We start from the raw sequence: 104,282 nt of genomic DNA, 5'->3' as shown, positions 1-104,282 counted from the left end.
ATGGCGATGCGATGTGCCCATCACCTCGCCAATGCCGACGACCTCGCCCAGCACGACAGCGCCGCGCGCGCGTTGGGCAGGCTCGCCCGCACGTTTCCCGCCCAGATCGAGGCACTCAACCGCTACCGGAGCCATGGCGAGCCCGCCATCACCGTGCAGAACGTGAAGGTGGAGGACGGCGGCAAGGCCATTGTCGGCAACGTCACGCAGCATGCGAACGTGATCGTTTCGGACAAGAACCGGGCCTCCGCGGCGCGGAAGGCGCCGAAGGCCGCGGGCTCCAAGCGAGGGCAAGCTTCCGCTGATGCCAAGCGGGACGCACAGCCATGAGCGATCACATCAGACATACCGGCCCGATGCTGGCGAGCCCACGTTGTGGCGCCAAAACCCGTTGCGGCGGCGCGTGCCGCTCGCCGGCGGTGCACGGCAAAAAGCGCTGCCGCATGCACGGCGGCGCACAGGGATCCGGCGCGCCAACGGCAAACCAGAACGCGCGCAAGCACGGCCTGTTCACCAGGGATGCGATCGCCGAGCGAAGGGAGATACGGGCGTTGCTGGGTGAGGCGCGGAAGCTGCTGGAGGAGATGAAGTGATCATTTCAAGCTCAGGCGGGCGGGCGACTCGGATTGCCATTGCAGGCCTCGTTCTCGTCTGGCAGATGCCAGGCTCCGCCAAAGGCGTCATGTTCATCACCCTCGAAGACGAAAGCGCCAATGCCGATCTTATCGTCTGGCCATCGGTGTTCGCCAAATGCCGCCGCGCGATCTTAAGCGCATCCATGCTCGGATGCCGCCGCAAGGTGCAGAAGGCGAACGGCGTCATTCATCTCATTGTGGAGGACGTTGCCGACCGCACCGCCGATCTCAAGAAGGTGTCGGGGCTCGACGGCGCGTTCCCGTTACAGAATGGACGAGGAGACGACGTAAAAGGCGGCGGCAGCGGGCCGGATAGCCGCAAACCCAGACCGCCTATCATCCGGCGGCGGGACATGTATGAGCCGGACCTTCATATCGACACGCTGAAGGTGAAGGCACGGAATTTTCGTTAGGAAGAAAAGATCGAGTTGAACCGTTATGCCTGACCGTTCCGCTTCATGTGCGACGGGCGTGAGAGGATAATAGCCGCGCTTACCCCCTTGAGTTGCTCAATCCCCGTTTGCAGCTCGTGATGTTGCTCCGTTTGCGCGCAATCATCCCATACGACGGCAACGATGGTATCGAACTCTTTTGATCGGCTAAGATACAACCCCGTGTCCGAGGCAATTTCATCAATCACGGCCTTAAAACCGACCTGGCCCGGCTGACGGATGTATTTTACTTCGACCAACGTTCTCAAAGACAGCACAGCAAGGTCGGCCCGTGGGTGCGCGTGACCAATCGAGGGCAGATTCTCTTCGTCATCTACGTCCGAAAATACGGGCGCGAGGATCGCCCACAGTAAACTTTGGACATGGTATTCATTTTCAACGTCCCAACGCGCGACAGCGGATCGCGGCGTTCGTGGCTTTTCCTCGTACGGCCAGCGCTTGAACGCACGCGCGACGTTTCGCAGTAGCGCAACGAGATCTTCTCTGGTCGGAGAAGCAAGCCGCACCTGTCCAAGACGCGCCGAAAGGATATCGAATGCCGCCAGCCGAACCGCGTCGAGCCCCGACACATTTTCCAGAGGGCAAGATTGCACAGTCGCCAACCATGCCTCCTCATCGACCGCTTGCGACGACAAGCCCAACCCCTTTGCGGCAGCAACAACAGCTAGTTCAGCGGGGCGGACGCTAAGATTGTCATCGCCTAAAACGACCAGTGCCAATCGCGCAAGGCCTTGATGCCACGGGTCGCTCGCGAGTTCGCTGAGAGATCTGGCAAGAATGTCCTGACACCACTTCTCGTCATTGGACGATTGTTCTGACTTTGCGCCGAACGCGACGCCGAGCAAAGCGATACCATCTACCTCGAAGCGTCGCGGCCTGCCTGCGACAAAGAACGCACGGCCCCTCAAGTGCTCAAGTTCTTCGCGCAAAATTTTCTTTTGCTGTTCTTCGAGCAACCCTGCAATCGCGCCGAAGCCCAGAGCGGCGACATGCTCCGGGTGGCGCGCTTGACCCGTGAAGGATACGGCCTTCTGGACTGCCGACCGAAGGGCGTCCGTCCGGTCCAAGGCCCATGCACGGAAGGCCTCGACGTGGCAGTTCAGCTCTCGCGCCTGATCCACTTCGGCAAGCAGGCTTCGCCGAACCTCCTGAAGGGTTGGCGGCGTCAAAGGAACCATAGGGTCCGACCAATCTGACCGAATTGAACGGCTTCGGCATCCCAGTTCGGAACATTTGCAAGACCCGTGAGCCGCTCCGCGATGAGGTCCGAATAGCGTATGGTGATTGGAAACGGTTCAGGTGCGAGCATGCGCCACGAATGCCCCGAGAACTCAAAGGCCTGACGTGCGAGATACGTCATATCCTTGAACGTGGAATGCCGGTGCAATTTAAGCAAGCTGGGGCGCGGCATACCATCACTCGCTTGCTTCAGCTCAGACGCTCCTGAAAACACAACGAGCGATTCATAGTCGCCGAGCTTGATGTGGAGGCCGCGCGATGGTCCGAGAACGCCTTTTTTAGGATCACGGAAGCCGATACCAGGCTGGCCGTTGTCGAATACGATGTAAGGATTGTCCGATGCTACATGCACGAAAGCAAACGTGACGTCCTCGAGCCCCAAATCGTCCACGGTTCGCTTGATAGCGTCAGCTTCGGTATCCTTAGGCGGTTTGAACATGTGGAACACCAAGCGCACTTTATCTGTGCTGCGCCAGTTGTCCTGCTTCCGTACCAGCGTTATCGCGCGCTTCAGCGTGTCGTAAAGCGCATCGGCGTATTTCTCGAACGGGACAACGGCTGTTTTGTCGCTGAGAAGGTAGCTACCATCGCTTGAGAAAACCGTCGTGATGCCGACGAAGCGCTTGTGCGATCCAATTCGACTCCCGCTCACCGTGTGCGAACCCAAGCCGATGACTAATTCATGTGCGACGGTCTGTTTTGCCGCGAGGAGCCAAGGTGTACCACCGAGTTTCGCATAAGTCGCCAAGCTCATGTGGTTCATCGCGAATACGAGGTTCGCGTCGCTCAACCCCATGGTTTCCAGACGAACACTTTGCACAGCAACGTCGCGCTTCAGCAGCACAGCCTTCGTCACGTAATAGGGGTTATCGTCCCCATCGAATTCTTTGAACTCTTCTTCCACCTGGACAAGCGCCAAGTTCCATTTAAATCCCTCGTCTGCTGCCTGTTGAAGCACCTTCCGGCTCGCTTCAACGTAGTCGCTTGCGGAAGCAGACGGCGTGGTGAAGAACGCAACCTTCGGCTTTTCGAGATGAAACCGCCGAATGAAGCCGTCCCCATAGCGCGCGATGTTGTTCTTTCCGGAGACGGTGTTCGGCATTCCGTCAAGGAATTTCGCTACGAAGCGATCGACCTGGCCCTCGTGCTTAGCCTGGCAGATCACCGCTATATTGAGCTTTTTGGGCGAGAACGTTCGCTGATCGTAAGGCCCGCTCGTCTTTAAGCCCCGCTCGCTCCGCTCGTCCTTTCGCGAACTACTGGGGTCAAACACCAAAACAGGTTTTGGCATGACTTCGCTTTGCGGGAAGTCCCTGTCACGCGAGCCAATCATCGCACCGATGCGGATTTGCACACCAGGCGTTGCCTCCAGTCCTGCCTTGTCGCGGAGGAACCCCAGAGCCTCTTCCATTTGTCTTTTGCGGCCGGGCCCTGTGTTGAGCTGCTCCGCCATCTGCTCCGCGTGAGCGAGCACCGGCCCCGCCTTATCGCCAAGAATGTGCCGGACGATATCGTCAAATGCTTTGGCGCGGGATTCAGGAAAGGCTTGCGATGCCGGTATGCGGTCATACCCTTCGGCATGATCGTCTAAAATCAAGACGTCGTCCTCGACAGCGACGACGCGACCGATCAAATTGCGCCGCGGCACAAGCCGATTGTCATCGCGGGCGTTTTCGACCTGCACATAACGGCCGAGGAGCGGCACGCCCAGCGCCAGAAGATCGGCGCACGAACCGCTAATCAGGTTACGAGTTCTGCTCTCGCACACGATGCCCACAACACGCCGGCCTCCCGCCAGATGGTGTGTGCGCGTATCGAATTGCAGTGCGGTCCGGCGCTCAATCCACACTGGAAGGTCAGAATGCTGTATGAGGCCACGCGCCGCCGAGCCGAGAACAGTCACCGGATAGTCCGAGATAATGTCACGCGCTCCGGCGAAGGCGCGCATCAGCGCGGCTGACAGGAGCTGTGGCCAGTGCTCTCTCGCCTCCGCGAGGTTCACTTTCTCCTGAAGATTACCAAGAGGCTTGGCGCTAGGCGCGACCGGGATATCCAGGATGACATCATCTCTGCCGCGGCGGCGGAAAACGTGGGTATCATGGTATTCCCGGCGCAGATCGGTTAGCGTCTCTTTACTGTAGGGCTGCATGCCTACGAAAACCGTTGTTTCTCCGGTCAGTGAAATGGGCGCAAAGTTCAGCGTATAATTCGGCATGGTTTATCGCGGAAAAATAGGGGACCCGAGGCGGCGCTGGGCCATTAAGACCGTGAGCGGCTGGAACTAGCGGACCCGAAGCCTTGGCATCCGTCAAGCTGGGTTGTTGGGGATGACCCCACTAGCCACGGTTGAAAGATGTGGATTTCGCTGGGTTTTTGCGAGAAGTACGCTTTGGGACGGCGCACACAAGAAGAACATCTCGGCCGGGTCCTTAGGCAGTCGTTAGCCTTACTCCCCGCATCGTATCGTTCGATTTTCGAGCGTTCCTTCAGACGATGGCCTCCGTGATCAAGAACATTCCCACAACCGACGAACTTCTTCTCGTTAGCCTGCGCCTGTATTTCAAAGCGTGGGGTGATGTGACGGGCATCATCACCGAATGGGCCAAGTACGGCCATTGGGCCTCGGAAGCACTGGAAGGGGACGAAGCTAACGACGCCCAGGCGGGATGGGAGAAATACATAGCCGCTGCACAAAGCGATCTTCAAAGTATCTTTACGCTCATCCAGCAGAGCCAGGAGATCGGCCTGAAGGCTCGCATCTGCGCGGTTAGCCCGTATCTTCTTTTGAAACGGACGGACATCAAGCCGAGCGACGGCGAAAATGGCGTGTGGGATTTCACAGACTTTCCGACGCTGGAGGCCTCAGAACTCGTCCGGGTGCACAACATGTTCTGTTCGACGACGTTGTCAAAGGATTTCCAGGCCAAGTACGAAGAGATCCGGCGTGGCCGCAACAAGATATCTCATCTTGGCATCTATCGGCAGAACATCGAACCACTTGCGATTATCGATATTCTTCAACTGCACTACAGCGAGCTCTATCCGGGGCGCCGCTGGATGGAAGATCGGCTCCACTTCGCGGCGCTCGGAAAGTGGGCGGACTTCTCATTCGACAGTGATTTCAGCGAGCGCACCGGTCTTTATACCGAACTCTGGCACCTGATCCCTGAGTTGACGGAGAACCAATTCAAGTGGCTGATGGGTCATGAACGCGGCGAAGAACGCTTCATTTGCCATGAATGCGGTCACGAAGCTGGGTTGGGCAACACTGAACCTTATGCGCGTGATGTGCCGACGGCCTACGCGGTCGGCGATGGCCGGGTACGATGCGTTATTTGCGATAAAGAATATCCGATGCAGCGCGCGGCTCCATGCCCTGTGACGGATTGTGGATGCAAGTGGCAAAGCGCACTCGAAGGATTCGAAGGTCTCTGCATGAAGTGCGGCTGGGCACCGGAAGAGTGGCAGGGGTCCGCCAACCGGAAGATGCCCTCAGGCGGCTAACCGCCAGAACATGCCGTCGCCAAAAATTTTTTCTTGAGCAAGGGAGGCAATTGTTCCGGCGCGGCATGGTGCGCTCTGTTCTCCGCTTCACCTTTCATAACGGAGAAGCAGAGCATGCCGCACATCATCACCTTCGGAAAACGTCTTATGCCGCTCGACGAAATCGCGCTCGTTGAACCGTAGTTCCGGCCGAAACGTTTCGAGCAGAGTATATCGTTTGCCGAGCGGTTTGAAATCGTTGATAATTTGTTTTTGCCTCCAGTTGGAGGCTCGTCGGGCGCTTTGACGCATCACGCAAATGGAGCGGGTGATGCGCGTCAAGTGGCGCTCCCTAGGGGAATCGAACCCCTGTTTCAGCCTTGAGAGGGCCGCGTCCTAACCGCTAGACGAAGGGAGCGTTGCGGTCTCAGGCAATAGCCTCGAAAACCGAAAACTGCAAGCGAGCTTGGCTCAGGGTTCGCTGACGAAGCGCAGTTTTCCTGAAGGTTTCAGCGTTTTTGCGTCGAAGGTGCGGATTTCGGTGGCCCCGCCTATATCAAGGGTCACCACCAGGCGGTCGCCGGCGGTGCCGGTGGACACGATGCGGGCGCCCTTCGGCAGGGCCGCCGTGATGTCGGTCGTGGCGGCAGGGCTTCCCTCCCCGCGGTAAAAGCGATAGCCGACGGCGATGAGGACCACGGCGACTGCGAGCGCCGAGGTCAGGCCCGCGATCAGCATCATCCGCCGCACCCGCGCGATCAGGGCGGCCTGCTCTTGGGTCGGTTCAGGAAAGGTTGTTTCGGTCATGCGCGGCTCTTTAAACATGATCGGGGAAAGTGGAAACCGGTTTTGCCGGAAAAGGTAAGCACATACGAAGCGGAACAGGGCTTGTCGCCCGATCACGCTCCCCCTGGCGCCCACAGGTTGGCCGTCGTCGTTCAGGGCGATGAGGGGTCGCCGCGGCTCGACCGTGTCCTCGCCGCGCGCTTGCCGGAATTGTCGCGCTCGCGGCTGAAGGCGCTGATCCTCGCCGGTTCCGTCACCGTGAAGGACGCCCCCGTCCGCGACCCTGCTTTTCACGTCGCCGAAGGCGACACGGTGGAGGTCGACGTTCCGGAAGCGGTGCCGCCGGAGCCCAAGGGCGAGGATATCGCACTCGATATCGTCTATGAAGACGACGACCTCATCGTCATCGACAAGCCGGCCGGCCTCGTGGTGCATCCCGCCGCCGGCCATGAGAGCGGCACGCTGGTCAACGCCCTGATCGCCCATTGCGGCGCAAGCCTTTCCGGCATCGGCGGCGTGCGGCGTCCGGGGATCGTGCATCGGCTGGACAAGGACACCACCGGCTTGATGGTGGTCGCCAAGAACGACCAGGCCCACCAGTCGCTGACCGCGCAATTTGCCGACCATGGCCGCACCGGGGAGATGGAGCGCGGCTATATGGCCTTCATCTGGGGTGTGCCGAACCGCCAGCGCGGCACCATCGACGCGCCGATCGACCGTCATCCGCATGCGCGCGAGAAGATGGCGGTGCGCGAAGGCGGTCGCGAGGCGATCACCCATTGGGAGCTACAGGACGTATTTCAGGGGCAGGCCGGCAAGCCGGTCGCCTCCCTGCTGGCCTGCCGGCTCGAGACCGGACGCACCCATCAGATCCGGGTGCACCTCGCCCATATCGGCCATCCCTTGCTAGGCGATTCGGTCTACGGCCCGCATTTCAAGACCAAGGCCAGCCAACTGGGGCTCGAGGCGCAAGCCGCGCTGGCCGCCCTCGGCCGCCAGGCGCTCCACGCGTACCTTCTTACCATCGAGCATCCCAGGACCGGGGAAATTTTGCATTGGGAAGCGCCTTTGCCGGAGGATTTGCTTCTCCTGAAATGCGCCCTGGGAGGTGGCGCTATGACGCACCCCTTGAAAAAGGGCTGATATGACAATAGGTTATACCAGCCACACGGGGACGTGACGTCAGCAATCCTTCCCTATCAGGGCCCATTGGGTGTATTGTTGCACCTGCGTTGAATATCCAACGCGGAACATCGCAAGCCGGCCGGCTTTAACACAGCGGCGGCCTGCCGGGCCCGCCGCTATCGGGGGCCTGAACCACTGGAGGGCGCAAGTATGGCCCGTACAGCCACTTTACCGGTTCTCAATGGAGAATCCGGTCTTTCTAGATACCTCGCCGAGATCCGTCGGTTCCCGATGCTGGAACCGCAAGAGGAATATATGCTCGCCAAACGTTGGCGCGAGCACGACGATCGCGACGCGGCACATAAACTCGTCACCAGCCACCTCAGGCTCGTGGCCAAGATCGCCATGGGCTATCGCGGCTACGGCTTGCCGATATCCGAAGTCGTTTCGGAAGGCAATGTCGGCCTGATGCAGGCGGTGAAGCGGTTCGAGCCCGAGAAGGGCTTCCGTCTCGCCACCTACGCCATGTGGTGGATCAAGGCGTCGATTCAAGAGTACATCCTGCGTTCCTGGTCGCTCGTGAAAATGGGCACGACCGCGAACCAGAAGAAGCTGTTCTTCAACCTTCGCAAGGCGAAGAGCAAGATCTCCGCATTGGACGAGGGTGACCTTCACCCCGACCAGGTGAAGCTGATTGCGAGCCGCCTTGGCGTGACGGCTCAGGACGTGATCGACATGAACCGCCGTCTCGGCGGGGACGCGTCGCTCAACGCGCCGATCCGCGACGACGGCGAAGCAGGCGAATGGCAGGACTGGCTGGTCGACACCGCGCCGAACGCGGAAGCCCTGATGGCGGAGAGCGAAGAGTTCGATCATCGCCGCCAGGCCTTGACCGGCGCCATCAACGTGCTCAACCCGCGCGAACGCCGCATCTTCGAGGCGCGGCGCCTCGCGGACGAGCCGATGACGCTGGAAGACCTCGCCGCCGAGTTCGGCGTGTCGCGCGAACGCGTGCGGCAGATCGAGGTCCGCGCTTTCGAGAAGGTGCAATCGGCCGTCAAGGGCACGATCGCCAAGCAGGAAGCGGCGCTCGAAGCCGCGCACTAACGGCACCAGACAAATCACTCGGTCAAAGCCGGCGGCAACGCCGGCTTTTTCTTTGCGGCCATGAACCCGCTGAACGCGCGACTCCCGCCTACTCGCCCCACTCCTTAGCCATCTTCGCCAAGGCGCAGCCCTCGCAATAGCGGGCGTCCTTGAAGTCGATCCAGTTGTGGGCGTAGACGCGTTCGAGCGGGATGTTGTAACGGGTGCGCAGCACCTTCACCAGGATCCGCCACGCCGCGACTTGCGCCTCGGTGGGCGGGCGCGTCACGTCGGGATAGTTGCCGGCGAATTCGACGCCGATCGAATTGCCGGCAACGACCTGGTGATAGGTCGCGCCGTTGTCGATATATTTGTTGTCGTTGCGGTTGGCGCCGTCGCCATGGGTCGTCACCAGCTTCTCGTCGACCGCCCAATAGACCGTGCCGTCGGTCTCGACCCACACCATCACGCCGCGCCGGCTCGGGTTCTTCGATTGCGCCTGTGCGCCGCCGCGGGCCGAGCCTGCCGGGCCCTCGGTCTGGTGCACGATGATGTTGCGCCAGGGATGGGATCTTGCGACGTCGCCCCAGGGCGCCAGCCACACCATCTTCAGACCGGGGATTTCGGGTGCGCCCGAGGATCGCGCGATCGCCGCAAGGTCAGGCGTCTGCGCGAAGACCGACGTGACGAGCGCGGCGGTGCAGAGCGCCGCCGCAAGCAGGCGAAGGTTCATGCATCAGCCCCCGTGAGGCGGCTTCACGCCGTTTTGCGCCGCGCGATGTCAGGCATGTCGGCGATCTCGGGCACCAGCGACGGGGCCGGCTCGGAGATCGCGTAGCCGTCGCGGCCACGCTTCTTGGCTTCATAGAGCGCCCGGTCGGCGGCGGCGATCAGCCGGTCCGGATAGGCGCCGATCTCCATGGTCCATTGCGCGACCCCGATCGACACCGCGATCGGGATCTCCTTGCCCGAGCATTCGGCCGCATCGGCCCGGCACACCTCCAGCACGCGGCGGGCGATCATCGCCCCCTCGCCCAGCGTGGACGACGGCAGCACGATGCAGAACTCGTCGCCGCCGCTGCGTGCCAGCATGTCGGCCGGCCGCAACCTCGTCTGCGCCATCAGCGAGAAATGCTGCAGGCAGGCGTCGCCGGCGGCATGGCCATGGGTGTCGTTGATGCCCTTGAAGCCGTCGAGGTCGATCACGAGCAGCGCAAACGGCTCGCCGCTGCGCACCGAGCGGGCGCATTCCTCGGTCAATCGCTGCAGCAGGTGGCGGCGGTTGCCGACCCCGGTGAGGTCATCGAGCAGCGCGAGATCGGCGACCTCGTTGCGCAGCCGGTCGATCGCCATCAGCAGGAAGCCGAAGTTCCAGGCCATCGACAGGAATATCACGATCAGGATCAGGGCTGCCTGAAGTCCGTTGAAGTCGACGATCGAGAGATCGCCCCCGACCTGCAGCAGCGCGAGGGCGGAGCGAGCGGCATAGGCGATGATGAGAAGGACGCTGCAGATGGCGGCCAGCCGGGCGCCGGGATTCTGGTCTTCGCGCCGCATCATCACCAAATGCAACGTGATCGCTGCCGGGACGATCTGTCCCAGGGAATAGATGGCGATCCGCATCGGCATGTCGTCCTGCACGAACTGGAAATAGGCGAGGCCGATGCAGGTCAGGCCGGTGCCGAGCGCGGGGGCGCGCCAGGAGATCGGGATATTGTAGAACCGCTGGACGCCCATCACGACGAACCAGCACGCGAAGATCAGAAGCGCATTGCAGCCGATCAGCAGCAAGCGGAAGTCGACCACGCCGCGCAGCATCGAAGCCGCGGCGCCGGCGGTTGCCGCAAACGCGGCGGCGGTCCAGAACCGCGCCGCCTCGAATTTGGGATAGCAGCGCAGCACATAGACCCAGACCAGGCCGAGCGCGAAGAAGTTGGTGACAGACACCGTCCACAGCGTCGGAACACTCAGCACCGCAAATCCAGGATGTGCATCCTGCCCCTACCCAAAGGTGAACGGGCCGCCCGTGACGGCTCTGTTTCGGCCGGCAACATGCCGTCGTCTGGCTTAACGGAATCTCAATTCGATCGCCTACTCGGTGCTTTGGTTTTGAAACAATGAAGATCGAATTTCCGCAGCATTAACCTTACCCGCCCGGCCGTTCGATGACGCCGAGAGCGTGTGGCGCGGGGTGGAGCTTGGCAGGTTCGGCAAAAAAATCGCGTAAAAATGCGTAACAGTTGTGGATAACACGATGACAGTGAGGTGACAGCCCGCGGCAGCACGCCGCGAATCTGTTGAGCTTCTCAACCGAGGATGTTGCGAGGTTGGCCCTCCGCCAAGCATGCCTCAGTGTCGCGTTTCAATCCATTTAACCCTGAGAGGATACTATGGCTAAGAAAGCGAAGAAGGCGAAAAAGGCGAAGAAGGCCACCAAGAAGAAGAAGGCCAAGAAGTAACTGTTTTCAGCCCGGGCGGCGGCGCGCGCTCGCCCTGCCCGGGCGCTCAAACCGGGGGTGGTCAAACCGGCGGGCTTGCGGCCCGCCGTTTGATTTTGCGCCCCCGATCGGAGCCCATAACGCGCATCGGATTATGCCCTAGCGCCCGCCAACCCGCGCCAGCACCATCCGCTCCGCCTCGCGGATCACATCCAGCGGCGCCCAAGGCTTCGACCAGAATTTCGCGCCATCCGGCAGCTTCCGCCTAAGCGGCTTGCCCGAGGTGACGATGACGCCGAGGGCGGGATTGCAGCGCTTGGCGATATGGGCGAGCTCAACGCCGTCCTTGTAGCCGGCGAGCTCGACATCGGTCATCATCAGATCGAGGTCCTCGCCGTCGCGCTGCAAGACCACCTCCGCAGCTTCAGCGCTGGCGCATTCGATCACATCGAAATCACTCTCTTCCAGCAAGAGCCCGATCATCTGCCGCTGCATCGGGTCGTCTTCAACGACGAGCGCTCTTGCGCGAAGCGGCCTTGCTTGTTCCATTGGCGCCTCCGTTCGTGAAGTAAAGAGGGTTAAAACCTGCCCCCCGAACTGGTTCAGTTCCAATCCCGAAATACTTGCGGAACCCTGTGCTACAGATAGGTCCCTCATCCCTGGGAGCCGAAAGCAATGACTGCGATCTCCGGAAGCGCGGTGGCTGTCACGGGCGCCGCCAGCGGCATCGGCCGGGCGCTCGCGCTCGAGCTTGCCGCACGCGGCGCCGATCTCGCGCTGGCCGACCGCGACGAGGCCGGCCTTGCCGCGGTGGCCGCCGAGATTGCGAAAACAGGCGCGCCGAAAGTCACGGTGCATCGCGTCGATGTCGGCGAGGCCAATCAAATCGCGGATTTCGCGGAAGCCGCAACCAGCGCGCATCCGTCCCTCAACATCCTCATCAACAATGCCGGGGTCACCCTGCTCGGCCAGTTCCACGAGATCGACCAGGCCCAGATGGAGTGGCTGTTCAACATCAATTTCTGGGGCACAGTGCATGTGACGCGCGCGTTCCTGCCGCAGCTTGCGCGGCAACGCGAAGCGCATATCGTCAACGTCTCCTCGATCTTCGGCATCGTCGCACCGCCCGGCCAGACCGCCTATTGCGCCTCCAAATTTGCGGTGCGCGGCTTCTCCGAAAGCCTGCGGCATGAGCTTGCCGCCGCACGCAGCCCGGTGCGGCTGTCGGTGGTGCATCCGGGCGGCGTCGCCACCAACATCGTCCGCAATTCCCGCACCGGCGCCGGCGTGTCAGACAATGCGCGCCGCGCGCAGGCGATCGAATGGTTCGATGCGGCAGCCCGGACGACACCGACTGCCGCCGCGCGCTCCATCATCGAAGGCGCCGAGAACAACCGGCCGCGCATCCTGATCGGCAGCGACGCGCGCTTGATGGACCTGCTGCAACGCTTCCTGCCGGCAACGTATTGGTCGGTGTTGCAGCGGCGGCTCGGGAAAGAGACGGCGCAAGCGGGGAAGTCCTCGCGATAGCGCCGTAGGATGGGTAGAGCGCAGCGAAACCCATCGCGATGAAGCGAGCGGCGCGAATGATGGGTTTCGCTGCGCTCTACCCATCCTACGACCGTCGTCCCGGCGAAAGCAGAGTCCCATAACCACAGATGCTTGTCGTGGCGCGAGCAAGCGGTTGTAGAGGTGTAGGGTGGGCAAAGGCGCACTTGCGCCGTGCCCACCATCCAGTGCCGTGCTCGCGATGGTGGGCACGCTTCGCTTTGCCCACCCTACGGCGTCGTCGCGACTTTTGATTCACATGCTGCGCGATCGGATGAAAGATCGCGGCAAGGAGGCGAGGAACAACACGAGGCAGACGCAGAGCAGGACGATATCCTTGAATATGAACTCGCCGGTCAAGTTCCAGGCCATCGGGTCGCTCGACCAACTCCAGACAACGACACCCGGCGTCGTGAAGAAGAATGACCAGGTGATGGCGAACGTGATCACGCCCAATAGCGAACTAATGGCTGACAAGATCGGGCTGAACGCGCCTGCCGCAAGCAGCACTGCGATACCAAGCTCGGCAACGCCGAGGAAATACGCTTCTCCCCGGAGACCAAATACCGACAACCACGAAATGAATGGACTATTGCTGATGAATTGAACGATGCCCTGCGCGGACTGCAATGTGAATTTCTGCATGCCAAACGACACGAAGATGACAACCATGACCCAGCGCAGGATAGCCAGCGGTCGGTAAGACCCGTCTCCCTTTTCGGCGACGTTGAAAGGTGTCTTCATGTGGAGCACTTCTCTCCTTGAGTGACTACATGACATCCCTTACGCGCGGTAGTGCCCGTCGTTACGAGTACCTGCAGCTTCCTGGTTCACAACGATGTGTATCAGGATGGATCGCGAACGATTGGTTCGGCGACGTCCTGCGAGCTCTGGAGCCCGCCAAATTTCTCGAGAAAGTCGCGCGCATCGACTCTCGGGAGAGGGCTGTTCGCGCCGCACCGCGGCGGCCGATCTATCGGCTCACTTCAAACGCGAAAGAAAACCGCGGATCGCTGCGGCGATCTCCTCGCAGTGGGTCTCAAGTGCGAAATGCCCGGTATCGAAGAAGCGGACTTCCGCGCCCGGAATGTCCCGCTTGAACGCCTCCGCGCCCGGCGGCAGAAAGAAAGGATCGTTCTTGCCCCATACCGCCAGGAACGGCGGCTTGTGCTTGCGGAAGTATTCCTGAAAGGCCGGGTAGAGTGCGACGTTGCTCTTGTAGTCGCCAAACAGGTCGAGCTGGACCTCGTCGGCGCCGGGGCGGGCCAAATAGAAGTTGTCGAGTGAATAGCCGTCCGGAGACACAGCGGACGTGTCGGACACGCCGTGCGTATATTGCCAGATCGTCGCCTCAGGCGCGAGGAAGGATCGGAGCGCGTTGCGATTGGCTTGCGAGGGATCCTGCCAATAGGCCTGGATCGGATTCCAACCCTCGCTCAGCCCCTCCTCATAGGCGTTGCCGTTTTGCGAGATGATCGCCGTGATGCGTTCGGGATGGCGAGCAGCCAATCGAAAGCCGGTCGGGGCGCCGTAGTCGAACACGTAGATTGCGAAGCGGGTGAGCCCGATCACTTCGGCGAAGCGCTCGATCACTTCGGCCAATCGGTCGAACGTGTAGGAGAACTTGTCGCGAGACGGCATGTCGGATTGGCCGAAGCCGGGCAGATCCGGCGCTATGACGCGAAAGCGATCCGACAACGCCGGGATCAATTCGCGGAACATATGGCCGGAAGTTGGGAATCCGTGAAGCAGCAGCAGTGCTGTCGCATCGGCCGGCCCGGCCTCCCGATAGAATACCTTGAACCCGTCGACGTCCGCCTTCCGGTAATGAACCTTGGCCATGGAGAAGTTCCCGCCTGCTTGGAGACTAGTAACCTGATGACAACGTTTTGACCGGCTACTACATCCGATGTGGTCGATCCAGTTCATTCCGCTCAATCCCACGTGACTGCCCTTGACGCATCAAGCCGATAGAAAGGCGTCCAGGAGTTGGGTTGTGTCCGTGGGGTTTTCTTCGGGAAAGAAGTGGCCGCCTTTCATGGCCTGCCCCTGCACATTGTCGGCCCACCTCCGCCAGATTCCCAATGGGCCACCATCCTGTCCGTAGAAGGTATCGAGCGGTCCGCCGACAGCCCAGAGATGCAGCATCGGGCATGTGATACGCCGCGAGTCTTCCCTGTCCTTCTTGTCATGCTCGATATCCAGGGATGCAGCCGCGCGATACTCCTCGCAGATCGCGTGCACGCGAGCCGGATCGCGATACGTTTCGATGTACGCTGCCCTGACATCGGGACCAAAGGAGCCCTGGCCAAACGGATTGTCGAATACCGCACCGGGTGCGCCCAGAAGATACTTTTCCGGAAGCGGCTCCTTCTGGCACAGAAGAATCCAGGGCCAGTACGTCGTGGCGAACTTTGCGTTGGCGCGGGCCCATCCCTCCGAGATCGGGATGACGTCAAACACCGCGAGACGCCGCACCCTTTCAGGATGATCGAGCGCGAGGCGATAGGAAACGCGGCCGCCACGGTCGTGTCCGACCAGATCGAACTTCGAGAACCCAAGCTTGTCCATCACCGCTACAAGTTCGTTCCCCATTGCTCGCTTTGAATAGGGGTAGTGATCCTCGGCGGACGCCGGCACGCCGCTGCGGCCATAGCCGCGCAGATCGACGCAGATCACCGTGTGCTTGCTCGCCAGTTGCGGCGCTACGTAGCGCCACATCAGGCTGGTTCGTGGAAACCCATGCACCATGAGCAGCGGGGATCCCTTACCGTAACGCCTGATGAAAATGGTGTTGTCGCCGGTGTCGATCTCCGCCGTCTCAAACTGATCGGAAGCGGCCGATGCGGCCTCGCCGACAGGCTGGGCGGCGGCGCGTTGCGAGAGCGTGAGCGATAATACGGTACCGGAAGCGGCGGTAATTGCTCGAAGCACAGTGCGACGTGCGACGTCTGTCTTGTCGATCATCTGCTGGAGTCTCCCTGACAACGGCTGCGGATGAATGCCAACCGCGCTGACTTGACCACATGAAGTTCCCGCCTCTCAGGCATAGTAACTTGTCTGTTACGCAGTCGGCGGTTACGTCACTTCTTCTTGATATGGCTGTTCCGGCCCACCTTGACCGGTCTCACGTGACCATCTTTCGTTGGGTGAACTGGTTTGGTTACAGGGAACGCCGATCGTCAGGGAAATTTTCGCGTGCCGCACGGCGGGATTGACCGTCGCGATGTGCAGAGCCGGAAACAGCCGAACTACTCCTGGGCGTGTCCAGGTGCCGTTCGATTGTTGATGTGGACGACGGGGCGATCGCCGCCAGCGCCTACGGTCTTCTCAGAAAGCCGTTCGAAACCAGCGCGTTTCTTGATTGCGTCGAGAGGAGCCTCTCCAATGGACACCATCCACGATAGAATAACCGATTGCGCTGCATCCGCCTTGACGCAGCGCGCCCGGAGTTCAGCCGAGAAGCTCCTGTCCTTTGACGTCGCAGGACGTTCGTCGCGAAGCGCGCAGAACGCATTGCAGTCCACGAATTGGGATAGCCGTTCCGAGCGATGGGGTCGTCTGATGGTCGCCGCGCAGGATGGTGACAGCCGGGCCTACGAGCAGTTACTCCGCGAAATAGACGTCTGGCTCCGTCGTTATTATGCACGGCGGCTTCCCTATCCTGTATCAGATGATGCAAGACAGGATGCGCTTCTCGCGATCCATGCCAAACGGCACACATACGCTCCGTCGAGAGCGTTCGGGGCCTGGGTCAGGGCGATTGCACGCTACAAGGGAATCGATCGCATACGTGACGCGTCTCGATTCGCCGCGCTCCCGCTCGACGAAGACATATCGATCGGGGACCACGAGGGGACCGCGGTAAGTGCCGCCACGATGGACGACTTGCTTGGCCGGCTGAAGCCCGCGCAAGCCATTGTGATCCGCCTCGTGAAGCTCAACGGCCTGAGCATTGCCCGCGCGTCCGACGTCACAGGCCAGTCTGCGCCGCTCGTCAAGATCAACATCCATCGAGGCCTGAAGAGATTAGCTGCCCTGGTCTCCTGCGACGTCGTTGCCGCAACGACGCCCGCTCATTCTCAGAAACGCCGCAGCACGCGAGGTGCAAAGAGCATCTAAATGGGTTTGTGCAGGTTATTGCAGACAAGCTACCAGCGGCTATATTTCGCCTTGCCGGCTTATCGATAATTGCCGGCTTCTCTGGGACCCCTGTGACAACCAAGCGCTCGCCAGCTTTCTTCATCGCCGATAACCCGGGACTGGACTTCTTGAATTCCATTGCGGTCCCGGTGGATGTCAAGGTCGAGTGGCTGGCCTCGGGAGACGATCTTCTGGCGTGGCTGAAACAAGCCGGATTGGTGCCGGACGAGGTGCTGAACGCTTTTCGCAAGAGCGCCCTTCCCGGCGAGCTGGACGCCATCGCGGCGCAAGCGCGCGCGCTGCGGGACTGGTTCAAACCCTTTGTCTACAAACATATGGGTAAGCCCATTGGGCAGAATGCCCTGCGCCAACTCGAACCGCTTAATCAAATGCTGGCGCGCGACGACGAATTCGGCCAGGTCGTGGTGCGTGATCGGCCTAACAACCGGCACCATGGCCATGGCGGGGTTTCCGGCCTCGTCTGGCGCCGCGAGCGGCGCTGGCAATCGCCGGAGTCGCTGCTTCTCCCATTGGCGCGATCGCTGGCCGACCTCGTCTGCACCGAAGACTTCACTTACGTGAAGGCGTGCGAGGGGCCGGACTGCACGCTCTTGTTTGTCGATCGAACCCGAAGCCGCGCGCGCAGGTGGTGCAGCATGGCGGTGTGCGGCAATCGGGCGAAACAGGCCGCGCATCGGAAGCGCGTCCAGCAAGCAAGACGTTCAAAGTAGAAGCATCCGCCGGACGCATGGATCCGCCATAGCGGCGGTCCCGGCGGCCTCACTTGTCGCGCAACCGGTCAACGGCCGTCCGGGCCACCTGACATCATGCCCGACGGAATCTGGCGCGGCCCAAAGATCGCCTTCGCCACGTCGCCGACGGCCTCGACGTTCTCCTCCACATCCTGAAAGCAAACAATCCTGCAAGGGCAGGCCTCGAGCCCCTCATAACGCCATGGAAACGCGCCGATGACGGCGCGCTTGTTCAGCATCAGCTCGATGTCGCCGCCGACGTTCTCAGCGTGAATGAGCCCTTCCTGGAATGCCTGCGAGTGAAACGGAAAATAGTCTTCGACGACTTTTCGCCCCGAACGCTTGTGCGTGTACGAATTCTTTCCGAAGAACTCGTCGCAGCTCATTCCGACCTTGGCCTCGAACTGCTTTGCGAGGTCAGGCCGCATGCGCCGGATTGTGGTGTTCATCGCGTGATCGCCGGAACCGCAGTCGATCCCGAACCATTTGATCTTCTTCTTCAGCATCCAGTCGAGAAGCTCCTGCTTCCCTCCGGGATGCATGCAGAAATACTTCACCAGGTCCTGCTGCGGCTTGCCTTCCCAATAGCGGTGCCAGCCAGTGTGAATGATAAGGATGTCGCCGTCCTTTACTTCAACCGGCGCACTCTCGATCATTTCGGGAGTGATGACAGCCCAATCTTCCATGTGCTTGGACACGTCGACGACGGCGCCCGGTCCAACCAGGAAATCCAGCGGATAGGATGCCATGTCGCCCATCCCATCCGTGCCGTGCATCGCACCGTCAATGTGGGTTCCGACATGGAGCGCGGAATCGATCCGCTGCGCGACGATGTGGATCGTCTGCAGATTTTGCGCGTAGTACATCTTGTTGCCGGCATATCCGACCCAGCCGGGCGTGTGCACATTCATCAGATGAGACAAGTCGACGATCTTCATCGCGCGAATTCCTTTGCTTACGTTGATTGGCTTACGCAGCCTTCTTGAAGAGCGAGTTCAGCCACCCTTTCAGAGCCGCAAGAAGCAGCGAGGTGGTGTTGAGCGGCTTGACCGCTCCCGAACCAGGCGCGAATTGCGGGGCCGACTTCGTCAATGAATCCGCCTGAGGACTGCCTGCTTCGGCTGCCGCCGCGGCGCTTCTGGCGCCGAGTTCGGTCTCGGCATTTCTCACAAATTCACGGACAAGCTGATTGGCGATCTCGGTGATGAGCCCGGTTCTTCCAAACTGAGCGATGGTTCCGGAGAGCTGGACGTCGGCGAGGACGTCAACGCGAGTGGCGCTTCCCTCAGGAACAAGCGTGCACAGCATCGACATTTTGCCGCGGCTGGCGCCTTTCCTGTCGACGCCCTTCCCCTCGAACTCGACCTTCTTTGCCTCTTCGTCGTATTTGACCTTTGCTTCGCCTTCGAAGCTCGCCTGGAATGGGCCCACTTTGGCGGAGACCTTTCCACTGATCGAGCCGTCGTCCTTCGTACCGAGATATTCTGCTCCAGGCAGGCACGCGGCGACGCTCGGAACGTCGTAGAAGAACGTCCACACCGTGGGGAAAGGTTGCGATACAACGAAGTTCTGCTTGATCTCCATGCCTTGCCTTGGAAGTTGTCAGAGCATCCGGTTCAGCGATCTCATGTATTTTTTAACTATATTCAAATCTATACAGCAAAATTGAAATACGCAATCTCATTTGGTCAGGCCCCGCCGGCCGCCCAATTCGTAATCAGCTCCGCGATAAAATTTCAGCACCGCAGGTAACAACGATATTGAAATATTATATATATCAGTATGATATGTCGTATTGCATGCAGCATACAAAATGTTGTTGCCGCTCATCTTCGACTGGACCAGACTTGGCCACGTCAGGGGACGAATGAACGTCAATGGAGACGCTCGCTGGAAGTCTGCCGGCATGGGAGGGAGCAATGAGCGAGCAGGTGTCCGCCATCGGAGCGACAGGCGCCGTCAGACCGACCGGTGTGCGCTGGAACATCTTCCTGCTGATGCTGTTCCTGATCTCGATCAACTACATCGATCGCGCCTCGCTCTCGGTGGCGATGCCGCTGATCTCCAAGGAGTTCGACATTGATCCGGCGATGCAGGGCCTGATCCTGAGCTCGTTCTTCTGGACCTACGCCGCCATGCAGATTCCCGGCGGCCTGCTCGCCGACCATTACAAGCCGCGGATCGTGATCGCCCTAGCGACGATCTTCTGGGGTGCCTTCCAGGCGATCGCGGCAGTGGCTACCAACTGGTGGGTGTTGCTGCTGACCCGGCTTGGGCTGGGCGCATCGGAAGCGCCGATCTATCCGGCGGGCGGCAAGCTCAACGCCATCTGGATGACGCAGAACGAGCGCGGGCGTGGCGCGACGCTGCTCGACGGAGGTGCGCCGCTCGGCGCCGCGCTCGGCTCGATCGTGATCGCGTGGCTGATCGCGGCCTTCGATTCCTGGCGCACTGCCTTTGTCATCGCCGGCGTCGGCACGATGCTGTGCGGCCTGTGGGCCTGGTACTACATCCGCAACGAACCGCGCGAGCACCCCTCGGTCAATGAAGCCGAAGCCCGCTACCTCGAACAGGCGCACGCGCTGGAAGACGCCGCCACGCCGCCCTCCTCCGGCGGAAGCTGGATGGCCTATTTCCGCTTCCGTTCGGTCTGGTGCATGTGCCTGGGCTGGATGTTCTTCAACACCACCTTCTATGGCCTGCTGACGTGGATGCCGACCTATCTGTTCAAGGTGCACAATTTCGACATCAAGGTGCTCGGCGGCGCATCCTTCATCATCTTCTTCGCAGGCTTCGTCGGCGAGTTGGTCGGCGGGTGGATCGGCGACACCTGGCGCAGCCGCGGCGGTGCGCCGAACCTGGTATTCCGCACCTTGTTCGGCATTGCCGCCGTCATGGCGACCGTGTCGATTTTCCTGGTGGCCTATGTGCGCGATCCGGTCACGGTCGTGGTGCTGCTGTCCTCCACGCTGTTCTTCCTGCGCTGGTGCGGGATGTACTGGGCCATTCCTTCCGCGCTTGCGGGCCGCGACAAATCGGGCTTTCTTGGTGGCTGCATGAATCTCGGCGGCAACATTGCGGGCATCATGACGCCGCTGATCGTCGGCCTGATCGTCCAGGCCACCGGCTCCTACTTCCTGGCCCTGATGTTCTTCGCCGCGGCCGGCGTTGCGCTGTTGATCTGCTCGACGCTGATCGACTACAGCCGCAAATTGCCGGTGTAGATAGGACGGATCGGCCGATGGCCGCGTATCTTTGAGGCTGCAACATGACTGCTCCGGTCCGGCTCGGCATGCTGACCCCTTCGTCCAACACGGCGCTGGAGCCGATCACCTATGCGATGCTGGCCGGTATCGCTGACGTCTCGGCGCATTTCTCGCGCTTCAAAGTGACTGAAATCGCGCTGTCCGAATCCGCGCTGCGCCAGTTCGACGACAGCGAGATCCTGCGCGCCGCCGAGCTGCTGGCGCATGCGAAAGTAGACGTCATTGCCTGGAACGGAACATCGGCGAGCTGGCTCGGCTTCGAGCGTGACGAACGCCTGTGCGAGCGCATCACGGCCGCGACCGGCATCAAGGCCTGTACCACCGTGCTCGCCTACCGCGACCTGTTCCGGCGCCGCAAGGCGGAGCGCATCGGGCTGGTGACGCCCTATCGCCGCGACGTGCAGGACAAGATCATCGCCAACTGGGCTTCCGAAGGCCTGCACTGCGTCGCCGAGCGCCATCTTTCGCTGCAGGACAATTTTTCCTTCGCCGAAGTGCCGGAGACCGAGGTGGCGACACTGATCGAAGAGGTCGCGCGCGAGGGCTGCGATGCGGTCGCGGTGGTCTGCACCAATATGCGCGGAGCGGACGCCGCCGCGCGGCTCGAGGCGAAGCTTGGTGTCCCGGTGTTCGATTCGATCGCGGTCACCCTGTGGGCGTGCCTGGCTGCAACCGGCGTCGATCCGTCGCGCGTTCGCGGCTGGGGCAGCCTGTTTCAAATCCCGATCGAGGGCCACAGCCAATTTTATTGACGCGCTTCCCAGGACACTCGAAGGTGCGGAGATTCGATGAGCGGAACGAAAACTGACCGTGACTGAGACCAAAACGACCAAGACCAGGAAAGCGCCCAAATCACGCCGCGGCGTGACGGCGCTGCAACGGCGGCGGCTGCGCGTGCCGCGAACCGGCCTGCATGAGCAGGCCGCGACGCGGCTTCGCACGCTGATCGTGCGCGGCGATCTTCAGCCCGGCGAGCAATTGCTCGAAGCCGATCTGTCCGAGGCGCTCGGCATCTCGCGCACGCCGCTCCGCGAGGCCCTGAAGCAATTGGCGGCCGAAGGTCTGGTCGAACTGCGGCTCAACCGCAGCGCCGTCGTCGCGCCGTTCCGGCGCGAAGAGTTGACCGAACTGTTCGAGGCGGTGAGCGGGATCGAGCGCTGCGCCGCCGAGCTCGCCGCGACGCGGATGGTGGAGCGCGACGTTGAGCGACTGGAGGCGCTACAGGAGCGCATCGAATGGCACCACGAGCGCGGCGAGCTGCGCGAATATTTCGAGACCAACCAGCAGATTCACAGCGCCATCGTCGACTTCGCCCGCAACGCGGTGTTGAAGGCCACGCACGATATTTTGCTGGCGCGGGTGGAACGCGCGCGCTTCTTTGCCCTGTCGGTCCATGGTCGATGGGATGAATCGGTGCGCGAGCATCAGGACATTCTGGCCGCGCTCAAAGCCGGTGACGCCGACCGCGCCGGACGGCTGCTTGGCCACCATGTCCGCCGCACCGGCGAGATCATGGCCACCACGCTGGATGGCGAGACGGATGATGCCGGCCCGGCGAAAGCCCGGCCCAACATGCGCGGCATCACGAGAAAGGCCGCGCCGTGAAGATCCTGCTGCTCAATCCCAACACAACGACAGCGGTGACCGACCTGCTCCATGCGGCCGGCGCGCAAGTAGCCACGCCCGGCACCGAGCTGGTGGCGATGACGGCGAGCCGCGGCGTGCCCTATATCGCAACCCGGGCCGAAGCGCAGATCGGCGGCGCCATCGCGCTGGAAATGCTGGCCGAGGCCAGCACCGGTATCGATGCAGCGATCATTGCCGCCTTCGGCGATCCCGGCCTGTTCGGGGCGCGCGAACTGTTTGACATTCCAGTCGTGGGCCTGGCCGAAGCCGCGATGCTGACCGCCTGCATGGTCGGTCAGCGATTTGCCATCGTGACGTTCGCTCGCGCGCTCGCGCCCTGGTACCAGGAATGCGTCGCCATGCACGGTCTCGGCGCGCGTTGCGCCGGCATACGGACGCTCGACGATGGCTTCCGATCCATTGCGGATGTTCAGGCCGAGAAGGAAGACATGCTGGTGACGCTCGCCAACCGCGCCGTCGAGCAGGATGGCGCCGATGTCGTCATTCTTTCCGGAGCGCCACTGGCGGGCCTTGCTGCCAAGGTCAGCCATCGCATTCCGGTGCCGGTGATCGATCCGATCGCCGCGGCGGTGCGGCAGGCCGAGACGCTCGCCGTGCTGAAGCTGCGCAAGCCCGTCGCCGGGACGTTCCGCCGTCCCGATGCCAAGGCAACCATTGGGTTGGCGGAGCCGCTGGCCGCTGTCATCGAGCATCGGAAGCGACATGACGCTGAAGGAGGGTCCAACTGATGCCGTTCAACACCATCATCCGCGGCGGCACCGTTGCGACCGCCGCCGACACCTTTGCCTGCGACGTCGGAATCCAGGACGGCAAGATCGCGGCCTTGGGGCGCGATCTCGGCACGGCGGAGACGATCATTGACGCCACCGGTCGCCTGGTGCTGCCCGGCGGCATCGACAGCCACGTGCATTTCGCCCAGCCATCAGGCGACGGCATCGTCATGGCCGACGGCTTTGCCAGCGGCACGCGCTCGGCGGCGTTCGGCGGCAACACCACCGTGCTGCCGTTCTGCCTGCAGGAGAAAGGCCAGACGCTGCGCGAGGCACTGCGGCGCTACCACGCGCTGGCGGACGGCGAATGTCATGTCGATGTCGCCTTTCACCTCATCGTCACCGACCCGACCGAGCAGGTGCTCGGCCAGGAGCTGCCGGCGCTGGTGGAGGATGGCTACACCTCGCTCAAGGTGTTCATGACCTATGAGGGGCTGGCGCTGTCGGACCGCGAACTGCTCGAAACCATGTCGGTTGCGCGCGAGACGGGCGCCATGCTGATGGTGCATGCGGAAAATTTCGACGCCATCCGCTTCCTCACCGACCGTCTCGAACGCGCCGGCAAGACCGCGCCGCGCTTCCATGCGACCTCGCGGCCAATTCCAGTCGAGCGCGAAGCCACGCATCGCGCCATCTCGCTGGCCGAGCTCGTCGACGTGCCGATCATGATCGTGCATGTGTCGAACCGCGACGCGATGGAGGAAATCCGCCGTGCTCGGCAACGCGGGCTGAACGTGCTGGGCGAGACCTGTCCGCAATATCTGGTTCTGACCGAGAACGATCTCGAACAGCTCAACATGGAAGGCGCCAAGTATGTGTGCTCGCCGCCGCCACGCGACGTCGCGAGCCAACAGGCATGCTGGGAAGGCCTGCAGCAAAAGGTGTTCTCGGTCTTCTCATCCGACCATTGCCCGTTCCGCTATGATGACCCGCAGGGAAAGCTCGTGCCCAAGGGCCGTACCAGCTTCCGCTGGGTGCCGAACGGCATTCCCGGCGTGGCGACACGATTGCCGATCCTGTTCTCGGAAGGCGTGGTGAAGGGCCGCATCGACCTCAACGATTTCGTCGCGTTCAGCGCGACCAATCACGCAAAGATCTACGGTCTCTACCCGCGCAAGGGCACGATTGCGGTCGGATCTGACGCCGACATCGCGCTGTGGGATCCGAAGCGCAAGGTCACGATCCGCCACGAGCTTATCCATGATGGCGCTGATTACACGCCCTATGATGGGCTCGAGGTCACGGGCTGGCCGGTGCTGACCATGGTGCGCGGACGCGTGGTGGTGGACGATGGCGTTCTGGTCGGGGCCAAGGGCTACGGCACCTACCTGCCGCGGAGCAAGCCCGTGGCGACGGCTAACTTTTCACATCCTTAAGATCTGACGGCGGGAGATCAACATGCCCTATGCGACGACGGACGACGGAGTGCGCCTTTATTTCGAGGAAACGGGAGCCGGCCGTCCCGTCATCTTCGTTCATGAATTCGCCGGAGATCTGCGCAGCTACGAGCTGCAGATGCGACATTTCGGCAAGCGCTATCGCAGCATTGCCTTCAACGCGCGCGGCTTCCCGCCGTCCGACGTGCCGGAGCAGGTCTTGTCCTATTCGCAGGCACGCGCGGCCGACGACATCCTCGCGGTGCTCGATCATATCGGCGAGCAGCAGGCCCATATCGTCGGCCTGTCGATGGGCGGCTTTGCGACCCTGCATTTCGGCCTGCGTCATCCCGAGCGGGCGCTGTCACTTTGCATCGGCGGCTGCGGCTACGGCACCGAGCCCGACAAGCGCGAGACGTTCCGCGCTGAAGCCGACGTGATCGCCGGCATGATCCGGGCCGAGGGCATGCCGGCGTTCGCCGAGCGCTATGCCTACGGGCCGACACGCGTGCAATATCAGAACAAGGACCCGCGCGGTCACGCCGAGTTCAAGACCATGCTGGCCGAACATTCGGCGGTCGGATCGGCCAACACGCAGCAAGGGGTGCAGAAGGAGAGGCCTTCGCTTTATTCGCTGATCGAGGAGATGAAGCGCATCACCGTGCCGACGTTGATCATCACGGGCGATGAGGATTGGCCGTGCCTGCTGCCGGGCATTCTCATGAAGCAGAGCATTCCTTCGGCCGCGCTCGCGGTGATGCCGAATTCGGGGCATGCGATCAACATCGAGGAGCCGGAGGAGTACAACCGGATCGTCGGCGATTTCCTGGCCCAGGTCGATTGCGACCGCTGGCCGCTCCGCGATCCACGGGCGGTCAGCACCTCGATCACCGGAATGAAGGATTAATGGCCCTCATGGATTGAAAAAGCATGTCCTTGCCGATTGGCATGACCATGCTCCAGCGAACAAAGCGCAGGAGCGCCTGCTAGTTGCGGACTGCGTACAGAGGCGTTCTGACCGTCAGTTGATAGGCGGGCTTCGGCACCCACATGATTTCGGCTGTGACGCCAAACAGCCGATTGTCGTTATCGTCCAAGCGATCGAGATCGAGCCGCACGATCGGTTGTGTGAAGGGCTGAACGGGCGCAAGGGCTAGAAGATGCGCCCCTTCGAAGGACTGCACGCCCACACGGCCGGTGAACTTCCAATTATTGGACCATTGATAGTAGCCGCCGACATAGGCGATCGTGTTCGGGTTGATCTTCACGAGCGTAGTGCCGACGTCAGTGCGCGTGTCCTGGAAACCGGCGAGGAAGCCTTTGGTCTCATCAGGATCAAGAGCATAGTCGAATTCGAGAATGTTGTTGAAGGAGGTTGTGGCCAGCGGACCATTGGGGATCGACTGTGTGATCGTCGATTGCAGCGTCACGGTCGGGAAGGTCCCGCCGTTCTGCTGGTAGAGATCCGCCTGGAAGCCGATGTTCCAGCTTGTGACTTGAAAGGATGACCACCCAGTGCCTCCGAACTCCGTCGAACTGCCGGAGACGCCTGCGTATAGCGAGACGCTGTCCGTGACATCGACCGTCAACGGAAAATCCACGTTGAGAGATTTCGCTGCTGGCAGGCCGGTCGGAAACGCCGCGCGGTTCGGTGTTGCGAGCGTTTGCAACGCATTGAACAGAGTTGGACGTCCAAAGCCGAATGTGAGCGATCCTGCCGGCACCTGCGCGTAGATTGTTCTCAGGTCAAGATAGACCGCCGGTATCGATGCGCTGATAGCGCCGTCGTCATCATTTGCGCCAAAGGCTGTCCCAGCGGAGAAGATCAATGTCGCGCACAGTCCAGCTTTCAAGATCAGCCTGAAAGCCGAAAATTCTGCGCCGCTACATTGAGGAGCATCCAAGGCGTAAATCTTCTCTAGAGACGACCTTCATCAAGTTGGCAGGCGCGAAGGTCGATCTCAGCCTGTCCGCTCCTCGGCCTTTCCCGAAACTCTCGCGGGGTGAATCCGGAAATCCGTCGGAAAGCGCGAGCAAAGTGGGCAGGGTCTGCATAGCCCGATGAGAATGCTACGTCGATGATCTTGTTCTCGGTATCGCTTAGAAGCTGCATCGCATTGTTGAAGCGGACCTGCTCAAGCAGGCCCGAGTATGTCAGCCCGGCCAGCGCGAGCTTCCGCTGCAGACTCCTGACGCTTAGTCCAACCATCTCGGCAGCCTGCACTATCGCCGGGCCTCCTTCATCAAGATACGATGGTAAAGTCAACTTGAGAATGCTGACGACGTCGTTGCTGAAAGGCTGCCGCTCTGTCTCGTGCAAATTAGACCGGACAACATCTGCGCGATTGGGATAGCTCAAGAATTGCAGCGGCACCTCGATCCATGAGGCTTTCTGACCTGACATGAAGCGTGTATCCGGCCAATGCGATTGAACTTCCTTGCTCGGTACATAATTGGCTTCAAACGCGATCACTCTTGGAGTCCAGTACGCGCCCGCGAACTGACGAACGATGTGCAGGACGAATATGTTCTGAAGCCATTGGGACATCTCAAGATGGGAAATACCTTCCGTTCCAATGAGCCTGCTGCAAATTTTCACGCTTTCGTCGTACGGCTCCAGCCATAGACGCAGATTTGTATCTTCGACCGGCGCCCACTTGCACATCTGCTGAAGAGCAACCAGCAGAGTTGGCGAATGCCGGATTCGAACTCGCATGGCATCGCTCAAATGATCGAATGAGAGCCTCTGGGCTGCGCGAAAGGCGATCTCCGACAGCCCCTGCTTTTCCTGGGCGGCCGTCGCAAAGCGAACGGCCGGCAGCAGCAGCACGTAGTGATCGGCTTTTTCCTCCAAAGACGTAGGGAGCCGAAATTTGGCGAGAAGCGCCTCGGTGGGTCCGCCGATCTCTGAATGAATCTCAGCAAATGGCATGAGAAATTGGCAACGCGTCAATGGAATAACGGTCATCACTACCTGCCCAAGAAGTCTGCCGCGGTCGCAGACTAGAGCATTTTCGGTTCTGATTGAATCAGAACCGAAGCTCTAGATTCTTGTTTTGACGCGTTTTCTTCACGCGAACCGGTATCCACTTCGCTCGAAAACGCTCTGGCAGGCTGGCAACTGTCTTGCCTTGTCGATTGTCAGGTCGTGCCTGGCACGGCATGGCGCGCAAGGCGCTCGAATATTTCCATTTGACGAAAAATTTTGGCGGCTGATGGCCAGATTGGTCCTGAAAATGCGTGTAAGCTCGAAGCATCGGTTTTTCTCTTGAGGGAACATGGGCTTCACGCCTCACACAAACCGATGAGAGCTGTCCGTTTGCCTTCATCTCAGGCGGTCCGAGCGGCCATAATCGCGTCACTGCGACACGGTGACGCAACTCTCGATAGCACAGCTCGCGCCTGCAAAATCAGCACGCGCACCTTGCAGCGCCATCTCGGTCGCATGGGCACAAGCCACAGCGCAATGCTTGCGGAAGTTCGCTTGAGTATCGCTTGCCGCTTGCTTGTGGACTCAAGCAAGCGCCTGTCCGATATCGCAAAATTCCTCGGCTATACGAATGCAAGCAGCTTCAGCCGCACTTTCGTGCGTTTGATGAAAGTTCAACCCGTTGTTTACAGACAGCAGCAACTTGCCCGTAAGCAGGAGCGGGCACGCCTTCGCAGAAGAACTTGCGCGACTGACCGCTGAACTGATCCGGACGATTGGCGCGAAATGGCAAGACTCGCGATCTGAATTGGCGCGAAATGCTTAGCCAAGCTGCTTGCCGATTGCCCGGCTGCTGGGGAGCCACTTTTTTGAAGGCGCAGAAGAAGATGCGCCGGACGATTTTTGAAAGCCATAGGAGCCGGCCGAAAAGAAACAATCCCTCTTTCAACGGAGAGAATAACCATGACACTTCGTGCTGCTCTATTCGCATTTTGCGCCGGCGGATTGCTGGTCTGCCCCCAAGAACTTTCTGCTCAAACGGCACCCGAACGCAAGCCGCATATTCCGCTTGAGAAATCCATAGGCCAGGCAAAGCCGGAAGTCGTGCCGTCCCTCTTCGTCCTCAATTCGCGCGGTGCGAGCTTGAAGGACGGCAAGCTTGTGCTGACGGGAATTTCGCCGAACGCCATCGTGTTTGCCGATCGACCTGTTCGGGCCGCCGGTCACGATCTCACGACGCGAATTGTTGAGGATTGGGGCAACGGCAGCGACAACTTCGCCAAAGATCCACCGAACGCTACGGTTTCCGGTTTCAAGAAAGACGGATCGTCGGTGATCGACGCCGTTGTCGTGCTGAAATCGCCCAAGCTTGAGGACGACAAGCTGACTTTCGATGTCGATATTCTCGAAGGCGATCTTGTGGGAGCTGATGGACCGGCATCGGTTTTTATCGACATCATCGGCCGCCCCTTCACTCCGCTGTCCTTTGCGGGCGTCGCCCGCCGAACGGCCTGGCGCGGTGCTTTCTACCGAGGCGCGGCCTTTGCGGGAGCGGCCGCTGTGGCCGGAGCCGCGGCCTATCCGTACTACGCGCCCCGGTGCGGATACTATCCTTATCCGCCTTGCTATTGAGCTGCGCTGACTGGCGGCATCGTAGCTGCCGCCCGCGCAATTCATCCCGACCGCCTCGTCATTTGGTCAGTCGCTGTCAGCCTCATGGCATGAGAGCCACATCTGAAGTCATCAGCCGTCCTTTGTATTTGTTTCAAGAAGGAGATAAACGATGAACATCACCCGTCGATCCCTTGCGTTTGGTGGAATGGGGCTGCTGGCAGGAGCGGCCGCAACACGATCAGTCCTTGCCCAGGATTCTTTCCTCGGAGTGGGTCAAGGCTTGGAGGATTTCTGGCTCGCGAGCGACGCCTACATTTTCGGCTATCCGTTGGTGACGATGGAGATGACTCGCCGGGTCATCACCAATGTTGCTGAACCCGTCGGAACGCGGGGACCGATGGGCCATATCATCAAGCTGCGCCAATATCCGGACGCTTCGTTCAGGGATGTCACCGCGCCGAACGCGGACACTCTCTACACAACCTCCTTCTTCGACGTCGGGAAAGAACCGTGGGTCCTCGGCATCCCGGACATGAAGGGGCGCTATTTCCTGATGCCGATGCTGGACGGCTGGACGACGGTGTTTCAAGTCCCAGGGAAGCGCACCACCGGCACCGGGGCGCAGACTTACGCGATCACCGGACCCGGGTGGAAGGGCACGCTGCCAGCCGGCGTGAAGGAGTACAAATCGCCCACCAATATCGTGTGGCTGCTTGGCCGCATCTATTGCACCGGCACGCCGGAGGATTACGCCGCCGTCCACAAGCTGCAGGATGAGTGCAAACTCGTACCGCTCAGTGCTTACGGCAAGCCGTACACGCCACCTGCGGGAAAAGTCGATCCGTCGATCGACATGAAGACCGCGGTCCGCGAGCAGGTCAATCGCATGGACGCGGCGTCGTATTTCAAGCTGCTGTGCGAGCTTATGAAGACCAATCCGCCATCAGAAGCAGACGCGCCTCAGCTCGCCAAATTTGCCCGAATCGGAATCGTCCCCGGACAGGATTTTGATGAGAGCAAGCTCAAGGCGGACTTCCTGAAGCGCTTACCGGAGGTCTCGTTCGACAGGATCATGCTTCAGTTCAAGATCAACAAAGCCATCAGGGATGAGAATGGCTTTGCCTTCACAACAAAAACCGGCATCTACGGCACCGACTATCCGATGCGAGCCCTGGTGACCGCGATCGGACTCGGCGCCAATCGTCCGCAGGATGCGGTGTACCCGGTTTCGCAAAAGGATGCGAATGATCAGAAGTACAACGGTGCGAACAAGTACGTCATGCGGTTTCCCAAAGGCCACCTGCCTCCCGTGGAGGGATTCTGGTCGCTCACGATGTACGATAGCAGCTACTTCTTCGTGAAGAATCCGATCAACCGCTACTCGATCAGCGCTCGTGAAGACCTGAAGGAAAACGCGGACGGCTCGGTCGAGCTCTACATTCAAAAGGACTCCCCGGGCAAAGACAAGGAGTCAAACTGGCTTCCCGCCCCTGAGGGAGATTTCATACTCATGCTGCGCATGTACTGGCCTGAGGAAACGGACCCCTCCATCATCAACGGCACATGGACGGTTCCTGCCGCCAGGAAGGTCGGGGCTTGAGAACTTGAACTCAGGCCGGCCCCGAGTGGGCCGGCCTGAGCCGAAGTGTTCCGGCTTTGCGCTGTACCGCCAAAAAAATCACGCGGGCAGCAAAGATCGTTGCGCGATACGCATAAAGGGCGGGGGTGTGATATGTGGCTTCTTGATCTTCGGAAAAAGGGACAGTCCAACAGGCGCGACAAGACAAGGCCCGGAATCCGTTTCCGATTCAGAAACTCAGTCATCGCCATGGCAATGGCGATGACATCCATTCCGTCTGCAACCGTCCACGCCGACGAAGGTGGTGTTTCTTATTGGCTTCCCGGCCGCTTCGGCAGCCTTGCAGCAACCCCTCAGGTCCCCGGCTGGTCGATGGGCGAGGTCTACTATCACAGCAGCGTAAGCGCTTTTGGCCGTACGGCGGCCGCGCGGGAAATCCAGGTCGGCAGGATCCCCGCTACGGTGAACGTCGACCTGAACCTTCGTCTGAATGCGCAGGCCGATCTCGTGCTACTCAATCCCACCTACACGTTTGCAACGCCAGTGCTGGGCGGACAACTTGCCATCGGCGTAATCGGTCTGTTCGGGCGTTCCAGCGCAAATCTTGACGGAACGCTGACGGCAGCAGTCGGCCCGCTGGCGATGACTCGCACAGGCAGTATTGCCGATTCAATCACATCGGTCGGCGATCTTTACCCGCAGGCAACTCTCAAGTGGAACGCCGGGGTGCACAATTTCATGGCCTATGTGACGGGAGATATTCCCGTTGGGGCGTACAGTCCGACCCGCCTCGCCAATCTCGGCATCGGCCATGCCGCCGTTGATGCCGGCGGCGGCTATACCTACTTCAATCCGCAGACGGGGCATGAATTTTCTGCTGTCGCGGGCTTCACCTACAATTTCAAGAATCAGGATACGCAGTACCAGAACGGTATCGACTTCCACGTGGATTGGGGTGCCTCTCAGTTTCTATCCAAGCAGCTTTTCGTTGGTTTGGTCGGGTATGGTTATCAGCAGATCACCGATGATTTCGGCGCGCACCCCGTCCTCGGAGGCTTCCGGTCCCGCGTATTGGGAGTCGGTCCTCAGATCGGCTTTCTATTTCCTGTCGGCGACGTGCAGGGGTATTTGAACCTAAAGGGATATGGCGAATTTGCCGCGGAGAATCGCCCGGCCGGCTGGAATACGTGGCTGACGTTCTCGATCTCGCCAATGGCGCCGGCCAACACCGTGACGCCAACCCGGCGGGTAGTGACGAAATAGTCATGGTCACGGCGGTGACACGAGCCTACATCGCCAGATTTGCCGCGCCCTTCCGGATGTCGCCTGCTGGTCCCGAATGAACGCGTCGGCGGCTTCGATCGAAGTCGGCTCCTGAACCCAGAGCTGAAAAATGCCCGCTCAGCGACTTTGCTGCGTGGACCGGCAATTGGCTGCATCCCCTGCACTCCTTGAAATTCGATCCGCGGCGGCCATTTGGGTGATGTTGGAGCAGGGACCAATCATGACAAACAATCTCATTAGGCCTGCACGTGTTGACGAAGCCGAGGAGCTTTCGCAAATCGCAGTTCGCGCGACCAGGAATGACGGGTACGACGATGATGCGATCGTCCGCTTCATGCCCGCACTCAAGGTCAACCTTTCGCTTATTGCCGCTGGACTGGTCTTTGTGGCCGAGAGCGAAGCCGGCGTTTCGCACGGCTATGTGGCTGTAAGACCGACGGGAATCGGAGGCCTAACTCTCCTGGATAGTATTTTTGTCGATCCAGCCTATTCGCGAAGGGGCGTTGGCACACGACTTTTTGCTACCGCAGTAGAGCTTTCGAGAAAGATGGCAGGAAATGTGATCCTGATCAACTCGAGCCCAAGTTCTGTCGATTTCTACGCCCGTCTTGGCGCCAACAAGATAGGCGCTACACCCTTCGTATTCTCCCCTGACGTACAACTATCGATGTTCGCGTTTGCAATTCCGCCGTCCGGTGAGCATGGCGTCGAAGCCGTGCGCGGGGGCCGATCGTCCTAAGAGGTAGAACTGTGCTCGCAATTGCTTTGACCGGATCATGCTCTAGATTGAATCAGAACCGACGCTCTAGATTCTTGTTTTGACGCGTTTTCTTCACGCGAACCGGTGTCCACTTCGCTCGAAAACGCTCTAGTAGAGATTATTTTTGTATTCGTGCTCCAGACCCTTCTTCAGAAGGCCCGTCGCACCGGGAACAGACAACGCAGCGCTCGTAAGCCGGGCTCCCAATCCACTGGCCTTGTTGAGCTTGATGTGCTCGGTGAAGACTTTCGCGGGGTCGATGGCGGGGCGGCCGGACATTGGCCAGAGATGCGTTCGAACGAGGGCGGGGCTTTCGGACATCGTGACGCTGAGATCGTCGATCCCTATGGCGAGCGCCGGCGTCTTGTCCTGCACCCGGAATTGCGCGCGCATCGCTTCGTCGTCGGTCATGTGAGCTGTCCCCGACAACCTCACGATATGGCTCGAACCAGGGATGAGCAGCGCGGCGGCGACGCGGGGCTGAGCGATGATGTTGCGAAAACTATCGACGCGACGGTTTCCCGGACGATCGGCAAACCAGAGCCGCGAGCCGTCAAGATGCGCCATCATGCCGGCAGGATCGCCCTTCGGGCTGAGGTCGGCGCGGCCTTGAGCGTCCGTGGTGGCCAGCGCAAGGAAACGGCAATCGGCGATGAAGGCCGAGAGATCCGATGGCGCCGCGGCGATCGGCGCAGCCGTCCAGAAATCCGAGCGGATCAGAGCCTTGCCGCAATGACCGTAGCATTCCTCCACCGCGACACAGATTTCGTCGTGCCGAACCTCGGCCACCCTTCCGTTGACTCGCAACGTCTCGGTGATGCCTGGAAGCGGAAACAGGGAGGCGAACCCGACACCAGGCCGGGCGAGTGCCGCATCATCGAGCAACGCGGTGGGTAGCCGCAGTTCGTGCGCGCTGGCCGATGCGAAGCCGCACTTTCCGCCCGCCATTGTCACCGCGATGCCCGAAGCGTCACCGAAGGCGGTAAAGCTGAACGGCGAAAGCCGGATCCAGTGCAACGCACCTTCATCAAGATGATCAATCACCTTGAGCGTCATCGGCAGGGGCGTCTTGCCGATGATCGCTTCAAGTTCGGCGACAGAGGCGATCTGTTTGCTCATCCAAAATCCACCAAGAGTTCAGCGCTTGCGCCAATGACGGCTTAGGACGGATAGGCCTTCACGCGATTGGCAACATCAGCCAATTCTGACATTATATTCTGAATTCCTGCCAATGCACTTCCACGGAAATTGGAATCGATTGGAATGCCAATCCTTACCGATCTGAGCGACCGAACTGGCTTCGTCGACCCGGATGAGGTGGCGCGCGCCGTGATCACCTACGGCATCACGACGGTCACGACCGGCGTTGAGCTCGATTTTCACAGTCACCGGAAGGCGCAGCTCCTGCTGTCATTGCGCGGCGTTCTGACCTGCGAGCTGGAAGGCGGCCTTTGGATCGTGCCGCCGCAAAGCGCAATCTGGATTCCGGGCGACGTATCGCACAGCGTCAAGGCGGCAGGCGAGATCGAAGGCTATAATGCGTTTATCGATCCCGCCGTCGCACCGAACCTGCCCGCAAACTGCTGCACGATCTCGGTCACGCCGCTCCTGCGGGAGCTTCTGGTCCGGTCTGCCAGTTTCCCGATTGCTTATCCCGAGGGTGGCATGGAGACGCACCTTGTGGCCCTCCTGCTCGACGAAGTCGCGGTGGCGCCGGTGGGCAAGTTGCATCTGCCGATGCCAACGGATCGCCGGCTGCGCAAGATCGTCGACATGATGATGGCCGATCCTTCGGACCAGGGGACGATGGAGATCTGGGCCAAGCGCGCCGGGCTTAGCGAGCGAACACTGGCGCGCATGATTGCCCGACAAACCGGCATGACCTTCGGCCGCTGGCGGCAGCAGCTCAACATCGTGCTCGCGCTGCAATGGCTGGCGAGCGGCGCAACGATTCAGCAAGTGGCCATGGATCTCGGTTATGAGAGCGCGGGCAGTTTCGTCACGATGTTCAGGAAGGCGCTCGGCACAACGCCAGGCCGCTATATGGCAGAACGGCAGGGGCCGCTTGCGTCTGCTCGGATTTGAAAGCACTGGAGAGATGCCACAGGAACATTCTGTCACCTTTTCGATGATCGGGTTGTTGCGGCGATCACGCAGCCGTCACAGGCGCAAGCACAGATTCTCTTTTAGTTTATCGGCGACCTTCGATTGCCAGCGGCAGTTTCCCCGGAAGCTCAACGCCGAGTGAATTGTGATCGCGGCACGGTCAATTATTGCCGATGTAACCAGATTTACGCGCAGGGTTATCGTGCCGTAACAGAGGAAAACCACATTTACTTCTGCGAGCAGGTTGTGGAGTTTCATGTGGACAGGTCTTCTTTCAATACTTCCCTCTCAAGCACGCCCTCATTGTGGACGCAGTGGGAAAACGAGCGTGAAGTCAGGCGAGCGGTCCGCGCACTCGCTGCGCTTGATGATCAAACCCTGCGCGAGATGGGTATTCGAGACCGCTCACAGGTCGAGTTCACCGTTCGATTTTGTCGCGACTGTTGACGAGACCGCGTGATGCCCAGAACCGTTATTCAGCATGTCCTTTCACGGCTGCGCGATGTCGGCATCACCGACGTCTTTGGTGTTCCGGGCGACTTCTCCTTTCCGCTCAACGATGCGACGTACAGCGAACCGGGTCTGCGTTGGATCGGGTGCTGCAACGAGCTCAACGCCGCCTATGCCGCTGATGGCTATGCGCGGATCAAGGGCGCCGGCGCGGTCTGCACCACCTATGGCGTGGGCGAGCTCAGCGCGCTGAACGGCATCGCCGGCGCCTACGCCGAACATCTCCCCGTTTTCCACCTGGTCGGAATGCCGCCCACGTCTGCGCAAGCCGCGCGCTCCGTGCTGCACCATACGCTGGGCAACGGTGAATTCGATCTGTTCCGCCGGATGAGCGAACCGGTGGTCTGCGCGCACTCGGTCATCACGCCGCAGAATGCTGCATATGAGACCGAACGCCTTCTGTTTGAGGCATTCTATCACCTCCGACCTGTCTACGTGGCCTTCCCCGCCGATCTCGCCGATCGACCCGTGCTTGGAAGCGCTCAACCTATTGCTGCTCCTGGAAGCGATCCCGTCCTTCTCGAGAAGGTTGTGAATGCAATCCTGTCAGGCATCGATCGGGCCAAGACGGCGTGCATCCTGCCAGGCCTCCTGGTGGCGCGTACCGGCCTGCAGCAGACAATGCAGGCGATTGTCGACGCATCCGGCTTGCCATTCGCCACCATGTTTCTCGACAAATCCGTGCTCGACGAAAGCCAGTCAGCTTATGTCGGAATGTATGCCGGCCGATTGATGAACGAGAACGTGCGCCAGTTTGTCGAGAGCTGCGATCTTGTGCTCGCCGTCGGCACGCTGTTCAGTGACCTGAACACCGGCGCCTTCACGGCCAAACTGGATCCGGCGCGGCTTATTTCGATAGGTCATCACCACACCACATTGCAGGGGCGCACGCATTCCGGCCTCGAGATGGCCGATGTGCTCGCCGCCCTTGCGAAGCGCCTGAGCAAGCACAACAATGTCGTCACCCCGCCCCATGCCGACTCGCTAGGCGCGGGAAGCGGCGGTGGCGACGATCCTATCACGGCTGCCGCGCTATATTCACGCTGGAGCAAGTTCATACGACCTGACGACATCGTCGTCGCAGAGACCGGCACCGCCTCCATGGGGCTGGCTTTCGCGCGGCTGCCGCAGGGAGCGCGCTTCCATAACCAGGGACTGTGGGGATCGATCGGCTGGGCAACGCCGGCCGCGCTGGGTGCCGCTGCCGCCGCCCCACACCGACGCATGGTGCTCGTGACCGGAGAAGGTTCTCATCAATTCACGGTGCAGGAAATCAGTCAGTTTGCTCGTCTCGGTTTGAAACCGGTGATCTTCGTGCTGAACAACGGCGGCTATCTCATCGAGCGGCTGCTCGCCAAGGAGCCTGCCATCGCCTACAACGACGTCCCATCCTGGCGATATGCCGAGCTGCCGCGGGTATTAGGTTGCGACGGCTGGATGACGGCGCGAGCGACGACTTGCGGCGAGCTCGACCAAGCGTTGCGAAACGCCGCAGGTGCACACAGCGGCGTCTACATCGAGGTCCTTACTCCACCAGATGAAGCACCGCCGTTCCCGCTCCGCCTGCGCGACAATGCGAAATCCCTGTATCGCATGTCCTGAACGGCCGTCTATCGTCGGCGTAGTCGATAGATGGCCGCAGCGCGGGACGATGGGGCGACCGTGTGCCGATGCCTCCAATGACCTGCGTGTCGACGACTACCGACCCGCGGCTAATCCGGCACGACCGGCGCCTTGGTCTTGCGTAGCTTATCCGTCACTTGTCGATCGAGCTTAAGATGCGCATCCACCAGCGGCGGCGGGGTCAATGCCATCCACGTGTCCAGGGAGAAGTCGACAAAGTAAGGGCTCTTGAACGTTTCGAGGAATCGCAACGGGCTAGGGCCTGTATTCTCAAGATAGTGGCCCATCGCGACCGGCACGTAACCGACATCGCCGGCGCGGAGATCGAAGGTGCGCGCCTGGCCCTGACCTGCAAACACGCCCATGCGTGCTTGCCCCTCGATGACATAGAGCCACTCGTCGCCGTTGGGATGCCAGTGCAGCTCGCGCAATCCGCCCGGATTGACCTCGACCAGTGCTGCGGCCGTGGTGGTGTTGATCGGGAACACGGTGGAATCGCTGATCCGCACCGTCCCGCTCGCGGTCTTGATCGGATCCTGCGCCATGAGCCGAGAACTGAAGCTCTGCGGCACGGGCGTTGCTTCCGGAATGTTGTCCGAGGAGAGCGGGCCCGGCAAGGGAGCTGGGAAAATGTAGCGCTGGCTTTCCTCAGGGGTCTGGTCGAACAATGAAGCTGGCACCCCAAAGTTCTTGCCGAGCACCTCGGTCGGTGTGCGCTTGAGCCAGTCGGCGATCATGAAGGTGTTGTCTTCATCGAAATCGCCGTCATCGAAGACGAGGAGAAACTCGCAACCGTCGGGACCGAGGCCCTGGATGGAGTGCGGAACTCCGGAAGGAAAGAACCAGAGGTCGCCCGTACTGACGTCATCGATGAAGTAACGCCCTTTGGCATCGACTGCCGTAATGCGGGCTTTGCCGTAAAGCATATAGGCCCATTCGGAAGCCTTGTGCCAATGCATCTCGCGCACGCCACCGGCATTCAGCCGCATGTTCACGCCGGCAAGGGCCGTGGCAACGCCGAGTTCGCGCCGGGTCACCTGGCGGGTCCAGCCACCTGTCTCCAGCCGCATATGCGCATCGGAAAACGAGAAGCGCAGGTTCGGCAAGCTGCCGTGATCGGTCGAGGGCGGTACGAGCATATCCGGGTTTTGCCGGTCCCGTGTCAGATCTCGCGGACCGGGATCGGTGCCGCCGCGACCCGGCCGCTGGGGCTGCGGGACCGCGTCTGCGGATTGAGCCTGTGCGATAGCGGTGGTCGTGAGGAGGCTCCCGGCAGCGGTCGCTGCCAGCATTTGGCGACGAGAAATGGAATCCATGATGCTATGTCCTATGGTTCGAGGCTCTAAGCGGATGCTGCCACGGACGCGGGAACCTGAGATCCTCACAGCGTCATCGATTGCTGACTGCGGATGCAGGGCGCGACCGTTCACCATGCATCTGTATATGGGCGCACGGTCCTCGCGGCAGAATTGAAAAGATAGCAGTGTTGTCCTGCATCCGCCGCATCCGCGGGGGCCGGCAACTCCATTCCAAGGTCAATTGTCTTGCGTTCGAGAGCCGGGCTTTTCGTCAGTAGACTGACCGAGCAACATCCTCCGGCTTGCCCTCAGCGGGTGCGCATTCTCTCTGCCATGGCGCCACCAGAATGCGGCCCGCAAGGCCGCTGCTATCCGCTGTAACGCCATAGTGAGGTGGCCTAACGGGATTTTACGGGACCGCCTGTGGAAGCCAGCCTACATCTGTCCCCGTCAGGATATCGCTGCGGATGATATCGCCAATGATCCGTAATTTACGATGTTCACGCTGTTACCAGCGCAACCTTCGGAGATAATGTCATGAAACGGCTTCTGCTCGCACTCGCAATCGCCGGCATGGGCTCGCTCCTCGTTACCAATGCCGACGCGCGGTCTGCCTATGACGGCCCCTGGAGTCTCCTGTTCGTCACGCAATACGGTCCCTGCGATCCGACATACAGTTTCTCCGTCAACATCATCAACGGGATCGTCACTCATCCCAATCTGGTGAATTTCAGGGGGCGCGTGGCGCGATCCGGCGCCGTCCGCGCCTCCGTGACCGTGCACGAGAAATACGCTTCCGGATCCGGCAGGCTCGTCGGTCCATCAGGTCGTGGAACCTGGAGCGGTCATTCCGGCAATGCGCGCTGCGCGGGCTATTGGACGGCCCAGCGCAACTGACCAGCCTGCGCAACACTGATACGGCCCTGCTCTCGGTGACGTCTGTGTCGGAACATGGCTTGGCGGAACACCAACGGCTTTCGCCGGACGCCACCTTGATCCCCAGGCGCGGAAGCCGCCGATACTGCGCGACCGCCTTGTCCCGGCATCCCTGCCAGCTTCACGCAAGCAAGATGGTCATTATATCAGGGAGCTTTCCAAAAAGGATGTCTTGATGGTGTCGACGTACGCCAGCTACAATTCCGTCGTGCGCAACCTCCAGCAGTCGCTGACGCGAGTTGCGCAGCAGCCCGACGTGACACGAAGCGCCGCCTATTACAAAGACAACATAGGCAAGGTCAAAACCGTCGACGAGTTTCTGAAGAACGATCGACTCTACCAATATGCGATGAAGGCATATGGGCTGGAGGATATGATCTATGCAAAAGCCTTCATGAAAAAGGTGCTGGAGAGCAATCTCCTCGACGCGAACAGCTTCGCCAACAAACTGACGGACAAGCGCTTCCGGGATTTTGCTTCGGCATTTTCCTTCACAGGCTCGGATACGCCCGTTGCGCAATCGTCAAACCAGACTGACGAGATGATCGGCTTGTACACGGCAGCGGTCCAGAGGCGGGTTGACGCAATCGACGAAGACACGCGCTACTACAACATCGTGATCGGCAGGGTCAAAAACGTCGATGATCTGCTGAACGACGACCGCCTTCGCACATATGTGTTTGAGGCGTTCGAGATCGATGACAGCAACTGGTCGCGTGACACGATACGGAAGGTCTTGAGCAGCGATCCATCCGATCCAAACAGTTATGTTAACACCGTTTTGGGTCCCCAGAAGGATGCGATCAATGCCAGCCTCGGTCAAGCCCAGGCGGTTGCCACCGATGCCAATTCGAAAATTGCGCAGTACATGGCGCAGCTATCGCAACCTGGCGCCGATGTGACAGGCTTGAGAGCGAAGATTACGACCGAAACAAACCGGTTGGCGCAAAGCAAGGCAGACATATCGAGCTACCAAAACTCTCTCTCCACGATCGGCCACTATTTCGATCTCGCCGGCGCGTTCGAGTTTTCGGCAGATGGAACGCTTGCTTCCGGCAAATCCGCTCAGACCGACGCGAACCGGACCAGCACCAACGACAAGTTCGTTCTCACCAAGGGGGCAGAATATCTCGACGCGGAGGAAGAAAATGAAACCCTCGCGATCACGCAGTTCAGGGCCAATATTTCTAAGATAAAGTCAGTTGAACAGTTCATGTCGACGCCGAACGTCTATAACTTCGCACTCAAGGCGGCTGGCCTCGACCCGGAAAAAGTCTCGCCGGTCACGATCAAGGCTGTGCTCACCAGCGATCTGAGCGACCCGACAAGCTATGCCTATACCCTCGGAGACGACCGATACCTACAGCTCGCGCATGCTTTCAACTTTGACGGCAAGGGCAACCTGACAACGCCCCTGCTGGCGCAGAACTCGGTTGAAGTCACGCAGATCGTCAAGGACTACATCGTTGCAAAAACGCGATTTGCAAGCGCCGCGGAGAAGGACAGCCTTCGACAAAAGGCTGAGAAGGACGCCAAGTATTACCAGACCACGATCGCAGGCATCGAGAGCGTTTCCGAGCTGCTCTCGGACAGGAAATTGGTCGATATCGTTCTCGTCGCAAACGGCCTGGATCCCGCGAAGGTAACCAACGACTATCTCAAGAAGATCTTCAATTCCGATCTGAACGATCCCAAGAGCTTCGCAAACACCGCCAGCGACTCCCGCTTTGCCGAGATCGCGGCATCGTTCAATTTCGACAAGGAAGGCAACGTCGCCCGGATAGAGACAATAGGACCGCAGCGGCGAGACCAGCTCCTGGAAACGCAGAACAGCTACCTCCAGCAAACGTTGGAAGCGCAGCAGGGAGAGGCGAATGCGGGTGTTCGCCTGGCGCTGTATTTCGAACGAAAGTCCGCACAGATCACGTCCGCATACGATATCCTTGCTGACCAGGCTCTCGCGCAGGTGTTTCGAACCACCTACAATCTGCCCGACGAGATGGGAAGCATGGACGTCGATCAGCAAGCAAAGATCGTAGAAAAACACCTCAACCTGAAGGATCTCGCCGATCCGGAGAAAGTTGCAGCGCTGTTAAAGCGGTTTACTGCGATGTACGACGTGAAGAACAACAGCAGCCAGGCCACGTCACCAGCGCTCGCCATCCTGCAAGGGGCAGGCGCAGGCATCAGTCAAGACACGCTCCTGTCTATCGCGCTCTTGGGCAAGCAACGTTGAACAGCCGCAGCTCCCGGCAATATGGAGGCTGCATTCCGGATGCGCACCTGACGGACTGCTGCGATCGCGGAAGATCCGCTGCTAACACCAACATCACGTCCCGCTGGCCCGAGGGATCGTAGGTTTCACGCAAGGTTCGCTTGCTATCCAGCAAATCAGGATTTGCCTGTCCGCCGACAAAACCATGGCCGAACCAGCAACCAACGAGACCGCAGCCCCAGCGACGCCGACTGCCCCGCAGCCAACCGCCACCGATGACGGCAAGGGCGGCGCATCGCAGACGCGCCCCGGCAACAAGGCGAAAGCCGCCGCCCCTCGCGTGGCCGCAGCTACCGTTGACGAGCTGCTCGCCCAGGAGGCGCTCGCCACCATGAAGCGCACCCGCACAATGCCGCGGCCAGAGCCTGTCAGGCCCAAGGCGCGTACGCCCATCCCGGCCGCCACACTCGTCGTCAAGAAGCCGCAGCCGCGGACATGGATGGCGCCGTTCGTCACCCTCGCAGTGATCGTCGCGATCTCCTCTTTCATCTCCATAGGCGGCGTCGCCTTCCTGGTCTTGCGGCCCATTGCCATCAACACCGCATCCGATACCGAGCTTCGCAACCTCCGTGAGGCGATGTCGCAACTGCGGCGCAACGTTGCAACGCTATCAAGTGACGTCGCGGCGAACCGCGCGGCATTCGACACCGCAAACCGAGCCTCGAGCGACCGATTTGGCCGCCTGGTCCAAAGCGTCGAGCGCGTCGAAAGAGATCAGTCGATATCGGCCACCAGAGTCGAGCGCATGGCCGAAGCAAAGCCGCCGATTGCGCGAACCGTGGCGGCAGCCTCATCCCCCGAAATCACTGGCACCATTCAGCCGCAGCCGCGGCCAACCAGTGCGCGGCGAGAGATCATCCAGGGCTGGCGCGTGCGGCGCGCTTATGAGGGCGTCGCCATAATTGAAGGACCAGCAGGTGTGATCGAGGTTGCTCGGGGCCAGGATGTGCCGAACCTGGGTCGCATCGAGGAAATCAAAAACGAGAACGGCGGCTGGCAAGTATGGACCAGCAAGGGCGTCGTTCCTTCCGCGCGTTGATGTGGCTGCTGCACGACCGATCGTATGACGCAGTCAATTCGCGCGATATGCACGCTAGCGTGCATCACCGAATGACCGCTAGCGTGCATAGCGTTGCAATGCAGGTACGACATGCTCCAACTTTCCGCAGGTTCCGCTCGCGCCGTGACCGTGCCGTGCGACGCACTATCTGCATGTCGATCGTCAGACATACGCCTGTTCGTGCAACGCGCGACGAACAGCAGTCCATCTATCGAATCTCCAGCATGTGCGACGTTTTGCCACTCACCGTAGTCGAGCGTTCACCACGACAAGGCCGCGCTTCGGCCGATTGCCATCCCATCAAGCGACGGTCTCTTGTCGCCGCATGACGATCTCGTGCCAGCGAGGCCACTTCAACTCCGCGGCCGCGATTGGGCTGATGATTGTGGAGTGCCTTCGCAGCTATTCGACAACGTCACAGTTGCCCAACCGACGAAGAATCTGACTCACGCGCGCGGAAAATGATCTCATCGAAACACGGATATGTTCCGCGACGGTTTCATGACGATGATCGCCACTCGTGGCGCTGCGGTCGGCAGAAGAATTCTCTCCCTTTGTCTCAACTTAGAGGAGCACATTGCCAAGTATTCCGAGCAGATTGGTTGAGTAAGCGTTTCAATAAAGCAACATCTACTCGCTGATGAGTTGTCTCGCAGTAAATGCCTAGTTCAATTGCTTGACGATCATACTCCACTTCGACGTAATGGACGTGATCCGATTCGACAGTGCGCGAGCTGATGTTCATTCTTGATGTGACCTTCAACAACAAGACGCTGTTCGCTTCTCGCCGCAATTTCGATCGGTTGTATCGAGACCAGACTGCCACTGCACGAACAGTGCTGAGGAATCCCAAAAGACTGCCGAACAGCATCACCACGGCAACTTTCCTCATCGCCTCAAATGGCGGCACCACCCGCATCTGATCAAGCTTTCGAGCGAACCAGACGCGCGTGTTTCGGTCTCAGTAATTTGTATCGTGTCAGTACCTGTTGTGTTGCGTAACCAAGCGGAGCGAGCACGCCTGCTCGACTCCACAACAACTATCTAGGGCAAACAGGGGCATCCACATGTTCATCGTCATCGATGATCGGGAGACCGTTACACGGGGCTATGCGGCTGGATTCGATCGCGAAGGCGTCGTTTCGATCGGCTTCTCATCGAAAGATTTTCGCGAATGGCTGCAATCCGCCGTCGGCAATGACGTAATGGCAATCGGGGCGTTTATCCTGGGGGACTGCTCGGATCGAACGAGCATTCCCAAGAGCATCCGCAACAAGTCTCACGCACCGATCATCGCCCTGAACAACCTGAAGCAGCTCCGGGATACGATCGAGTTGTTCGAAGCCGGCGTCGACGACGTTGTTCATATTCCGATCCATGTTCGCGAGATACTCGTTCGCACGGCCGTCATCCGACGACGAACCGGCGGTCAATCAGCCGAAACGCCAACGAGCCTGATCCACGTTTTTCTTGACGGCCGGGATCCGGAAATCGGCGGCAGAACGCTGGCCCTGCCGCGTCGCGAGCTGCGCATTCTCGAGCATCTGGTCGCGCACCAGGGAAAGTGGCTTACAAAGACCCAGCTCTTCAATGCGACCTACGGTCTTTTCGACTCGAGCTTCGACGAAAACGTAATCGAGGGGCACGTGAGCAAGCTTCGCAAGAAGCTCCGCAACCATCTCGGCTACGATCCGATCGAGTCAAAACGCTATATGGGATACCGGCTCGACGACTTGAGAAGGCGGTCTAACGGCGAATTTGATCCTTCGAAACATAATTGAAATCCTGGACGAGCACGTCCTGCAAGACCTCAGCCTGAAGGCGCTTGTTGACGTGCTCTCTGACGGTACGTGCAAAGTGGGCGAGATCGAATCGAGCGAGGTTCTTGAAGTCGAGATTCTCGTCGGAATAGATTTTCCGAAATGCCTCGTCCACAACAAAGGCTTCAGGCGGCACCGGCAACTGACGAAGCACTGTAGCATCGGCCGTGAAGACGAACTGTGCAACGATGTAGCCTTGGACGCTGCCTTCCGCGATCATCGGCACGTTGATTACCCTGGTCTTCTCGTAGAGGAGGCCGCCCGCGTATTCCTGCTTGGCCGCAGGCGCGGCATGTCCTTCCTTCCAATAAGACAGAGCCAAGCTTGCACCGACGGTGACGATGCAGGCCCAGACTCCTGCCACGAGCAGCCTGACTATTTGCATCCACCCTGCCCCATCAATGAGTATGTGCCATCCGATTCAACTTCCTGGATCGACCTCGCGATAATCGCCGAGACCTCGCGAACGGCGTCGAGGTGCATTTGTAGTGCGGCTTGATTTCTTACAAGGCCTGCCCGCAGGCGCGTCAGGTGCGCAACCACCCGCGGGTCGAACTCGATTCCCTGTGTCACACGCATCGCCCTTGTCAGCTCGAGCAGGCCACGATTCTTGCGCTGACTAAAGGAATCGAAATCAACTTGCGTCCGGCTCTCAAGCTTGTCCGTTTCTTCGTCAATGGTTGCCGTGAGCCGCTCGATCGCATTCAACGCGTTGGAGTTGGTTCCGAGCCATTGAGCCGCGATATCCTGCGCATCCGTTAGCTCGGGCAAGGCTTGTTGTGACAGCGCCGGCAAACCGCCTCCCTCGGAAACAGTCGTCGCCTGCGCCTCGAGGATTTCAAGCGTTTGTTGCTGCTCGTTATTCTGATTCATCGTTGCGCTCATCTTGCTGCAAATTAGCCCTTACCAGTCGCGGAATTGGCAACGGAGCGCGCTTTCGCGAGCTGCTTGGCAATTCCGATTCCGTCACCCTTGGCCATCTCATTGCCGATCTGCTCAGCCAGCATCGACCGCCAGATCGTGCCGGCGGTTCCCTTGCCGAAAACCTCGCTTGCGTTCTGCGGCAGCATTGACTCGACGAACGTTTGCAGGACGAACGCTTCGAACTTTCGATACACGGCGCGATCGGTATCTGCCTTCCTGATGATCGTGGCGTGCCCGCTGCCGTCGATCGCACCGCCGCGCGCAGCGCCCGTGCCTTGCGCAGACGCTACGGTTCGTTCAAGCGCGCCTGCCTCGATCTTCCGGTCCATCGCCGCAGCGAAGTCTTCGCCGCCTGCCGATGAGGCGCGCTCAAGCTTGCCAGCGGCCGCGCGCTGGGAGACCGGATCTGCGGCCTCCATCACATCCAAGATAAGATCCGGTACGGGGGTGACCGTCATGCTGTGCCTCACTAGATCATGATCCGATTAGAGGGAATCGGATCATGATCTCATCTCCTTGTTTGAGCATGATCTTTTCGGAAAACCGGTTTCCACTTTTCCGGATCATGCTCTAGCGATCCGAATTCGTTTCGTTGGCCTGCATTCTCTCGGCCGGCCGTTTTGCCGCTGTTTCAGTTACTTCCTCGAGGACGCGCCGCTCCTGCTCCCGAAATGCTTGTCGCGCGACCGTGCCGGCCATCCGGAGCACCTGCTTCAGCTTGCGCGCCTCGGTCATGGCCTGCGAGGCGAGACGCTCCTTCGCCTTGGCAAGCACTCCCTGTTCGACGCTCGCCGTCCTCAGATTCTGGCCCGCATTTTGCGCCGCCAACGGAGGCACTCCGTTCCCGTCGTTGAAACCCTCGATGATCCGACGCTGCCGCTCCTGCAGTTCATGCTCCTTCGCACGGCACTCGATCAGCTCCCATTCCGCAAGGCGGTGCATCTTCGCCTGGACGGCGGCGATGCGACGGATTTTGCGATCTCTTGATTTCATGCGTCGATCAACCGGCCAGCCACGATGAAAATGCGATAGTGAACTGCAGCACGAGTTCGCGACTGGTCAGATAGACCAGCATGAGGCCGCCGAACAGCACGAAGGGCAGCGAAATGAAATAGACGGGAATGCTTGGCGTCAGCTTGTTGGCGAGCCCGAGCGCGAGGTTGACGATGACCCCGTAAATGACGAACGGGCTGGCCACCCTGAGCGCCAGGACGAACGCTTGCGAGAGATGATCGGCAAGCTCGGAGAGCCCGGTCTCGCCGCTGATGCCGGCCGCCGGCGTCCAGGTCCGATAGGAGCCAATGAGGCCGCGAAGCAGCTCCCAATGTTGATCGGTCATGAAGAACAGGACGATCGCCGGCAATGTGATGAATGGCACGAGGGCCGGCATGTGTTCGGTGTCTTCCATCGTTCCGGCTATTCCGCTGAGCCCGATCGCGGATGCCGCCATCGTCGCCATTGTTTCCAGCGCGAGGAAGAACACCCGGGCGGTCAGGCCAATCAGGAGACCGATCACCAATTCCGACATGATCGCACGGACGATGGCCGCCGTCGCAGCCGTCTCGACGACCGGGCGTACGGTGGCTTCGAGCAGGGGCGCCAGCATCAGCGTGACGTTGATGGCCAGGAACAGCCGGACCTGCACTGGAATGTTGGAACGAGAAAATCCAGGCGCGATCATCAGGCACGTGCCGACCCGGCAGAAGATCAGGAAGGTGGCCAGCACGGAGCCTGATGCGGTCGCGATCAAGAAATGGCTCCGAGCGACTTCACTTCGACACCACGAGCGATCTCGACGTGCGACAGCACCGGCAGGGTGGGGAACATCCGTTCCGTGATCATGCGAACATACTGACGCACCTCGGGGGGCGCGACGAGCACGACGCTTTCGCCCTGGCCCATTGCCTTTCGAACCGCGGTAGAGACATCCGCCGCAAACTGCTCGACAAGGCGGGGATCGGCGTCGAATTCCACGATCTCGCCCTTGGCATCGCGTTTGAGGCTTTGATGGAATGCGAGATCCCAGCGATTTCCAAGCCGCAGGACTTTCAGGACCCCGTTGTCGGCAAAGTCACCGCAGATCTGCTGCGCGATGCGCGTGCGAACGTGCTCGGCGATATGTTCGGCGCGGCGGACGTAAGGCGCGATTTCCGCAACGGCTTCGAGGATTAGGTGCAGGTTCCTGATCGAGATGCGCTCGGCAAGCAGCAGCTTGAGGACCGCTTGCAAGCCCGAATAGGAAATTTGCGACGGGCAGATATCCTCAATGAGCCGCTTGTACTCGGGATCGAGCCGATCCAGCAGGGCTCGCATGTCCTTGTAGGAAAGAAGCTGCGCCAGGTTGCCGCGGATGATTTCACTCAAATGGGTGAGAAGGACGGAAATGTTGTCCGCAACCTTGAAGCCATCCCGTTTGACTTCTTCGAGGAACGTCTCCGGAATCCACATCGCCTTCATGCCGAAGGCCGGCTCCACCGTCTCATCGCCCGGCACGTCCGGTTTGCGAACACCATCGAAGAGCACCAGAACCTCGCCGATGCGAAGCTCATGCTGCGCCACGATAGTGCCATGTATCTTGATGCGGTAGCTCTTCGGCCCGACGGACATGTCGTCCGTCAGTTTGATCTCGGGAATCACAAACCCGTATTGGGTCGCAAAGCGGCGGCGTATCTTGCTGACGCGATGCGCAAGTTCCCCGTGCGCATGCAGCATTTGAACCGCTAGCTGGCTGCCCACGCAGAGCTCGACGTCCGCCGTCTTCAGATATTCCTTGATCGATTCTTTCGACTCTGCCTGCGATCGTTCGCGCTCCTGCGTCGCAAACGCCTCCTCCTGCTGCCGTCTTGCCGCCTGGCGACGGGGAAGCGCGTAGCTCATGAACGCCATCACGCCACCCAGGAAAGCAAAAGGCAGCAGAGGCAGGCCCGGCAACATTCCAAGAACGAACATCATGAGCGCAGCCACCGACTGCGCGCGCGGATATCCGCCGAGCTGCTTGAGCACCGTCTCCTCGGCCGATCCCCTGGTGCCACCCTTCGAAACGAGCAGGCCAGCCGAAAGGGAGACGATGAGCGCCGGGATCTGCGAGACCAGACCGTCACCGACGGAAAGCTTGGTGAAAACGTCGGCCGCCCGCGCCAGTGGGAGGCCGTGGTGGACCACGCCGATGACGATACCGCCGAATATGTTGATCGCAGTGATGATCAGCCCGGCGATGGCATCGCCGCGCACGAATTTCGAAGCACCATCCATTGCGCCGAAGAAGGCGCTCTCCTCCTCCAGCTCCCTGCGCCGACGCTGCGCCTCCTTGTCGTCGATCAGCCCCGCGGACAAATCCGCATCGATCGCCATTTGCTTGCCCGGGATCGCATCGAGCGTAAAGCGCGCGCCGACTTCCGCGATACGCGTGGCGCCCTTGGTGATCACGACGAAATTGACCGTGACGAGAATGGCGAAGATGATCAGTCCGATGACGAAGTCCCCGCCCATCACGAACTTCGAGAATCCGGCGACCACATAACCGGCCGCGTGCTCGCCTTCGGCCCCGCGCGACAGGATCACCCGCGTTGTCGCCACATTCAGCGCAAGGCGAAGAATGGTCGCAATCAGCAGCACCGTCGGGAAGGCCGAGAAATCAAGCGGGCGCTGAATCCACAGCGACACCATCAGAATCAGGGCAGAGAGCGCAATCGAGAAGGCGAGGCCGACGTCAATCAGGACCGACGGAACCGGCAGGACCAGCATCGTCAGGATGGCGACGATGCCGACCGCAAAGGCAACGTCGGCACCCATCCGACGCTCGCTCGGCAGAGCTGGGCTTAGTGCTTGGGCCATGGGGATTCCTGGGACACCGTCATGTCAGCACCTTGCAGCGCCTAGCTTGCGCGAAGGTGGTGGCGACCGCGCCCGGCTTCAGAGCGTTTTCGAAGTGGACACCGGTTCGCGTGAAGAAAACGCGTCAGAACAAGAACCTAGAGCTTCGGTTCTGATCCCATCAGAACCGAAAATGCTCTAGAATCCGTGCTCGATCCGCGAGTAGAGCAGTTCGGTGAAGGCGTAGATATGCGCGCCGATGAACGAGCCCGAGACCGCTACCACGATCAGCATGACCACGATCTTGGGAATGAAGGTCAGCGTCATCTCTTGCACCTGGGTCAGCGCCTGCAGCAGCGCAATCAGGATACCGACGATCATCGCAGCCCCGACCGCGGGGCCTGATACGACGATGATGGTCCAGATCGCCTGCTGAACAATGTCGAGAGCGTCGCGTTCGTTCATGGCTTAGCTGATCGTGATGCCCGGCCCGAGCTGCACCTCGACGCCATTGTCGAGTTTCGCGACGGCTCCGCCCTGGATGATTCGCACCGACATGATCTTGCCTTTGACATCCTCGCCATCGGAGCTCGTAAATGCCGCCGTGTGTCCGACCAGGCTTTCGGCCTGGGCGAGCGCGCTGGAGGACAGCAGCGTGTCGAGCTTGGTATTCGTCTGCATTGCCTGTTCGACGGCGGAGAGCTGCGCAAACTGGCTCATGTATTGCGACATGTCCGTCGGATTGGTCGGATCCTGATTCTTCATCTGCGCGATCAGGAGCTGCAGGAACTGATTGTAGGTCACCGTTGTCGGCGCGGACGAGGATTCTGAGTTCTTGTTCGCCGTCGAATTTGGAGAAGCCACGCTGTCAACGTTCATATTGTCCTCCTGATGCTTCACGCGACTTCGACAGGCCTCGGCAAATCGCCGCCGGCCAGAATCATCTGCTCAATCTCGAACAGTGCGCGAGTTCTGCGCAAAGCCTCATAGTATCGCTTCGATTCGACCAGCTTCTCGATCTGCTCCAGGCCGTCCAGAATCTCTGTGTTTTCGGTGGCTGCGAGCAGCCCCGACCGCTGCTGCCGATAGACAGCTTTCGCCTCTTCGACGTCGTGCGGGCTCATGAGCATGAGCTGAACGACGAAATAGAGCTGGCGCAGCGGGGTCGTCGCGTCCGTGACCTGCATGACCTGGCTCTCGAGCAGAAAAGTCACGTCATTGATCAGCTCGAGGGTCACCTTGCGGTCGGCCCTCAACACCGCTCCATTCACATAGATCCGCTCGCCGCCGCGCAACGAAATACAGATCGGCTTCTTCATGCGAGGGCGTCTCGGATGATGACGTTGATCGCGACGAGCTCCGCGACGTCGCTGGATTCCTCTTGCCGAAGCCGATCCGCTTCCTTGATGATCCACAGGCCGATCGAGATAAGGTCGGCGCGCAACTTTTCCGGAAGCCCGTTGCGGGCGTTCGAAAGGTCCTCCACGAAGAACGCCCAGATTCTTCGAATGAAGAGCAACGCCTCGGCGTCCTCTGGGGGCGCAAGATCCCCGCTCTGCAGACGCCTCAGCAGGTCAATCCCGTGGCTCAGGGCCTGTTGCTCGCGGGCACGTGCCTCCCGCCCGCTGTCCTCGATCACCGCATCGTAACTGGATAATGTCATCTAACTCGCAGCCGGCTGGTTACTGACGGGATCGCCGATCAGAGATAGTTGAGGATGCTGAGCTGCTGAATGCGCGCCGTGAGCGCCAGCGACATGTCCAGCTGGTTTTTCAAGTTTGTGACGCGAACAGACGCTTCCGCCGTATCGACCTCTTCCATCGCCGTAACCTGCTTCGTGATCAGATCGCTCTGGATCTTCAGGCGGCTCGTGGCGTTGTTTGTCTGCTCCTGGGCGGTTCCCAATTTGGCGCCGACACCGGCCAAGTCGTTGATCGCATCACCGATGATTTCGGTCGCCTTGTCGACCACCACCTGGAACGCGTTCTGGTTGAGGTTTTGCGTGCCGAGGTCGCTCAGCATCGTGTAGGCCATCGCCAGTTTGCGAAATGCAGGTTCGTTGGCGCTGGCTGACGAGTCGATGGTTTCCGTCGTCGAGATGCGGCTCCGCATCACCTGATCGGAAGCGGTCGACCAGTTTGCGCCCCAGGCCGGATCGTCGAACTGCGCCTTGAACGTCGTATCCAGGAAGTTCGTCATCGCCGCGGCGCTGATGTTCGAGACCGCGGTATCTGTTTGCGTGAAACCGAAATTCGCCAGGAACGCGGCATCGACGGCACTCTTGCTGGTCGAGCCGGCCTTGTAGTCAGTCACCGGCTGCACGCCGGTATTGATGCCGCCGAACAGATATTGGCCATCCGTCGTGACGTTCAGCGCGCCGATCAGACTGTCGAGGTTGGCGCGCGACGGCGTCAAGATGACGTTGCCGCCGTTGGCGGAATTGCGCGCCGCAAACAAATCCTTCTGGAAGGATTGCGCCGTGCTGATCAACTCGCCCACCCGCTGCTGCGAGACGTCGAGCCGTCCGCCGACAAGGGCGTTGGTGTCCACCAGCTTGTCGACGTCGAGCAGCTCGGCCCTGAGCGTCACATCACGGCCGGTGAGAGCGCCGAGCTCGCGGCCCACATCGGCGAAGCGGCCGGTCGTCGCCTCCTTCGTCGCTTGCGCGATTGCGGTCTGGCTCTTCATGGCCGCGATGCGCAACGTCGTCGAGATCGAGTTGGAGGAAATGAACGTCGTAGCCATACCGTTACCTCACCGCCGCCAGAAGGTCTTTCAACATCTCGTCGATCGTCGCGATCAGCTTCGACGAGGCAGAAAATGTGCGCTCGACCTGCAGCATGAACGACATTTCGTCGTCCATGTTGACGCCGCTGACATTGGACAGCGCTTCCGCGCTGCGCTCCAGCAGCGTTTGGCTATAGGTCGCTTCATCGTTCGTGCTCTTGCGCTGAGCTTCCAGCCAACTCACCGACGAGCCGGCGAAGTCGATCAGGCTCGCATTCGGCTTGCCAAGAGCCGCCGGGTTGAACGGACGGCTCTTGGCCATCTCATCCACAAGGCCCTGCACCCGAACCGAGTAACCGGCGGCGCCGCTCGTGTTGTACCGATAAGCCACGTTGCCGGAGATGGCACCGTCTCTCAGCAGCAGCGGATTGCCACCTGCCCCCTGATCGACTGACGGGTTGACGAAGATGGTGCCGGCGAGCCCCGAGGAGATCACACCCGCCGGCGGCATGGCCGGCGCGCCCGGATAGGTGAAAAGTCCGGGCACATCGGGCAGCGCCGCGCCAGTCTGGTCGCGCTCCGCGAACGTCTCGATCAGGCCGCGCGCGACCTCGTCGAGCTGGTTTTGATAGGTGACCGTGGAATCGTCGCGCAGCGCGGCAAGGCCCGCGAGCTTTCCGCCATGAATCGGCATCACGGCAGACGCGCCGGTGACGGGCACGCCGTCAATATAGACCGCATTTCCGGTGGTGCCGGCGGCGTAAGCATGGGTCGGGGCAAGCGTGACCGATCGCGCTTTGGTCTCAAAGAGCGTAACGCCCGAATCCGTGTAGATGACCATATCGTTGTTGGCGCGGGTCGCGACCGTTATGCCGACCTCCTGCGAGAGCTTGGACAGGATGTTGTCCCGCATATCGAGGTAGTCTGTGACATCGCTTCCGGTGATGGTCCCCTTGACGATCGATGTATTGACCGTCTCGAACTGGGCCAGCAGTTGGTTGATGGTCGAGACCGATGTCACCATGTCGGCATCGGCATCGGCGCGTACCGACTGAACCGTCTTCGTCGCATCATTGAGTGCTGAGGCGACGCCTTTGGCCGCCGTTACTGCCGCTTGCGCGAGCGTGATATTGTCCGGCGCCGTCGCATATTGCTGCAGGGCGCTCTTCAGCTTGGCAAGTTGCGCGGCCGGCGACTGGTCCTGCTGCGGGTCGTCAACGGTTGTCGCCGCGATCTTCTGCAGGCCGTTATAGATCGAATCCTGCTTGGCAGTGGAAGAGGCTGCCTTCAGCACATTGTAGAACAGCCCCTGGCTGGTGGCGCGCTGGATGCCAGCAACATAGACCCCGTTTCCTGGCAGCGACGCGACCAGCACATTCTTTCGCGAATAGCCGTCCTGCATGGAGCCGGCGATATTGCGCGATATCACGGAAGCCTGCGCACTGGTCGTCATGAGCGACGTACGCGCCGAGCTGAGTGCGACCGTGAGTGACATGAGACCCCCCGCCCCGATGATGCGCTGACGCCGCTTAGCGCTTCAGATTGACCAGTACGTCGAGCAGGTCGGCGCCGGTCTGGAAGACCTTTGAATTGGCGGTATATCCGCGCTGCGACTCGATCATCGATGTCAGCTCGGCCGCAAGATCGACGTTGGACTGTTCGAGCGCCTCCGATTTAACGGTGCCCAGGCCACTCCGCCCGGCGAAGTCGAGCTGCACGTTTCCGGAGTCGATCCCGACCGAATAGACATTCCCAGCTTCCGGCACGAGATTGTCCGGGCTCGGCACTGTCGCGAGCGGAATTTTATAGGAGGCCAGCCGCGTGCCGTCGGCATAGATCGAGTACAGCGTGCCGTCGGCATCGACCTCCACCTTGTCGATCGAACTCGGAGCATTGCCGTTGACGTTCGGCTTGAAGGCGAAGTCGTCGGCGACCTGTGTCATCGCCGACAGGTCGAGCGTGAACGGCGAGCCGCCCGGAATTGTAAACGTGAGAGTGGTGGGGCTGGCCGCGTCCAGCTTGCCTTTTCCGGTCGCACTGACGTCGAAGGTAAACGTATCGGAATCCAGTGGTCCGCTTGAATAGGGGAAACCGCCGTTCGTCGATGCAGCGTTGTCATACGCTTGCACGTCCCAAGTGTTGGCCGCCGTCTTGAACATGTACACGTCGAGGGTCACCTTGTTCCCGATATTGTCGTAGGTGACGATCGAGGTCTTGGACGTATAGGCGGGCGGACCCGCGGTAATGGCTGCATTGGCGTCGAGATTGGCACTCTCCAAGGTCGCCCTCGTCGAAGGATTACCCTGAAGTGACCTTTGTGCGATGTTGACGACGTCCAGGCCGGTCAGACCATTCGCGACAACGTTGGGCGGACCGTTCTTGACGTTATAGCCCATCAAATAGAAGCCCGCGGCATTGACCAGATTGCCTTCGCCATCGGGCACGAAAGAACCGGCGCGGGTCAGGAACGGCGTGCCGCCGGCATCGGTCACGACAAAGAATCCGTTGCCCTGGATCATGAGATCCGTCGCTGATGTCGTGTATTGCGGCGCTCCGGGATCGGAGATGGCGTAGCGGACATTCGTCTCCACGCTGCCCGAATTGTAGTTGCCGGACCCGCTCCTCAGAATAAGCGAAGAGAATTCGGTGGAGGCGCGCTTGTAGCCTGTGGTGTTGACGTTCGCGATGTTGTCGGCCACCGTCGACAGCTTGTTGGATTGCGCATTCATGCCGGAGCCACCAGTGCGCATGACACCATACAGACTCATCAATCACCTCCATCGTGAGTGAATATCATTAGAGCCGTTCTTCCTTGTGCGAGGCTGTCTGCGGCGCATTCCTCTAGCTCAGGTCGTGCGCTCCGCGCAGTATGCGCGTGCGCCGGTCGTCCACGCTCCAAAGCCGCTCGCCACCAGGCTTCCGATCACGCTGCAAATGTAGCGCCGTTGCGCGACCGTATTGTTCGGACCTGCGTTGTAGCGGGCGACCGCCATGGTCCAGCTCCCCTCCCGCGCGCGCAATTCCTTGAGAAAGCGCGCCGCATAGTCGACGTTTTTCACCGGATCGAACATCGCCTCGACGCTGGCGAACTCGCGCCCGTGATAATGATGGTTGATCTGCATGCAACCGAGATCGACCAGCTTGGCGCCCTTGCTCTTGGCCTCACGGAACTGAGCAACGGCATCTGAGAGGTCGCTAGCCATGGCTGTCCGGCCATCGATATTGAGCGCGTAAGGGTGCAGGACACCCTTGCGTCCCGTCTCGCTCAGGCCCACTGCATACAACACCCCAAGCGGCACGCCGTGAGCACGTGCCGCACGCGCCATCTCACGCTCGCAGAGCCCGTCGGCACGTGCGACGGTGGACAGGCTACAGATAGACAGCACCGCCATTGCGATCGACCGCAACCTCTTCATCCTGGCGACGCTCGGTTGGCTTGATGAACTGGTCATGGCCCTGCTGCCTGTTGTGACGCGTCCCGGCTTGCGCATCGCTCGACTGACGCTCCGAGGCGCCGTTGTTGAACTGCGATCCGCCCTGGGGCTGCTGCGACGATTGCTGGTCCGATTGCGCGTGCGACTGGCCGCCACCTGACGTCGGATGGCGCGCACTGCTATGGTCAATCGACGCAATTTCGAACGTGTAGCCGGCGGACCGCATCGCATCCATCAGGGCGCCGCGATCCTTGCGCAGCAGCTCCGTTGTCTCTGGCTGGTCCGCCAGCATCCTCACCTCGACGGCATCGCCGGCCAGGCGCATCCTCACGGTCACCGTACCCATGCTGGGCGGATCGAGTTGCAGCGTCAGCATCCTGATCGGCGCGTCCGGCCCCCGACGCATATCCGGAGGTGTGAAATCGGCCGCAGTCGCGGGGGCTGCGGCCGGCGCCGTTGACAGATCAGGAGCGATGCGATCGACGATCTTCTGCAATAGCGTCGGCTGGCCGACGGGCTGGAAATGCGTCTCCTGTTCGCGCACCGCCACCTTCACCGTCGGCATGGGCCGCGTCTCGATTGCACTGACTGACGATGCAAAGCGCTGCTCGGGGACATCTACCTTTGGAGATTTTGGCTCACCCGGCGTGAGCAGGTCCGCTCGGTGCTCGACCCGGGCTTGCGACCGGGCTGGGAGCGGAGCATCGCCATCATCCCGCGGAGAGAGTGGCTGATCGAGCCTGGAGATCATGGAACTGAGTGCAGCCTCGGGCGTACGCCATTCCGGAGCAGGCGAGGTGATTTCTCCGCCCGGTTGGTGCGAAGAAGTCTCACGCGGCTGCTGGCGGGTCCGATCCTTGGGCCGACCGGCGACGTGGTCCAGCACTTCCGCGAGGGGATTGGACGGCTCAGGGTCCTGCGGAGACTCCATATCGACACTCTTGGCATCGAGCTGCGGCTTTATATCGAGCGGCTTTTGCTTCGCTCCCTGCGCGAGCACCCGGAGCTGCTCACGGAAATGCCCGGCGTCACCCTTGCTGTCCTCGACCTTCCCCTTGTGGTCTTTGGCGAGCATCGCGTTCTGGGGAGCGAGGCGCGAAGCTGCCTTGCCACCGGTGAGCTGGCGGATCATGGCCATCAAAGGGTCGGTCTTGTTCATCGAGCTCGCTCCTTCAATTGCTCTTTCGATTCGTCGAGAAGGACTTGCGCCCGATTGACGGCCGCAAGCGAGCGGCCGAAGTCGATCCGCGGGCGCATCGACGTCTGCGCCTCGCCTGACTGGTCCTTCTGTGCCGGGGCTGCGGGGAGCGCCTTTTTGACGTTGCGTCCGACCGCGAGCGCTGCCTTCAGCAACTCGGCATCTCGTTCGGGAAGCCGGCCAACCTCGATCTTCTGCAGATCCAACAGCGCTTGTTCATGCGCGTTTGTCACCACGCGCGCGGCCGCGCGATAAAAGCGCGCGCGCTCTCGCTCGGAACTCCCCTCTTCCGTGAGCCCCAGCACGCGCTCTGCCGCCAGATCCGCCATTTCGACCTTGCCGCGCACCAGCGCGGTGCGCGCGATCAGCAGATAGAGGGCGCGCTGGCCGGCGTCGTCGAGTTGATCGAGCAAGGCGACAAGGCGGGGAAACCGATCCGATTGCTGCACGAAGCTGAAGCGCGCGACAGCCACTGCGAGGCGTTGGCGGAAATTCCCCGCATAGATCGAATGCCTGAAGCGTCGAAAATATCTTTGAGCCAGCGCTTCGAACTTGTCGAAATCGTCAACCTGGCCGGCGACGAAGATCTCCCGGCGCAGCGCGGCCTCTTCGACCAGCGTTCCCGGCATCAGCAGTCTCGCGTCATCGAGCCGTTCGATCGCGGCTTTCGGGTCGGTCTGCGCGACGAGCGCGGACTGCACCAGCGCAATTTCGGCCGCGATGGTCGGCGGCAAGTCGCGCGCATGGATGCTCCCAAGCCGCGCCTTGGCGTCCTCCGCCCGGCCTTCCACATAGGCGATCGCGCCATCCAGGATCGCCTCATCGAGGACGAGCAGTTTCCGGGAGCGCAGCGCTTCCACCACCTGGGGCGATCCTCCGCTCAGCAGGAAGGTCACCACCGCGCGCGAGTTTTTCGGCTCCTTCCAGACGGACGGATCAACTTTCTGAAACTCTTCGCCCAATCGCTTGAGCAGGGCCGGCTGCGCATTGTGCGCCTCCAGGCTTCCGCGCGCGATGTCATCCTGCAAAGCGTGAAGCGTCCGGACCAGTTGATAGGGTTCGCGCGACGGCGCTTCAGCCTCTTCCGCTCGGGCTGCGCCGACCAGAACGACCAGCGCGACGGCGATGGTTCCCGCGCGGTTCATGGCAAAGGAGTACGAATCAAAAGCTCGATCCGCCGATTCTCGGCGGCCGACGGATCGTTCTGGTTTTTCGGCCGGCGATCGGCAAAACCTTCGATATGGTCGACGCGCCGGGCATCGAGCCCGCCGCGTATCAGCATGTGATAAGCCATGTGAGCGCGCGCGGTCGACAATCTCCAATTATCGTATTCCGACGATCGATAGGGGCGATTATCGGTATGGCCGCGTACAATCACCGGACCCTGGCTTTGCGATATCAAGGGCGTGATCTTGTCGAGGGCCCGCACGAGGCCAGCGGTTGGTTCGGCCGACCCGGTGGCGAACATGCCGTAGTTGACATCGTCGGTGAGGCTGATGAGGAGGCCCTCATTGCTCTCGCGGACCTCAGCAACAGGACGCGCCGATCCGAGCGGCGCAAGAGCGGCGGAGATGGCAGCCTGCAATTTGGCCGCCTCGCTCTGCACAGGCTTCCTTTCGGCTAGCGGAGCGGCTGAGCCTTTATCTCCTGGAGGAGCGGTTGAGCCCTTGTCTCCTGCGGGCGGAGTCGAGCCCTTCTCTCCTTGCGCCGCAGATGAACGATTGGCGGCCGGATCGTTCATGGAGTCATCATCGGCGAACAGGCCAATCGCCTTTGCCGTATTCTGCTTTTCGGTCGGTACCGGATATCCCTTGGCTGAATCCGATCCCTGAATGGGGGCCGCCGTGGCGTCCGGCTTGCCTTCCGACGGGCGTGGACCTTTTCCCTCGCTGAGCGCCGTGGCGTCATTGTCGAACGGCAGATTGCCAAGCTCCTTGCTGCCTGACGCCTTCTTTTCCAGCGGCGCCGAAGACCCCATGGGCCAATAGACGGGATCAAACGGGTCTTTGAAGGCCTCGCCGCCCTTCCAACCCTCTTTGCGGGTCGAATCCAGCGCAGTGCCCACTTCCGCGATCCGCGGGGGACCGCCGGCAATTTCCGACAGCACCGCGTAAGGATCGCGGAACAGCGTCGCCTCACCGAAACGCGGCGGCTGCGCTGGCTGCGCCTGCTCCGGGCGCTGCGTATACTGCGCCGACTTGCCCGGTTCGGGTTTCGGCCGCAGGCTGTCTTCCTCCTCGGCCTTGCCGGGATCGACGCGCCGGGCATCGTTGATACCCTTGCGGTCAGGGGTCGAGTCGGTCAGCTTGATCGGATTGAAGTAGTTGGCGACGCTTTCGCGCGTTTCCTGGTTGGTGGCGCTGATGAGCCACATCACCAGGAAGAACGCCATCATCGCCGTCATGAAATCGGCATAGGCGATTTTCCAGACACTGTTGTGTGATTCCTCGCCGTCGAGACTGCTCCGGCGTCGAACGATGATCAGCTCTGCCCTGTCTTGATCGGCCATGTCAGTTCAGGATCGCGAACTTCAGTCGCTCCGCCCAGAGCTTGATCTGGGTTTCAAGGAAGACCTGATCGACGGTGACGGAAGCCTCCGCCACCGGAGCGGCCCGAAGCTCCACCGCAATCGCGCGTACCGCAAGCTTGCCGCGCAGCACCTCCACCAGTTCGGCAGGGCATGTGACCCGCAAAGCCGGCCGGCGAACATCGGAGGCGACCGACGCGAGCTGCTCGACGAAGGTGCTAACCGCCTGCTTCTGCACCGCGTTCGAAATGAACGGCTCGAGGATGCGTGCCGTCACTCCGGCGATCTTGGCTTCAAGCTGCGCGCCCGCTTCGGCGATCTCGCTGGCAATCTTGACAGCCATTTCATCCAGCAGATTGTGCTTTTCCTCGGCGAGCTGCATGCTCAGCCTGTGTCTCTCGTCGGCAAGCTTCTGCTCGAACTCGGCCAAGGCCGCCGCATAGCCGCTGGACCTTCCACGCTCATACGCCTCGTCCTCGGCGGACGGAGGCGGCGGGGCCGCCGACCTCGGCTGCGCCTTGGGAGTGGAATGCTGGGTGTAGTCGAACGGAATGACGCGGCTACGAGCCTTCTGCGGCTCCGGCTGATCGAAGCTTGCCAGCAAACGCGCGACCTTGTCCGAACTCATGCCGACTCCTCCTGCCTAATCCATTGCTTGAGAATCGCTGCCGCCTGCTTCTCATCAAGCTGAACGATTTGCTCCAACCGCCTCTGTGGAGCGTGCAGAACTCTTTTCGATATATCCTGGACGAGATTTGGCGGCTCTTCCCCGAACTGCTCCATCGAGCCGCCCTCGCGGCCGAGTAGCGCGGCGGTCTCGCCCGTCTCGAGCTGGGCAGTCTCGGCCGAGCGGGAGTCGAGGATCGCGTTGATCGCGGGCCGCAGGCCGAACCAGATCAGCATTGCCGCGACGGCGACGATCGCGACCGCGCTGACGAAGGCGCCCGACTGCCGCATCAACACATCGGTGAAAGTGATTGCAGGAACCGGCGGGAAGTCGCGCGCGCCTTCCATGAACTCGACCGCCGACACCTGGATCTGGTCTCCACGCTGACGGTCAATACCTGCCGCGGTTGCGGCGAGCTGGCTGATCTCGGCGACCTTTGCCTCCAAGGCCGCATCGCTGGCCTTGTCGCCAAGGCTGGCCTGGAGGCGCGGACGATTGACCAGCACCGCAAGGAACAGCTTGTTGACGACGTAGCCATCGCTCACGGTCGTCGTCGTTTTCGACGACACCTCAAAGTTGGTGACGTCCTCGCGCCGCTGCTTCTCATCGTTGGTATTCTTGTTACCGGACGCGTTGATCTGTTGATCCGGCAGGTTCTGCTGCACCGTCGTCGGCGTCTGCCGATCCAGGCTCTGCGACGATTCCTTCTCACGAACGGCGCGAACCGATCTCTGGACGCGGGACTCCGGATCGTAGACGGTCTCGTTGGTCTGCCGCTTGTCCGTGCTGAGCTGAGTGGCGACGCTGACTTCAAAATTGTCGAGCCCCAGATAGGGCGCAAGCGCCTTGCTGACATTCTCCTGGATCAGCCGGCTGACGACGCGTTGCAGGTTCGCCATGCTTGTCGGCGCCGCACCCTCGTCGTCTGATGAAAGCAGCGATCCATCGCTGTCGAGGACAGTCACCTTGTCGGCCGCCATCCCCGGGACGGCCGCGGCGACGAGGTGACGAATCGATCGCGCCGTTTTGGCATCGGCAGCCCCGTCGGTCCGGATCACAACAGATGCCGAAGGCGGCTGCTGCTCGCGCCGGAACGATCCACGCGCCGGCATGACAATGTGGACGCGCGCGGCCTTCACGCCTTTGAGGACCTGGATCGTACGGGCGATCTCGCCTTCGAGTGCGCGGACGCGGGTGACTTCCTGCATGAAGGAAGTGAGACCGAGGGAGCCGATCTTGTCGAACAGCTCGTAGCCTCCGCTGCTGCTGTTCGGCAAACCTTTCTCGGCCAGCAACGTTCTTGCCTGGGCGGTCTGCCCCGGTCGCACGAAGATGGTGTCGCCTGAGGCATTCACATCAAAGGCAATGCTAGCGTCGCGCAGGACCGAACCGACGCGCGAGACGTCTTCCCGGCTAAGACCGGTGTAGAGCACATCGAATTCCGGCCGACTCAAGTAATAGGCGCCGCCGCCCACACCCAAGAAAACGGCAAGGCCGACAAGCGCGAGCACGGTGAGGCGCCTGGGGCCAAGCTCGAGCAGATTGTTCCAGAGCCGTTGCGCATGTTCGCGGTTAACCATCAAACCCTCTGCCATACTTCCGAATCGATTCTCGATCGTGAAGCTTGTCCGAGGGTTGCGCGGCGCGAACGTAGCAAAACGGCCGCGACCAGGTCGGTCGCGGCCGTCGTAGTCAAGAGATCAAGTTTACTAGCCGCGGAACAGCGACAGGATGCTCTGGCTGCCCGCGTTCGCGATCGACAGCGCCTGAATGCCGAGCTGCTGCTGGGTCTGAAGGGCCTGCAGACGGGTCGATTCAGCGTTCATGTCGGCGTCGACGAGCTGGCCGATACCGCGATCGAGCGAGTCAGTCAGGGTCTTGACGAAGTCCTGCTGCAGGCCGATGCGGTTCTTGATGGCACCGAGGTTGGTCGCCGAGTCGGTGATCTTGGCGAAAGCATCCTGAGTGCCCTGGATGTAGGTCTCGAGCTTGTTGAGGTCAGCAGCGCTGTCGGTGAGCTTCGAGATGTCCAGCGTCGCGACGCTGAAGGTTTCCCAGGCCGTACCGTTATAGGCATCGTAGGTCTGGTCGAGGATGCCCTTCTTGGTGGCGACCGGCGGGGTGATCGCGGTCATCGAGACCGCGGCACCGAGACCGGAGACGCTGGCGTCGATCGAGATGTCCGCGTCGTTGCGGCTCTTGAACGACAGCGCGTCACCGGCCGCCGAGACGCCGACCGACAGACCCTCGATGCCGAGCTTGTTGATCGCCGTCGCGATGTCCTTGAGGGAGGTGTTCTTCGCCACAGCGATGTTGGTGGCCGTGCCGCCGACGGTCACCACGATGTTGCCGCCAACGTCGTTGGTGGCATCGTAGGCACCCGTGGTGGCCGTCGGGAAGGCCTGCGCGGCGTAGGTGGTGTCCAGGTTCGCGTCGTAGAGCTTGATCGAGTCAAGATTGACCGAAAGCGTGTCGATCTTGACGGTGCCGCCGGCACGAGAGAAGGACGAAACGACGGTCTTCGAGGAGTTGTAGCTCGCCGAGGTCGAATCGACCGAGATCCAGTTTTCACCGTTGAAAACCGCGCTGTCGGCGGTGTTCTTCAACTGCTTCTGCAGTTCGGTAATTTCGCTCTGGATCTTGGCGCGATCGACGCCAGGCGTACGGGCGGCAACCAGCTTCGCGTTGATCTGCGAGACGACGCTGACAGTGCCGTTCAGGCCCGTATACATCGTGTCGATGGTCGCGGCGCCGAGGCCGAGGGCGTCCTGCACGGCGCTCAGAGCCATGTTGTCCGAACGCATCGTGGTGGCGATCGACCAATAAGCGGCGTTATCGGACGCCGTCGACACCCGGTAGCCGGTGGAGATGCGGTTCTGGGTGGTCGCAAGACCCGCGCTAACCGTCCGCAGGGTCTGCAGAGCGGTCATGGCGGAGGAGTTGGTCATCAAGCTTGACATTGATTATGTCCCTTAGTGTGAGGTGTTTATCTGGGGGGACATACCGGGCTTTCACCGGTACGGCAGGGCGGCATCATGCCTTTGGGGTTGAAGGAACACCCAACCTGCCGTTCATCCTTGCTAGCATCCGAACCTTACCCAGAGCTGAACAGCAGCTCGAAGATTTGCGGTCCGGATGCCATGCGAGGCACCCGATGCCAGATCATGATCCGATCAGACGAAATCGGATCATGATCTCATCTCTTTGTTAAGCATGATCTCCGCGCAAACGCTGTGCATTTATCGCGAGGGAAAACCGGTTTTTTCCGGATCATGCTCTACTGAAACGATCGTACCAGGCCGATGGCGAGGAGATTCCACCCATCGATCAGCACGAAGAACAGCACCTTGAAAGGAAGCGCGAACACGGTCGGCGGCATCATCATCATGCCCATGGACATGGTAAGCGTGGCGACAACCATGTCGATCACCAGAAACGGCATGATGACCAGGAAGCCGATCTCGAAGGCCCTTCGCAGCTCGGAAATCATGAAGGCGGGTATGATCACGCGCAGATCGATCCGCTGGCCGTCAGGCCGCGTCTTGAAGCCTTCGGCCGCCAGGCTTTCAAAGCTTTGCAGATCCTTCTCGCGAACATGCGCCATCATGAAATCGCGGAACGGATCGGTCACACGGGTATATGCTTCCTGCTCGGAAATTTCGTTCTGCATCAACGGTTGAACGCCGTCCTTCCAGGCGCGGTCAAATGTCGGGGCCATGACATAGAAGGTCATGAAAAGCGCGAGGCTGATCATGACGATATTTGACGGCGTCGTCTGCAGTCCGAGGCCTGCGCGCAGGAACGAAAGCGCGACGACGAACCTCGTGAAACTCGTCACCATGATCAGAAGTCCGGGCGCCAGCGACAAGACCGTGAGCAGCGCCACGAGCTGGATGATCCGGCCACTGGCGCTTCCGCCGCCTTGCGGGATCAGCGTGGACAGATCCGGAATCTGGGCCGCCGCCGCGGTGGGGAGAAGAGCCAGGAGCAGGACGAGGCAGAAGCGCTTCATTGGATAACCAGTGTTTCGATGATCAGTTCGCGCACCTTTCCGCCCGAACGGATCGCCGCCCGCTCGTTGAGATCCTCGCGAAGATACTGCAGCCCGCGCGCGCCCTCGATTTGCGCCGCCGACACCGTTCGCAGGTAGGACACGATGTCTTCGCCCAGCCGGGCCGCGAGAAGGTTCGCCTCCTCCTCGTTCATCTGATCGGTGACGACCGATCCCTCCATGCGGACCCAGGTGCCGGTCGGCGCCGCCAGGTTGGTCACTACCGGTGAGATCTTCCGCAGGCGCGCCGTCGGACTGAATGCGCTGGCGACCGGCCGCTCCACGGGATCCTTTTGGCTATCCGCGATCCGCTGCCCGGCGGACAGGAGATACAGGCTGGCAAGGCCGCCCGCCCCAGCAGACAGCATTGTAATCAGCAACAATGCGGCCAACCATTGCATCACGTTTCCCATGCTCCGCTCCGCCGCCTGACGAGCTTCGCCACTTCTGGCCGCACCATCGGCTAGAACGGCCCGACCTGGTCGTAGATCTGTTGCCCCCACGCCGGCTGCTGCACCTCCATGAGCCGGCCGCGGCCACCATAGGAAATTCGCGCCTCTCCGATCTTGTCGTAGGGAATGGTGTTGTTGCGCCCGATGTCCCGCGGCCGGACGATACCGGCAACGTTCACGATGCGCAGTTCGTAATTGACGCGCATTTCCTGCGATCCGCTGATCAGCAGGTTACCGTTCGGCAGCACGTCGACCACGACCGCCCCGACCGAGAACTTGACCTCATCGGTGCGGTCGATCTTGCCCGCTCCCTTGGTCGACGTTTGCGAGTCGACGTTGCCATTGGCCTGTCCCTTGGGCGACCAGCCAAATATGTCGACGAGGTAGTCGGCGCTGAACTTCGTCTTCGAATCCCGTGACCGGTCGGTCTTGTTGTCGAAGGTCGCCTTGTCGTTCATGGAGATGGTGACGGTGATGAGATCACCGATGCGTGCTGCGCGCGGATCGCGGTAAAGATCCCTCCGCTCGTCCCACAGCGAGTGATAGCCTGCAGCGTATCGGCTGCGCGGCTCGACGGGAACCGCGCGCGCTTCGGCGTGCAGGCCTTGGCCGATCGGCGACATATAGGGCGCCTGGTTGATCTCGGCGAGGCTGCTCATGCAGCCCCCCAGAGCGAGAACCGGAAACAGAGAAAGTAAGCGAAGAACCTTCATTTGTTCGTCTTCCCGTCGTCGGGGCGCCGCATGCCCGCCAGGGTATCGGCCAGGTGGGCGGCGCGCCCGGTCTCCATCTCGTTGAGGATCGCGCTTGCGGTCCGCACGCGAAGCTTGGCGAGCACGGCAGCCGCGGTTTCATCCGCCATGCTGGCGATCTGCCGTGCGGCGGCATCCGGGTCCATGCCGGAGTAAATCTCGACGACGTTGTCTTCCGCCTTCTTCAGGAAGTCTTCGCGCAGCTTCAGCCATTTCTCGTACTCGGCGCGCTTCGCCTCCAGCTCGGCGATCCGCTCCCGAAGCTTGGCCTCGGACGCTTCAAGCTGCTTTTGCTGCCACGCCACGCGCGCGTCCAACGCTGCATCCGTGATGTTCTTGCAGAAGTCGGTGGCGTCGGATCCGCGCTGATCGGTTGTCGCCGGCTCTGCAGGCACCGATGGCGACGCTGCATTTTTTGCAACGGTCGCAGTCGTCAGCGGCAGCTCAAGCTGGGAATTGCCGGACGGCGCCTCCGGCTTGGCGACAGGGCGGGACGGCACCGCGCGCGATGTCTTGGCGAAGTTGGCCAGGTTCAGCGGCTTCGACAATTTCTGCTCAGGCTGCGCCCATGCCGACGCCTGCGCGGAGAGCGCAAGACACCCCGCAAGGAGCATGCTTCTTCCCAGCAACGTCGCGCGCCTCACCATCCGCTCTCCGCACAGCATCTGTCCGAAGCGTTGCACGTTCAAGCTTGTGCGACGCTGACGCGACGTTCTACTGGATGACAAGATCGGCTTGCAGTGCGCCCGCCGCCTTGATCGCCTGCAGGATCGCGATGATGCCCTGCGGCTTCAACCCGATCTGGTTCAAGCCGCGCACAAGACGCTGCAAGTCCGTTCCGCGCAAGATCGCCACTTGCGCGCCATTCTCACCGGCTTCGATGAACGTTTGCGGCACCACGACCGTTTCGCCGCGGCGCGAGAATGGCCCAGGCTGGGAAACGACCGGCATCTCGGTGATCCGAACCGAGAGATTGCCGTGGGTGACGGCGACGGTCGAGACCTGGACGTTTCGGCCGATCACGACGGTGCCGGTCCGTTCGTCGATGACGACACGCGCGGGTGTATCAGGCTCGACCAGCAGTTCGCCAATCTCGGCGATGAAACGAACCGGCGCGACCGAGCGCGGCCGCGACAATACGATCGACCGGAAGTCGCGCTCGAAGGCCATGCTGGCGCTGTATCGTCCCTGACCGTAGTGGTTAATGGCGTCGATGATTCGCGTCGCGGTGACATAATCCGGATTTTTCAGCTCGAGAATGAGCGATTCCATCTGGTAGAATTTGCCCTGCACCTCGCGCTCGATCAGCGCGCCGTTCGGAATGCGGCCTGAGGTCGGAACGCCTTGGCTGACCGTCTGCGCGGCACCTTCGACCGAGTATCCGCCGACTGCAATGGCGCCCTGGGCCACGGCGTAGACCTCACCGTCGGCGCCGCGGAGTTGGGTCATGAGGAGAGTGCCACCCAATAGCGAAGAGGCATCGCCGAGTGAGGAGAGCGCGACATCCATGCGCGAACCACCGGTAGCGTACGGTGGCAGATCGGCGGTCACCACGACAGCGGCGACGTTCCGCGTCCGGAGCAATGTTCCCCGGATGTTGATCCCCATATTATCGAGCATCGATTGCAGCGACTGCTCGGTGAAAGGGGCGTTGCGCAACGTATCACCGGTCCCTTTAAGACCGATCACCAGACCGTAGCCGATAAGCTGGTTTTCCCGCACACCCTTGAGGTTGGCGATATCCTTGATCCGCACCGCGGCATCGGCGACGGTGCAGGAAAGCAGCAGGACGATGAATGATAGAAGTCGCAATATCATCCGTTTTGAATCCGCACCGATCCGTCCGACTGGACGACGCCTCTGATGATCACGCCGGTATCGAGGTTCCGAAGCTGGATCATGGTGCCCGGACTGCCGGACTGCAGCGATGAGGCGTAGGTGACGATGGTAAGCGATCCATCCTCGACGATCACCTTGACGACATTGCCTCGCGCCACGAGTTTCTGCTCTTCGAGGGCGTTGATCGGGATCGGCTGGCCCGCCACCAGCGTCCTTCGCGCGACCCGGCCAACGAGCGATGCCCGGTCGGCGGCAAAGGCCGCTGCACCGGGCATGTTCGGCGCGAAGGCGCGATCGATGATCAACTCGTCCTTGATCAGATCGCCCGGATAGATCACCGTTGCCGGCACGAGCAAGCGCACGGATTCTTCCGCGATCGCGCCACCACCTGCACCGCCCGCAGCGAGCAAGAGCGCTGCGAGCATGGAAACCAGGGCGAACTTGACGAGCTTCAAGACGCTTCTCCGCCTGCAATCCTATCGAAGGCCCTTGGAGACCGTCGACGCCATCTCGTCCGCCGCCTGGATCACCTTCGAGTTCATTTCGTAAGACCGCTGCGCCGAGATCAATTCGGTGATCTCCTTGACCGGATCGACGTTCGAACTCTCCAGATAGTGCTGATGGATCTTGCCGAAGCCGATATCGCCGGGAACGCCAACGACCGGGACGCCGGACGCCAACGTCTCCTTGTAGAGATTGCCACCAAGTGGATCGAGGCCGGCCTCGTTGGCGAAATTCGCGAGATTTAGCTGGCCGAGCAGGCGCGGATTAACCTCGTTGTCCAGCTTGGCGTACACCTGGCCCGATTCATTGACCGTGACATCGACCGTCCCTTGCGGGATGATAATCGCGGGATCGACGTTGTAACCATCCGCCGTCACCAACTGCCTGTCCGCGTTGGTATTGAACGCCCCGGCGCGGGTGTAGAGCGTTTCGCCGTTCGGCCCCACGACCTGGAACCACCCTCTGCCGTTGACGGCGAGATCGTAGGTATTGCCGGTTTGCGCCAACGCGCCCTGAAGGTGCAACTTGCGCACGGCCACCGACCGGACGCCCAGCCCCAGCTTGGCCCCTTCGGGGACCGCAGCTTCGCCGGAGCGATTCGGAACGCCCTGCATGCGATCGACCTGGTAGAACAGGTCGGTGAACTCGGCTCGCGAACGCTTGTACGATGTCGTATTGATGTTCGCAATGTTGTTGGCGATGACCTCGACATTGAGCTGCTGCGCGCTCATTCCGGTCGCCGCGATGGCAAGCGCTCTCATTTGCTATCCCTCAGATCGCCATTCGGCTGACTTCTTGGTACGCCTGCACGACCTTGTCGCGCACGGCGACCGCCATCTGCAGCGTCTGCTCGGCGGACATGACGGCCTCCACCACGCTCTGGGCCGACACCTTGCCCTGGATATACGACACCGACGCAGCCTCTCCGCCCTTGAGGCTACCGATCGCATCGGCGGCAACCTGCTCCAGGACTCCGTCAAAACCGAGCGAGGGTCGAGCCGCCTGCGGCGCGGCCGGCGCGGACGTCGCAACGCTGCTTGATTGAACGACGCCGGCAACGTCTTTCAGAACCGAAGAAACCGCTTCCATCATCATGGACTATGCCCCCTTCAACAGATCGATCGTCATGGCAACCATCGACCTCGCCTGCTTGATCACCTGCAGATTGGCCTCATACGACCGGTTGGTTTCCCGCATGTCGGCCATTTCGATCAGCATGTTCACGTTCGGCAGCTTGACATAGCCGTCCTGGCCGGCCGCCGGATGAGTTGGCTCGTAGTCGACCCGAAACGGAGCACGGTCGACACCGATGTCCTTGATTTTCACGACCCGCACACCCGCCGCGCGATCGACCTCCGCTGAGAACGTCGTGGTCTTGCGTCGGTAGGGCTCGGCACCGGGCGTACGGCCAGTGGAGTTGGCGTTTGCCATGTTCTCGGATACGACGCGCATTCTGGTCGACTGCGCCTCAAGTCCCGAACTGGCGATTTGAACTGATGCCTGCAGCGGATCGATCATCAAGCCTCGCGTTAGCTCTTTGCACCGGTCATGAACATGCGGTGAAACGATTTGACGATTGCGACATTCAACGAATAGTCCTTGTTGATATCGCCCGCCTTGAGCATTTCCTGCTCGAGGCTCACCGAGTTTCCGGAGTGAACGACTTCCCAGCTATTCTCCTTGCGCGTGCCCTGCGGACGCACGAGCGAGCCGGTGGTCATATGTTTCGGAGATGTGACTGCGAGCGGCACGACTTTGGTATCGAGTATCTTGTCGAACGGCTCGATATCCTGCGCTCGGTAGCCGGGCGTATTTGCATTGGCTACGTTCGACGAAATCGTGGACTGCCGAAGCGACAGCCAGCGTGCGTGAGATGAGGCAAGATCGAAGAGATAAACGGGTCCCACAACGTCCTCGTCACAGTCATCCTATGACGATCGTATACGAACCCAAACTTGTCCGAGGCTGGTGAAATCTCCGCCGTTGATGCGGAGCGTTTTTCACGCACCCGCCTTCTGCTTGCGTGAATGCAGGAAATAGATGATTTCGGCCACCGGACGAAAGAACTCTTGCGGAATCACGCGGTCGACCTGGGCGGCACCGTACATGGATCTCGCAAGCATCTTGTCCTCCACGACCGGCACATTGTTCTGCTCGGCGATTTCCCTGATCTTGAGAGCGATGAGATCCTGCCCCTTCGCAAGCACGGTCGGAGCTGCATCTTCGCCATGTCGATACTTCAGGGCGATCGCATAATGAGTGGGATTGGCCACGACCAACGTCGCGCGGGGGACCGCAGCCAGCATCGACTTTCGTGCCCGATCGCGGGCCAACGACCGCAGCCGCGACTTGACCAGAGGATCACCCTCGGCCTGCTTGAATTCGTCCTTGAGCTCCTGCCGTGTCATGCGCAGGTCACGCCGCCAGTGGAATCGTGCCCAGACGAGATCGAGTGCCACCAGCACGATAGTAGCAATGCTGATTGCCGATACGAGCCGCATCGCAGTCGTCAAGATAAGTTCCGGAACGCCGGTCGGGTCGCTAAACAAGGAATTCACGGCCACAGCCTCCTCGGCCCTCAATACGATGCTCACCACAATGCCTACGGCAAAAAACTTAAAAGCGGCCTTCAGGAACTCGACGCGTCCCTGACCGCCGAACAATCTTTCCCATCCTTGGGAAATCGAAATACGTGAGCTGTCGGGCGTTATCCTCTCGAACACCAGACGCGGAGCGTTCTGCAGAAACGAAGCCGCCAACCCGGCAATCGCCAAGACGATCACGATTGGAAGCAATAGCGCGGCCGAACTGCCCCCGATGACGACCATGAATTCCACCGCATCCGCACCGTTACGGATGCGAATCCCGGAGGGATCATCGATCAACCGGCTCAGCGTCGATGCCAGTTTCCGGACACTGTCGACCGTAAGGAAGCTCAGGAAGATGAGGAGCGCGATCATGGACGAGAAGACCGACGCTTCACGCGAGACCGGAATTTTGCCCTTCTCGACGGAGTCTCTTATCTTCTTTTCCGTCGGCTCTTCGGTCTTGCTCTCCTTGTCGGGTCCCTCGGCCATAACGGTCAGTCTTTACGTGAATACCGGCTGATCTTCCTGATCCGGATTGAGCTCGATCTCTCCTCGCCCGGCCATGTCGAGCGCAAGGTCCGTGATCGTGCGGCGCGCCTCCAGGATTTCGCGCTGGTTCGAAGGGACGCTGCTGGCAAGCTCGTGCTCGACCAGCCGGCGCGTCCGCGACGCCAGCGACGACAGAATGAGTTCGCGAAAGCTCGTATCCGTTCCCTTCAGCGCCGTCACCGTGCGATCGGTCGGGACCTGGTCGAAGATCAGCATGCGCGCCTTGGCGGTGAGATTGACGATATCGTCAAACGTGAACAGCATCCCCTTCAGTATCTCCGCCGACTTCGGTCGCGATTCGGAGAGATTCTTCAGCGATTCCTCCATCTGCGTCCGCTCCATCTTGTTGATGATGTCGGCCATGCGAGGATAGGTGTCGGATGCGAGGTTGCGCCCGAAGTTGATCATGAAGTCTTCGTGCATGGTCTTCTCGATGACCCCCATCGCCTCCTCGACAACGGGTTTCAGGCTCAGCATGCGGCGCATCAGATTGTGCCGCAAATCCGCCGGCAGCAGGCTCATCACGCGCGCGGCGCACGCGGGCTTCACCCTGGAAAGGATCAAGGCGGCCGTTTGCGGATGCTCCTTGAGCAGATAGTTGGCCAGCAGGCTTTCGGACACGGAAGAGACCCGTTCCCACACCGACTTGGTCTTGTTGCCGAGCACCTCCGATATGATGTCCGTGACCTGCTCGGGAGGAAGAACGCCGGTGAGCAGTTTTTCCAGCTCGCCGACCGTTCCGAAGATGTTTGGCCCGGTCGTGAAGTGCTGGGCGAACTCCTCGATGATCGCCTCGAGCTCGGGACCTGAAATAGGCTTCAATTCCGCCGCTGCGCGCGTGACGAGCTTGATCTCTTCCGGATCGAATTCCTTTAGAACGCCGCCGGAGAGCTCCCGGCCCATGGCCAGAAGGAGCGCGGCAACCTTCTCGGTACCGCTCAGCGGCCTGGCTTCGGAGCTACGCTTTGCAGGTGCATTGAACGCCATTCGGAGATCCCTTACGCCTCTGCATCGCCTGGGGATCCTCCGACGATTTCGGTGAGCGACACGCCGAATCGCGAGTTCTCATCCTCCACGACGACGACTGCGCCGCGCGCCACGATTCGACCGTTGACAACCACCTCCACCGGCTCGCCAACGCGATGATCAAGCGGAATGACGGCGCCTCGCCCCAGCTTCATCAGATCGGCGACCGGCATCGTCGCCGAGCCAAGAAGAACCTGGACAGTGACCGGAATGCGCAGGATCGGCTCGAGGTTTGTAAGTCGGCTGGTTTCCTCCGCCGCGCGCGCAGCAAGATCCGCCAGTTTCCCGAACGCGGCTCCTCCCAGCTTGGCCGTCTCCGACGGATTCTGCGTCGGCGCGGTAGCTGATTCGGCTTCGAATGGCTGCTTCATTTCACGTGCTTTCTCGGCAATTTCGTTTTCTGGCGACCACGCCAATTATAACTACCTGCGGGACACATCGGCGCGAGTTTCGATATCGATGATTGCCTTGCGCGCCTCTTCGATCTTGCTCCCGAGGATGTTGACGAGCTGCTTTCCATCGGCGCTGAACTCCCGCACCATGAGCACCATGTCGTCCATGGTTTCAGTGGTCTTGCCCAGAATGAAAGCGAAGTCTCCCTGACTGGCGCGCAGGTGAACGAGCTCCCGGTGCATCCTCGTCACACGGATGGTGGTGACAAGCAGCGCCGCCAGGAGAATAAGGTCAACGAGATAGGATGCCATCGATGAACTCCCGCTTTTGATCCGCCGATTCCTTGACTTGCAGTGAATAGGCCCCGTTTAGCTGTCCCATTTGGCACCAGAACAGCCGCTGATTGTTGCACTCGAGCCTCACGAGGGTGCTCGGCGTGGCATTCAGCTCGATCACCTGACCCACCTGGAATCCCGCGACTTCGCCGAGAGTGAGCGAGCGCTCCTCGAGCACTGCTTTCAGCACCACCTCGGTGCGCTGTATCTCGTTGTGCAGCTGCTTGCTCCAGTTCGGGTCCGTGGATACGGACTCTCCGGACACGATCTGCGAGAGCGCCTGGCGGAGAGGATTGAGAACCGAGTGCGGAATGACGATGAACATCTCGCCACCGCGGTCCAATCCCTGGACCAGAATCTTGGCATATACCGCCATGTTGTTGAGCCGGCCGATTGCCAGATAATCCATCCGCGTCTCGACGCGTTCCAGATTGAACTGGACATCCGAAGCGCGCGAGAACGACGATTGCAATGCCTTGCCGAAGCGTTCGAACAGCGCTTCGGCAACATGCAGCTCCACGTTCGAGAAAACGCGCGGCATGTCCAGCGGCGGCTCCGCCCCGTCGGAGCCGAACAACAGCTCCACCATTGTATATACGAAGTCGCGATCGAAGCCGATGAGGATTCGGCCGTCCCACGCCTGAGCGTAGAACACCGCCACGATCGCCTCCGATTCGCGGCCGTCGAGAATCTCGGAAAGACGGTCGCTACCGACGCCGGTCAGCGAAAAATACGACTGCGATGGCGACATCGACCGGAGACTCTCGGCGCAGAGGTTGGTCATCTGATCGAAGATCACATGCAGCATCGGCATGCGATCGACCGAGATTCCGGCAGCCCCGAGCAGTTGATCCGGCGCCGGCTCGTGCCGCAGCGGCTTGCTTTCCGACATTAGGCCTTTGCTCCCGCCACTTTCGCCCCCTGTTCACCACCACCGCCCTTTGCGGCGCCGGCGATGGTTTCGTTCTCGACCACGTCGATCGAGGGACGATCGCCAGGTCCGATCATCTTGCGGCCATGCTCGATTGCGATCTGCGGCAGCGCGCCGTTCATGAAGGCGAGCAGCGTCTGTTTGACGATGATGTACATCCGGCATTGCTGCTCGCGCACCATTTTGACCTTGTGCGCCAAGGGCGCAACAAGACCGTACGAGAGAAAGATTCCAGCAAATGTTCCGACCAGCGCCGCACCGATCAGGCCACCGAGAAGCTTGGGCGACTGATCGAGCGCCCCCATCGCCTTGATGACGCCCAGGACCGCAGCCACGATCCCGAGCGCCGGCAGGCCTTCCGCAACCATCATCAGAGAATGGTACGGCTTCAGTTTGCTGCGAACGATCGTTTCGATCTCTTCGTCCATCAGCGCCTCGATTTCATGCGGTCGCGCACTTCCCATGACGATCAGGCGAAAATAGTCGCAAATGAAATGCACGAGAGAATCGTTGGCAAGTACGGTCGGAAAGTTCTGGAAGATCTCCGACGATGTCGGGTCGTCAATATGCGCCTCGACTTCATTGCGCCCCTTGTTGCGCACTTCGCGCATGAGCGCGTGCAGAAGTCCGAGCAGGTCGAGGTAGTGGCGCTGCTTCGGCACAGCCACGGTAAGCGCCTGTACGGTCGCGACACCCGTGTCGATGACGACCTTCCAGGGGTTCGCGACAATATAGGTGCCGATCGCCATGCCGGCGATGATGACAAACTCCCACGGCTGCCAGATCACGCTGACATGCCCACCCATCGCCACGAAGCCGCCCAGCAGGCTCGCGATCGTGACGATGACGCCAAAAAGAATGCTCAAGCACACCGCTCCGAATTGGGACACATTCGTTTAGGCAGCGATCCTTGCACGAAGCTGTCACTGGACCGCCGCGAACAGCCTCGCACAAGCTTGCCGGTCGATTTTTCAGCCAGTCTTAATCCTTGTGTGCGCGCAGGAGTTGCTTCCGCGATGGTGTCCCACGATCGCAAACTATCGGAGATCTCCGGCAATCCGGCTCGATCTCCGAGCAGGCCGCACGCACGAACCTGAAGATCGGAAGATAGCCGGTATGCAATCAGCGCTCTATGTCAGCCTTTCCGCTCAGGTCGCCGTCGAAAAGAGGCTTGAGACCATCGCCAACAATCTGGCGAACATGAAGACGACCGCTTTCCGCGCCGACGCAGTGAAGTTCGAAACGGCAATGTCGCGCGCGGCATCCCAGCCCGTCGCCTTCTCGACTCCCGGAGAAAACTTCATCTCTCGAAGGCCCGGAAGTGTGACGCGGACCGAGAATAGCCTCGACGTCGCCGTCATCGGGAACACATGGATGGGGTTTACCGGTCCCACCGGCAAGGCTTACACACGGGACGGCCGGATGCAGATCAACCGCACTGGCGAATTGCAGACCGTTTCAGGGTTCCCCGTGCTCGATGCAGGCGGTACGCCGATCATCGTCGATCCCGAGGGCGGACCGCTGACGATCTCGCGAGACGGGACCATTACGCAAAACAACAACCAGGTCGGGGTGCTCGGCCTGTTCGACATTCCTGTGGGCGCAAAGCTGGAGCGCTACGGCAATTCGGGGGTCATTCCGGACCGTGCCGCGACGCCCGTCGTCGATTTCATGTACACCGGCTTCCAGCAGGGCTTTGTCGAGGAGTCCAACGTCGACCCGCTGTCGGAGCTGACACAGTTGATCACCGCGTCGCGGGCGTTCCAGAGCGTCACCTCGCTCGTCGAGGGCTCCGAGGGCACAATGCAGAACGCGATTCGCTCGCTTGGCGAACCGTCCAAGGCATAGCGGCCAGCAACACAGGAGCCTGGTAATCGATGAATGCGCTGGAGCGGCTGGAATCGACGCTTTCGTCGCTCCGCAAGGACGTGCCGACGGTCCGGGTGGGCGGCACCGTTTCAGAGGTCGCGCCGACGCATTACCGCGTGTCGGGCCTCTCGCGATTCGTAAGACTGGGCGAGTTGATCGGGCTCGAAATCGATGGCCAGGTACAACTCGGCGAGGTCGTTCGTATCGACGGGAACGGCGTTACTGCCAAGCCGTTCGATTCCCACATCGGGGCGGGCCTGGGTCTCGTTGCCTATCGTCATCCACCGAAGACGATCTCGCCGCATCCAAGTTGGAAGGGCCGGGTGCTCAACGCCCTCGCCGAGCCGATCGACGACGCTGGCACGTTGCGCGTCGGCGACCGGGTGATGTCAACGGATGCGAGCCCACCGCCCGCCATCAGCCGTGCCCGCGTGCGCACGCCGTTGCGGACGGGAGTGCGCGTGCTGGATCTGTTTACGCCGCTCTGCGTCGGGCAGCGCATTGGTATTTTTGCCGGGTCAGGCGTCGGCAAGACCACGTTGCTGTCCATGATCGCGCAAAGCCAGGGCTTCGACACTGTCGTCACGGCCTTGGTCGGCGAGCGCGGCCGCGAGGTACGCGAATTCCTCGAGGAGGCACTGGTTCACCATCGATCGCGCGCGATCACGGTGGTGTCCACGAGCGACGAGAGTCCGATGATGCGCCGGATGGCGGCAAAGACCGCCACCACGATCGCCGAATATTTTCGGGATCGCGGCGAATCGGTGCTGCTGATCGCCGATTCGGTCACACGCTTCGCTCACGCGGCCCGCGAAATCGCGCTGGCCACCGGCGAGCCCGCGGTTGCGCGCGGCTACGCCCCAAGCGTCTTTAGCGAGCTGCCGCGCCTGCTCGAACGGTCCGGGCCCGGAATCGACGGGCAGGGCTCAATCACCGGCATTTATTCCGTGCTCGTCGATGGCGATGACCACAATGAGCCGATAGCGGATACGGTGCGCGGCACCCTCGATGGGCACATCGTGCTTGACCGGGAGGTCGCAGATCAGGGGCGCTATCCCGCCGTCAATGTACTTTCATCGGTATCGCGCCTGGCCCAACAAGTCTGGACCGCGGACGAACGCAATTTGCTGCGAAAGTTGCGCGCCATGATCGCGCGCTTCGAGGACACACGCGATCTTCGGTTAATGGGCGGTTATCAGCCGGGTCGCGACGGCGAACTCGATCAAGCTGTCCAACTCGTTCCGAAGATCTACGATCTGATGCGGCAAGCGCCGTCGGACCCGCCGAGCCGTGAGCCGTATCAGGAATTGCTGAACCTCATCAAGGCCGCAATCGAGTAGCGATTTGGCTTTCTGGGCACCAAGACCATCGCAGTGTCGTACATGCGCGCGACGATCGGCTCTCCCCTGTTCGCCTCGAAACCCTTCCACTTTGCGCGAGGGTGATTATGATTGCGCAGGCTGCGGGAGGGACCGTGAGGCGACGCGAGTTCATAGCGCTCCTCGGCAGCGCGGCGGCAATCCGGCCGTTCGGCGCGCGTGCAGAGCGGTTGCCGGAACGCATCCTTTATTTCACACTCTCCGCCGGCTATCGGCACGAAGTCATACCGCTTTCCGAGTCAATACTGACACAGCTTGGACGGAGTTCCGGCGCCTTTGAGGTCACTGCCACAGAAGACATATCCGAGTTTTCGACCGACAACCTCAGACGCTATGCCGGGGTGATGTTCTTCACCACCGGAGAACTCCCAATGAAGGACGCTGAAAAAGCAGCTCTTCTCAATTTTGTGCGCTCCGGCGGTGGTTTCCTCGGCGTTCATTCAGCCACGGACACGTTCTACACCTGGCCGGATTATCTTGATCTGATCGGCGGTTACTTCGATGGTCATCCATGGCATCAGGCCGTGACCATCAATGTCGTTGATCCCGGCAATCCGCTGGTGGCGCATCTCGGCGATACCTTGCAGTTCGAGGACGAGATCTACCAGATCAGAGACTTCGACCATCGCGGATCACAGGTGCTGCTACGCCTCAACCAAAACTCGGTGGACCTTGGCAAGCCGGGTGTGCATCAACGATCCTATGGCTGGCCCCTCGCCTGGACCCGATCTTACGGCCGGGGGCGAGTGTTCTATACGGCGCTGGGCCACGAGGCCTCGGTATGGCGCGACGGTCGATTCCAACGCCTCCTTACGAACGCCATCCTTTGGTCTATCGGAAGGTCACCATAACTTTGTCGCTCCTGACGCTCGCCGGATTTCTCACAGCAAGAAGGCAAGCGCCGCTTCGCACCGATCTTCTACCTTCAGCGTGAGCAGGTGATCGGCTCGGGTCCGACCGAGATTGACGGCCGCGATCGGCAGGCCATTTTGAGCCGCCATCTGCGCGAAGCGAAAGCCGGAATAGACCATAAGCGAGGAACCGACGATCAACATGCCGTCGGCTTCGTTCAGATGGCTCTTAGCGGTGGCAACGATGTCGCGCGAAACATTTTCGCCGAAGAAGACGACATCCGGCTTAAGAACGCCCCGGCACAATCGGCAAGTCGGTACGACAAAACTTGAGAAATCTTCGTTCTCAACGTCAGCGTCCCCGTCCGGAGCGTCCGCGGCGTCCAAAGCAAGCCACGCGCCGTTCAAGCAAGCCAGTTCCTCCTGAAAAGTCGATCTCGGCGTCGTCGACGCGCATCCCAGGCACCGAACCATATCAAGCCGTCCATGCAGGTCGATAACTTGCTTGCTGCCAGCAGCCTGATGAAGCCCATCCACATTTTGGGTCAGGAGAATCTTGCTTCGCCCCTTCGCTTCCAGCTTGGCCAGCGCATGGTGGGCGTCGTTGGGCAATGCACGGCCGAACCTCCGCCACCCGATCAGACTCCGTGCCCAATAGCGCTGCTGGGTCGCGTGCTCTCGAATGAAAGCCTGGTAGGTTACCGGAGGCGTCCGCTTCCACTTGCCGTCGCTATCGCGATAGTCCGGGATGCCGGAATTGGTGCTGCAGCCTGCTCCCGTCAGAACGAACAGACGTGAGTGGCGGTTGATGAAGTCCTCGAGCGCATGGTCTTGCATGGTCGGCAATATTTAGTGCGTCGGTATCACTGGCGCTAGTAGGAGCGCACGCTCTCTGCGCCGGGCTCCGAGACGGTCCGGTCTGAACATCACCTCCGCGGCGGAACGCGATCTGCCTGGCCGATGAGGGTCCTTGCAAGGTATTGAAAACGTCCATTTCATAGACATTTTTGTGAGAGGCGGGGACACGACCGCCCCTTCGAATGCTGCATTTGCTCCCAACCCCACCTAATGTCCGGAATGCGAATGAAAGATTCGACATCCGCCAGCCTGCGCAGCCTGCCATCTGTCTCGGCGATCCTTAACTCGGATTCGGCTGTCGCCCTGTTGCAGCGCTTTGGGCGCGTGGCGTCGACTGAGGCTATTCGCGCCACGATCGACGACGCCCGAAACGAGATAAGGAGCGGTGCCCCGCCTCCCAGCATCGAGGACGTTGCGCTTCGTGCCTTGGCGCTGCTCAACGAACGGGACATGTCAGGGTTGCGCTCGCTATTCAATCTGACCGGGACCATTCTGCACACCAACCTCGGCCGGGCCTCGCTTGCCGAGGAGGCGATCGAGGCGGCTGTGGCAGCAATGCGCGGCCCCGTCGCACTCGAATTCGATCTCTCGACGGGCAAGCGGGGCGAGCGCGACGATCACGTGCGGCAGCTCCTTTGCGAACTGACCGGCGCGGAAGACGCAACCATCGTCAATAACAATGCGGCGGCGGTTCTGCTCTGCCTCAACACGCTGGCTCAAGGGCGCGAAGCGATCGTCTCGCGCGGCGAACTGATCGAGATTGGCGGCGCCTTCCGCATGCCTGATATCATGGCGCGGGCCGGTGCGAACATGGTCGAGGTGGGGACCACCAACCGAACACACCCGAAGGATTACCGCGCGGCGCTGAGTGAGCGGACCGGCGTCATCCTGAAAGTTCATACGTCGAACTATCGCATCCAGGGCTTCACGGCTGAAGTTGGCGCCGCAGAACTTGCGACCATCGCCAGCGAAGCGAGCGTTCCGCTCCTGAACGATCTCGGGTCCGGCACGCTGGTCGATCTTTCGAAATACGGTTTGCAAAAGGAGCCGACGGTGCGGGAGGCGGTTGCGGCCGGCGCCGGCCTCGTGACATTTTCGGGCGATAAGCTGCTCGGCGGACCTCAGGCAGGTTTCGTTGTCGGCAAGACATCCTTGATCGCCGCGATCAACCGCAATCCGATGAAGCGTGCGCTCCGCGTCGACAAGGTCAGACTTGCCGCCATCGAGGCGACCTTGAAGCTCTATCGCGATCCGGATCGCCTGGCCGAGCGATTGCCGACTTTGCGTTTGCTGGCGCGCACCAAGACGGATATCGAAGCTCAAGCTGGCCGCTTGCGCCCGGTCGTCGCTCAAGCCGTTGGCAAGGCTTACACGGTGGATTTGTGCAATTGTGAAAGCCAGATCGGCTCCGGCGCGCTGCCGCTCGACACCATCGCCAGCGCAGGTCTTGTGATTCGCTCCGCCTCCGGAAGCGGCGCGCTCGACCGACTGGCGGCCGCCTTGCGCGAGTTGCGACGGCCTGTGATCGGACGAATTGCAGATGATGGCCTGACGCTGGATTTGCGCTGCCTGTCGGAGGAAGATGAATTCGTATCCACGCTTTCCGAATTGAATCCTGCCGAATTGAATCCTGATGCGTCGACCTGAGCAATGATCATCGGAACGGCCGGCCATATCGATCATGGCAAGACCGCACTGGTCAAAGCATTGACCGGTGTCGATGGCGATCGGCTGAAGGAAGAAAAGGCCCGTGGCATCACCATCGATCTCGGCTTCGCCTATCTGCCCGTCGATGGCGGGGAGATCCTGGGCTTTATCGACGTTCCAGGTCACGAGCGCCTGGTACATACCATGCTCGCCGGCGCAAGCGGCATTGACTTCGCCTTGCTCGTGATAGCCGCAGATGACGGCATCATGCCGCAAACGCTGGAGCACCTGGCGATCATCGATCTGCTTGGCATCAGGCACGGAATCGTCGCGCTGACCAAGTCCGATCTGGTTTCACCGAAGCGGCTTGCTGATCTCTCCGCGCAAGTCCGCGAAGCAATCGGAGGGACCTCCATTGAGGGAGCCGACATTGTCCCGGTGTCCGCGCCGACGGGGCGGGGAATTGACGACCTGCGCGCAAGGCTGGCGGCGTCGGCAAAGCATGTTTCCCAACGTTCGGCGGCGGGCCGTTTTCGGCTTGCCGTTGACCGCGTCTTTACCCTGCAGGGGATAGGCGTTGTCGTTACGGGTACTGTGCTGTCCGGTTCCGTTCGCGTCGAGGATCACATCCTCATTAGTCCGTCGGGCCTGCCTGCGCGCGTGCGGTCCCTGCATGCTCAGAACAAACCGGCGGAGATCGGACGAGCCGGAGACCGTTGCGCGCTCAATCTCGCCGGCGAAGGCATCACGAAAGAGAGCATTCATCGAGGCGATGTGGTGCTGGATCCCGACCTGCACGCGCCAACGGATCGGATCGATGCCAGGCTGCGTCTGTTGCCGGGCGAGACCAAACCGATCAAGCAATGGCTTCCGGTCCGGTTGCACCACGCCTCTACCGAAATAGGCGCGCGCATCGTGCTGCTGGGCGATGAACCCGTTCGTCCAGGCGCGACGGCCGATGTTCAACTCGTGCTGGAGCGGCCGATCGCCGCCGCCATTCCGGATCGCTACGTGATCCGCGATGCGTCCGCGCAACGCACGATGGGCGGCGGTTATTTCATCGATCTGCGTCCGCCGAAGCGGCGGCGCGGAACGGCCGAACGGCGGGCGCAGCGTGCCGCCCTTGCGCTTTTCGATCCGCTGACTGCTTTCAAGAAGCTGCTGGCCACATCGCCATTCGCCTGGGACCTCGCCGCCTTTGCAAGAGGCCGCGCGCTGTCCGCGACAGAAGCAAAGCGCATCGAAGACGCACTGGACCTGGTTGTCCTGGAGACGCGGGAATCGAGACTCGCGCTCGCCCCCGACCGTTGGCAATTGGTGCTCGCCGAGCTCACTGAGCACGTCGCCGCCTACCATCGCGACAATCCCGATCTGCAAGGGATCGGACGCGAGAAACTCCGGCTTATGTTCCAGCCGCCGCTGCCGGCGGCGGAATTCGCCGCAGCGTTGCAAAAAATGGCGTCGATGGGTCATGTTGTCCTCGACGGCTCCTTTGTGCGCTTGCCCACCCATGCCGTGCGTCTTTCGCCCAGAGATGAAGAATCCTGGGCCACGGTCCAACCGCTCCTGGCAGGAGGCGCCCGCTTCCGCCCGCCACGCGTGCGCGACATCGCGACCGCAACGGGGCATCCGGAGCGCGACATCCGCAGGCTGTTGAAGCTGGCCGGCCGGATGGGCTGGGCCGACGAGATTGCCCACGACCATTTCTTCTTGCGCGGCACGGTCCTTGAAATGGTGGGCATCGTTGCCGACCTTGCCGGCCGTTCCGCGAACGGCGTTTTCACCGCTGCGCAATTTCGCGACCGTGTCGAGAACGGCCGAAAGGTCGCCATCCAGATCCTCGACTTCTTCGATCGGCATGGCGTGACTGTCAACAAGGATGACATGCGCCGGATAAACCGGCATCGTCTGGACTTGTTCGGACCCCTGGTGCATTCAACCGATCAAATACAGGGAAGAGAATCGTCCCCGGTGGGGCGTTCGGACTTCAAATCCGAGTGAGGCAGCGAGCCTGTCTTTGGTGGGTTCGACTCCCGCTCTCTTCCGCCACTTCCTGAATGACCTAGATGATCTCAATGGCGGGCTCGCCTGCGCCGACCGATCCAATGATGCTGGCGCGCGGATAACCGGCCGCTTTGATCATCGCACAGATCGAAGCGGCCCGATCCGCCTTGCACGCTACCAATAGCCCACCGGATGTTTGCGGATCGGTCAACAGCGCACGCCGCCATGACGGCAACTCAGATGGCAGCACGACCTGATGGCCATAGCTCGCCCAGTTGCGCTCGGAGGCGCCGGTGATGTAGCCGGACTGTGCCAGCCGCTGCGCGTCATCGAGAAACGGGATGCGGCTCTGCTCTATCGTCAGGCGCACGCCAGCCCCTCGCGCGATTTCAAGGCCATGCCCCAACAGACCGAACCCGGTCACATCGGTGATGCCATGGACATCCGCGTTGTCACCCAGCACCTGACCGATCCGGTTCAGCAAGGTCGTTGATGCAATCATCTCCGCATAGGCCTCGTCGGAGAGCGCGCGTTTCTTGAAGGCGGCCGAATAGATGCCGATGCCAATGCCCTTGGTCAGGATCAACGCGTCACCGGGACGGGCGCCGGAATTCTTGCGAACGTTATCCGGGCTGCACAAACCGATCACAGCGAGACCATAGATCGGCTCCACGGAGTCGATCGAATGACCGCCCGCGATGGGAATGCCGGCCTCAGCGCAGATCGACGCGCCGCCGCCCAGAATCCCCTGCACGGTTTCGATCGGAAGTTTTCCGAGCGGCATGCCGAGAATGGCGAGCGCCATGATCGGCTTTCCGCCCATGGCATAGACGTCGGATATCGCGTTCGCCGCCGCGATCCGTCCGAAATCATGCGGATCGTCTACGACCGGCATGAAGAAGTCGGTGGTTGCGATAATGCAGGTCTTGTCGTCGATCTGCCAGACCGCGGCGTCATCCCCGGTTTCGGTGCCGACGAGGAGCTGTGCGTAAGGCGCAGCCGCTGCTTGATTGGCGAGAAGTTGCTGGAGAACGGACGGGGCCAGTTTGCAGCCGCAGCCTCCTCCATGGGCAAGATCAGTCAAACGAACGGATGGTGTCAACATGGATTAACCTTCTCCCGTCAGCAGCAATGGATTGGGTGCGTGACGCGACCAGCCGGCTTCGCCGACAAGCACATCAAGCCCGAGTGTCGCGAGATCGTCGGCGAACGGGTCGGCCTTGGTGTCCTGCTTCTGGTAGATCATCTTCGCATAGGTATGGCATTCGTTGCAGGTCTCGGCTTTGACCGCGCCGCTGTCACCTTCGATACCTTCGAGCGCGACTGAGCGCGATTCGCCGCAAGTAATGCAAACCGCGCGAACGTGATTCCACGCCGTCGAGCAGAGCGAGCAGTAAAGATAACGCGCGCCCGGCGTCTGCCCCGACGCCGTCACCAGACCTGCGCTGGGTGTCGAGCCGCAGCACGGACAAAGTCCGCGGCGCTCCAACAAACGAAGCGACGATGCGGGCAGGCTCGCCGCCATGCGCGTGAAATAGACCTGCAATGCGGCGGCAATGTAGAGCGCCGCGCCGGCCTGCGAAGCTCCGACGTGGCCGTGAAGGAATGCATCGGCCAACCGCTCGAGCGTGGCGGCGTCGCTTGCGCGTAAGTCCGCCATGACCGCCAGCGCTTGTGGCGGCGCAGATGCGTTGTCGAAATTATCCAGTAATGCCGTCAAGCCGTCGCGCCAGGCAGAATCTCTGCGATGTCCATCGGCAGCGAGCGGCGGCATGCGGGCTTCGACCGCCTGTTCGACAGCAAATCGGTCGGGGGCCACAGGAGATTTCGCGGTGGCCGCTGCGGCGTGCTGAGCCCGGGCGAGGTGCGACATGAAACGCAGCCAGTCTTCCATCGGATGCCCGGGCGCCAATGCAGCGAGCCGAGTGGATGTATTGGCGAATCTTTTCAACGGATCGGCAAGCACGATCGCCTCCGGAGCTTTGACGCCTCCGAGAACGCCCTCCCATCTTCCCTGCGGTGCGACTTCGCCTTGCCTCACGAACCGCTCCTTATCGATGGAGTGTCATGGCTTACGCGAGGCACCGGTCCTTTCGACCCTGTTTCTGCCAAACGTGTGAACCACTTGCGATGGTGCCGATATGCCCAGCCCGGCGTGACATAGCCATGGGTCATGGCCCGCATCGAGCCTCTGATCCAGAGGCCGGCATAGACGTGGATGATCCATACGATGATCGCCCCGATGGCCGCCAAGCTATGGATCAGCACGGCGATCCGCTGCTGCTCGATCGTCGTGTACGACGAAAAATAGACTTCCCAGATCACAAGGCCGCTAAAGAACAGAACCGGCACCAGCAGAGCCATGGCCCAGAACACGAACTTCTGGCCGGCATTGAATCGCGCGACTTCCGGGACGCCGTCTTCCTCATTGACGAGAACGCGGGTGATGGCCCCAGTCCAGGCGAGATCGTCGCGCGTCCACATTTCATCGCGCCAGAACTGAATGATCAACCCGGTGTAACTGATGAACAGCACAACGCCGATCCATGGATGCGCGGCGCGCGTCCATTGGCCACCCCCGAACAGGTTCGACAAAAAGAACAGCATGGGATGAAACATCGCCAGGCCCGACAGCACCAGAAGCACGAAACAGCCGCCGGTGATCCAGTGGTTGATCCGGCTGGCCGCCGAATAGCGGATGATGGTGCCGCCGGGATATGTCATCGCGGCTTCTCCGCTGAACGCAACAGCCGCTCTGCTTCGGCTTCATCTTCAGGCTGCACGTCATTCGGCCCGACCGTGATCCAGTGGAAGAATCCGGCCAGCGCGGTGAACGCAAGACCGGCGAGCGCGACGGGCTTGATCAGCCCCTTCCAGAAGCTGACGAAATCACTGATATGCGGCTGTTCCGGCAAGTCCGAATAAATCGATGGCTTATCGGCGTGATGCAGAACATACATCACGTGCGTGCCGCTGACTCCCGGAGGATCGTAAAGCCCGGCATTCTCGAAGCCGCGCGATTTCAGATCCTTGATCCGCTCTTGAGCCCAATCCGTCATGTCGCTCTTCGTGCCGAACATGATCGCGCCTGTCGGGCAGGTCTTGACGCAAGCCGGCTCCAGCCCCACGGATACCCGGTCCGAGCACAGCGTGCATTTGTAGGACTTGTGATCGGTCTGGCTGATGCGCGGAATATTGAACGGACACCCTTTCACGCAATAGCCGCAGCCGATGCAGGCGTCGCTGACAAAATCCACGATCCCATTCGCATATTGCACGATCGCGCCGGGCGCCGGGCAGGCTTTGAGACAACCGGGATCTTCGCAGTGCATGCAGCCATCCTTGCGGATCAGCCACTCCAGATCGCCTTTTTCATTCTCCCATTCGTTGAAACGCATCAGCGTCCAGACTTCTGGGCCTAGATCCATCGGATTCTCGTAAGAGCCTTCGAAATATCCGACTTCGGGACGAAGGTTGTTCCATTCCATGCACGCCGACTGACAGGCCTTGCAGCCGATGCAGCGCGTCACATCGATGAGTTTTGCAACCTGTTGCTCGTAGTTGCGCGCTGCGGGAGGCGTCAAGGTCGTCGCTGAGCGCCGAATGTAGTCCTGGGACTGTAGGTCTGCCATTGATCGCTCCTTCAGGCCGCCGGACCGGTTGCTTTTTCGACGTTCACCAGGAACGCCTTGAATTCCGGCGTCTGCGTGTTCGCATCGCCCACTGAAGGAGTCAGCGTATTGGCGCCGAATCCCTTTCGCGCCTGCCCCGTGAAACCCCAGTGCAGGGGCACGCCGATCACATGTGTCGGTTTCCCGTCGACCGTCAAAGGCTTGATGCGCTTGGTGACGTAAGCCTTGCAGACGATGAAGCCGCGCTTCGAGGACACTCGCACCCAGCCGCCCTGGTCGATGCCTTTTTCCTTGGCCAGCGCTTCGCCAATCTCGACGAACTCCTCCGGCTGGAGGATTGCGTTGATGAGCGCGTGCTTGGTCCAGAAATGGAAATGCTCGGTGAGCCGATAGGTGGTGCCGACATACGGAAATTCGGACGGGGTGCCGAAATCTGCGCGATCATCGGCAAACACGCGCGCCACCGGATTGGACCTCACCTTCGGATGGAGGACATTTTGAGATGGCGACTCCAGCGGCTCATAGTGCTCAGGGAACGGACCATCCACCATCTGGTCGCGCGCGAACAATCGTCCGGTGCCTTCGGCATTCATGATGAACGGACCGACGCCATCGGACGGCTTCGTCGTCGGCGTGTAGTCGGGAACATCAATGCCGACCCACTGCTTGCCATTCCATTCGATGATGGGCTTCTCCGGATTCCACGCCTTGCCATTGAGATCGGCGCTGGCGCGATTGTAGAGAATTCGCCGATTGGCTGGCCACGCCCAGGCCCAGTTCGGAGCGATGCCCTGCTCCCGTGGATCGCTGGCGTCGCGCCGCGCCATCTGGTTGCCCTTCTCGGTGTAGCAACCCGTGAAGATCCAGCAGCCGCTTGCCGTAGTGCCGTCGTCGCGCAGTTGCGCGAAGCCGTCGAGCAGCTTGCCCGCAGCCACCGTCACCGCGCCGGTCGCGTCCTTGAGATCGACCAGCGCCCGGCCGTTCATGTCCTTCGCCAATTCCTCCGGATCGGGGCTGGTCGGGTCGGTATAATTCCAGGTCATGTTGAGGATCGGATCCGGGAATGCGCCGCCCTCCTTGCGGTACAGCTCGCGCATACGATGATAGATGCCGCTCATGATCCAGATATCCGACTTCGCGTCGCCCGGCGGCTCGGCAGCCTTCCAGTGCCATTGCAGCCAGCGCGCGGAATTGACCAGTGAGCCGTTCTCTTCGGCAAAGCAGGTCGTCGGCAACTGGAAGACTTCGGTCTGGATCTGGGACGGATCAACAGGATTCTGGGGCCCGAAATTTTCCCAGAACCGCGAGGTCTCCGTGTCCAGCGGATCCATCGTCACCAGGAATTTCAGCTTGCTGAGGCCGCGGCGAATCTTGCCGCGATCCGGGAATGCCTGCAACGGATTGAAGCCCTGGCAGATGTAACCGTTCATCTCGCCCTGGTTCATCATTTCGAACGCGCGGATGATGTCGTAGAGGGGAACGTCGAGCTTGGGCAGCCAGTCATAGGCCCAGTCATTGTCTGATGTCGCGGAATCGCCGAACATCGCTTTCTGGAAGCTGACAATGAATTTGCGGTAGTTCTGCCAATAACTGACCTGGCCGGGACGCAGCGGCTTGTACTGCCGCGTCTTCATGTAGTCCTCGAAGGTCGTCTCCTGGTCCGTCGGCAGATACAGATAACCGGGAATCTGGTTCGACAGCAGACCGACATCCGTCAGGCCCTGAATGTTGGAATGCCCGCGCAGCGCGTTCATGCCGCCGCCGGCGACGCCGATATTGCCGAGCAGCAATTGGACCATCGCCATGGCGCGGATGTTCTGCGAGCCGACGGAATGCTGCGTCCAGCCAAGCGCGAACAGGCATGTCAATGCCTTGTCAGGTGCCGCCGTGGTGGCGATCAGTTCATAGACCTGCAGAATTTTGTCCTGTGGCGTGCCGCTGATACGCGACACCATCTCCGGCGTATAGCGATCGACGTGCTGGCGCATCAAGTTGATGACGCAGCGCGGGTTCTGCCAGGTGTCGTCAACCTTGGCGAAGCCCTGTTCGTCGAGCTCGAAATCCCAGCTCGATCTATCGTAGGTCTTCTTCTCTTCGTTAAAGCCGCTGAAGAGTCCGTCCTCGAATCCAAAGTCCTCCTTCACGATCAGGCCGGCGTTGGTGTAGTGCTTCACATATTCATGCTGGATCGCATTCTTTTCCAGCAAGTAACGGATCAGCCCGTTCAGGAACGCAATGTCGGTGCCCGGACGGATCGGCGCATACATGTCCGCGACCGAAGCGGTGCGCGTGAAGCGGGGATCGACAACCACCAGTTTGGCGCCGTTCTCGATCTTGGCTTCGATCACCCATTTGAAGCCGCACGGATGCGCTTCAGCGGCGTTACCGCCCATCACGATCACCACATTGGCATTTTTGATGTCCTGCCAGGTGTTGGTCATCGCACCGCGACCGAATGATGGGGCCAAACTGGCCACCGTCGGTCCGTGTCAGACACGCGCCTGGTTGTCGAAAACCACCATGCCGAGCGCGCGCACGACCTTCCATGTCGCGTAGGAGGTCTCGGTAGACGACGCAGACGCAGCCAGCATGCCGGTGCTGGTCCATCGATTCACGGTCGTGCCGGCGGCGTTCTTGGCGATGAAATTCTTGTCGCGGTCGTCCTTCATCAGCCGCGCGATACGGTCGAGCGCGAAGTCCCAGCTGACTTCCTTGAACGCGTTGCTACCGGGAGCGCGATAGCGCGGCGCTCTCAGCCGCGTCGGCGCATGAACGACGTCCAGTAGGCCCGCCCCTTTCGGACAAAGCGTCCCGCGGTTCACCGGATGATCCGGATCGCCCTCGATATGGATGATGTTGGATCGCGCATTCTTGGCACGATCGCCCATGCTGTAGATCAGTATGCCGCAGGCGACAGAGCAATAGGTGCAGGTGTTGCGGGTCTCGGTCGCGGCTGCCAATTTGTACGGCCGAACCGCTGCGGCGAGCGCCTCGCCGGTATAGCCAAAGCCGAGTGCACCGAGGCTGGAGGCTGCAAGGCTGGTGCCGGTGAGTTTGATGAATCCGCGACGACTCAAATTCATTGTCATCCTCCGAACCCGCGCCACAAACCTTACACCCATAATAATAGTAAGTTGGGGCCGCGTTCTCACAAGAGAAAACAGGGCGGTCAACCCAGCATAGATCAACAATCCTCGACTACGTCAGCCCCTCTACCGCTTTCATTCGTGCGTTTTCGAAAGGCGATGTCTCATCGTCAGGTCGCAGTGCAATGCCAGCATAGCTCGAAGATCATCCGCGCAGACCTCTCCACGCGAATGATGGGTTTCGCGGCGCTCTACCCATCCTACGATTATCGTCGAACCTCGCACCGCTGTCGTCCCTGCGAATGCAGAGACCCATAGCCACAGAGAGGTGTTGTGGCGGGAGCAATTGGTTGCAGCGGAGCGCACCACAGAGGCCTGTGGTTATGGGGCCCGGGTCAAGCCCGGGACGACGGGGGTCGCCGAGTTTATCGTATCCCGCATTTCGGCGAAAACCGGGTCATCGGGCTTGCGCGGGCAGAACCTCCGGCGCGTTACCGAGATTGCCCTTTCAGGTTATGTCTTTCTCTCTCGGTTAGCTGGACCTTTTCCTCGCTGGTGAGATTGCCGAGGCCCACGAACTGAACCGAACTATTTTGATCGTAGCGGAGTCCACCGGAAGCGTCGCTGCGGCGATCCTTGCGTGAGGTTTCATCCTGGTCGCCATTGCCGCCGCCGAAGCCCAAGAATTCGACCATGATGATCGATGGCTGGTCGCTGTTGGTGGACTGCGTCGGCGCCGTGGTCTTTTGCGCCGCCCCGGCGGTGCTGTTCGCCGCAAGCGCAGCATTGATGTTTGGCGCCTGCACGGTCGGCACGCCCGTCACCGTGCCCTGCCCGGAGATGTTGGCGGCATTGACGATCTGCAGCGCGGCAAGGTTGACGTTGCCGGAATGGCGGATGCCGGCCTCGCCGGCGTCGATGGTGCCGAGCGGCGCGATCAGATCGATATCGCCCGCCGGCACCTGCGGGATCGGGTTGAGCGTTGCGATGCCGGCGCCGGCCGACGGCACGACCGGCGACAGCGAGACGTTGCCATAGGCATCGTAGGTGCGTTTGGGCGGCGTGAAGATCGTCGTCGTCTTCGAGCCGCGGCCGGCGTTGATGTCGCCGGTGGCCGACCACACCAGGATGTTGCCGCCGAAAGTGGTCATGATGCGGCTCTGGCCGAGCAGCACGCTGCCGAGCGAATAGACGTCGATGTCGCCTGAGCCCTGCGTGATCAGGCCTGCGCCGGCGCCCGGCGACACGCCTTCGACACCGATAAGGGTCCTTCCACCCGGATTGAGGATCTGGATGCCGCCGCCGAACTGGGTCTGGATGCCGGCGTCGGCGAGGTAGGGATTGCCCAAGACATCCTTTGTAAAGCCACTGAACATCGTGATCGCGCCTGAATAGGTGATCGGCTTGCCGTCGGCATCCTGATCCGGGAACAGCGTCGCGATCGCCTCGCGGCCGCGCAGATAGCTGCGAGGGCGCGGGCTCGTGATCGCACCGCTGTATTCGCGGCCGCTCCGGGTGAGCTCCTTGTAATAGACGTCACGCACGAAGACGCCCTGCTGCGCCGTGGGCAGAGCCAGGAAGAAGGCGAGCGCATCCGCCGCGGTGCCGGTGTAGTTAAAGCGCTGCTGCAGCCACGCCAGCAATTCCTGGTCATAGCTGTGGACCACCTTGCCGCTGCCGGCGAGCGGCGTGTCCTTGGGCAACTGGTTGGCGGCATCGAAATACAGCTTGGCGAAAGCCGCATAATCGGGACCGCTCGCGCCGACTCCCGCCAGCGCTGTGATGCCGGCGCCACGTGACTTGTTTGATTGATCGAGGAGATCGCCCACGCTGACCAGCGACCCGTAATAGCCCTGATACAGGTTGCGGCCGGCCTGCACCTGAAGCAGGCCCGGTCCCGCGATGGTGACCGACTGGTAGATGATATCGCGGCCTGCCTGCATGAGCGAGATATCGTTGCCGCTTGTGTTCAGGAACACGCTTGGCGTCGGGCCGGTGCCGACGATATCGCGCCCGGCGATCACCTCGAACGGCTTGGCCGCAAGATACCAGGTGTCGTGGTTCGGAGCGGTTCGGAAGTTGATGCTGGCGTTCTGCTGCTGCCCGAGGATCAGGTCGTCGATGTCCAAGCCTGCATAGACCAGCGCGGGCTGCGCATCGCCCGCATGCAGATTGGAGATGGGCGTATCCTCACCAAAGGCGATCGGATTGAACTGATTGACCATGTACGCCGACGTCGGGCTGGCGTTGGTGTTGCCGCCGCCGCCCACCGACGTATTGAACACGGGACGGAACGGCGTTGCCAGCGTGCTCATATCGGCCCCTGACATTGCGACCACCTGGGTCGAGCCGTAGATCGAGCCTGCGGCGAGGAGTTCAAGCTGGCCTGATGGCGATGGCATCAGCTCGAGAACCGTGAAGGTCTGATCGCGAGACACGGGCTCCGCAAAGCGGATATCGCCGTTGGCCGCCGCAACGATCAACGTTCCTGGATAGAAGCCGTTGCTGTTTTCAACGGCGTTGAAGGCGGTCCCCGTCAACGGCGCGACGTCGCCGCCGGCTGAATACAGGTTGATCGCGGTCGCCGGCCTCCATAGCGTGAAGCTCGATTGCCCGCCGGCGACCAGCGTGGTCGTGCCATCCGCATTGCGCAGCGTATAGGGAATGCCTTTGAGATCGACCAAGGCTCCCATGCCGGCATCACCGGTGCCGCCGAACACCAGGTCGCCGCGCGTCATGATGCTGACCGTGCCGTCACCCGGCGTGAAGATCGGGCCGGGCGTCTTCAGCGAGCGCTTGAAGATATTGGGATCGGTTGCGCGCGGATCGACCGAGGTGAAGGCGGCACCGCCGTTGTTCACCGCGAACGCACCGATAGAACCAGCTTTCACGACAATGTCGCCGCGCAGATCGGTGATAGAGCCGTAATAGTCGGGCACTTGCGAAGATAAGATCGGCATTACGAAGTTAAGCTTGCCGCCGACTTTCAGTGTGAGGTCGCCGCCGCCGGTTTGCAGCAGCGTGCCGTCCGCCAGCACCCGTCCAGTCGAAGCCACCGCGAGATCGAGACCGGTCGAGCCGTTGCCCGTCACGCCTGCGTTGCCGCCCGCAATCACGGTCAGGTTGCCACCGCCGAGAGTGCCGATGCCCTGGAAGCCGACAAGCTGCGACCTATCGCTAAACTGAGAGGTCTTTGCATAGGAGCCGAAGTTGACCCACCAGGCGGCCGGATCGGCGGACAACCCTCCGCCTCCCTGCCGACCGAACCAATTGCCGGTGAGATCAGAGTCCACATAGCGCGTGTTGTTGTCGAAGATCTGGATGTTGCCGGTGACATCCTGCTGAGCCGTGAGCAGGAGGTCGCCGCCATGCTCCGGATACCACGCCTGCGAGGTGCCGCTGCTCGCGGCTCCAACGACGTCGTAAGGGTTGCTGCCGTCAGCCGCGAGGACCGGCGCGGATTGTGTGCCGGCGGTGTAGACGCCGTAAGGCGTGGCCTCGCTGAAGCTTCCACCGGCCAGCAGATCGAGGCTGCCGGTGCCGGTGCGGACCACGCTGAAGAACGTGCCGTTCAGCGATGAATTGTAAACAGGGTCGTTCAGCGTGAGATTGCCGCGACCGTTGAGCGCCTGTCTCGTCTGCAGCGCGCGCTGGTCGGCGGCTGCGAGATCTGCGCCCGCCACGAGGCGAACCGATGCCGACAGCGAACCTGGCGCGAGCATTGACGCCGCCGGGGCTGTAGCAGCCGCGCCTGGGACTGCAGGGCTCGTCACAACTCCGACGATAGGCATGTTGGACGGCTCGAATGCAAACCCATAACTGTTGCTGGCACTAATTATCGTGCCCGCCGGGATAGTGTCTCCGGGGTTGTAAGCGTTATTGTTGCTATCGACCAGATTGCCCCAGTACTCAAAGGTCCACCAATTATAAAAAGCGTCGTTCGGGATGGTCCAGTCACTCATGACAACAACGTCGGTGTTGTTATCCTGCCAGAAGGTGTAACCGTTGAATGTTCTCTGGGAGAAGAACGAGATGTTCGTGACGTCGATGATCGTAACAGTCGCCGGTATTCCGGCCGACGACTTGAATCCGTCCGAGATGCTTCCCTTGACGGTCAGGCCACCTGCCGCGCGCACTACCAGCGCCATCGGTTCGCCCGCGCCGTAAGTCGCCGAGTTCGGGTCGCGATCGGCGGTCGCGCCGTAACGATATTTCGCGAGGTCGATATCGCCCGAGGTCGAGAGATCACCGCTCGAGGTGATCTGAACGCCCGGGCGCAGGTGGAAGGCGCGGCCGTAGGACGACAGGCCCGCGATCCTGCCCTGCAGCGCGCCGTTCCCCAGCGCGGCGTTCATGAAGGTCGTGCTCGCGGTGTCATAGCCATCCAACGTCGCCTGGCTGATGGCGCTGCCCGCCGGCAGGTCATAGGTCCAGAACGCGTTGAGCGCGATGCTGTACGCGCCCTTGATGTTGAGCGGACCGGTGGCGTCGATGGCGACGTCGCCCGAGGTCTCGCCGGTCCGCTGCGCGTTCAGCTGGACATCGCCATAGGCCACTCCATTCGGCGTGGTGAGATCGAGCGTGGCGCCAGGAGACAGCGTCAGCGTGCCACCCGCGGCGGTCAGCTCGATATGGCCGCGGTTCTTGGCCTCGATGGCGTGCCCGTAGCTATCTGTCTGCAGCACCGTGCCATGGGCATCGAGCACCGCGCTCGAGGCCAGCGTCAGACCGTCGCCGGCGGAGAGCCGGATGGTGCCCGGCGCCGCGCCGGAGGCATCGATCGTGCCGGTGACGGTGAGACTGCCGCCGTCGACCGAGACCATGACATTGCGGGCTTTCACGCCATCGCCGATGACGAGATCACCGGTCCGGATGTCAAAGCTGCGCGCATTGAAGAAGCCGCTCTGCGTTAAAAGTGCATTGAGCGCGGTGAAGTCGGCGTTGGAGAGCGTGGCGGTAGTAACGCTGAAGTCGCCGCTGGTGGCTCCCCCCGTCGCCGTGCCGTTGAGCGTGCCGCGGAGCGCGACCGGTCCATTGACCGCGCTGATGCTGATCGATCCGGCATCGGCATTGGTAGCGGAGACGTCGATTGTCGAGCCCGCGGTCTGCGTGACGCCGCCCTGCGCGCTGTTGAAGATCGCCGTGCCGCCGAAGCCGTAGACCGTCGCCTTCTGGATCTGAGACGGCTGGCCACTGAGATCGATGCGGCTGCCGTCATTGAGCGCGATATTGTTGGTGGCGTTGACCACGAGCTTGCCGCTCGGCAGCAGGATCGTGCTGCCGATGGCGACGCTGTCGCCGGTCAGGTCGATCTCGGCGCCCGACACCGTGCTCTTCGCCGCGCTCGGCGCCATACCTGCGGGCGCGACGACGTTGAGCGCCCCGCCTGCGGCATAGGCCATGATCGATTTCTGCAGCCCGGTCAGGAGCGGGGTCGTCAGCGTCAGGTTGCCGCCTGTTCCGCTCTGGCCGAACACGGCCGCGGGATCGGAGCTGGGCGATTGGTAGACGTACAGCTTGCCGTTGCCGGCCGAGACGATCTGCGATCGACCGATGATGTTGACATTGCCGAAGCCATAGACGACGCGGCTCACCGAGCTGCTATCGAGCGAGACGAAGCGGCCGAAATCGATCTCATCGGCGACGAAATCGAGCGTGCCGCTGCCGGTGCCCGGCCCGCCCGCGGCGATGGCCGGCGGCGTGGCGCCGGCGATCCCGTTCCAGGTGATCTTGTTGGCGGCGATCACGTTACGGTCGCCTGCCGCGCCATATCCGTAGATCGCTGACGCGTTGAGCACGAGATCGACGCCGCTGCCGGTGGCATCGAGCCCGGCGCTGCCGAACAGGTTGATCGAGTTGCTGCCAGTCAGTGTGATCCTTTCCAGCGCTGGCGCGCCATGGCTGGCGTCGCCATGGACAAGTGTATTGAACAGTGTCTGGTCGAACAGCAGACCAGCCGGCGCGCCGGCCGCGGCGACGGTCGCGGCGTCGCCGATGTTGATGGCACCGGCGGCGAGCGCGATGTTGCGCGATCCGAAACGGGCCGTGGAATCGACCGTGGACGCACCGTTGGTGGCAAACGCCAGCGTGCCTTCGGAATAAAGCTGCGCCCCTGCTCCAATCGTGATAGCGCCGTTGCCCTGCGAGCCGAGGAAATTGAGGTCGCCGTTGGACAGCGCCAGCACCGAGACGTCGTAGGCGGTGTTGTAACCCATGCCGGTCGAGACCGAATCGAACGGCGCGGCGCCCCGCCCGATCGTGCTCAACGTCACATTGTTGCCGAGGCTGATGTTGCCGCCGACCAGGAATATCTCACCTGCTCTGAGCGTGACCCCGTCACGGATGACGATGTCGCTTCCCCCCTGGAACAGGATCACGCCGTCGACGATCCCTTCGTAGCCATTGACCATCAGGCGTGGCGCACCGAGGGCATTGAGATCGGCTGCGCGCACCGAGGCGCCGGTGAACCCCGGCGTGGGCGCATCGGCATAGATTTCACCGACGTTCCTCAACAACACCTGACCGGGGAAGCCGCCCTGCGCGCCCTGGAACAAGGCGGTGCCGTTGAATGTCAGCGCCGATCCCGTCGCGGGGGATGACGGCGCCTCGAACTGCAGCACCAGCGCCTTGCCGTCGGCCGGCAGCAGCGGGCGCAGACCGCCGAATTGCGCGGCATTCGCAGTGAAGAAATCGCTGAAGCTCTGCTCGTTGTATTGCGAGTATTTGCGGACCGACGTGCCAGCGGTGATCAGCGCCGTCACCGGCAGGCTGCTACGGATCGCGGTGTTGGCGACGCCGGTCGACACCGAGGCGACGTAGGTGCCGTTGCCGACCGACGTGGGGCTGGTGATCGGGTTGGTGCTGCTGCCGCCGAGTTCGACGCGATACGCGCCGGGCAGCAGCGCATAGTTGGACGGCAACAAGGTGTAGGTGCCGGCCGGCAGCCCCGGAACGCCCGCCGGAATGGTGACCCGCTGGCCGATCGCCGGATCACCCGCGCCATTCTCGGGCGCGACCGGCGCATAGCTGGACGCATAGCCGGGCACGATGGCGTAGACCTTGTCGCCGGCCTTGCTGAGCGGAGCCGCGGGATTGGCGTTGACGAGCGGGGTGGTGAGCACGTTGACCGAGCCGCCGCGTCCGGAGACGAAGCCCGCGCCGCTGAGCGTGCCACCGCCGGACATGTCCAGGACTGCGCCGCTGGCGACATTGACCGACTGCCCGTCCAGGATGATGCCGGACCCAAGTCCGTTGCTAGGGAAGTTGGTCAGGGGCCGCGTGATGCTGTTCACGGTGGCGCCGTTATAGCTATAGCTGACTCCGTCGATAGTGCCGCCGTACGGAATCGTCAGGCCCGCCATCGAGACCGAGGTCAGGCTGCCCGGCAGCAGATCGACGCGCTGCGTGAAGACCGGGTAACCCATGCCGAACGTCAGGGTGCCGAACGGTGCGCGGACGATGCCGCCCTGTTCGACGATCGGCGCCTGGAATGCGAGGCTGCCGAACACGGACAACGGCGCGTCCGGAATGGTATCGGTGGTGCGCCCGATGGTCAGCGTCACGGTGGGATCGGAATTGCCGCTGCCCGCGATCACTGCGGCAAGGGTGTTGGTCGCCGGATAAAGCTGTGCGGCGAGGAGATCGAGATTGCCGCTGGTGGCAAGCTGCGTCGTGATGACCCCAGCCATCGACAGGAAGCGGATGTCGCCCTGGCTGACCAGCTTCGTCGTCAGGAACCCTGGCGCAAACATGTTGTTCGGCGCGCGCGCCGAGAACTGGACGAGGCCCTGGATGTCGATCTGGTTTGCGTCAGCTTCGAAGGTCGCGATGGTCGGCACCGCCGCGCCGCCGGGATTGCGAATGCTGCCGCTGGTGAACCCGTCCTTGACCTCGGACGCAGGTTCACTGAAGAGGATGTAGGGCGCAGATAGCTTTACATTGCCGGTCGTCGGCTGCATCGAGGAATCGATGGGTCCAGACACCGGCGTCCCCGACGTGAAGGCCGCTGCGGTGAGCGTCAGGCTGCGGCCCAGCGCCAGCGACACATTGCCGGAGAACTGCATATAGTCGCCGGAGGTCAGGGTCAGGCTGTCGAACCCGCCGGCCTTGACCATGTCGGCGCTCACCGTGGTCCGTCCGAACATGAGCGAGGCGGCCTTGGTGCCGGGCGCGATGTCGGGCGGCAGCGCCGAATCCAGACGTCCCTGCACCACCGTCATGACGCTGGGAAGGACTGCATTCGCTGGAACAAGGTGGGACCCAGCACTCAGGTCAAAGGGGAACGACCGCGGGTCGAAGATCGGCGTGGTGAGCGCGATCGACAGGCCGCCGCCCGAGGCGCCCGCGCCACCGGCGAACGCATGCATGTCGCCGTCGAGGTAAAGTCCGCTCTGCGAGGACAGCGTAATCGAGCCGCCGCCACTGGCAAGCGTCAGCGGCTGGCTGGCTGTCTGCGCATTGCCGCCCGCCGCGAGATCGATCGCGAGCTTCGTCCCGTCGGCATTGAGTTCGGCGCCCGGACGGATGATCACGAAGGCGCCGCCGCCATTGATGGTGATCGCGCCGCCGTCAGTTGCTTGCCCGTAACGGTGCCCGGCGGAATCGGACGCGCCGTAAGCCAGCCCGGACACGTCAAGCCTGGCATTGGCATCGATCCATATCGAAACGCCGCGGCCGTTACCCGCCGCATCGAAGTTGCGCCCCTTGTCGAGTGAACTGCCGTCAGCGTCGTTGACGAGGTTGATGCTGCCGCCGCGCGCGATGAGATTGCCGAGCACCGTGATCTGGCCAAAGGCATCGAGCTTGATGCTCTGCCCGGGATCGACGGCGATCGACGCGCCGTCGCTCACGACAATCGCGCCGCCATCGACGAGTCCCCCAGCGCTGGATTTGGTCAGTGAGCGCAAGATCACGCTGGCGCCGCCGCGCTGCGTGAGCGTCGCGCCCGTCGGGTTCTCGGTGAACAGCGGCGGCAGCCATAGCGACATCGCCGACGACGGATCACTGCCGGTGCGCGCCGCATAGCTGTCGGCGGTAAACCGGTAGACCGGCATCGTGGGCGCAAGGACAGTGTTGTTCGCAACGAGAATGCCTTGCCCGCCATTGATGTCGTAGCTGGAGAATCCTGCGGTGAAGAACGAGGGATTGAGCGCGGGCGCGGGGGTGATTGCAACCGTTTGCGGCAACAGCGTGCCGGCCGGGATGATCGCGCCGACCGGATAGGTCATCGGCGTGGATTGAACCGATCCAGCGGCGTAGGTAATTTGATAGGGCTTGATCGGAATGCCGTTGGGAAAAACGCTCGAAGGGAAGACGGTGCCGGCCGGAAAGACATCACCGGCGTCTCCGCCCAGGTTAAAGTTAAAGATGACCGACCCCGCCGGCAACACCTTACCCGCTTCCCAATACTCTATGTTGCCGTTCACCCGTGTCTGCACCAATATCCCTTTCGGAATAGTCCAGTCCGCGCCTGTCGGCGTGCTCGGCACACCCGCCGACCGGACGTCGACCGGGATCGGCGCGTCGTAAACGATTGATGTAAAGGTCAGCACCAGCGCCGTCGGCAACGGCTGACCTGCCGGAATCGTCAGCGCCTGTTTGAGCTTCAGCGCGACGGGTGCCGGCGTGCCGGCTGGTAGCACGCCGCCGGCCAGCCCAGCGTTATCGCCGATCAGGAGGTTGCCGGGCGAAGATATCGTCAGCGCGCCGCCGCCGGTCACGCCATAGGCGCGGATGGTGCCATCCAGGACGAGAGTGCCGTCACCGGGCGTTCCGGCGTCCTGCTGTGCGTGGCCGGCCATGATCGTGACATTGCCGCCCTTGCCGCCCTGGGTCTTGCCAGTGACAAGGACGGCGCCACCGGATGAGACATCGATGGTGCTGCCCGCCGCCAGCGTCACGTTCTGCGTCGAATCGAAGGTGACGCTGCCGCCGTTGAGGAAGGCAAGGTTGGCGGCGCTGTCCGGATCGGTCGTCTCGTTGACCCACATTCCGCGAGCATCGATCGTGACGCCGCCCCTCAGCGTGAGGTCGGCGCCTCCGCTTGGGGTCGTCAGCGTCTGGGTGCCCAAAGCGCTGGTGAGGATGTTGCTGACGGTAACGGCACCGGAACGGACGGTGATGTCGGCGGCGAGGTCGACGGTCGGCGCGACCAGCTTGACCTGCGCGCCAGGCGCGAAGGTCAGCGGCGCGTCGACCTTGATCGCATCCGCCGATGCGACGTTGAGGCCGCCGAGGCCGAAGCCGTTGAGCGTCGGCGCATCGAACCAGGCGGTGTTGGTCCGCTCGGTCGGCACCGAGCTGGTCGCCGACATCGAACTGGTCACATCGGTGGCCACGTTGCCGAACACCACATTGGTGCCGTAGGCGCCGGCCAGGCCGCGGGCGGTGTACTGGCCGAGCGCCAAGGTGCCGGCGAGCGGCGCCACGTTCTGGGTCAGCTTGTAGCCGTCGGTGACGCCGGCCGGGCGCGCGTTGCGCTGGCGCTCGCCGTCGATCACGCCGGCGACGATCTGGCCTTCGAAGAGCGAGGTCGGCGTCGACAGAATGAGGCTGCCGGCGTCACGGCCCGCGGTGTAGCCGTCTTCCCATCGCAGATTGACGGCGCCCTTGCCGAACGGGGACGCCCAGATCTCGGTCAGCCGATCGTCAACCTTGCCCTGGATAGAATGCGGGCGCCTAAAGCTGCCGGCGAGCGCCACGAACTGGACGTCCGCCGGCGCATTGCCGATGCTGTAGAGGCGGCCATCGGCGCCAAGCAGATTGCTGGTCATGACATAGCCCGGCGCATATCTCACCGAGCCGCCGGAGATATTGAAGGTCGAGCCCCGCTGCGCGATCACCTCCGGCGCCGCCAGCGTGATGCTGCCGCCGACCGCGGTCCATTCGCCGATCCGGTGCCCGGTGTTGTTGAGATAACCCGAGACTTCCAAGAGGCCGCCAGCCGTATAATAGCGATCGGTGGCGTAGCCGCCGGTGCCGGCCGGCACCAGCGTCAGGTCGCGGGCATCGATCCAGACATTGGCGTTGAACAGATTGCCGCTGTCGCGGTTCTGCGGACTGTCGCGCAGCTCGTTGCCCTGGACATTGACCGCGATGTTGTTCGCGCTCATCGGCAGCACGGTGCCGGTGGTGCCGGAGACATCGAGGGTGGCGCCATTCTCGATGAACACCCGCTGGCCGGCACTCACCACCACCTGGCCGCCCTGCGCCTGGGTCAGCGAGCCGTTCCTGATATCGACGATGCCGCCGGTGACGATCTCGATCCGCGACTGATCCTGGCGGTCGGCCAGCAGCGAGAGATTGTCGAACTGCCCGACTGCCACGCCGGCCCGGGTGACATTCTGCGCCGCCGAATCCGCGATCAACGCGTCGCGCTTGGAATCGAGCGCGATGGCGTCACTGTCGGTCTCGGGCACCACAGCAGTGAAGGCGTTGCCGGTCAGCGTGACGCGGCCGGTACTGTCGCTGGCGGAATTCAGAAGATGGATGGTGCCGCGCTGGCTCACCGAGGTGGTCGACAGCAAAACGCCGTCCTGGGTCACGGCATGGCCCGCCAGCGTGATGTCGCCCTGCTGGCTATAGATCATGCCGCTGTTGCTGACCGCGCCGCTTAAGCTGCCGCTGCCGAGCAGCGGTGCGATCTCGGTGCCGCGCGTGGTCGAGCTGGTGTTGCCGATCGTGCTGTATCCGGCGTGGAGCACGAAGCTGTCGCCGGCGGCGAGCTCGGCCTGACCGTTCGGGGTCTGGATCAGGCCGGCGTTGCTGACCTGCGTGCCCATCAGCAGCACGTAGCCGCCGCCCGAGGTCACCGAGGACGGCGTGTTGGTCGTGATCTGCGCCCCGGCTTCCACCGTGACCGCGCCACCGGCGCCGGTGAAGCTCGGCACGTACTTGGGGTGGTTGTTGTTGTCGGTGCCACTCTGCGTCGAGTAGATGCCGCTGGTTTGGAACTGGGCGTTGGTGATGTTGGCGGTCGACGCAATCAGCGACCCGACATTGATCTGGCTGGCGCCGCCGAAGATGATGCCGTTCTGGTTGATGATGTAGACTTGGCCGTCGGCCTTGATGTTGCCGAGGATCTGGCTCGGGCTGTTGCTGCCGGTGACGCGGTTCAGTGCCACCCAATTGGCATTGCCCCGCTGATTGAACGTCAGTGTGGTCTGGGCGCCGACGTTGAAGCTGTTCCACTCCAGGATGGCCTGCGCGGCGATCTGCTGGATGCCGACATTGGTCTGGCCGCCACCGACCGACTGCGTCGGGGCATTGGCGCCCTGCCAGGTGCCGCCCGGCGCCACCTGCAGCCCGCCTGCTCCCAGGCCGTTGGGAACGCTCACCTGCGGCAACGACGTCGAGCGCTGCGACGCCGCTGCGGCGGCACGCGCGGCCGCCTGCACCGCCTGCATGGATTGCACGGCCCGCGACAGCGCGCCCTGGCTTTGCTTCGCCGCTTCCTGCGCCTGCTGCGAGGCCGCACTGGCCGCGTTGATCGCAGCCGTCGTTGCCGCAACGCCTGACGAGCCGCCGAGCGGCCTGGCCAATGCCGCGTCGCTCAGCGCCATCGCCATCACACTCGCGCCCGCCAGTAGCGCGCCGCGCGACAATCCCGCCGACGCTCTCAGCATTGGCGTGGCTCGAGCATGATGCAGACGCATCGTCTTGCGGAACGAGCGGGACGAAAAGCTGCGGAGCGGCATGGAGGATTCCCTGAACGAAGACAGCGGAGGCGATGTTGCGGAGCATGAGAGCGTTACGGAGTGACTGCGGTTGCGGTGCGCGGAGGCACCGTCACACTCTTCTGTCCTCATCGTGGGGAGGTGCGGATGGATACGGGAGACGCGTTGGTCCGGACCAATAGGTCTGACTTGCCGAACACGCGTTCCGGTCGCGTATGGCTCTCGTCAATTCAAAGCCGAACCTGGACGAAATATTCATGTAATCCCCTCGGACCGTCCTATGACGTTCCGAGCGGGGTCGATGTGAATCGACTTCGGAGAATTTTTTTGATCTTTTTTCGGCGGTGAGCGGACCCGCCCGTCAGCCAACCAGCACAATGCCGGCCGGCAGGGTGCGGATGCGGGCTCCGAACACATCGCGCACCTGAACCACCACATCGTCGAGACGATCGAGCCTGAACCTCGCCGTCACCAATCCACGGCCGAGTTCCGCGTCCAGCAGCACGATCCGGCCCGGCCGATAGCGGTTGACTTCCGCGATGACGTCGGCCAGTGGCTCATTCCGAAACACCAGATAGCCGTCTCGCCAGGAGGTGACGGTCACGGGATCGACCAGGTCCACGTTACTCATCATGCCGCCGCCGTAGGCAACCTGCTGCTTTTCCCGAAGAGTGGCGGCGTGATCGCGATGTTCGACGCGCACCGAGCCGGAGAGGCAGGTGACAACGATTTTCGCTGTGCTGCAACGGATGTTGAACTTCGCGGCATCCGCGCTGGTCAAGCCGTCGGCGGCGATCACCTGGACCGGCTTAATCGATGCCGCACCGATGATGGCCTCGCCGGACAATAGCTCGAAGCGATCCGCATTGGTTGCCGTCGAGCGAAGCGCGATGCTGGTCTGTGTATTCATCTGGACCGAGATGCCGTCGGCCACCGTGATCTGCCGCTGCTCTCCGGTCGCTGTGCGATAATCCGCGGCCAGTTCAGATATTGACGGCCACAAGTCGAGCGGCGGACGGAACATCGCGTAACATGCCGCGGCCGCTGTCGCCGTGGCAAAACCGCCGATCAGCGTTCTCCGGCCGATCACTCCCCGATGCATCTCCGCCGGCACAGGAAGGGAGACACTTCCGCTCCGGACCATCGTCTCGATCACCGACGGCATGGCGCGCCAAAGGGTGCTGGCCTTGGCGAACGCCTCGACATGACGGGGGCTCTGCGCCAGCCAATGGCGCAGAGCTGCCCGGTCCTCGGCCGTCGCGTCGTCGTCGGTGACGCGTGTCAGCCAGGCGATGGCGTCTCGCTCCAGTGACTTGCTGTCCTTATTCCCGGGTGGGATATCGGTGGCCATGTCCATATCTCAAACTCGCCGATATCAGATCCGGGCTATCTGGAGTGACCTGCGCAATCCCTAAGACGTTCCGGCAAGCGGCGATGTGAACATCGAAACTACACATTTTTGTCAATGTAATCCTTGCAGGCCTCCAGGGCCCGCTGCAATTCAAACTGGACCTGCCGGCGCGAAATCTTGTAGCGCTTGGCGATTTCCGCACGGGGAATTTGCTCGAAACGCGCGGCGATCAGAATCGCGCGCTGCCGCGGCGGCAACGCCAGCAATGCCTCCGTCAATGCTGCAAGTTCAATCTTCGCCTCGGAAATCCCGTCCGGCCCTGGCCGTTGATCGGGGATGTCATGAAGCACCGCATCGATCGGGACCTGATGCCCGCGTCGATATTCGGTTCGGCGACGATCGCTGGCGATGTTGTAGGCTGCCTTGAACAGGTACGCTGCGGGGCTGGAGACCGATCCGGGATTGTCGGTCCGATTGAGGCGCAGATAGACCTCATGCAGCGCCTCGCTTGCCAATTCCGCAGAGCCGAGGCGGCGGGTCAGTCTGTCGCGGAGGTCGTAATACCGATCGACCAGCAATTGACGCAGGCTGGCCCAGGTCGTTTCAGACACGGCACGGCTCCGTCTGCGTACGCCTCGCCTGAACGATCACGGCGCCAACGCCGAAGCTTTCACCGATTTTCATGGATGTACCGCTGGCATTCGTCTTGATAGCTGCGCCGCGCGATAATCATGGTGACCGGCTGTGGCATATTCGCTGGCGGAGATTGCCCGATTGAAAGCCCCCAAAGAGCTCCTCGAAGCGATCGGTCGCGCACGTCGTCGCCGGTCGTATCGAGCAGTGCCGGATCCTCTATCAGACCGGTTGATCCGATCGAGAACTGGAGCGCCGCACGGTAGCCTCCTGGCCGCGTCATGGCATTCTGACAGAGCGATCTGATGATCCTCTGTTGGGTCAGGCCAAGAAACGCATCGTAATCAACGACCCGCTGAGCGCCGACGGCACGATCGGGCTCGACCGCGAGCGGCCGAATTGTAAAAGCACCCTCGGAGGTATGGCTCGCGGCCAGATCCGTGCCGGCCAGCAACCGTTCGATCGCCCGTTGCGGTGTGAATTTTCCTGTCACGGGAGAAGAGTTACGGGACGCCGTGAGTGCACTCTTATAGAGAATCTGCAACCCTGTCGCCTGGATATAGGCTTCCAAAGCGACGTCGAGCGGCTGCGCTGGAATGTCAAATTCTATTTCTGGTTCAGCAATCTGTGACTGGGCTCGAGACGACATATTGCTGAAAGCGAACACTGTGACGGCGATGCCAAGAGCCAACAAGAGCCGTGCTGGATCACACAGAGACAAGTGACTGCTGCCAAATGATTCTGGACGCGCAGCGCCCGGGATAGACGCCACCTCCGACGAGGATCGAGCGCGGCCGGGCTAGGCGCTAATCACGAGGCAATCGCACCCCATAGAAGCGGGTCATATCCATTAAAGATGACAGTACGGTAACACCCAAGGCAAAGCGCCGTCCTTGAGTGTGCGTATTCCCGGCATTGGGGATTCCCTGTTGGCGGGATTTCGGATTCAAGCTTGATGCTGAAAAACAGTCCAGCCCCGACAATCCCCGCGTCATCGGCATCAAAAGGCGGCGCTTGCGGGCAGCACCTGGGATGGCCATTGCGCCGT

The 104,282-nt window shown here is 61.3% G+C and carries 95 protein-coding genes, 2 tRNA genes and 1 pseudogene; 33 read left to right on the top strand and 65 right to left on the bottom strand.

What is annotated here, in order from left to right; genetic code table 11:
• The 3 genes and pseudogenes from OZ411_RS19075 to OZ411_RS19065 form a co-directional block, all read left to right on the top strand.
• Positions 1–330 (top strand): annotated as a pseudogene (locus tag OZ411_RS19075) (hypothetical protein); the annotation flags it as partial.
• Positions 327–593 carry an HGGxSTG domain-containing protein gene (locus tag OZ411_RS19070; RefSeq protein ID WP_282529179.1) on the top strand — a complete coding sequence of 89 codons (267 nt, stop codon included), beginning with the start codon at positions 327–329 and terminating at the stop codon, positions 591–593. The pseudogene OZ411_RS19075 and the gene OZ411_RS19070, both read left to right, overlap by 4 nt.
• Positions 590–1,048, top strand: a complete 459-nt coding sequence (locus OZ411_RS19065; RefSeq protein ID WP_282529178.1) for an OB-fold nucleic acid binding domain-containing protein — start codon at positions 590–592, stop codon at positions 1,046–1,048. Before OZ411_RS19070 ends, OZ411_RS19065 begins: the two co-directional genes overlap by 4 nt.
• 23 nt (positions 1,049–1,071) lie before the next feature.
• On the opposite strand, the gene OZ411_RS19060 is transcribed toward OZ411_RS19065, so the two are convergent.
• Together OZ411_RS19060 and OZ411_RS19055 are read right to left on the bottom strand one after the other, a co-directional pair.
• Positions 1,072–2,265: a hypothetical protein gene (locus OZ411_RS19060; RefSeq protein ID WP_282529177.1), complete on the bottom strand. Its 1,194-nt coding sequence runs from the start codon at positions 2,263–2,265 to the stop codon at positions 1,072–1,074.
• The gene (locus tag OZ411_RS19055) at positions 2,253–4,541 is read right to left on the bottom strand and encodes a hypothetical protein (RefSeq protein ID WP_282529176.1); all 2,289 of its coding nucleotides are present in this window, start codon (positions 4,539–4,541) and stop codon (positions 2,253–2,255) included. Before OZ411_RS19055 ends, OZ411_RS19060 begins: the two co-directional genes overlap by 13 nt.
• 287 nt (positions 4,542–4,828) lie before the next feature.
• On the opposite strand from OZ411_RS19055, the gene OZ411_RS19050 reads away from it, so the two are divergent.
• Entirely contained in the window at positions 4,829–5,830 is a 1,002-nt protein-coding gene (locus tag OZ411_RS19050; protein WP_282529175.1) for a hypothetical protein, read from the top strand.
• An 87-nt stretch (positions 5,831–5,917) separates the two neighbouring features.
• Here OZ411_RS19050 and OZ411_RS19045 read toward each other — a convergent pair whose 3' ends face one another.
• From OZ411_RS19045 to OZ411_RS19035, 3 genes are all read right to left on the bottom strand, one after another.
• A complete protein-coding gene (locus OZ411_RS19045) occupies positions 5,918–6,151 on the bottom strand; it encodes a hypothetical protein (RefSeq protein WP_282529174.1) in 234 nt (77 codons plus the stop codon).
• Position 6,152: 1 nt separating this feature from the next.
• Positions 6,153–6,227: transfer RNA gene (locus OZ411_RS19040), tRNA-Glu, on the bottom strand.
• Positions 6,228–6,280: 53 nt separating this feature from the next.
• On the bottom strand, positions 6,281–6,616 hold the full coding sequence (locus OZ411_RS19035) for a hypothetical protein (RefSeq protein ID WP_282529173.1): 336 nt from the start codon (positions 6,614–6,616) through the stop codon (positions 6,281–6,283).
• A gap of 117 nt (positions 6,617–6,733) precedes the next feature.
• On the opposite strand from OZ411_RS19035, the gene OZ411_RS19030 reads away from it, so the two are divergent.
• Positions 6,734–7,738, top strand: coding sequence for an RluA family pseudouridine synthase (locus tag OZ411_RS19030; RefSeq protein ID WP_282529172.1), 1,005 nt, complete (start codon positions 6,734–6,736; stop codon positions 7,736–7,738).
• Positions 7,739–7,930: 192 nt separating this feature from the next.
• Positions 7,931–8,827, top strand: a complete 897-nt coding sequence (rpoH, locus tag OZ411_RS19025) for an RNA polymerase sigma factor RpoH (protein WP_130577186.1) — start codon at positions 7,931–7,933, stop codon at positions 8,825–8,827.
• An 88-nt stretch (positions 8,828–8,915) separates the two neighbouring features.
• On the opposite strand, the gene OZ411_RS19020 is transcribed toward rpoH, so the two are convergent.
• The 3 genes from OZ411_RS19020 to OZ411_RS19010 form a co-directional block, all read right to left on the bottom strand.
• The gene (locus OZ411_RS19020) at positions 8,916–9,539 is read right to left on the bottom strand and encodes an N-acetylmuramoyl-L-alanine amidase (protein WP_282529171.1); all 624 of its coding nucleotides are present in this window, start codon (positions 9,537–9,539) and stop codon (positions 8,916–8,918) included.
• 23 nt (positions 9,540–9,562) lie between these two features.
• The gene (locus tag OZ411_RS19015) at positions 9,563–10,780 is read right to left on the bottom strand and encodes a GGDEF domain-containing protein (RefSeq protein ID WP_282529170.1); all 1,218 of its coding nucleotides are present in this window, start codon (positions 10,778–10,780) and stop codon (positions 9,563–9,565) included.
• 623 nt (positions 10,781–11,403) lie between these two features.
• Positions 11,404–11,793, bottom strand: a complete 390-nt coding sequence (locus OZ411_RS19010; protein WP_130577183.1) for a response regulator — start codon at positions 11,791–11,793, stop codon at positions 11,404–11,406.
• Between the two features lie 126 nt (positions 11,794–11,919).
• Between OZ411_RS19010 and OZ411_RS19005 the strand changes: the two genes are divergently transcribed.
• Positions 11,920–12,774, top strand: coding sequence for an SDR family NAD(P)-dependent oxidoreductase (locus OZ411_RS19005; RefSeq protein WP_282529169.1), 855 nt, complete (start codon positions 11,920–11,922; stop codon positions 12,772–12,774).
• A gap of 273 nt (positions 12,775–13,047) precedes the next feature.
• Here the strand turns inward: OZ411_RS19005 and OZ411_RS19000 are convergent, their stop codons facing one another.
• From OZ411_RS19000 to OZ411_RS18990, 3 genes are all read right to left on the bottom strand, one after another.
• Positions 13,048–13,536: a DUF417 family protein gene (locus tag OZ411_RS19000; RefSeq protein ID WP_282529168.1), complete on the bottom strand. Its 489-nt coding sequence runs from the start codon at positions 13,534–13,536 to the stop codon at positions 13,048–13,050.
• A gap of 237 nt (positions 13,537–13,773) precedes the next feature.
• Positions 13,774–14,634, bottom strand: coding sequence for an alpha/beta hydrolase (locus OZ411_RS18995; RefSeq protein WP_282529167.1), 861 nt, complete (start codon positions 14,632–14,634; stop codon positions 13,774–13,776).
• A 120-nt stretch (positions 14,635–14,754) separates the two neighbouring features.
• Positions 14,755–15,759 carry an alpha/beta hydrolase gene (locus tag OZ411_RS18990; RefSeq protein ID WP_282529166.1) on the bottom strand — a complete coding sequence of 335 codons (1,005 nt, stop codon included), beginning with the start codon at positions 15,757–15,759 and terminating at the stop codon, positions 14,755–14,757.
• A gap of 597 nt (positions 15,760–16,356) precedes the next feature.
• Between OZ411_RS18990 and OZ411_RS18985 the strand changes: the two genes are divergently transcribed.
• Positions 16,357–16,914: a sigma factor-like helix-turn-helix DNA-binding protein gene (locus tag OZ411_RS18985; RefSeq protein ID WP_282529165.1), complete on the top strand. Its 558-nt coding sequence runs from the start codon at positions 16,357–16,359 to the stop codon at positions 16,912–16,914.
• 92 nt (positions 16,915–17,006) lie between these two features.
• Positions 17,007–17,666 carry an ABATE domain-containing protein gene (locus OZ411_RS18980; protein WP_282529164.1) on the top strand — a complete coding sequence of 220 codons (660 nt, stop codon included), beginning with the start codon at positions 17,007–17,009 and terminating at the stop codon, positions 17,664–17,666.
• Positions 17,667–17,734: 68 nt separating this feature from the next.
• Here OZ411_RS18980 and OZ411_RS18975 read toward each other — a convergent pair whose 3' ends face one another.
• Both OZ411_RS18975 and OZ411_RS18970 read right to left on the bottom strand, forming a co-directional pair.
• Positions 17,735–18,625, bottom strand: coding sequence for a cyclase family protein (locus OZ411_RS18975; protein ID WP_282529163.1), 891 nt, complete (start codon positions 18,623–18,625; stop codon positions 17,735–17,737).
• A gap of 31 nt (positions 18,626–18,656) precedes the next feature.
• Positions 18,657–19,271, bottom strand: coding sequence for an SRPBCC family protein (locus tag OZ411_RS18970; protein WP_282529162.1), 615 nt, complete (start codon positions 19,269–19,271; stop codon positions 18,657–18,659).
• 335 nt (positions 19,272–19,606) lie between these two features.
• On the opposite strand from OZ411_RS18970, the gene OZ411_RS18965 reads away from it, so the two are divergent.
• The 6 genes from OZ411_RS18965 (at position 19,607) to OZ411_RS18940 (ending at position 25,653) form a co-directional block, all read left to right on the top strand.
• Positions 19,607–20,911, top strand: a complete 1,305-nt coding sequence (locus OZ411_RS18965) for an MFS transporter (protein ID WP_282529161.1) — start codon at positions 19,607–19,609, stop codon at positions 20,909–20,911.
• 44 nt (positions 20,912–20,955) lie between these two features.
• Entirely contained in the window at positions 20,956–21,705 is a 750-nt protein-coding gene (locus OZ411_RS18960) for an aspartate/glutamate racemase family protein (RefSeq protein WP_282529160.1), read from the top strand.
• Between the two features lie 112 nt (positions 21,706–21,817).
• Positions 21,818–22,558 carry a GntR family transcriptional regulator gene (locus tag OZ411_RS18955; RefSeq protein ID WP_282529159.1) on the top strand — a complete coding sequence of 247 codons (741 nt, stop codon included), beginning with the start codon at positions 21,818–21,820 and terminating at the stop codon, positions 22,556–22,558.
• The gene (locus OZ411_RS18950) at positions 22,555–23,328 is read left to right on the top strand and encodes an aspartate/glutamate racemase family protein (RefSeq protein WP_130577173.1); all 774 of its coding nucleotides are present in this window, start codon (positions 22,555–22,557) and stop codon (positions 23,326–23,328) included. Before OZ411_RS18955 ends, OZ411_RS18950 begins: the two co-directional genes overlap by 4 nt.
• The gene (hydA, locus tag OZ411_RS18945) at positions 23,328–24,746 is read left to right on the top strand and encodes a dihydropyrimidinase (protein WP_282529158.1); all 1,419 of its coding nucleotides are present in this window, start codon (positions 23,328–23,330) and stop codon (positions 24,744–24,746) included. Before OZ411_RS18950 ends, hydA begins: the two co-directional genes overlap by 1 nt.
• 22 nt (positions 24,747–24,768) lie before the next feature.
• Positions 24,769–25,653 (top strand): alpha/beta hydrolase, encoded by an 885-nt coding sequence (locus OZ411_RS18940; protein WP_282529157.1) that lies wholly within the window; start codon positions 24,769–24,771, stop codon positions 25,651–25,653.
• A 79-nt stretch (positions 25,654–25,732) separates the two neighbouring features.
• Here OZ411_RS18940 and OZ411_RS18935 read toward each other — a convergent pair whose 3' ends face one another.
• Both OZ411_RS18935 and OZ411_RS18930 read right to left on the bottom strand, forming a co-directional pair.
• Entirely contained in the window at positions 25,733–26,599 is an 867-nt protein-coding gene (locus OZ411_RS18935) for a hypothetical protein (protein ID WP_282529156.1), read from the bottom strand.
• A gap of 65 nt (positions 26,600–26,664) precedes the next feature.
• Complete coding sequence (locus OZ411_RS18930; RefSeq protein WP_282529155.1) at positions 26,665–27,714, bottom strand: AraC family transcriptional regulator; 1,050 nt, start codon at positions 27,712–27,714, stop codon at positions 26,665–26,667.
• A 336-nt stretch (positions 27,715–28,050) separates the two neighbouring features.
• On the opposite strand from OZ411_RS18930, the gene OZ411_RS18925 reads away from it, so the two are divergent.
• From OZ411_RS18925 to OZ411_RS18905, 5 genes are all read left to right on the top strand, one after another.
• Positions 28,051–28,437 carry an AraC family transcriptional regulator gene (locus OZ411_RS18925; protein WP_282529183.1) on the top strand — a complete coding sequence of 129 codons (387 nt, stop codon included), beginning with the start codon at positions 28,051–28,053 and terminating at the stop codon, positions 28,435–28,437.
• 141 nt (positions 28,438–28,578) lie between these two features.
• Positions 28,579–29,307 carry a hypothetical protein gene (locus OZ411_RS18920; protein ID WP_282529154.1) on the top strand — a complete coding sequence of 243 codons (729 nt, stop codon included), beginning with the start codon at positions 28,579–28,581 and terminating at the stop codon, positions 29,305–29,307.
• Positions 29,308–29,458: 151 nt separating this feature from the next.
• Entirely contained in the window at positions 29,459–30,889 is a 1,431-nt protein-coding gene (locus OZ411_RS18915; protein ID WP_282529153.1) for a DUF1254 domain-containing protein, read from the top strand.
• A gap of 228 nt (positions 30,890–31,117) precedes the next feature.
• Complete coding sequence (locus OZ411_RS18910; protein WP_282529182.1) at positions 31,118–32,131, top strand: transporter; 1,014 nt, start codon at positions 31,118–31,120, stop codon at positions 32,129–32,131.
• A 241-nt stretch (positions 32,132–32,372) separates the two neighbouring features.
• Entirely contained in the window at positions 32,373–32,891 is a 519-nt protein-coding gene (locus OZ411_RS18905; RefSeq protein ID WP_282529152.1) for a GNAT family N-acetyltransferase, read from the top strand.
• 129 nt (positions 32,892–33,020) lie between these two features.
• On the opposite strand, the gene OZ411_RS18900 is transcribed toward OZ411_RS18905, so the two are convergent.
• Entirely contained in the window at positions 33,021–34,031 is a 1,011-nt protein-coding gene (locus OZ411_RS18900; protein ID WP_130577165.1) for a pyridoxamine 5'-phosphate oxidase family protein, read from the bottom strand.
• 144 nt (positions 34,032–34,175) lie between these two features.
• Between OZ411_RS18900 and OZ411_RS18895 the strand changes: the two genes are divergently transcribed.
• Positions 34,176–34,997 (top strand): helix-turn-helix transcriptional regulator, encoded by an 822-nt coding sequence (locus OZ411_RS18895; protein ID WP_282529151.1) that lies wholly within the window; start codon positions 34,176–34,178, stop codon positions 34,995–34,997.
• A 75-nt stretch (positions 34,998–35,072) separates the two neighbouring features.
• On the opposite strand, the gene OZ411_RS18890 is transcribed toward OZ411_RS18895, so the two are convergent.
• Complete coding sequence (locus OZ411_RS18890; RefSeq protein WP_282529150.1) at positions 35,073–35,276, bottom strand: hypothetical protein; 204 nt, start codon at positions 35,274–35,276, stop codon at positions 35,073–35,075.
• A gap of 201 nt (positions 35,277–35,477) precedes the next feature.
• Between OZ411_RS18890 and OZ411_RS18885 the strand changes: the two genes are divergently transcribed.
• A complete protein-coding gene (locus OZ411_RS18885; protein ID WP_282529149.1) occupies positions 35,478–37,130 on the top strand; it encodes a thiamine pyrophosphate-binding protein in 1,653 nt (550 codons plus the stop codon).
• Between the two features lie 110 nt (positions 37,131–37,240).
• Here the strand turns inward: OZ411_RS18885 and OZ411_RS18880 are convergent, their stop codons facing one another.
• Positions 37,241–38,467, bottom strand: a complete 1,227-nt coding sequence (locus OZ411_RS18880) for a cupin domain-containing protein (protein ID WP_130577163.1) — start codon at positions 38,465–38,467, stop codon at positions 37,241–37,243.
• A 519-nt stretch (positions 38,468–38,986) separates the two neighbouring features.
• Here OZ411_RS18880 and OZ411_RS18875 point away from each other — a divergent pair.
• The 5 genes from OZ411_RS18875 (at position 38,987) to OZ411_RS18855 (ending at position 44,501) form a co-directional block, all read left to right on the top strand.
• Complete coding sequence (locus tag OZ411_RS18875; protein ID WP_245475660.1) at positions 38,987–39,346, top strand: hypothetical protein; 360 nt, start codon at positions 38,987–38,989, stop codon at positions 39,344–39,346.
• Between the two features lie 214 nt (positions 39,347–39,560).
• A complete protein-coding gene (locus tag OZ411_RS18870; RefSeq protein ID WP_282529148.1) occupies positions 39,561–41,621 on the top strand; it encodes a DUF1217 domain-containing protein in 2,061 nt (686 codons plus the stop codon).
• Positions 41,622–41,805: 184 nt separating this feature from the next.
• Positions 41,806–42,699 (top strand): hypothetical protein, encoded by an 894-nt coding sequence (locus OZ411_RS18865; protein ID WP_282529147.1) that lies wholly within the window; start codon positions 41,806–41,808, stop codon positions 42,697–42,699.
• Between the two features lie 746 nt (positions 42,700–43,445).
• The gene (locus OZ411_RS18860) at positions 43,446–43,643 is read left to right on the top strand and encodes a hypothetical protein (protein ID WP_282529146.1); all 198 of its coding nucleotides are present in this window, start codon (positions 43,446–43,448) and stop codon (positions 43,641–43,643) included.
• 144 nt (positions 43,644–43,787) lie between these two features.
• Positions 43,788–44,501: a response regulator transcription factor gene (locus OZ411_RS18855; RefSeq protein WP_130577340.1), complete on the top strand. Its 714-nt coding sequence runs from the start codon at positions 43,788–43,790 to the stop codon at positions 44,499–44,501.
• Here the strand turns inward: OZ411_RS18855 and OZ411_RS18850 are convergent.
• The 36 genes from OZ411_RS18850 to motA all read right to left on the bottom strand — a co-directional run bounded on the left by OZ411_RS18850 (position 44,467) and on the right by motA (position 74,116).
• Positions 44,467–44,925: a hypothetical protein gene (locus tag OZ411_RS18850; RefSeq protein ID WP_130577341.1), complete on the bottom strand. Its 459-nt coding sequence runs from the start codon at positions 44,923–44,925 to the stop codon at positions 44,467–44,469. The genes OZ411_RS18855 and OZ411_RS18850 overlap by 35 nt on opposite strands.
• Positions 44,916–45,413: a hypothetical protein gene (locus tag OZ411_RS18845; protein WP_245475691.1), complete on the bottom strand. Its 498-nt coding sequence runs from the start codon at positions 45,411–45,413 to the stop codon at positions 44,916–44,918. Before OZ411_RS18845 ends, OZ411_RS18850 begins: the two co-directional genes overlap by 10 nt.
• A 23-nt stretch (positions 45,414–45,436) precedes the next feature.
• Positions 45,437–45,922 (bottom strand): rod-binding protein, encoded by a 486-nt coding sequence (locus OZ411_RS18840; protein ID WP_130577342.1) that lies wholly within the window; start codon positions 45,920–45,922, stop codon positions 45,437–45,439.
• Between the two features lie 112 nt (positions 45,923–46,034).
• A complete protein-coding gene (locus OZ411_RS18835; RefSeq protein ID WP_282529145.1) occupies positions 46,035–46,457 on the bottom strand; it encodes a hypothetical protein in 423 nt (140 codons plus the stop codon).
• Positions 46,458–46,464: 7 nt separating this feature from the next.
• Positions 46,465–47,214: a flagellar biosynthesis protein FliR gene (fliR, locus tag OZ411_RS18830; RefSeq protein WP_282529144.1), complete on the bottom strand. Its 750-nt coding sequence runs from the start codon at positions 47,212–47,214 to the stop codon at positions 46,465–46,467.
• Complete coding sequence (flhA, locus tag OZ411_RS18825; protein WP_282529143.1) at positions 47,211–49,298, bottom strand: flagellar biosynthesis protein FlhA; 2,088 nt, start codon at positions 49,296–49,298, stop codon at positions 47,211–47,213. The genes fliR and flhA overlap by 4 nt, the downstream gene beginning before the upstream one ends.
• Before the next feature lie 177 nt (positions 49,299–49,475).
• Entirely contained in the window at positions 49,476–49,742 is a 267-nt protein-coding gene (gene fliQ, locus OZ411_RS18820) for a flagellar biosynthesis protein FliQ (RefSeq protein WP_027581587.1), read from the bottom strand.
• Between the two features lie 3 nt (positions 49,743–49,745).
• Positions 49,746–50,156 carry a flagellar hook assembly protein FlgD gene (flgD, locus tag OZ411_RS18815; protein ID WP_282529142.1) on the bottom strand — a complete coding sequence of 137 codons (411 nt, stop codon included), beginning with the start codon at positions 50,154–50,156 and terminating at the stop codon, positions 49,746–49,748.
• Between the two features lie 17 nt (positions 50,157–50,173).
• Positions 50,174–50,584, bottom strand: coding sequence for a flagellar biosynthesis repressor FlbT (gene flbT, locus OZ411_RS18810; RefSeq protein ID WP_165420987.1), 411 nt, complete (start codon positions 50,582–50,584; stop codon positions 50,174–50,176).
• 8 nt (positions 50,585–50,592) lie between these two features.
• Complete coding sequence (gene flaF, locus OZ411_RS18805) at positions 50,593–50,940, bottom strand: flagellar biosynthesis regulator FlaF (protein WP_282529141.1); 348 nt, start codon at positions 50,938–50,940, stop codon at positions 50,593–50,595.
• A 38-nt stretch (positions 50,941–50,978) separates the two neighbouring features.
• Complete coding sequence (locus OZ411_RS18800) at positions 50,979–52,022, bottom strand: flagellar hook-associated family protein (RefSeq protein WP_282529140.1); 1,044 nt, start codon at positions 52,020–52,022, stop codon at positions 50,979–50,981.
• Between the two features lie 4 nt (positions 52,023–52,026).
• Entirely contained in the window at positions 52,027–53,499 is a 1,473-nt protein-coding gene (flgK, locus tag OZ411_RS18795; RefSeq protein WP_282529139.1) for a flagellar hook-associated protein FlgK, read from the bottom strand.
• A gap of 34 nt (positions 53,500–53,533) precedes the next feature.
• The gene (locus OZ411_RS18790) at positions 53,534–54,772 is read right to left on the bottom strand and encodes a flagellar hook protein FlgE (RefSeq protein WP_282529138.1); all 1,239 of its coding nucleotides are present in this window, start codon (positions 54,770–54,772) and stop codon (positions 53,534–53,536) included.
• 78 nt (positions 54,773–54,850) lie between these two features.
• Positions 54,851–55,396, bottom strand: a complete 546-nt coding sequence (locus tag OZ411_RS18785; protein ID WP_282529181.1) for a transglycosylase SLT domain-containing protein — start codon at positions 55,394–55,396, stop codon at positions 54,851–54,853.
• On the bottom strand, positions 55,374–56,597 hold the full coding sequence (locus OZ411_RS18780; RefSeq protein WP_282529137.1) for a flagellar hook-length control protein FliK: 1,224 nt from the start codon (positions 56,595–56,597) through the stop codon (positions 55,374–55,376). Before OZ411_RS18780 ends, OZ411_RS18785 begins: the two co-directional genes overlap by 23 nt.
• Positions 56,594–57,781, bottom strand: a complete 1,188-nt coding sequence (locus OZ411_RS18775; RefSeq protein WP_282529136.1) for a chemotaxis protein — start codon at positions 57,779–57,781, stop codon at positions 56,594–56,596. Before OZ411_RS18775 ends, OZ411_RS18780 begins: the two co-directional genes overlap by 4 nt.
• A complete protein-coding gene (locus OZ411_RS18770) occupies positions 57,778–59,145 on the bottom strand; it encodes a MotB family protein (protein WP_282529135.1) in 1,368 nt (455 codons plus the stop codon). Before OZ411_RS18770 ends, OZ411_RS18775 begins: the two co-directional genes overlap by 4 nt.
• Position 59,146: 1 nt before the next feature.
• Positions 59,147–59,791 carry a hypothetical protein gene (locus tag OZ411_RS18765; protein WP_130577354.1) on the bottom strand — a complete coding sequence of 215 codons (645 nt, stop codon included), beginning with the start codon at positions 59,789–59,791 and terminating at the stop codon, positions 59,147–59,149.
• Positions 59,788–61,410: a flagellar basal-body MS-ring/collar protein FliF gene (fliF, locus tag OZ411_RS18760; RefSeq protein WP_282529134.1), complete on the bottom strand. Its 1,623-nt coding sequence runs from the start codon at positions 61,408–61,410 to the stop codon at positions 59,788–59,790. The genes OZ411_RS18765 and fliF overlap by 4 nt, the downstream gene beginning before the upstream one ends.
• Positions 61,411–61,539: 129 nt before the next feature.
• Positions 61,540–62,790 (bottom strand): flagellin, encoded by a 1,251-nt coding sequence (locus OZ411_RS18755; protein ID WP_130577356.1) that lies wholly within the window; start codon positions 62,788–62,790, stop codon positions 61,540–61,542.
• A gap of 317 nt (positions 62,791–63,107) precedes the next feature.
• Complete coding sequence (fliP, locus tag OZ411_RS18750) at positions 63,108–63,842, bottom strand: flagellar type III secretion system pore protein FliP (RefSeq protein ID WP_130577357.1); 735 nt, start codon at positions 63,840–63,842, stop codon at positions 63,108–63,110.
• Positions 63,839–64,294, bottom strand: a complete 456-nt coding sequence (locus OZ411_RS18745) for a flagellar basal body-associated FliL family protein (RefSeq protein ID WP_282529133.1) — start codon at positions 64,292–64,294, stop codon at positions 63,839–63,841. Before OZ411_RS18745 ends, fliP begins: the two co-directional genes overlap by 4 nt.
• 50 nt (positions 64,295–64,344) lie before the next feature.
• A complete protein-coding gene (flgH, locus tag OZ411_RS18740; protein WP_130577358.1) occupies positions 64,345–65,046 on the bottom strand; it encodes a flagellar basal body L-ring protein FlgH in 702 nt (233 codons plus the stop codon).
• Complete coding sequence (locus OZ411_RS18735) at positions 65,043–65,699, bottom strand: MotE family protein (RefSeq protein ID WP_282529132.1); 657 nt, start codon at positions 65,697–65,699, stop codon at positions 65,043–65,045. The genes flgH and OZ411_RS18735 overlap by 4 nt, the downstream gene beginning before the upstream one ends.
• A gap of 100 nt (positions 65,700–65,799) precedes the next feature.
• The gene (gene flgI / locus OZ411_RS18730) at positions 65,800–66,900 is read right to left on the bottom strand and encodes a flagellar basal body P-ring protein FlgI (RefSeq protein ID WP_130577386.1); all 1,101 of its coding nucleotides are present in this window, start codon (positions 66,898–66,900) and stop codon (positions 65,800–65,802) included.
• A complete protein-coding gene (gene flgA / locus OZ411_RS18725) occupies positions 66,900–67,379 on the bottom strand; it encodes a flagellar basal body P-ring formation chaperone FlgA (protein ID WP_282529131.1) in 480 nt (159 codons plus the stop codon). The genes flgI and flgA overlap by 1 nt, the downstream gene beginning before the upstream one ends.
• Positions 67,380–67,400: 21 nt before the next feature.
• Entirely contained in the window at positions 67,401–68,189 is a 789-nt protein-coding gene (flgG, locus tag OZ411_RS18720) for a flagellar basal-body rod protein FlgG (protein ID WP_130577359.1), read from the bottom strand.
• 10 nt (positions 68,190–68,199) lie between these two features.
• The gene (locus tag OZ411_RS18715; RefSeq protein ID WP_130577388.1) at positions 68,200–68,520 is read right to left on the bottom strand and encodes a flagellar hook-basal body complex protein FliE; all 321 of its coding nucleotides are present in this window, start codon (positions 68,518–68,520) and stop codon (positions 68,200–68,202) included.
• Positions 68,521–68,526: 6 nt separating this feature from the next.
• Complete coding sequence (gene flgC / locus OZ411_RS18710; RefSeq protein WP_028161567.1) at positions 68,527–68,946, bottom strand: flagellar basal body rod protein FlgC; 420 nt, start codon at positions 68,944–68,946, stop codon at positions 68,527–68,529.
• An 11-nt stretch (positions 68,947–68,957) separates the two neighbouring features.
• The gene (gene flgB / locus OZ411_RS18705; protein ID WP_130223165.1) at positions 68,958–69,335 is read right to left on the bottom strand and encodes a flagellar basal body rod protein FlgB; all 378 of its coding nucleotides are present in this window, start codon (positions 69,333–69,335) and stop codon (positions 68,958–68,960) included.
• A gap of 93 nt (positions 69,336–69,428) precedes the next feature.
• On the bottom strand, positions 69,429–70,505 hold the full coding sequence (flhB, locus tag OZ411_RS18700) for a flagellar biosynthesis protein FlhB (RefSeq protein ID WP_282529130.1): 1,077 nt from the start codon (positions 70,503–70,505) through the stop codon (positions 69,429–69,431).
• 12 nt (positions 70,506–70,517) lie between these two features.
• Positions 70,518–71,552 carry a flagellar motor switch protein FliG gene (locus tag OZ411_RS18695; protein ID WP_130577362.1) on the bottom strand — a complete coding sequence of 345 codons (1,035 nt, stop codon included), beginning with the start codon at positions 71,550–71,552 and terminating at the stop codon, positions 70,518–70,520.
• A gap of 11 nt (positions 71,553–71,563) precedes the next feature.
• A complete protein-coding gene (fliN, locus tag OZ411_RS18690) occupies positions 71,564–71,962 on the bottom strand; it encodes a flagellar motor switch protein FliN (protein WP_130577389.1) in 399 nt (132 codons plus the stop codon).
• A gap of 51 nt (positions 71,963–72,013) precedes the next feature.
• Positions 72,014–72,295 carry a hypothetical protein gene (locus tag OZ411_RS18685; protein WP_130577363.1) on the bottom strand — a complete coding sequence of 94 codons (282 nt, stop codon included), beginning with the start codon at positions 72,293–72,295 and terminating at the stop codon, positions 72,014–72,016.
• Entirely contained in the window at positions 72,276–73,211 is a 936-nt protein-coding gene (locus OZ411_RS18680) for a FliM/FliN family flagellar motor switch protein (RefSeq protein ID WP_130577364.1), read from the bottom strand. The genes OZ411_RS18685 and OZ411_RS18680 overlap by 20 nt, the downstream gene beginning before the upstream one ends.
• Entirely contained in the window at positions 73,211–74,116 is a 906-nt protein-coding gene (gene motA, locus OZ411_RS18675) for a flagellar motor stator protein MotA (protein WP_130577365.1), read from the bottom strand. Before motA ends, OZ411_RS18680 begins: the two co-directional genes overlap by 1 nt.
• Before the next feature lie 250 nt (positions 74,117–74,366).
• On the opposite strand from motA, the gene flgF reads away from it, so the two are divergent.
• The 3 genes from flgF to OZ411_RS18660 all read left to right on the top strand — a co-directional run bounded on the left by flgF (position 74,367) and on the right by OZ411_RS18660 (position 77,349).
• The gene (gene flgF, locus OZ411_RS18670; RefSeq protein WP_130577366.1) at positions 74,367–75,098 is read left to right on the top strand and encodes a flagellar basal-body rod protein FlgF; all 732 of its coding nucleotides are present in this window, start codon (positions 74,367–74,369) and stop codon (positions 75,096–75,098) included.
• A gap of 29 nt (positions 75,099–75,127) precedes the next feature.
• A complete protein-coding gene (gene fliI, locus OZ411_RS18665) occupies positions 75,128–76,459 on the top strand; it encodes a flagellar protein export ATPase FliI (RefSeq protein ID WP_282529129.1) in 1,332 nt (443 codons plus the stop codon).
• Positions 76,460–76,593: 134 nt separating this feature from the next.
• Complete coding sequence (locus OZ411_RS18660) at positions 76,594–77,349, top strand: ThuA domain-containing protein (protein ID WP_282529128.1); 756 nt, start codon at positions 76,594–76,596, stop codon at positions 77,347–77,349.
• A 30-nt stretch (positions 77,350–77,379) separates the two neighbouring features.
• Here OZ411_RS18660 and OZ411_RS18655 read toward each other — a convergent pair whose 3' ends face one another.
• On the bottom strand, positions 77,380–78,186 hold the full coding sequence (locus OZ411_RS18655; RefSeq protein ID WP_282529127.1) for an NAD-dependent protein deacetylase: 807 nt from the start codon (positions 78,184–78,186) through the stop codon (positions 77,380–77,382).
• Positions 78,187–78,432: 246 nt separating this feature from the next.
• Between OZ411_RS18655 and selA the strand changes: the two genes are divergently transcribed.
• The 3 genes from selA (at position 78,433) to OZ411_RS18640 (ending at position 81,903) form a co-directional block, all read left to right on the top strand.
• Complete coding sequence (selA, locus tag OZ411_RS18650) at positions 78,433–79,854, top strand: L-seryl-tRNA(Sec) selenium transferase (protein WP_282529126.1); 1,422 nt, start codon at positions 78,433–78,435, stop codon at positions 79,852–79,854.
• Between the two features lie 3 nt (positions 79,855–79,857).
• Positions 79,858–81,855 (top strand): selenocysteine-specific translation elongation factor, encoded by a 1,998-nt coding sequence (selB, locus tag OZ411_RS18645; protein ID WP_282529180.1) that lies wholly within the window; start codon positions 79,858–79,860, stop codon positions 81,853–81,855.
• A tRNA-Sec gene (locus tag OZ411_RS18640) sits at positions 81,808–81,903 on the top strand. Before selB ends, OZ411_RS18640 begins: the two co-directional genes overlap by 48 nt.
• Before the next feature lie 13 nt (positions 81,904–81,916).
• Here OZ411_RS18640 and selD read toward each other — a convergent pair.
• From selD to OZ411_RS18590, 10 genes are all read right to left on the bottom strand, one after another.
• Entirely contained in the window at positions 81,917–82,963 is a 1,047-nt protein-coding gene (gene selD / locus OZ411_RS18635) for a selenide, water dikinase SelD (RefSeq protein WP_282529125.1), read from the bottom strand.
• Between the two features lie 3 nt (positions 82,964–82,966).
• On the bottom strand, positions 82,967–83,824 hold the full coding sequence (gene fdhE / locus OZ411_RS18630; RefSeq protein ID WP_282529124.1) for a formate dehydrogenase accessory protein FdhE: 858 nt from the start codon (positions 83,822–83,824) through the stop codon (positions 82,967–82,969).
• A 71-nt stretch (positions 83,825–83,895) separates the two neighbouring features.
• Positions 83,896–84,582 carry a formate dehydrogenase subunit gamma gene (locus tag OZ411_RS18625; protein WP_282529123.1) on the bottom strand — a complete coding sequence of 229 codons (687 nt, stop codon included), beginning with the start codon at positions 84,580–84,582 and terminating at the stop codon, positions 83,896–83,898.
• Positions 84,579–85,490: a formate dehydrogenase subunit beta gene (gene fdxH / locus OZ411_RS18620; protein WP_130577375.1), complete on the bottom strand. Its 912-nt coding sequence runs from the start codon at positions 85,488–85,490 to the stop codon at positions 84,579–84,581. Before fdxH ends, OZ411_RS18625 begins: the two co-directional genes overlap by 4 nt.
• An 11-nt stretch (positions 85,491–85,501) precedes the next feature.
• The gene (gene fdnG, locus OZ411_RS18615) at positions 85,502–88,573 is read right to left on the bottom strand and encodes a formate dehydrogenase-N subunit alpha (protein WP_282529122.1); all 3,072 of its coding nucleotides are present in this window, start codon (positions 88,571–88,573) and stop codon (positions 85,502–85,504) included.
• A gap of 494 nt (positions 88,574–89,067) precedes the next feature.
• Positions 89,068–101,199, bottom strand: coding sequence for a filamentous haemagglutinin family protein (locus tag OZ411_RS18610; protein ID WP_282529121.1), 12,132 nt, complete (start codon positions 101,197–101,199; stop codon positions 89,068–89,070).
• Between the two features lie 412 nt (positions 101,200–101,611).
• Complete coding sequence (locus OZ411_RS18605) at positions 101,612–102,601, bottom strand: FecR domain-containing protein (protein ID WP_282529120.1); 990 nt, start codon at positions 102,599–102,601, stop codon at positions 101,612–101,614.
• A gap of 98 nt (positions 102,602–102,699) precedes the next feature.
• Complete coding sequence (locus OZ411_RS18600; protein WP_130577380.1) at positions 102,700–103,212, bottom strand: sigma-70 family RNA polymerase sigma factor; 513 nt, start codon at positions 103,210–103,212, stop codon at positions 102,700–102,702.
• Positions 103,213–103,271: 59 nt separating this feature from the next.
• Positions 103,272–103,925, bottom strand: a complete 654-nt coding sequence (locus OZ411_RS18595) for an STN domain-containing protein (protein WP_282529119.1) — start codon at positions 103,923–103,925, stop codon at positions 103,272–103,274.
• A 115-nt stretch (positions 103,926–104,040) separates the two neighbouring features.
• The coding region (locus tag OZ411_RS18590; RefSeq protein WP_282529118.1) for a hypothetical protein at positions 104,041–104,282 on the bottom strand (242 nt) is incomplete at its 5' end.

The sequence above is a fragment of the Bradyrhizobium sp. Arg237L genome, from assembly GCF_029990105.1.
GTDB lineage: Bacteria > Pseudomonadota > Alphaproteobacteria > Rhizobiales > Xanthobacteraceae > Bradyrhizobium.
This window is presented reverse-complemented; position numbering and strand designations above follow the sequence as displayed.

Bases quoted from the DNA above. Each gene is read 5' to 3' on its own strand.
- OZ411_RS19070 (WP_282529179.1), top strand. From the start codon at position 327: ATGAGCGATCACATCAGACATACCGGCCCGATGCTGGCGAGCCCACGT.
- OZ411_RS19060 (WP_282529177.1), bottom strand. From the start codon at position 2,265: ATGGTTCCTTTGACGCCGCCAACCCTTCAGGAGGTTCGGCGAAGCCTG.
- OZ411_RS19055 (WP_282529176.1), bottom strand. From the start codon at position 4,541: ATGCCGAATTATACGCTGAACTTTGCGCCCATTTCACTGACCGGAGAA.
- OZ411_RS19035 (WP_282529173.1), bottom strand. From the start codon at position 6,616: ATGACCGAAACAACCTTTCCTGAACCGACCCAAGAGCAGGCCGCCCTG.
- rpoH (WP_130577186.1), top strand. From the start codon at position 7,931: ATGGCCCGTACAGCCACTTTACCGGTTCTCAATGGAGAATCCGGTCTT.
- OZ411_RS19020 (WP_282529171.1), bottom strand. From the start codon at position 9,539: ATGAACCTTCGCCTGCTTGCGGCGGCGCTCTGCACCGCCGCGCTCGTC.
- OZ411_RS19010 (WP_130577183.1), bottom strand. From the start codon at position 11,793: ATGGAACAAGCAAGGCCGCTTCGCGCAAGAGCGCTCGTCGTTGAAGAC.
- OZ411_RS19005 (WP_282529169.1), top strand. From the start codon at position 11,920: ATGACTGCGATCTCCGGAAGCGCGGTGGCTGTCACGGGCGCCGCCAGC.
- OZ411_RS19000 (WP_282529168.1), bottom strand. From the start codon at position 13,536: ATGAAGACACCTTTCAACGTCGCCGAAAAGGGAGACGGGTCTTACCGA.
- OZ411_RS18995 (WP_282529167.1), bottom strand. From the start codon at position 14,634: ATGGCCAAGGTTCATTACCGGAAGGCGGACGTCGACGGGTTCAAGGTA.
- OZ411_RS18990 (WP_282529166.1), bottom strand. From the start codon at position 15,759: ATGATCGACAAGACAGACGTCGCACGTCGCACTGTGCTTCGAGCAATT.
- OZ411_RS18985 (WP_282529165.1), top strand. From the start codon at position 16,357: ATGGTCGCCGCGCAGGATGGTGACAGCCGGGCCTACGAGCAGTTACTC.
- OZ411_RS18975 (WP_282529163.1), bottom strand. From the start codon at position 18,625: ATGAAGATCGTCGACTTGTCTCATCTGATGAATGTGCACACGCCCGGC.
- OZ411_RS18970 (WP_282529162.1), bottom strand. From the start codon at position 19,271: ATGGAGATCAAGCAGAACTTCGTTGTATCGCAACCTTTCCCCACGGTG.
- OZ411_RS18965 (WP_282529161.1), top strand. From the start codon at position 19,607: ATGAGCGAGCAGGTGTCCGCCATCGGAGCGACAGGCGCCGTCAGACCG.
- OZ411_RS18960 (WP_282529160.1), top strand. From the start codon at position 20,956: ATGACTGCTCCGGTCCGGCTCGGCATGCTGACCCCTTCGTCCAACACG.
- hydA (WP_282529158.1), top strand. From the start codon at position 23,328: ATGCCGTTCAACACCATCATCCGCGGCGGCACCGTTGCGACCGCCGCC.
- OZ411_RS18940 (WP_282529157.1), top strand. From the start codon at position 24,769: ATGCCCTATGCGACGACGGACGACGGAGTGCGCCTTTATTTCGAGGAA.
- OZ411_RS18930 (WP_282529155.1), bottom strand. From the start codon at position 27,714: ATGACCGTTATTCCATTGACGCGTTGCCAATTTCTCATGCCATTTGCT.
- OZ411_RS18925 (WP_282529183.1), top strand. From the start codon at position 28,051: ATGAGAGCTGTCCGTTTGCCTTCATCTCAGGCGGTCCGAGCGGCCATA.
- OZ411_RS18915 (WP_282529153.1), top strand. From the start codon at position 29,459: ATGAACATCACCCGTCGATCCCTTGCGTTTGGTGGAATGGGGCTGCTG.
- OZ411_RS18910 (WP_282529182.1), top strand. From the start codon at position 31,118: ATGGCAATGGCGATGACATCCATTCCGTCTGCAACCGTCCACGCCGAC.
- OZ411_RS18905 (WP_282529152.1), top strand. From the start codon at position 32,373: ATGACAAACAATCTCATTAGGCCTGCACGTGTTGACGAAGCCGAGGAG.
- OZ411_RS18900 (WP_130577165.1), bottom strand. From the start codon at position 34,031: ATGAGCAAACAGATCGCCTCTGTCGCCGAACTTGAAGCGATCATCGGC.
- OZ411_RS18895 (WP_282529151.1), top strand. From the start codon at position 34,176: ATGCCAATCCTTACCGATCTGAGCGACCGAACTGGCTTCGTCGACCCG.
- OZ411_RS18890 (WP_282529150.1), bottom strand. From the start codon at position 35,276: ATGAAACTCCACAACCTGCTCGCAGAAGTAAATGTGGTTTTCCTCTGT.
- OZ411_RS18885 (WP_282529149.1), top strand. From the start codon at position 35,478: ATGCCCAGAACCGTTATTCAGCATGTCCTTTCACGGCTGCGCGATGTC.
- OZ411_RS18880 (WP_130577163.1), bottom strand. From the start codon at position 38,467: ATGGATTCCATTTCTCGTCGCCAAATGCTGGCAGCGACCGCTGCCGGG.
- OZ411_RS18875 (WP_245475660.1), top strand. From the start codon at position 38,987: ATGAAACGGCTTCTGCTCGCACTCGCAATCGCCGGCATGGGCTCGCTC.
- OZ411_RS18870 (WP_282529148.1), top strand. From the start codon at position 39,561: ATGGTGTCGACGTACGCCAGCTACAATTCCGTCGTGCGCAACCTCCAG.
- OZ411_RS18865 (WP_282529147.1), top strand. From the start codon at position 41,806: ATGGCCGAACCAGCAACCAACGAGACCGCAGCCCCAGCGACGCCGACT.
- OZ411_RS18855 (WP_130577340.1), top strand. From the start codon at position 43,788: ATGTTCATCGTCATCGATGATCGGGAGACCGTTACACGGGGCTATGCG.
- OZ411_RS18850 (WP_130577341.1), bottom strand. From the start codon at position 44,925: ATGCAAATAGTCAGGCTGCTCGTGGCAGGAGTCTGGGCCTGCATCGTC.
- OZ411_RS18845 (WP_245475691.1), bottom strand. From the start codon at position 45,413: ATGAATCAGAATAACGAGCAGCAACAAACGCTTGAAATCCTCGAGGCG.
- OZ411_RS18840 (WP_130577342.1), bottom strand. From the start codon at position 45,922: ATGACGGTCACCCCCGTACCGGATCTTATCTTGGATGTGATGGAGGCC.
- OZ411_RS18835 (WP_282529145.1), bottom strand. From the start codon at position 46,457: ATGAAATCAAGAGATCGCAAAATCCGTCGCATCGCCGCCGTCCAGGCG.
- flhA (WP_282529143.1), bottom strand. From the start codon at position 49,298: ATGGCCCAAGCACTAAGCCCAGCTCTGCCGAGCGAGCGTCGGATGGGT.
- fliQ (WP_027581587.1), bottom strand. From the start codon at position 49,742: ATGAACGAACGCGACGCTCTCGACATTGTTCAGCAGGCGATCTGGACC.
- flgD (WP_282529142.1), bottom strand. From the start codon at position 50,156: ATGAACGTTGACAGCGTGGCTTCTCCAAATTCGACGGCGAACAAGAAC.
- flaF (WP_282529141.1), bottom strand. From the start codon at position 50,940: ATGACATTATCCAGTTACGATGCGGTGATCGAGGACAGCGGGCGGGAG.
- OZ411_RS18800 (WP_282529140.1), bottom strand. From the start codon at position 52,022: ATGGCTACGACGTTCATTTCCTCCAACTCGATCTCGACGACGTTGCGC.
- flgK (WP_282529139.1), bottom strand. From the start codon at position 53,499: ATGTCACTCACGGTCGCACTCAGCTCGGCGCGTACGTCGCTCATGACG.
- OZ411_RS18790 (WP_282529138.1), bottom strand. From the start codon at position 54,772: ATGAGTCTGTATGGTGTCATGCGCACTGGTGGCTCCGGCATGAATGCG.
- OZ411_RS18785 (WP_282529181.1), bottom strand. From the start codon at position 55,396: ATGGCGGTGCTGTCTATCTGTAGCCTGTCCACCGTCGCACGTGCCGAC.
- OZ411_RS18780 (WP_282529137.1), bottom strand. From the start codon at position 56,597: ATGAACAAGACCGACCCTTTGATGGCCATGATCCGCCAGCTCACCGGT.
- OZ411_RS18775 (WP_282529136.1), bottom strand. From the start codon at position 57,781: ATGAACCGCGCGGGAACCATCGCCGTCGCGCTGGTCGTTCTGGTCGGC.
- OZ411_RS18770 (WP_282529135.1), bottom strand. From the start codon at position 59,145: ATGGCCGATCAAGACAGGGCAGAGCTGATCATCGTTCGACGCCGGAGC.
- OZ411_RS18765 (WP_130577354.1), bottom strand. From the start codon at position 59,791: ATGAGTTCGGACAAGGTCGCGCGTTTGCTGGCAAGCTTCGATCAGCCG.
- fliF (WP_282529134.1), bottom strand. From the start codon at position 61,410: ATGGTTAACCGCGAACATGCGCAACGGCTCTGGAACAATCTGCTCGAG.
- OZ411_RS18755 (WP_130577356.1), bottom strand. From the start codon at position 62,790: ATGTCAAGCTTGATGACCAACTCCTCCGCCATGACCGCTCTGCAGACC.
- fliP (WP_130577357.1), bottom strand. From the start codon at position 63,842: ATGAAGCGCTTCTGCCTCGTCCTGCTCCTGGCTCTTCTCCCCACCGCG.
- OZ411_RS18745 (WP_282529133.1), bottom strand. From the start codon at position 64,294: ATGGGAAACGTGATGCAATGGTTGGCCGCATTGTTGCTGATTACAATG.
- flgH (WP_130577358.1), bottom strand. From the start codon at position 65,046: ATGAAGGTTCTTCGCTTACTTTCTCTGTTTCCGGTTCTCGCTCTGGGG.
- OZ411_RS18735 (WP_282529132.1), bottom strand. From the start codon at position 65,699: ATGCTCCTTGCGGGGTGTCTTGCGCTCTCCGCGCAGGCGTCGGCATGG.
- flgG (WP_130577359.1), bottom strand. From the start codon at position 68,189: ATGAGAGCGCTTGCCATCGCGGCGACCGGAATGAGCGCGCAGCAGCTC.
- OZ411_RS18715 (WP_130577388.1), bottom strand. From the start codon at position 68,520: ATGATGGAAGCGGTTTCTTCGGTTCTGAAAGACGTTGCCGGCGTCGTT.
- flgC (WP_028161567.1), bottom strand. From the start codon at position 68,946: ATGATCGATCCGCTGCAGGCATCAGTTCAAATCGCCAGTTCGGGACTT.
- flhB (WP_282529130.1), bottom strand. From the start codon at position 70,505: ATGGCCGAGGGACCCGACAAGGAGAGCAAGACCGAAGAGCCGACGGAA.
- OZ411_RS18695 (WP_130577362.1), bottom strand. From the start codon at position 71,552: ATGGCGTTCAATGCACCTGCAAAGCGTAGCTCCGAAGCCAGGCCGCTG.
- fliN (WP_130577389.1), bottom strand. From the start codon at position 71,962: ATGAAGCAGCCATTCGAAGCCGAATCAGCTACCGCGCCGACGCAGAAT.
- OZ411_RS18685 (WP_130577363.1), bottom strand. From the start codon at position 72,295: ATGGCATCCTATCTCGTTGACCTTATTCTCCTGGCGGCGCTGCTTGTC.
- OZ411_RS18680 (WP_130577364.1), bottom strand. From the start codon at position 73,211: ATGTCGGAAAGCAAGCCGCTGCGGCACGAGCCGGCGCCGGATCAACTG.
- flgF (WP_130577366.1), top strand. From the start codon at position 74,367: ATGCAATCAGCGCTCTATGTCAGCCTTTCCGCTCAGGTCGCCGTCGAA.
- fliI (WP_282529129.1), top strand. From the start codon at position 75,128: ATGAATGCGCTGGAGCGGCTGGAATCGACGCTTTCGTCGCTCCGCAAG.
- OZ411_RS18655 (WP_282529127.1), bottom strand. From the start codon at position 78,186: ATGCAAGACCATGCGCTCGAGGACTTCATCAACCGCCACTCACGTCTG.
- selA (WP_282529126.1), top strand. From the start codon at position 78,433: ATGAAAGATTCGACATCCGCCAGCCTGCGCAGCCTGCCATCTGTCTCG.
- selB (WP_282529180.1), top strand. From the start codon at position 79,858: ATGATCATCGGAACGGCCGGCCATATCGATCATGGCAAGACCGCACTG.
- selD (WP_282529125.1), bottom strand. From the start codon at position 82,963: ATGTTGACACCATCCGTTCGTTTGACTGATCTTGCCCATGGAGGAGGC.
- OZ411_RS18625 (WP_282529123.1), bottom strand. From the start codon at position 84,582: ATGACATATCCCGGCGGCACCATCATCCGCTATTCGGCGGCCAGCCGG.
- fdxH (WP_130577375.1), bottom strand. From the start codon at position 85,490: ATGGCAGACCTACAGTCCCAGGACTACATTCGGCGCTCAGCGACGACC.
- OZ411_RS18610 (WP_282529121.1), bottom strand. From the start codon at position 101,199: ATGCTGAGAGCGTCGGCGGGATTGTCGCGCGGCGCGCTACTGGCGGGC.
- OZ411_RS18605 (WP_282529120.1), bottom strand. From the start codon at position 102,601: ATGGCCACCGATATCCCACCCGGGAATAAGGACAGCAAGTCACTGGAG.